Here is an 89015-nt window from a genome sequence, read left to right on the forward strand (position 1 = left end):
AGCAGGGCACCGCCCCACCCCACCGGAACTCACCCCCCATCCCCCTGACCCCGACTGCCCCTCCACCGCTCCCCCTACGGCCTCGACCACCCCTCGACGGCGCCGCCACCCGCCTCGTACGCCCTTACCTCGTGCCGCTTCGGGAAGAGGTGGCCGTCTGATGGAGCAGCCGCCCCGCGTCCTCCCGGAGTCGGACGTCCGCCTGTTGCCGTGGACCTCCCCGGAGGGCAAACCCTCCTATCTCCTCCCCGGCACCGGAGACGGGTACCTCTCCCGGCTGGCCGACTCCGCCGAAGCGCGGCAGCTCGCCGTCGGCGCCGACGTGCTCGCCGTCACCCGGCAGGTCCTCGACGACCCCCTGTCCCCGCACGCCGAGTTGCGACACGCCGGGCTTCGGCTCGCCGAGTGTCTGGGTGCCGCGCTGCGGGTCGCCGAGTCGCGCGGGCTGCGGCTCGCGGGGGAGGAGTCACGCCGCGGCGGCGCCCAGACATGCGAACGGGGCCGAGACCCACCTGCGGGTCCCGGCCCCGTGGTCGTCCTACTCGGCCCGCTTCTCCTCCTCCGGGATCACATCCGGCGGCGGCGGAGCCGTGGGCCGCAGCTTCAGCCAGATGAGGAAGAACAGGCCCAGGGCCAGCATGCCCAGGCCGGTCCAGAGGTTGATGTTGACGCCCTGGGCCTTGTCGATCGCGGCGGCGTCGTCGGTGAGGCCGGCGATGGTGACGATGACGCCGTAGATCACGAAGAGGCCGCCGATGATGCGGCGGATGTCGAAGAGGCGGGCCGCGGTCGCGGACTTGCCCTCCAGTTCCGTGACCTCGCGCAGGACGTCCTGCTCGCTGTACCCGTGCTCGGGGTGTTCGGACATGATGTGTCGGGCCTCCGGTCAGAACGAGAACGGGATGTAGCAGGCGGCGGCCAGGATGACCGCGCCCCAGCCCAGGAGGGCCGGCTTGCGGTACCAGGCCTCGTCGCCGGGGGCGGGCGGCTCGGACATGCCGGGGGAGACGGTGCCGTAGACCAGGCCCTGCAGTTCCGCGGCCGGCTTGGGCTTGGTGAACAGGGAGACCGCCACCATGACGACCGCGCCGGCCACGAAGCCGGCGATCGCGGAGACGAAGTTGGCGCCCTGGTCGGAGGGGATGTCGACGATGCCCTGCTTGTAGATCCAGAAGTAGTTCACCATCGCCGCGGTGGTGCCCGCGATCAGGCCCCAGAAGCCGGACTTCATCGACGCCCGCTTCCAGAACATGCCGATGATGAAGACGACGAACATCGGCACGTTGAAGAAGGAGAACAGCGTCTGGAGGTAGCTCATGATGTTGGAGAAGGACGAGGCCAGGAACGCCGTGCCGATGGAGGCCAGCACACCGATCGCGGTGATCAGGCGCCCGAACCGCACGTAGTACGCGTCCTCGCGGCCCCGCACCACGTACTTCGCCCAGATGTCCGTGGTGAAGACGGTGTTGAAGGACGACACGTTCGCCGCCATGCCGGCCATGAACGCCGCCAGCAGGCCCGTCACCGCGATGCCGAGCACGCCGTTCGGCAGCAGGGACTCCATCAGGTACGGGATCGCGTCGTTGTACTGGAGGTCGGAGCCGGCCGTGCCGATCCGCGGGACCAGCACCGCCGCGACCAGGCCCGGGATCATCACCAGGAAGACGATGAAGATCTTCGGGAAGGCGGCGATCAGCGGGGTGCGCTGGGCGGCGGAGAGGTTCTTCGCGGACAGGGCGCGCTGCACCTCGGCGAAGTTCGTCGTCCAGTAGCCGAAGGAGAGGACGAAGCCGAGGCCGAGGACGATCGTCAGCCAGTTGGCGCCCAGCGGGTTGGCCTCGCCGATGCCGGTGCCGCCCCAGGAGGTCATGAAGTCGCCGCCGCGCTGGGCCGTCAGCTTGTCGGAGAGCCCGTCCCAGCCGCCGACCGACTTCAGGCCGAGCACCGTGATCGGGATGAGCGCGGCGAGGATCACGAAGAACTGGAGCACCTCGTTGTAGATCGCCGAGGACAGGCCGCCCAGGGTGATGTAGGCGAGGACGAAGAAGCCGGCGACCACGATCGCCACCCACTCCGGCCAGCCCAGCAGCGCCTCGACGACGATGGCGAGGGCGTAGAGGTTGACGCCGGCGATCAGGATGGCGGCGAAGGCGAACAGGATCGAGCTGAGCAGGTGCGCCGCCTTGTCGAAGCGCAGCAGCAGGAACTCGGGGACCGAGCGCACCTTCGAGCCGTAGTAGAAGGGCATCATCACCAGGCCGAGGAAGACCATGGCCGGGATGGCGCCGATCCAGTACCAGTGCGTGGTGTAGACGCCGTACTGCGCGCTGTTGGCCGCCATGCCGAGGATCTCGGTGGCGCCGAGGTTGGCGGCGATGAACGCCAGACCGGTGACCCAGGCGGGCAGGGAGCGGCCGGAGAGGAAGAAGTCGAGGCTGGTCTTCACCGACCGCTTGGCGGCGAAACCGATGCCGAGGACGACGACGAAGTAGATCCCGAGGATCGTGTAGTCGAGCCAGTTCGTGGGGAGTCGTAGCTCGGCCGCCAGCTGTGAGGCGGCGTGTGTGGGGGTTTGCATAAGTACTCGCTTCGTTGCGCGAACTGATCCGTGGCGGAACCTACGCCTCTGCCTTCAGTAATTGAACACTTCTGGTGATGCTCTTTGTTTGATTGTGATGTTGACGGTCGTGGTGAGTTGTGTTTCGATGTGTTTGGTTCTGTTTGATGGGTGGGCTTAGTGATGGGGTGGCCCGAATGAGGAGTCCGCGGTGAAGAAGACCTCGACCCGGCTGGCGGACGGTCGTGAGCTGATCTACTACGACCTGCGCGACGACGCCGTGCGCGAAGCGGTCGACCGCCGTCCGCTGGACCGGACCGTGACGACCTCCGAGATCCGCCACGACGAGCTGCTCGGCGACTCCGTCGCCATCGCCTCGCACCGGCAGGGCCGCACCTACCACCCGCCGGCCGACGAGTGCCCGCTGTGCCCGTCCGAGGGCGACCGGCTGAGCGAGATCCCCGACGCGTCGTACGACGTCGTGGTCTTCGAGAACCGTTTCCCCTCGCTGGCCGGCGACTCCGGCCGCTGCGAGGTCGTCTGCTTCACCTCCGACCACACCTCGTCCTTCGCCGACCTGAGCGAGGAGCAGGCGCGGCTGGTCCTGGACGCCTGGACCGACCGGACGTCGGAGCTCTCCCATCTGCCCTCCGTGGAACAGGTGTTCTGCTTCGAGAACCGGGGTGCCGAGATCGGGGTCACCCTCCAGCACCCGCACGGGCAGATCTACGCCTACCCGTTCACCACCCCGCGCACCGCCCTGATGCTGCGTTCGCTCGCCGCCCACAAGGACGCCACCGGCGGTGAGAACCTGTTCGACGCCGTCCTTCAGCGGGAACTGGCCGGCGAGCGGGTCGTCCTTGAGGGTGAACACTGGGCGGCCTTCGTCCCGTACGCCGCCCACTGGCCGTACGAGGTCCACCTGTACCCCAAGCGCCGCGTGCCCGATCTGCTGGCGCTCGGCGAGGAGGCGCGCTCAGAGTTCCCCCAGGTTTATCTGGAACTCTTGAGGCGCTTCGACCGGATCTTCGGCGAGGGTGAGCCGCCGACGCCGTACATCGCCGCCTGGCACCAGGCGCCGTTCGGCCAACTGGAGGAGTTCGAGGGCGTCACACGCGACGACTTCGCGCTCCACCTGGAGCTTTTCACCATCCGACGGACTTCCGGCAAGCTGAAGTACCTCGCGGGTTCCGAGTCCGGCATGAGCGTGTTCATCAACGACGTGCCGCCGGAGCGCGCGGCCGAGCGACTGCGAGAGGTAGCGAGTTGATGAGCGGTAGGTACCTGGTCACGGGAGGCGCGGGATACGTCGGCAGCGTGGTCGCCCGGCATCTGCTGGAGGCCGGCGCCGAGGTCACCGTCCTGGACAACCTCTCCACCGGCTTCCGCGAGGGCGTCCCCGCCGGGGCCGCCTTCATCGAGGGCGACATCCGCGACGCCGCCAAGTGGCTCGACGCCTCCTACGACGCCGTGCTGCACTTCGCCGCCTTCTCCCAGGTCGGCGAGTCGGTGGTCAAGCCGGAGAAGTACTGGGACAACAACGTCGGCGGCACCATGGCGCTGCTCGCCGCGATGCGCGAGGCCGGCGTGCGCAAGCTCGTCTTCTCCTCCACCGCCGCCACCTACGGCGAGCCCGTCAGCACGCCCATCACCGAGACCGACCCGACCGCCCCCACCTCCCCCTACGGCGCCTCCAAGCTCGCCGTCGACCACATGATCACCGGTGAGGCCAGGGCCCACGGCCTCGGAGCGGTCTCGCTGCGCTACTTCAACGTGGCCGGCGCCTACGGCACCTGCGGCGAGCGCCACGACCCCGAGTCCCACCTCATCCCGCTGGTCCTCCAGGTCGCCCAGGGCCGCCGCGACGCCATCTCCGTCTACGGCGACGACTACCCCACCCCGGACGGCACCTGCATCCGCGACTACATCCACGTCGCGGACCTCGCCGAGGCCCACCTGCTGGCCCTGAAGGCCGCCGCGCCCGGCGAGCACCTGATCTGCAACCTCGGCAACGGCAACGGCTTCTCCGTCCGCGAGGTCATCGAGACCGCCCGCCGGGTCACCGGCCACCCCATCCCCGAGGTGACCGCCCCGCGCCGCGGCGGCGACCCCGCGGTCCTGGTGGCCTCCGCCGCCACCGCCCGCGAGAAGCTGGGCTGGAACCCGACCCGCGCGGACCTCGCGGGCATCGTCGCGGACGCGTGGGAGTTCGCGCAGTACATCGCAAGGGAGCAGTGAGCGTGGGCGCACAGCAGGTGCGGGACGACTTCGTCCGGCTGTACGGGGCCGAACCCGAGGGCGTCTGGGCGGCGCCGGGCCGCGTCAATCTCATCGGTGAGCACACCGACTACAACGACGGCTTCGTGATGCCCTTCGCGCTGCCCCACACCGCCGTCGCCGCCGTCGCCCGGCGCACCGACGGCCTGCTGCGGCTGCACTCCGCCGACGTCGAGGGCGGCGTCACACAGCTGCGCCTGGACGACCTCGCACCGGAGACGGACAAGGGCTGGACCGCCTACCCCGCGGGCGTCGTCTGGGTGCTGCGCGAGGCCGGGCACCCGGTGACCGGCGCCGACATCCACCTCGCCTCCACCGTCCCCGCGGGCGCCGGCCTGTCCTCGTCGGCCGCCCTGGAGGTCGTCGTCGCCCTCGCCCTGAACGACCTGTACGAGCTGGGCCTGAAGGGCTGGCAGCTGGCCCGCCTGTGCCAGCGCGCCGAGAACGTCTACGTCGGCGCCCCCGTCGGCATCATGGACCAGACCGCCTCCGCCTGCTGCACCGACGGCCACGCCCTCTTCCTCGACACCCGCGACCTGTCGCAGAAGCAGATCCCCTTCGACCTCGCCGCCGAGGGCATGCGCCTGCTGGTGGTCGACACCCGGGTCAAGCACGAGCACTCCACCGGCGAGTACGGCAAGCGCCGCGCCGGCTGCGAGAAGGGCGCCGCGCTGCTCGGCGTGGACGCCCTGCGCGACATCCCGTACGCGGAACTCGACGCGGCGCTGGAACGGCTCGGCGACGACGAGGAGGTGCGCCGCCTGGTCCGGCACGTGGTGACCGAGGACGAGCGGGTCGAGCGGGTCGTCGCCCTGCTGGAGTCCGGCGACACCCGGGCGATCGGCCCGGTCCTCACCGAGGGCCACGCCTCGCTGCGCGACGACTTCCGCATCTCCTGCCCGGAACTGGACCTGGTCGTGGACACCGCGCTCGCGGCGGGCGCGCTGGGCGCCCGGATGACCGGCGGCGGCTTCGGCGGCTCGGCGATCGTCCTCACCGAGGCGGCCGACGTCGACACGGTCACCAAGGCCGTCGAGGAGGCCTTCGCCGCGGCCGGCTTCACCGCGCCGCGGGTCTTCGAGGCGGTGCCGTCAGCAGGGGCGCGGCGGATCGGCTAGCCCGCCCGGAGCGGGTTTCTCTCGAACCGGTTCGTCAAGAACCTCTTCACCAGGGTGTACTCGGTGATCCCCGGCGGATAGTCGGGGATCACGCACACCACCTCGTATCCCCGCTTCTCGTAGAAGCCGGGCGCCTGGAAGTCCCAGGTCTCCAACCGCGCGGCCCCGCAGCCGCGTTCGTCGCGGGCGACGCGCTCCGCCTCGGCCAGCAGCCGGCCGCCCAGACCGGCGCCCCGGTGCGGCGCGTCGACCCACAGGCACGTCACGTGCAGCCAGGTCGCCCAGGTGTGGCCGACCAGCCCGCCGGCCAGTTCCCCCGTCTCGTCCGACGCCCAGACGTGCAACGGCACTTCGCGCGCCCCCCGCGTGCCTCTCAGCGCCGCCAGCACCGGCGAGGCCGCGGTGTTGGTGTCGCGCAGCCGCGAACGGAGAAGATCGCGCCGGGCCTTGTCGACTTCTGTCTCCAGACGAAACATGCGGCTCACCATAAACGCGGCAGACTGCCAGTTCTGCAAATAACCTTCCGCCGCGGCCCCCCGCCCGTACTCTGAGGAACCGGCACCGGTGGGGGCCGGTGCTGTTTCAGGGGGCGAGACAAAGTCGGGTACGGCGCTCGCGGCGGGGGTAGCAGTCTTGGCACGGCGGCGGCCGTGCGGTCGTGGTTGCCACACCGCCCGGGCGCCGTACCCGCGCCGGTTCTTCGTGTTCCGGGCCTGTCCGGACCAGTGGGGGTATCAGTGGTTCGCATCCGAGTCCTGGTCGTCGACGACCACCGCATCTTCGCCGAGTCGCTGGCGGCCGCCCTGGCCGCCGAGCCCGACGTCGACGTGTCCGCGGCGGGCAGCGGCCCGGCCGCGCTGCGCAGCCTGGAACGCGCGGCGGCCGAGGGCCGGCGGTTCGACGTCCTGCTCGTGGACGCCGACCTCGGCGGGGGCCTGGCCGCGCCGCTGCCCCGGCCCGCGGTGGCCGCCGTACCCGCGCCGCGGGAGAGCGGCGAGGACGGCGCCGTCGACGGGATCTCCCTGGTCACCAGCGTGCGCTCGGCACACCCCGGAGTGCGGATCGTGGTCCTCGCGGAGAAGGACGACCCGCGCCGGGCGGCCCTCGCGCTCCAGGCGGGCGCCTCCGGGTGGGTCGCGAAGGACTGCTCCCTGTCCCGGCTGCTCACCGTGATCCGCGGGGTGCTGCGGGACGAGACGCATCTGCCGCCCGCGCTGCTCACCGGCGTGCTGCGCGAGCTGACCGCCGCGCGCCGGCACCGCACCGAGAGCGAGCGGCTGGTGGAGTCGCTGACCCCGCGCGAGCGGGAGGTGCTGCGCTGCATGGTGGCGGGGCTCGGCCGCAAGGCGGTGGCCGAGCGGCTGTTCCTCAGCCCGCACACGGTGCGTACGCACATGCAGAACGTGCTGGGCAAGCTGGGGGTGCACTCCACGCTCGCCGCCGTCGCGCTCGCCCGGCGGGCCGGGGTGGGGCCGGCCGACCTAACCGGGGATGTTGTCGAACGGGGCGGTCAGCTGGCGTAGCAGGGCGGCCAGTTCCCCGCGCTGGGCGCGGGACAGCTCGGCGAGGATGGCGCGCTCCTGGTCCAGCAGCCCGGCCAGCGCCTGGTCGGCGCGGTCGCGGCCCTCGTCGGTGAGGCGGACCAGCACCCCGCGCCGGTCGCTGGGGTCGGGCAGCCGCTCCACCAGGCCCTTCTTGGCGAGCCGGTCGATCCGGTTGGTCATCGTCCCGGACGTCACCAGGGTCTGCGTCAGCAGCTGACCGGGGGAGAGCTGGTAGGGCGTGCCCGCGCGCCGCAGCGCGGTCAGCACGTCGAACTCCCAGGGCTCCAGGCTGTGCTCGGAGAAGGCCAGCCGGCGGGCGCGGTCCAGATGCCGGGCGAGCCTGCTCACCCGGCTGAGCACCTCGAGTGGTTCCACGTCGAGGTCCGGGCGCTCCCGGCGCCACGCCGCGACCAGCCGATCGACCTCGTCCTCCATGGCGATCAGTGTAGTGGTTGTGTCGACGTGAAGTCTCTTGACGTCAAGAGACCTTGCTTGTCACGCTGCCGTCATGGCTGATCCGACCTGGGACCCCGCGCAGTACCTGCGTCACGCCGGCCCCCGTGCCCGCCCCTTCGCCGACCTCCTGGCCCGCGTCCCGGACCTCCCCGCCGGCCCGCCCCGCATCGCCGACCTCGGCTGCGGCCCCGGCACCCTCACGGAGCTCCTCGCACAGCGCTGGCCCACCGCCCGCGTCACGGGCTACGACAACTCGCCCGAGATGCTCGCCCGGGCCTCCGGCGGGCCCACCCCGGGCGGCGGCAGCCTGGAGTTCCGCGCGGCCGACGTCCGCACCTGGACGCCCGCCGAACCGCACCACCTGATCCTCAGCAACGCCACCCTCCAGTGGATCCCCGGTCACGCCGACCGCTTCCCCGACTGGATCGCCGCCCTCACCCCCGGCGGCACCCTCGCCTTCCAGGTCCCCGGCAACTTCGACGCCCTCAGCCACCGACTGCTGCGGGAGCTGGCCCACCGCCACGGCCTCGCCGGGGTCCTACGGCACGAGAACGCCGTCCTCACGCCGGTGGACTACCTGAGCCGCCTGACGGACCTCGGCTGTGAGACCGACGTCTGGGAGACGACGTACGTCCATCTCCTGGAGGGCGAGGACCCGGTCCTGGACTGGGTGAAGGGCACGTCCCTGCGCCCGGTGCTGACGGCCCTCGCCGACGATCCCGAGGCCCGGGAGGATTTCGTACGCGCCTACCGCGACGCCCTGCGCGAGGCGTACCCGCCGACCCGGCACGGGACGCCGTTCCCGTTCCGCCGGGTGTTCGCGGTGGCACGGCGTGGCAGGTGAGCCCTCATCGGAGTCTGCGACCCAGGTGGGTGGCCAGGATGTGGATCGTGCCGTCGTCGATGACGTACAGGACTCGGTAGTCGCCGACACGGAGGCGCCGGATATCGGGGCCGTAGGCGACGGAGGTGGCGGGGCGGGGGTGCTCGGCGAGTCCGTCGACGGCTTCGTAAACGGCGGCGAGCCCTGACGGGTCGTCTTTGAGGAACCGCACGGCCGCGTTCTTGGCCTCCGGCTCCCAGATGATGCGGTAGGTCACGGGCGCAGCCCCAGGATGCGCCCGACTTCCTCGTGCGGGATGCCTTCGCCATCTTGCCCTCGGCCTTGCGTCGCTCATAGTCGGCGACCGCCAGGGCGTCCTCAAGATCCTCTATCACCTGAGGAGACACAAGCAGTGCGGCCACGTGGCCATGGTCGGTGACGGCGATGGTCTCGCGGCTGTGGGCCGCGCGGCGGACCAGATCGCCGAGCTGGGAACGGGCAGCGCTGATCGGGATCTCAGTCATGCCCAAGGTGCCACAAGTGTCACCTTGTGGTCACTTCGTTCAGCTCTTGCGGTGCCCGATCAACCGCGGCTTCGGCTCCAGGCCGTCCAGGCCGTGCCAGGCGAGGTTCACCAGGTGGGCCGCGACCTCCGCCTTCTTCGGGCGGCGCACCTCCAGCCACCACTGGCCGGTCAGGGCGACCATCCCGACCAGCGCCTGGGCGTACAGCGGCGCCAGCTTCGGATCGAAGCCGCGGCTCTTGAACTCCTTGCCGAGGATGTCCTCCACCTGCGTGGCGATGTCCGAGATCAGCGAGGCGAAGGAGCCCGTCGACTGGGGGATGGGGGAGTCGCGGACGAGGATCCGGAAGCCGTCCGTGTACTCCTCGATGTAGTCCAGCAACGCGAACGCCGCCTGCTCCAGCAGTTCGCGGGGGTGCCCGGCGGTCAGCGAGCCGGTCACCATGTCCAGCAGGCGCCGCATCTCGCGGTCCACGACGACCGCGTACAGCCCCTCCTTGCCGCCGAAGTGCTCGTACACCACCGGCTTCGAGACCCCCGCCTTCGCGGCGATCTCCTCCACCGACGTGCCCTCGAACCCCTTCGCGGCGAAGAGGGTGCGACCGATCTCCAGCAGCTGCTGGCGCCGCTCCGCACCGGTCATTCGGGTACGGCGCACGCGCCGCGGCTTGTCACTGTTCGGGGTACTGCTGGAGTCGGTCGCCACGGCGTCAATCATGCCGCCTTGGCGGCCTCCTTCCGGCGCCGGGAACCGTCTTCCCCGGCGTTGCGGCGGGAATCGATACGCGAGCGTGACGGCCAGCGCACGTCATACGCCCAGCCGAGCTGCTCGAACCAGCGGATCAGCCGGGCCGAGGAGTCCAGCTGGCCGCGCATCACACCGTGGCGCGCCGACGTGGGGTCCGCGTGGTGCAGGTTGTGCCAGGACTCCCCGCACGACAGGATCGCCAGCCACCACACGTTGCCCGAGCGGTCGCGCGACTTGAACGGGCGCTTGCCCACCGCGTGGCAGATCGAGTTGATCGACCACGTCACGTGGTGCAGCAGCGCCACCCGCACGAGCGAGCCCCAGAAGAACGCGGTGAACGCGCCCCACCAGGACATCGTCACCAGGCCGCCGATCAGCGCGGGCAGGCCCAGCGACACGATCGTCCACAGCACGAACTGGCGGGAGATCGCGCGCAACGTCCTGTCCTTGATCAGATCCGGCGCGTACTTGTCCTGCGGCGTCTGCTCTTCGTCGAACATCCATCCGATGTGCGCCCACCACAGGCCCTTGATCAGCGCGGGAACGGTCTCGCCGTACCGCCACGGGGAGTGCGGGTCACCCTCCGCGTCGGAGAACTTGTGGTGCTTGCGGTGGTCGGCGACCCAGCGGACGAGCGGACCCTCCACCGCCATCGAGCCGGCGATGGCCAGCGCGATCTTCAGCGGGCGCTTGGCCTTGAACGAACCGTGGGTGAAGTGGCGGTGGAAGCCGATCGTGATGCCGTGGCAGCCGAGGAAGTAGAAGAAGACCAGCAGACCGAGATCCAGCCAGCTCACGCCCCAGCCCCAGGCCAGCGGCACGGCCGCGACCAGGGCGAGGAACGGGACGATGATGAAGAGCAGCAGCGTGATCTGTTCGACGGACCGCTTCTTCTCACCGCCCAGCGTGGCGGACGGCGCCGCGGCGGCGGCGGAGTCGGCGGTCGACTGCGAGGCGTTGTCGATCACATCGGAGCTTGGGGTCATGGGCGTCCCCTATGGGGTCGAGGGTCAAGAAGGATTCCGCGGCGCGGAACCGGGACAGTTCCCTACGGTTCCGTAACCTACGGTGTCGTAAGTATGGCAGTGGCTCGCCCGGCGGCAAGAGCCCGAAAGCCTGCGCGTCAACGTGGACACCTATCCTTGATGTCGGTCGGACAGCGCGGTCCGCTCTGTTACTTCCCGGATGTCCGGCCCGTATGCGGCAAGCCGCCGTACGAGACGCCGTCCGGGTTCCCCTCCCAGACGAGCTTCAACACTGCAAGGAGCCGCACCTGTGAGCAGTGCCGACGACCAGACCACGACGAACAGCAGCGCGCTGCGCGCCGACATCCGCCGGCTGGGTGATCTCCTCGGTGAGACCCTGGTGCGGCAGGAGGGCCCCGAGCTGCTGGAGCTCGTCGAAAAGGTCCGCCGCCTCACCCGCGAGGACGGCGAGGCCGCCGCCGAGCTGCTGCGAGGCACCGAGCTGGAGACCGCGGCCAAGCTGGTCCGCGCCTTCTCCACCTACTTCCACCTCGCCAACGTCACCGAGCAGGTGCACCGCGGCCGCGAACTGCGCGCCAGGCGCGCCGCCGAGGGCGGCCTGCTGGCCCGCACGGCCGACCGGCTCAAGGACGCCGATCCCGAACACCTGCGCGAGACGGTGCGCAACCTCAACGTCCGCCCCGTCTTCACCGCCCACCCCACCGAGGCCGCGCGCCGCTCGGTGCTCAACAAGCTGCGGCGCATCGCCGCCCTCCTCGACACCCCCGTCCTCGACTCCGACCGGCGCCGCCACGACGTCCGCCTCGCCGAGAACATCGACCTCGTGTGGCAGACCGACGAACTGCGCGTCGTCCGCCCCGAACCGGCCGACGAGGCCCGCAACGCCATCTACTACCTGGACGAACTGCACGCCAACGCCGTCGGCGACGTCCTGGAAGACCTCACCGCCGAACTGGAACGCGTCGGCGTCAAGCTCCCCGACGACACCCGCCCGCTCACCTTCGGCACCTGGATCGGCGGCGACCGCGACGGCAACCCCAACGTCACCCCCCAGGTGACCTGGGACATCCTCATCCTCCAGCACGAGCACGGCATCAACGACGCGCTGGAGACGATCGACGAGCTGCGCGGCTTCCTGTCGAACTCCATCCGCTACAGCGGCGCCACCCCCGAGCTGCTGGCATCCCTGAAGGCCGACCTCGACAACCTGCCCGAGATCAGCCCCCGCTACAAGCGCCTCAACGCCGAGGAGCCCTACCGGCTCAAGGCCACCTGCATCCGGCAGAAGCTGGAGAACACCAAGCTCCGCCTCGCCAAGGGCACCCCGCACGAGCCCGGCCGCGACTACCTCGGCACCTCCGAGCTGCTGGCCGACCTCACCCTCATCCAGACCTCGCTGCGCGAGCACCGCGGCGGCCTGTTCGCCGAGGGCCGGATGAACCGCACCATCCGCACCCTGGCCGCCTTCGGCCTCCAGCTCGCCACCATGGACGTCCGCGAACACGCCGACGCCCACCACCACGCCCTCGGCCAGCTCTTCGACCGGCTCGGCGAGGAGTCCTGGCGGTACGCGGACATGCCCCGCGACTACCGCACCAAGCTGCTCGCCAAGGAACTCCGCTCGCGGCGCCCCCTCGCCCCCAGCCCGGCGCCCGTCGACGAGGCCGGAGCCAAGACCCTCGGCGTCTTCCAGACCGTCAAGCGGGCCCTGGAGGTCTTCGGACCCGAGGTCATCGAGTCGTACATCATCTCCATGTGCCAGGGCGCCGACGACGTGTTCGCCGCCGCCGTCCTCGCCCGCGAGGCCGGCCTCATCGACCTGCACGCCGGCTGGGCCAAGATCGGCATCGTGCCGCTCCTGGAGACCACCGACGAGCTGAAGGCCGCCGACACCATCCTCGAGGACATGCTCTCCGACCCGTCCTACCGGCGCCTCGTCGCGCTCCGGGGCGACGTCCAGGAGGTCATGCTCGGCTACTCCGACTCCTCCAAGTTCGGCGGCATCACCACCAGCCAGTGGGAGATCCACCGCGCCCAGCGCCGGCTGCGCGACGTCGCCCACCGCTACGGCGTGCGCCTGCGCCTCTTCCACGGCCGCGGCGGCACCGTCGGCCGCGGCGGCGGCCCCACCCACGACGCGATCCTCGCCCAGCCCTGGGGCACCCTCGAAGGCGAGATCAAGGTCACCGAGCAGGGCGAGGTCATCTCCGACAAGTACCTCATCCCGTCCCTGGCCCGCGAGAACCTGGAACTGACGGTCGCCGCCACCCTCCAGGCGTCCGCCCTGCACACCGCGCCCCGCCAGTCCACCGAGGCCCTCGCCCGCTGGGACGCCGCCATGGACGTCGTCTCCGACGCCGCCCACTCCGCCTACCGGCGCCTGGTCGAGGACCCCGACCTGCCGGCCTACTTCCTCGCCTCGACGCCGGTGGACCAGCTCGCCGACCTGCACCTGGGCTCCCGGCCCTCCCGCCGCCCCGGCTCCGGCGTCTCGCTCGACGGCCTGCGCGCCATCCCCTGGGTGTTCGGCTGGACCCAGTCCCGGCAGATCGTCCCCGGCTGGTTCGGCGTCGGCTCCGGCCTGAAGGCGCTGCGCGAGGCCGGTCTCGACACCGTGCTCGACGAGATGTACGGCCAGTGGCACTTCTTCCGGAACTTCATCTCCAACGTCGAGATGACCCTCGCGAAGACCGACCTGCGCATCGCCCGCCACTACGTCGACACCCTCGTCCCCGACGAGCTCAAGCACGTCTTCGACACCATCGAGGCCGAACACGAGCTGACCGTCCGCGAGGTCCTGCGCGTCACCGGCGAACAGGAACTCCTCGACGCCCAGCCGGTGCTCAAGCAGACCTTCGCCATCCGCGACGCCTACCTGGACCCGATCTCCTACCTCCAGGTCGCCCTGCTCAAGCGGCAGCGCGACGCGGCCGCCGCCGGCGAGGAAGTCGACCCGCTGCTGTCGCGGGCGCTGCTGCTCACCGTCAACGGTGTCGCGGCGGGCCTGCGCAACACCGGCTGACCCCGCCCCGCGCACACGACGGCGCCCCCACGCTCACCGAGCGTGGGGGCGCCGCTTTCGTGCCGTACCGGGTCAGCCCTGCTGGGCCTTGCGGCGGCGGACCACCAGGAAGCCGCCCGCGGCCACCAGCGCCGCGGCCACGCCCGCCAGCAGGCCCACGGGGGCGCTGCTGCCGGTCTCGGCCAGGTCACCCTCGGTGCCGCCCTGCGGGGACGAGGACGCGGCCGGGGTGGCCGCACCGCTCTCCGAGGCGCCCGGGGTCGCGCCCTCGGACGGGCTGCCCGACGGGGCGTCCGACGGCGAGCCCGACGGCGAGCCCGACGGGCCCTCGGAGGCGCCCTCGGACACGCTCGGGGACGCGCCCGGCGTCTCGGACGCACCGGTCGACTCCGACGGCGAGGCGGACGGCGTCGTACCCGGCTGGCCGCCCTCGTCCTCCTCGCAGTCCGTCCAGAACACCTTGTGCTTCGGGGCGCCGTGCTTGCCCTCGAAGGTCCAGAACAGCTTGTAGTGGCCGTCGGGGAGGGTCATGTCCGCCGTGCGCTCGTGGCCGTCGGCGTCCAGGGTCAGCGAGCCGGACTTCACCGTCTCGCCCTTGACGTCGGCGGTCGGCGCCCAGGCCTCGATGTGCCAGTCGACCTTCTGGCCCGCGTCGAAACCGAACGCGTCCAGGTAGAAGGTGCAGACGTGCGGCTCGTTCTTGCGCAGCTCCTCGCCGGTGGCCGCGTCATGGATCTTGACGGTGCCGTTGTCTCCCGGAGGGGTGGCGTGGGCGGCGGGGGACAGGAGCAGCGTGGCCGCGGCGACGGCGCACACGGCGCCGGCGCGAGAGAGGGTTCGCATGAAGCAGTAGTCCATCTTCGTGTGACGAACGGGGAAGATGTGGAGGGGGCGGCTCAGCTTGCATCCCACCCCGGTGACGGATCAAGCACGAACAGGCAACGATCCAACTCTCCACGGGCAGGACAACGGTGAAACCCGGTCAGACGTATCGGCCCATCCCCAAAACCGACCGTCACACCACCACGGGAACGCCCGTCACACCACCCGCGCAAACCGCCCGTCACACCACCACGACCACCACCGGCGGTCACACCACCACGAACGCCGCCGTGATCAGCGCGAACCCCGCCCCCGCCAGCACCCACGCCGCCCGCACCCGCCGCAGACCCCCCGCGACCACCACCGACGCGAGCAGCAGCGCGCCCCCCATCGGCACCCAGGCGTACAGAATCCCCGCCGGACCCGAGCGCACCGCCTCACCGCCGTCCGGCTTCAGCACCACCGCGTACGTCCGCCCCTCGCGCACCGCGGCCGAACGCTCCAGCACCACCCGCTCGCGAGGCTGCGAGCCCGGCGACAACGGCCGGTACGGACCGGCGCAGACGTCCTCGCCGCACCGCCCGACCTCGACGGTGCCGCTCTCCCGCCCCTTGGTGAGCATGACGTACTGCGCGGACCCCCACGAGGCCCACACACCGGCGACGAGGATCAGCGCCGTCACCGCGCCCATCGCCGCGAACCGGCCGAAGCGCAGCACGGCGTCCGCACCCTGACGGGAGACGACCGCAGAAGGCATGGCCGCGATCCTTGGCCATGCCCGCACGGCCAGTCAACTCACGTAAGGGACAAGTCGGGAGTTGTCCCAGGTCAGGAGTTGTACGCGCTCTGCGCCCGCTCCAGACCCTCGGTCACCAGACACTCCACCGCGTCCGCCGCCCGGTCCACGAACCAGTCCAGCTCCTTGCGCTCCGCCGACGAGAAGTCCCGCAGCACGAAGTCCGCCACCTGCATCCGCCCCGGCGGACGCCCGATCCCGCACCGCACCCGGTGATAGTCCGGACCCATCGCCTTCGTCATCGACTTCAGCCCGTTGTGCCCGTTGTCACCGCCGCCCAGCTTCAGCCGCAGCGTCCCGTAGTCGATGTCCAGCTCGTCGTGCACCGCCACGATGTGGCCCACGGGCACCTTGTAGAAGTCCCGCAGCGCGTTCACCGGACCACCCGACAGGTTCATGAACGACATCGGCTTCGCCAGGACCACCCGCCGGCTCGCCGGCCCCGGCGGACCGATCCGGCCCTCCACGACCTGCGCCTGCGCCTTGCCCGCCCGCTTGAACCTGCCACCGATCCGCTCCGCCAGCAGATCCGCCACCATGAAACCGACGTTGTGCCGGTTCATCGCGTACTCCGGCCCCGGATTCCCCAGCCCCACGATCAGCCAGGGCGCACCCGCGTCGGTCGTCACGTCCATGTCTCCTTGGATACGCGCCAGCCGCCGTCCCCCACGGAGAACCCCCCGGGGAGACAGCGGCTGACGAAACGACGAAGCTGAGGATCAGGCCTCGGCGGACTCTTCGCCGCCCTCGGCACCCTCGCCCTCGGCGGCCTCCTCGGCCTGCGCGGCCAGGACCTGCAGCACCACGGCGTCCTCCTCGACGGCCAGCGTGGTGCCCTTCGGCAGCTCGATGTCCTTGGCGAGGACGGAGGCACCGGCCGCCAGACCCTCCACGGACACCGTGACGGCCTCCGGGATGTGCGTGGCCTCGGTCTCCACCGGCAGCGCGTTCAGCACGTGCTCCAGCAGGTTGCCACCCGGAGCCAGCTCGCCCTCGGTGTGGACCGGGATCTCCACCGTGACCTTCTCGCCACGCTGGACCAGCTGCAGGTCGACGTGCTCCAGGAAGCCCTTCAGCGGGTCACGCTGCACGGCCTTCGGAATCGCCAGCTCCTGGGACTTGCCGTCGATGTCCAGCGAGATCAGGACGTTCGGCGTACGCAGCGCCAGCAGCAGGTCGTGACCCGGGAAGGTCAGGTGCAGCGGGTCGGAGCCGTGGCCGTACAGCACACCCGGAACCTTGTTGTCACGGCGGATGCGACGGGCGGCACCCTTACCGAACTCGGTACGGGTCTCGGCGGTGAGCTTCACCTCGGACATGATGATCACTCCTCGTAGGAAGCGGAACGGACGGGTCACCCGGCCACGAACGGCCTGCTACGAAGAGCGCGTCGATAACGGACCGCCGTACCGCACGGGTACGGCCTCCCTCGCCGAGCAACCCGAGAAGTCTACTCGGCGGGGAGGCCGCCGGAAAAATCGATCAGGCAGAAGCCCCGCCAGGCCTACTGCTCGTCGAACAGGCTCGTCACCGAACCGTCCTCGAACACCTCACGCACCGCCCGCGCGATCGTCGGCGCGATCGACAGCACCGTCAGCTTGTCCAGATCCCGCGCCAGCTCACCCGGCGTCGGCAGCGTGTTCGTGAACACGAACTCGCTCACCCGCGAGTTCTTCAGCCGGTCCGCCGCCGGACCCGACAGCACACCGTGCGTCGCCGTCACGATCACGTCCTCCGCACCGTGCGCGAACAGCGCGTCCGCCGCGGCACAGATCGTCCCACCCGTGTCGATCATGTCGTCGACCAGGACACACACCCGGCCCTTGACCTCACCCACGACCTCGTGGACCGTCACCTGGTTCGCCACGTCCTTGTCACGCCGCTTGTGCACGATCGCCAGCGGCGCACCCAGCCGGTCGCACCAGCGGTCCGCGACCCGCACCCGGCCCGCGTCCGGCGACACGACCGTCAGCTTCTCCCGGTCCACCCGCTTGCCCACGTAGTCCGCCAGCAGCGGCAGCGCGAACAGGTGGTCCACCGGACCGTCGAAGAAGCCCTGGATCTGGTCCGTGTGCAGATCCACGGTCAGGATGCGGTCCGCACCCGCCGTCTTCATCAGATCCGCGATCAGCCGCGCCGAGATCGGTTCCCGGCCGCGGTGCTTCTTGTCCTGCCGCGCGTAACCGTAGAACGGCACGATGACCGTGATGGAACGGGCCGACGCACGCTTCAGCGCGTCGATCATGATCAGCTGCTCCATGATCCACTTGTTGATCGGAGCCGTGTGGCTCTGGATCAGGAAGCAGTCCGCGCCACGCGCCGACTCCTGATAGCGGACATAGATCTCGCCATTGGCGAAGTCGAAGGCCTTCGTCGGGACGACCCCGACACCCAGCTGGTGGGCGACCTCCTCGGCAAGCTCGGGGTGGGCGCGGCCGGAGAAGAACATCATCTTCTTCTCGCCGGTCGTCTTGATCCCGGTCACAGCACTTTCTCCTCAGAGGTGTCTCAGCTGGGGTGTTGACACGACGTCTCGCAGCTGGGGCGCGAGATCCGTCGTCTCAGCTGGTGGGGTGCGGGTGTGCACTTATCACGGTACGCCGTCCCAGACGCACCTGTTTCCGGTCAGCCTTCGCCTTCCGGATCCCGGGACGCCGCCTCGGCCGCCTTCGCCGCCGCGCTCCCAGGACGCTTACGAGCCACCCAACCCTCGATATTCCGCTGCTGACCACGGGCCACGGCCAGCGAGCCGGGCGGCACATCCTTGGTGATCACGGAGCCGGCAGCCGTATAGGCACCGTCCCCGATCGTGACAGGAGCCACAAACATGTTGTCCGAACCGGTACGGCAGTGCGACCCGACCGTCGTGTGATGCTTCTCCTGACCGTCGTAATTCACGAACACACTCGCCGCACCGATGTTGGTGTGGTCACCGATCGTCGCGTCACCGACATACGACAGATGCGGAACCTTCGTCCCCTCGCCGATCGACGCGTTCTTCGTCTCGACGTACGTCCCGATCTTGCCCTTGCGCCCCAGACGCGTCCCCGGCCGCAGATACGCGAACGGCCCCACAGTCGCCTCCGGACCCACCTCGGCCCCGTCGGAGACCGTGTTGTCCACCCGCGCCCCGGCACCCACACGCGTGTCCCTCAACCGGCTGTTCGGACCCACCTCACACCCCTCGGCGAGATGCGTCGAACCCTGCAACTGCGTGCCCGGATGCACCACCACGTCCCGCTCGAACGTCACCGACACATCCACCCACGTCGTGGCCGGATCGACGACCGTCACCCCCGCCAGCATCGCCCGCTCCAGCAGCCGGTCGTTGAGAATCCGCCGCGCCTCGGCCAGCTGCACCCGGTTGTTGATCCCCGCGATCTCCCGGTGATCCCCGGCCACACACGCACCCACCCGGTGCCCCGCCTCCCGCAGGATCCCGAGCACATCCGTCAGGTACTCCTCACCCTGACTGTTGTCCGTACGCACCTTGCCCAGCGCGTCCGCCAGCAGCCGGCCGTCGAACGCGAACACACCGGAATTGATCTCCCGGACCAGCCGCTGCGCCTCCGACGCGTCCTTGTGCTCCACGATCGCGGTGACGGCGCCCGTCGCCTCGTCCCGGATGATCCGGCCGTAACCGGTCGCGTCCGGGACCTCGGCCGTGAGCACCGTGACGGCGTTGCCGTCGGCGGAGTGCGTCTGCGCGAGCCGCCGGAGGGTGCCGGCCGTGAGCAGCGGGGTGTCGCCGCAGACCACGACCACGGTCCCGTCGACGCCGCCGCCCAGCTCCTCCAGGCCCATCCGCACCGCGTGCCCGGTGCCGTTCTGCTCCGCCTGCACCGCGGTGCGCACGCCGGGCGCGACGGCGGCCAGGTGCTCGGTCACCTGCTCCCGCGCGTGCCCGACCACCACCACCAGGTGCTCCGGCTCCAGCTCGCCGGCGGCGGCCAGCACATGCCCCACGAGGCTGCGGCCGCAGAGCTCGTGCAGGACCTTCGGTGTGGCCGACTTCATACGGGTGCCCTCACCCGCTGCGAGAACGACGACGGCTGCCGGGCGAATGGCGCTCACGGGATGCCCTTCGGCTGTGGAGGGGGTGTGGACAACCGCAGGATACCGGGGGTGTTCTGGGGGGACATGAGAGCGGGCCCTGACTTCGCTGTTGAGCAGTCAGGACCCGAACCGAGCATGGGCTCCCGGGGGAGGACTCGAACCCCCATGATCAGAACCAAAATCTGACGTCTTGCCCTTAGACGACCCGGGATTACCGCTATGTCCGATTTCGCAGATCGGGTGCGGTGGCAGCCCCTACTATGCCGTACCACCAGCCTTCGACGCGACGGTACAGCTCCGCGCTCTGGCGCACGGTGACGACGAGGCAGCCGTGATAGCCGTCGCCGGTGTTCTTGCGCACCGTCTTGGGGTTGTGCCGTTTCAGGGTCGTCCTGCCGAAGGTGCCGTGCTCGACCCGGACGACGTCCGCCCAGTAGCGCTCGGCGGCCTCGACGTCGGCCGACTCGTGGATCATCAGGCGGTACGCGATGCGTTCCCGGTCGACCCCGAGCAGGTCCAGCCAGGCCATGAAGAGGCGGATCATGTTCGGGTCGCTGTTGACGAACACGATGCGTTCGCGCCGGGCGTGAGGTTTGTCCTTGGAGCCCTCCGACCAGTAGAGGGCGACCCCCGCGATGAACAGGTCGCGGTCCGAGAGGTCACCGATCTCCGCTGCCGCGCTCTCCTTGGTCCGCCGGCGCCGCTCGTCCCGCACCGCCAGCTCGTGCTCCCAGCGCTTGCGGGCCGCCAGCTTCGCCTGTTCCGTGGGGTCGCGCCGCTCCGGTCTCGGCAGATCCCGCACCCACAGTGAGATCGAACTCTTGGAACACCCCAGCTCCATCTGGATCCGGTCGTACGTCCAGCCTCGCAGCCGCAGCTCCCTGGCCTTCTCGCGCAGGTCGTCCTTGGCTCGCGGTCGTTTGGTCCACTCCGGTGGCGGCTCGCCCTCCAGGAGGCGGTTGAGGAGGTCGTTGTTGTCGACGTGCAGCCGATCCCGGATCTGGCGCCGGCTGAGCCCCGCGCGCCGCAGGGCGACCGCCTGCTCGCGCAGGGCTTCGTAGTCGGCGTATTTGCTGTTGGTATGTGCCATGGGCATACCGTCCGAGGGGAACGGCGGGTTCCGGGTTCGAACGGGTGTGGTTCGTCAGTTCGAGGGATTTCGGGTGGTTTCGCTGTTATTCGATTGCGGAGTGTGGTGGAGGCCGGTCGCCGAAACTCGCCGGAAAAGCGCGGGGGGCCGCCCGTAGGCTGGAGGCATGACCACGACGGGGGATGACCACACGGAGGCCCGTCCGGGGCCGTGGTGGTGGGAGAGACGGCGCGGGGCGGTGCTCGACTGGAGCCTCGCGCTGGTGTCGGCGCTGGAGTGCGGGGCGGAGGGGTATCCCTTCGCGCAGGACGCGGGGATCCCGGAGACGGCGGGGGTCGTCTTCGGGGTCGTGGCGGGGTCGACGCTGCTGGTGCGGCGGAGGTGGCCGATCGCCGTCGTCCTGGTGTCGATCGCGATCGCGCCGGCGCAGATGGGCCTGCTGCTGACGGTGGTGGGTCTCTACACGCTCGCCGCCTCGGAGCTGCCGCGCCGGATCATCGCGGCGCTGGCGGGGATGTCGCTGGTGGGGACGCTGGTGGTGACGTTCGTGCGGGCGCGGCAGGACATGGCGCACGGCGATGTCGAGCTGAGTGTGGGGGACTGGTTCGTTCCGTTCATCTCGATCACCGCCTCGCTGGGGGTGACGGCTCCGCCGTTGCTGCTGGGGCTGTACGTGGGGGCGCGGCGGCGGCTGATGGAGAGTCTGCGGGAGCGGGCGGACTCGCTGGAACGGGAGCTTCAGCTGCTCGCGGAGCGGGCGGAGGAGCGAGCCGAGTGGGCGCGTAACGAGGAGCGGACGCGGATCGCGCGGGAGATGCACGACGTGGTCGCGCACCGGGTGAGTCTGATGGTGGTGCACGCGGCGGCATTGCAGGCGGTGGCGCGCAAGGATCCCGAGAAGGCGGTGAAGAACGCCGCGCTGGTGGGGGACATGGGGCGGCAGGCGCTGACCGAGTTGCGGGAGATGCTGGGGGTGCTGCGTACGGCGGGGGACGGTGTGCGGCGGCGTGAGGGTCCGGCGGTGGCGCTGGCGGCGGTGGGTGCGGCGGCGGCCGCGGCGGCGTCGCGGGCCGCCGACGACACGGGGGAGGGGCCGTGTCTGGCGGAGTTGGACGAGTTGATCGGGCAGTCGGCGGCGGCGGGGATGGTCGTGGATCTGTCGGTGGAGGGGGAGGCGCGGGCGTATGCGCCGGAGGTCGAGCAGACCGCGTACCGGGTGGTGCAGGAGGCGTTGACCAACGTGCACAAGCACGCGGCGGGGGCGAAGACGTATGTGCGGCTGGCGCACCGGGTGTCGGAGATCGCGATGCAGGTGGAGAACGAGCCGCCGCCGGAGGCGGGGGCGGCGTCGTCGGCCCGGTTGCCGTCGGGTGGCAATGGGCTGGTGGGGATGAAGGAGCGGGTCGTGGGGCTCGGCGGGGTGTTCGTGTCGGGGCCGACGGAGTCGGGGGGTTTCCGGGTGTCGGCGGTGATCCCGGCGTCGTAGCGCCGGCTTCGGCTCGTGGTTCGCGTCGCTGGGCGGGCCGGGTCGGGCCGGTGGGGTGGGTCGGTGGTGTCGGCGGTCGGTGGTGTCAGTCGGTGGGGGCGACGGTGAGGCGTACGGGTTCCAGGCCGGCCACGAGGGTGGTGAGGGCGTGGTCGATGTCGGGGCCGAGGTACCAGTCGCCGGTGTGGTCGAGGGCGTAGACGCGGCCTTCGGCGTCGATGGCGAGGAGGGCCTGGGTGTCGGTCTCGGCGCCGAGCGGGCTGACCTCGGTGCCGAGGGCGCGGCCGAGGTCGCCGAGGGTGCGGGCCAGGTGGAGGCCGTGCAGGGGGTCGAGGTGCAGGGCGGCGGGCGCGAGTTGGCGGCCGGGGCCGGTGGGGTTGAGGTGGAGGCCGCCGAACTCGGCCCAGGCTTCGACGGCGGCGGGGAAGACGGCGTGGCGGTGGCCGCCGGGTGAGAGGTGTTCGCGCAGGGTGTCGGCCCAGATCTCGGCCTGTTTGATGTCCCAGCGTCCGGGCTGCCAGCCGGCGGCGCGCAGGGTGGCGTCGACGGGGACGGAGAAGCGGGTGGTCGAGGCGCGGTCGGTGTGCATCTGCCCTTGTTCGTGGTGGGGTGGTGGGGCGGTGGCGCGGGTCAGTCGCCGGTCGCGGTGGGGTCGACGACGCGGACGCCGAAGTGGGCGCTGAGGGCGGCGCAGGCGCGGCAGGGGGCGGCGAAGCTGCCGTGGAGGGGGTCGCCGGCCTCGCGGATGCGGCGGGCGGTGAGTTTGGCGTGCTTGAGGGCTTTGCGGGCCTCGCCGTTGGTCATGGGTCTGCGGGCGGCGCGTTTGCTGCGGGCGGCGTCGGCGGCGGTGAGGTGGCGGGAGATGAGGATGGTCTCGGCGCAGCGGCCGGTGAAGCGGTCGCGCTGGGCGCTGGTGAGGGTGTCGAGGAAGTCCTGGACGAGCGGGTGCAGGGTGGGGGGCTGGTCGCCGCGGGCGGCGGTGCCGGTGAGGGTGGTGCCGCGGACGGAGAGGGCGGCGGCGATGGTGGGGAGTATGCCGTCGCGGCGGTGGCGCAGGGTGGGGGCGGGTCGTTCGTCGGTGGTGCTCCAGCCGACGCGGGGGTCGCCGGAGGCGTTGGTGTGCGGTCCTGTTTGTGTCGCGTTCATGCTCGTGTTTCCCCTCCCGTGCATCCCCCCGGCGGACACAGAGTGCCAAATGGGTTGGGCGCTGTGGAAGCGGGGGCGGTGCGACACGCACGGTCGGGGGCGGGTCGTCACGTGATGGTGACGCGTTGGTGACGGTGTGTCAGGGCGATGGGGTGGGTTCGGGGCGGCGGTTGCGGGGCGGTTGTGGGGCGGAGGGGTGGCGGGGGTGATGCGGAAGGGGTGCGTCCGGTGCTGTGGGGTGGGCGTGACCGGCGCCGGTGACCGGTTTCCCGGTACGGCATAGGCTGTCGGGACCGCGTCGCGCGCGGTGGGCGTGCCCGGGACAGGGGTGCGTCGGAGCTAAGAAGTCGATACGGGGCGTAGCGGCCGGAGTCGGTCGTTGCGGGTCGTACAGAGTGCCGCAGGGGGCAACCGCCATGACGACAGGTCGGCTCGGGCTGGGGGCACCTCCCGGCCGCCAGGCCGGGGGACAAGCCGCGCCGCCGAACGCGGCCTACGCCGGGCAGGTCGTGCACTTCCCGGATCCGGTCCGGGCGGCCCGTCACCCGAGAGGGGTGCGGGTGGACGAGCGCGGCTACCCCGACTTCTCGCCGTACGCCCGCGCGGCGGCGGAGATCGCGGATCCGCCGGAGGGCTTCGGCGTCGACGAGCTGCGGCTGACGGACTATGTGTCGGCGAACGCGGCGCTGGCGGCGACGGGGCACGAGCTGTGGGACACGATTCCGGCGGTGGCGACGCCGCACGGCTGGACGTGGCATCACGTGGCGGGGACGCGGCGGCTGGAGCTGGTGCCGGTCGAGGTGAAGGCGTTGCTGCGGCATCACGGCGGGATCGCGACGGCCGCGGTGGACCACGGCAAGCGGGGCACGCGGCCGTTGCAGGAGACGCGGCCGGCGCACTTCGGGCTGCCGAAGTCGGGTGTGGCGGTGACCGAGGCGCAGGTGCAGGGCGTCGAGGAGGACCTGGGTTACCGGCTGCCGGGCGCGTACCGGTCGTTCCTGAAGGCGGCGGGTGGTTGCGCGCCGGTCGGGACGGCGCTGGACGCGGAGCTGGGGCTGCTGGTGGACCAGCCGTTCTTCACGGTGCGGGACGAGGCGGCGGTCAACGACCTGGTGTACGTCAACAAGTGCCTGCGGGACCATCTGACCAAGGACTACCTGGGGGTCGGGTTCGTGCAGGGCGGTCTGCTCGCCGTGAAGGTGAAGGGCGAGCGGGTCGGTTCGGTGTGGTTCTGCGCGTACGACGACGCGCGTGACGTGGATCCGTCGTGGTCGCCCGCGGAGCGGGTGGAGCGGCTGCTGCTGCCGTGCGGTGAGGACTTCGACGCGTTCCTGTCGCGGCTCGCGGGGTCGCCGCCGGAGCTGGAGACCGTGGCGAATCTGATGGTGGACGGCGGTTTCGCGCGGTCCGTTCCGGTGTCCGGGGAGTGAGCTGGCCGATGGTGACGTTCGCGCAGGCGCAGGAGCGCGCCGAGGAGTGGATCAACGGGGACGTGCCGGCGTACCAGCACCGTGAGGTGCGGGTGCGGGAGTTCGACCTCGGTTTCGTGGTGTGGGCGGAGGACCGTCCCGACGGGCCGCGTTCGGACGGCGGCGGGCAGCGGCTGGTGATCGCCCGGGACAGTGGTGAGGCGACGCTGTGGCCGTCGCTGCCGGTGGGTGAGGTGATCCGCCGTTACGAGGAGGAGTACGGCCGTGAGGAGTCGGCGGGCGAGGCCGCGCCGGCGCCCGCGGCGCGGGTGGATCTGAACCAGACGTCGTTCCTGCTGAGTCCGCCGGAGTGGTTGCAGGAGGCGGCGGACAAGCTGGGCATCCCGGATCAGCGGGGTGCGCGGGGCGGTACGGCGGAGGAGAGCGGCGGGGCCGAGGACGCGGGGTCCGCGGGCTCTGCGGGTGCCGGGGCGCACGCGGGTGCTGACTCTGCGGGCTCTGCGGGTGCCGGGGTCGCGGGCGCGGGCTCTTCGGGTTCTGCGGGCTCTGCGGGAGCCGTGCCGCGGGACTCGGTGCCCGCGGGTGCGGGGGCTCAGGGGACCGGGCCGGTGGACGCGGAGCCGCGGGATGCGGAGCCGCGGGACGTGGTGCCCGGGTTCGCGGCGCCGGCCGCGGGTTCGGCGTTGCCGCGGACGCAGGCCGGGATTCCGGCCGGTGCGGCGGCGCAGGGTGCCTCGGGGGCGCCGGGTGTCGTGCCCGGTGCGCCGGCGGGGGCGACGCCGTGGGCCGGGACAGACACCAACGCGGATGCCGGCGAGGACCGTTCGGTGCCGCTGCCGGAGACCGTGTTCGCGCCGCCGTTGAGCGGCGCCGACGACGAGCCGTCGCCGGCCGCGCCGTCGGTGGTGCCGGACGCGAAGACGGCGCTGATGTCGGGCGGCAGCCGGCTGCCGTCGACGGCGATCGCGCCGGCGATCGAGGACCCGCAGGGGCAGGGCGCTCAGGCGGGGCAGGCAGCGCAGGGCGGGCCGGGCGGGCCGGGCGGACCGGGTGCTCAGGCGGGACCGGGCGGGTCCGGGGCGCCGAGCGCTCCCGGAGTGCCGCCCGCGCCGGGGGCGCACCACACGCCGCCGCCCGCGCCGTCCGTGCCTCCCGCCCCACCTGTGCCGGGGGCGCCGCCCGTGCCGGGGGCGCCGGTTCCGGGTGCGCCGCAGGGGAGTACGCCTCCTCCGGCCGCGCCGCCCGTACCGCCCGCGCCGCAGGGCAGCACGCCGCCCCCGCCGTCCTACGGCTACCCGCCGCAGGCCGGGGACATCGCCGACGCCGCGACCAGCAAGGCGGCTCCGCCGCCACGGCGCGGCCGGGGCGCGACGCCGCCGCCTCCGCCGGGTGCGCCGGGCACTCCGGGCGTCCGGCCGGGTGCCACGCCCCCGCCGCCGGGCGGTGATCCGGCGGGCGGCGCGTACGCGCCCACGCAGCTCGTGTCCGCCCTCGGCCCCGACGGTCCCGCAGGGCCGGGTGCTCCGGGCGCTCCCACCCCGCCGGGCCCGCCGGGTGCGCCGAACACGCCCGGCGGTACGCCTCCGGGCGGCGTCCATCACGCCGCCACGATGCTGGCCGACCCCTCCCGGATGGGGCCGGGCGCGCCCCAGCCGCCGGGCGCTCCGGGTGCTCCGGGTGCTCCGGGAGCCCCGCGCACACCCGGTGCCCCAGGCGCCCCTGGTGCGCCCGGCGGGCAGGGCGGCGTGCACCACGCGGAGACCATGCTGGCCGCCCCGCCGGTCGTCGGTCCCGGCGTGCCCCCGCCGCCGCAGGCGCCCGGCGTGCCCGGTATGCCTGCGGGCGCACCGGGTGTTCCGGGGGTTCCGGGATTCCCGGGCGCCCCGCAGCCGATGCCGCCCGCACCGGGCGGGCCCCTGCCCGGTCAGCCGGTGCCGGGTCAGCCGATGCCGGGTCAGGTGCCGGGTGCGCAGCCCCCCGCGTACGGCTATCCGCAGCAGCAGGGCCTGCCGACGGTCGGCCCCGGCTACCAGGCCGTGCTGCGCTACCGCGCGCAGGACGGCTCGGAGCAGCAGCTGATCCGGCGTTCCGCGCCGGGCACGCCGCACCCGGAGTGGCAGATCTTCCACGAGCTGCGGGCGATGAACGTGCCGCCGGACCAGGTGCTGGAGCTGCACACCGAGCTGGAGTCGTGCGAGCTGCCGGGGGCGTACTGCGCGCGGATGATCCGTGAGCAGTGGCCGCAGGCGCGGATCACGTCCATCGCGCCGTACGGCACGGACCACGCGAGCCGGCAGCAGGGGATGCGGCAGCTGCTGGCGCACCAGGGTGAGCTGCACCAGGTCGCGGACGGGCCCGCGCGTCCGGCGCCGGTGCGGGTGCCGGTGCCGCCGGTGCAGCCGGCGCCGCCGATCCCGCCGGAGGGCGTGGCGCAGGAGGTGGCGGCGGCGTTCGGGCCGGGTGTCTTCCGGTTCGAGCACGCCGCGGTGTCCCGGCAGGGCGTGCCGCCGATCGTCGCGCACACCCTGGTGGTGGCCGGTCTGCCGGTGGACATGGGACCTTTCTTCTGGGCGCAGGCCCAGCCCGGGCGGCCCGTTCCGACGCTGGCGGAGCTGGCGCAGGAGCGCGGCGTGCAGCCGGCCGCGGACGCGGGGTCGTACCTCGTCATGGGCACGGACTTCGGCAAGGCGATCTGTGTGCAGTACGGGACGGCGAACATCGTCGCCGTGCCGGTGGAGGCGGGGCCGGGCGGTGCGCCGGAGCCGCCGCAGTTCGTGAACACCGGCCTGCCGGAGTTCGCCCGCTGCCTGGCGCTGCTGGGCCGGATGTGGCGGCTGCGGTTCGGGCTGAACCAGGAGCAGGCGGGCCGCTGGACCGTCGACTTCCAGGCTCAGCTGGCCGCGCTGGACCCGGCGGCGCTCGGTTCGCCGGAGAGCTGGTGGTCGGTGCTGCTGGAGCAGATGTGGGACGGGCTGCTGTGACGTCCGTGCGACGTGACCTCGGGCTGCTGTGACGTCCGTTCGACGTGACTTCGGTCCGACGTCGTGTGAGAAAGGGCCCGGCCCGGTCGTATCCGACCGGGCCGGGCCCTTTTGTGGGCACCTTCGGCGCGCGGTATCGCGGGACGGGCCCTTCCTGCCGATCCATCGGGGTGTGCGCGCCGGTCGCGCGTGGTCGGCGGGAAGGGGTCCGGAGGATGAGCAGCGCGTCGGTGTCACCACATGGCTTCGTGACCGTCCGGGGGCGCGGGTACCACCCGGCGCAGGTCGACGCGTTCACCGCGGCGCTGTGCCGGGACCGTGACGCCGGCTGGGAGCGGGCCGCCCGGCTCACCGTGCTGGCCAGGCAGATGGAGGCGGAGGCGGGGTGCCTGCGCGAGGCGGTCGCGCGGCTCGCGCCGCAGACGTACGAGGTACTGGGGGAGCGCGCCCGGCGGCTGTTCCGGCTGGGGCAGGAGGAGGCGGCCGGGGTGCGCGAGCGGGCACGGCGCGAGGCGGACGAGCGGGTCGCGCGGGCGCGGGCGTACGCCGACGGGGTGCGCCGGGCGGCGCGGGAGTACGCCGAGACGCTCCGCGCGGAGGCCGGGGACCGGGCCGGTCACCGGCTGCTCGCGGCGCGCGCCGAGGCCGACGAGGTCCGGGTCGCCGCCCGGCGGGAGGTGGAGGAGTGCCGTGCGGAGGCGGTCGCCGCGCTGCGGGAGGTGCGGCAGCGCACCCTCGCGGTCCTCGCCGGCCGGCACGAGGACCACGTCGGGCGGTGGGCCGCCGCCGAGCGCGCGGCCGCGGAGCGCGCCGCCGCGCTGGACGCCCGCCACGCGGCCCGGATCGCCCGCGCCGAGGCCGCGCTCCGGGAGGCCGAGCGGGCCTTGGCCGACGCCGGGGAGGCGGCCCGGCTGCGGCAGGAGGAGGCGCGGGCGCGGGCCGCCGGGATCGTCGCCGAGGCCCGGCTGTGCGAGGAGCGGGTCGCGCGGGAGACCGAGCGGGTGCTGCGCGAGCACGGGAGGCGCCGGGACGGCGTACAGGCGCACATGGAGCACGTACGGGCGTGCCTGGCGGCGCTCACGGGTGAGTGCACGCCCGTGAAGTGACCCGCCGTCAGCTCACCCCGAACTGAGCGGTCGGGCGCCGGAAGGCCACTCCGGGACGGCCGTCCACGCGTACCGGCCCCGTCTCGGCGAAGCCGGTCCGCCGGAGTACGGCCCGGGAGGCGGCGTTGTCCAGGGTGGTGACCGCGGTGAGCGCGCGCAGCCCGTACGCCGTGGCCGCCGTACGGCACACCAGGCGCACCGCCTCCGTGGCGACGCCCCGGCCCGCGTACCGGGCGCCCACGCGGTAGCCGAGTTCCGCCTCGCCGTCCTCGACGTCGACCAGGTTGACGCGGCCGACGAGGTGTCCGGCCTCGTCGCGCACGACGTGGAAGTGGCAGATCCCCGCGTCCTGTTCGGCGAGCAGCGCGCGAAGGCGGTCGGCGAAGTCGGTGAAGTACGCGTCCCCGCGGTCGGGCACCGTGCGGGCGAAGTACTCCCGGTTCTCCCGCTCGAACGCCAGCAACGCCTCCGCGTGGTCGGCCCGCAGCCGCTCCAAGGTCACCATCGGCACAGACTAGTCCCGGGCCTCACCCCAGGGGCAGGCCTCAGTTGTCCGTGAGGACCGGGAAGCGGCGGGGCGCCAGCACCAGCAGCACCAGGAAAGCCAGCGCCGCCGCCCCCGCCGCGCCCAGGTACACCGCGTGGACCGCGTCCGCGATGGCCCGCCGGGCCGTCTCGGTGGCGGCGCCGGTGTCCAGGCCGTGGGCGATGGCGTCGAGGTCGCCGGTGCCGCCGAGGCGGGTGGCCAGCACCCCGTTGGCGACCGCGCCGAAGGCGGCGGCCCCGACGGTCTGACCGGTCTGCCGGCAGAACAGCACCGACGCGGTGGTCGTGCCGCGCTCCGCCCAGCCGACCGTCGACTGCACGCCGACGATCAGCGGCAGCTGGAACAGGCCGAGCGCGGCGCCGAGCACCAGCATCAGCAGCGTCGGCTGCCAGGCCTCGCCCGGATACGGCAGGAGCGGGAACGCGGCGAGGACGAGGGTGGCCGTGCCGATGCCCAGCACGGCCGTGTCGCGGAAGCCGATCCTGCGGTAGACGTGCTGGCTGAACGCCGCCGACACCGGCCAGCTGAGCGTCCACACCGAGAGCACGAACCCGGCGGCGACGGGGCCGAGTCCGAGCACCGCCTGCGCGTACGTCGGCAGGAACACCGTGGGCGCCACCATGAGCAGGCCGAGCGCCCCCAGCGCCAGGTTCACGGCCGCGATCGTGCGGCGCCGCCAGACCCAGCCCGGCATGATCGGCTCGGCCGCCCGGCGCTCCACGAGCACCACGACCACGAGCAGCACGAGCCCGGCCCCGAACAGCGCCAGCGACGGCGCCGACAGCCACGGCCAGGCCACCCCGCCCTGCACCAGCGCGGTCAGCAGCAGCCCGCCGCAGGCGAACACGGCCAGCGCGCCCGCCCAGTCGACGCGCGCGCGGGTGACCGTCTTCTCCCGCTGCGGCTCGTGCAGGTGACGCACGATCAGCCACAGGGCCACCGCGCCGACGGGCAGGTTGACGAGGAAGATCCACCGCCAGTCGGCGTACGCGGCGAGCAGGCCGCCCACGCCGGGCCCCGCGACCGCCGAGACGGCCCACACGGTGGACAGCTTCGACTGGATCCTCGGGCGTTCCTTCAGCGGGTAGAGGTCGGCGGCCAGGGTCTGCACGGTGCCCTGGAGGGCGCCGCCGCCCAGTCCCTGGACGACGCGGAAGGCGATGAGCGCGGCCATGTTCCAGGCCAGCGCGCACAGCAGCGAGCCGAGCAGGAAGACGGCCGCGCCGACGACGAGCACCGGTTTGCGGCCGAAGGTGTCGGACAGCTTGCCGTAGACCGGGAGGCTGACGGTGACGGCGAGCAGATAGCCGGAGAACAGCCAGGAGAAGACGGAGAAGCCGCCGAGGTCGCCGACGATCTGCGGGACGGCGGTGGCGACAATGGTGGAGTCCAGCGCGGCGAGCGCCATGGACAGCATCAGCGCGGCGACGACGGGGCCGCGGCCCCGGGCGTCCGGCGTGCGGCCGGCCGGGTCCGCGGCGCGTGTGCCGGTGCCGTGCCGGCGCACCGGCCCGGTGTCCCCTTGGCTCACGGGTTTCCTTCCCCTCGCACCTGTCTGCCCACCTGTCTGCCGCACGACAGCTTCGCACTTGACCCTCACGCGGCGGGAGGGGGCAGGGTGGGTGGTCCGAAGGGCGGACAGCGCCCCCGAGAGGGATTCGGCCTGCCGGTGGAGACCCCTAGGGGTTCCTCCGTACAACGGCTGGGGGAGAGGTCGTCCCGGCGGAGGACGAGACGGGGCGCGGGCGTCCTTAACCTGGCTTTACGCCGCTGAGGGCGCCGGCGGCACCGGCGGACCGCAGCGTGGGGGGTGGGGTTTTCCCCCGCACAGGAGGGGGCTGAGCACCATCGAACCGCACCCCCTCCGCCCGCGAGACTCCTTCTCGTAACCACTGCGTGCGGGTCCTGCGGACCAAGGGACCGGCACGGACCATCTGTTGACCGACATAGGAGACATACCGTGACTTCGGCTGTAACCATTCCCAGGCACGGGGGCACTGGAGGGCGTACGGCCGTCGCCGCGCGGGCGCGGCAGGTCGTCAAGGCCTACGGGGCCGGGGAGACCCGCGTCGTCGCCCTCGACCATGTCGACGTGGACATCGCCCGCGGCCAGTTCACCGCGATCATGGGCCCCTCGGGGTCCGGCAAGTCCACCCTGATGCACTGCCTGGCCGGTCTCGACACCGTGACGAGCGGTGAGATCTACCTGGACGAGACCGAGATCACCGGGCTGAAGGACAAGAAGCTCACCCGGCTGCGGCGCGACCGCATCGGGTTCATCTTCCAGGCCTTCAACCTGCTGCCGACGCTGAACGCGATCGAGAACATCACGCTCCCCATGGACATCGCCGGCCGCAAGCCGGACAAGGAGTGGCTGGCGCGCGTGGTGGACACCGTCGGGCTCGCCGGGCGGCTCAAGCACCGCCCCACCCAGCTCTCCGGCGGCCAGCAGCAGCGGGTCGCCGTGGCCCGCGCCCTGGCCGCGCGGCCCGAGATCATCTTCGGTGACGAGCCGACCGGAAACCTCGACTCCCGCGCGGGCGCCGAGGTCCTCGGCTTCCTGCGCCGCTCGGTGGACGAGCTGGGCCAGACCATCGTGATGGTCACCCACGACCCGGTCGCCGCCTCGTACGCGGACCGCGTGCTGTACCTCGCCGACGGCCGGATCGTCGACGAGATGTACCAGCCGACCGCCGAGCAGGTCCTGGACCGGATGAAGGACTTCGACGCCCGGGGGCGCACGTCATGACCGTGCTGAAGACCTCCCTGCGCAACTTCGTCGCGCACAAGGGGCGGATGGCCCTGTCGGCCGTGGCGGTGCTGCTGTCGGTGGCGTTCGTGTGCGGCACGCTGGTGTTCACCGAGACCATGAACACGACGTTCGACAAGCTGTTCGCCGCGACGTCCGCCGATGTCACGGTCAGTGCGAAGGACTCCTCGGACACCGGCGAGACCGTCTCCAACACCGGCAAGCCGCCCGTGATGCCCGCCGCCGTCCTCGACGAGGTACGCGGCGTACAGGGCGTGAAGTCGGCGGAGGGCACCGTCTTCTCCACCTCGGTGACCGTCGTCGACGCCGACCAGGACAGCCTCTCGCCGTCCTCCGGTGCGCCGACCATCGTCGGCAACTGGAACGGCAACGACGCCCGCACCATGGAGATCACCTCCGGCGCGGCCCCCAAGAGCGCCGGCCAGGTCATGGTCGACGCGGACACCGCCGACAAACACGGCCTGGAACTCGGCGACGAGATCGGCGTCATCACGGCCGTCGGCACCCACCGGGCGAAGATCTCCGGCATCGCCGACTTCACCGTCACCAACCCCGGCGCCGCGATGTTCTACCTGGACCTCCCGACCGCCCAGAAGATCCTGGTCGGCGATACCGGCGTCTACACCAACGTCAACGTCACCGCCGCGAACGGCGTGACCGACGAGCGGCTGAAGAGGGACGTCTCCGCCGCGCTCGACGGCGGCTACAAGGTGCAGACCGCCGAGGAGGTCGCCGACGCCAACCGCGAAGAGGTCGGCGACTTCATGAACGTCATGAAGTACGCCATGCTCGGCTTCGCCGGGATCGCCTTCCTCGTCGGCATCTTCCTGATCATCAACACCTTCTCGATGCTGGTCGCCCAGCGCACCCGCGAAATCGGCCTGATGCGCGCCATCGGCGCCGACCGCCGGCAGGTCAACCGGTCCGTTCTGGTGGAGGCGCTGCTGCTCGGCGTCGTCGGCTCGGTGCTCGGGGTGGGCGCCGGGGTGGGCCTCGCGATCGGGCTCATGGAACTCATGGGCACGATGGGCATGCAGCTGTCCACCGACGACCTGACGATCGCCTGGACGACGCCCGTCCTCGGCCTGGTCCTCGGCGTCGTCGTCACCGTCCTCGCCGCCTACCTGCCGGCCCGCCGCGCGGGCAAGGTGTCGCCGATGGCCGCGCTGCGCGACATCGGCACCCCCGCCGACGTCAAGGCCGGTGCCGTACGGGCCGTGATCGGTCTGCTGCTGACCGGCGCGGGCGGCGCCGCCCTCTACCTGGCCGGTTCCGCCGACAAGGCGAGCGACGGCTCGCTGTGGCTGGGCGTGGGCGTGGTGGCCACGCTGATCGGGTTCGTGGTCGTCGGACCGCTGCTCGCCGGCGGTGTGGTGCGGGTGCTGAGCGCCGTCCTGCTGCGGGCCTTCGGGCCGGTCGGACGGATGGCCGAACGCAACGCGCTGCGCAACCCGCGCCGCACCGGCGCCACGGGCGCCGCGCTGATGATCGGGCTCGCGCTGGTGGCGTGCCTGTCGGTGGTGGGCTCCTCGATGGTCGCCTCGGCCACGGACCAGCTCGACAAGACCGTCGGCACCGACTTCATCGTGCAGAACGACCAGGGCGACCCGATCATCCCGCAGGCCGTGCGGGCCGTGAAGTCGGTGGACGGGCTGGAGCGGGTCACCGAGTACAAGGTCCTCGACGCCGACCTGATCACCCCTGACGGCAAGCGGTCGAAGAACGAGACGATCAACGCCGCCGACCCGTCGTACGCCGAGGACGTGCGGACCAAGACGGTGGCCGGCGACCTCGCCGACGCCTACCGGCCCGACTCGATGTCCGTCTTCCAGGGCTTCGCCGAGAAGCACGGCATCAAGGTCGGCTCCACGGTGAAGGTCGACTTCCGGGACGGCACGACGGCCTCGCTCACCGTCCGCGCCATCACCAGCGACGAGGTCGTCATCGACAAGGGCGCGATGTACGCCTCGATCAGCACGGTCGCGAAGTACGTCCCGGCCGACCGGATGCCGCTCGACCTGCTCGTCTTCGCCACCGCCAAGGAGGGCCAGGAGGCGGCCGCCTACCAGGCGCTCAAGGACGCGCTGCACGACTACCCGCAGTTCCAGGTCCGCGACCAGACCGACTACAAGGAGGCCCTGAAGGACCAGATCGGGCAGCTCCTGAACATGATCTACGGCCTGCTGGCCCTGGCGATCATCGTGGCGATCCTGGGGGTGGTGAACACCCTGGCGCTGTCGGTGGTGGAGCGCACCCGCGAGATCGGCCTGATGCGGGCGATCGGCCTCTCGCGCCGCCAGCTGCGCCGCATGATCCGCCTGGAGTCGGTCGTGATCGCCCTGTTCGGCGCGCTGCTCGGCCTCGGGCTGGGCATCGGCTGGGGCGCCACCGCGCAGCAGCTGCTCGCCCTGGAGGGCCTGAAGGTCCTCGACATCCCGTGGCCGACGATCGGCGGAGTGTTCCTCGGCTCGGCCCTGGTGGGCCTGTTCGCGGCGCTGGTCCCGGCGTTCCGCGCGGGCCGGATGAACGTCCTGAACGCGATCGCGACCGAGTAGCCACCGCACACGGGGGTTGCAGCCACCGCACACGGGGGTTGCGGAGGAGCCCGGCGCCGGGAGTCCAGGGGGACTCGCGGCGCCGGGCGCTTTGTCCGGTCCGGGGCGCGCCTGCCGGCCCGGCCCGCCTCCCGGCCGGCCGGGCCGGGCGGTGGGGGTGAGCCCCGCCGGGCGGCGGGTGCACGCAGCCGGGCGCCTCCGTTCTGCGCGCCCCCGGTGGATGGGCGGAGGCTCGCCGGGCGGTGCGTGAGCGGGGACCGCCGGGCGGTGCGTGAGCGGGGACCGCCGGGCGCTGGGTGGGCGGAGGCCCGGTGAGCGGGGTGCGAGCCCGCCCGGACGCGCCCGCCGGTCCGCGTCGTCAACAACGGCCGCGGCATCCCGGTGGGCATCGTCCCGTCGGAGGGCAAGCCGGCCGTCGAGGTCGTGCTGACCGTGCTCCACGGGGGCGGCAACAGGGGACAGCGGCGTGTCGCGGCCAGCCGGGGCCTGCGGAAGCGGCGGTTGTCCACAGGCCCGGCGGCTGTCGGCGCACCGTCGTAGGCTGGAGACCCCCCGGCCGTATCACGCGTCGGGCGATTCGCGTTGCCCATCACCGGAACGGATAGCCCCTCCATGAGCCTGCACGGTCTGCTCGACGCCGTCGTCAAGGACGCCGCCCTCGCGGAAGCGATCAAGGCGGCCGCTGACGGCAACCGGACGCACGTCGACCTCGTCGGCCCCCCGGCGGCCCGCCCCTTCGCCATCGCCGCGCTGGCCCGCGAGGCCGGCCGCCCGGTGCTCGCCGTCACCGCGACCGGCCGGGAGGCGGAGGACCTGGCGGCGGCCCTGCGCTCGCTGCTGCCCCCGGACGGCGTGGTGGAGTACCCCTCCTGGGAGACCCTGCCGCACGAGCGGCTCTCCCCGCGCAGCGACACCGTCGGCCGCCGCCTCGCGGTGCTGCGCCGCCTGGCCCACCCCAGCCCCGACGACCCCGAGACCGGCCCGGTCTCCGTCGTCGTCGCCCCCGTGCGCTCCGTGCTCCAGCCGCAGGTCAAAGGCCTCGGCGACCTGGAGCCGGTGGCCCTGAAGTCGGGGCAGACGGCGGATCTGAACGAGGTCGTGGAAGCCCTCGCCGCCGCCGCGTACGCGCGCGTGGAGCTGGTCGAGAAGCGCGGCGAGTTCGCCGTGCGCGGCGGCATCCTCGACGTCTTCCCGCCCACCGAGGAACACCCCCTGCGCGTCGAGTTCTGGGGCGACGACGTCGAGGAGATCCGCTACTTCAAGGTCGCCGACCAGCGCTCCCTGGAGGTCGCCGAGCACGGCCTGTGGGCGCCGCCCTGCCGTGAGCTGCTGCTCACGGACGAGGTCCGCGAGCGGGCCGCCGCCCTCGCCGAGCAACACCCCGAGCTGGGCGAGCTCCTCGGCAAGATCGCCGAGGGGATCGCCGTGGAGGGCATGGAGTCGCTGGCCCCGGTCCTCGTGGACGACATGGAGCTGCTGCTCGACGTGCTGCCCAAGGGCTCCATGGCCGTCGTCTGCGACCCGGAGCGGGTGCGCACGCGCGCCTCCGACCTGGTTGCGACCTCCCAGGAGTTCCTGCAGGCGTCCTGGGCGGCCACCGCGGGCGGCGGCGAGGCGCCCATCGACGTCGGCGCGGCCTCCCTGTGGTCCATCGCCGACGTCCGCGACCGGGCCCGCGAGCTGGACATGATGTGGTGGTCGGTGTCGCCGTTCGCCGCCGACGAGGAGCTGGACGCCGACACCCTCAAGCTCGGCATGCACGCTCCGGAGACCTACCGCGGGGACACCGCCAAGGCGCTCGCCGACACCAAGGGCTGGCTGGCCGACGGCTGGCGCACGGTCTACGTCACCGAGGGCCACGGCCCGGCCGCCCGGACGGCCGAGGTGCTGGGCGGCGAGGGCATCGCGGCCCGTCTGGAGGCCGACCTCGCCGAGATCTCCCCGTCGGTCGTGCACGTGGCGTGCGGCTCCATCGAGCACGGCTTCGTCGACCCGCACCTGAAGCTGGCGGTGCTCACCGAGACCGACCTGTCCGGGCAGCGGGCGGCCGGCCGGGACGGCACCCGGATGCCCGCGCGGCGCCGCAAGACCATCGACCCGCTCACCCTGGAGCCGGGCGACTACATCGTCCACGAGCAGCACGGCGTCGGCCGGTACATCGAGATGGTGCAGCGCACCGTCCAGGGCGCCACCCGCGAGTACCTGGTGGTGGAGTACGCCCCCGCCAAGCGCGGCCAGCCCGGCGACCGGCTGTACATCCCGACCGACCAGCTGGAGCAGATCACCAAGTACGTCGGCGGCGAGGCGCCCACCCTGCACCGCCTGGGCGGCGCGGACTGGACGAAGACCAAGGCGCGGGCGAAGAAGGCGGTCAAGGAGATCGCCGCCGACCTGATCAAGCTGTACAGCGCGCGGATGGCGGCCCCCGGGCACGCCTTCGGGCCGGACACGCCCTGGCAGCGCGAGCTGGAGGACGCCTTCCCCTACGCGGAGACCCCCGACCAGCTCACCACCATCGCCGAGGTCAAGGAGGACATGGAGAAGTCGGTCCCCATGGACCGTCTGATCTGCGGCGACGTCGGCTACGGCAAGACGGAGATCGCGGTGCGCGCCGCCTTCAAGGCCGTCCAGGACGGCAAGCAGGTCGCGGTGCTCGTCCCCACGACCCTGCTGGTGCAGCAGCACTACGGCACCTTCAGCGAGCGGTACGCGCAGTTCCCGGTGGTCGTGAAGGCCCTGTCCCGCTTCCAGACGGACGCCGAGGCCAAGGCGGTCCTGGAGGGCCTGCGCGAGGGCTCGGTCGACGTGGTCATCGGCACCCACCGCCTGTTCTCGTCGGAGACCAAGTTCAAGGACCTGGGCCTGGTCATCGTGGACGAGGAGCAGCGCTTCGGCGTCGAGCACAAGGAGCAGCTGAAGAAGCTGCGGGCCAACGTGGACGTGCTGACGATGTCGGCGACGCCGATCCCGCGCACCCTGGAGATGGCCGTGACCGGCATCCGCGAGATGTCCACGATCACCACCCCGCCGGAGGAGCGGCACCCGGTGCTCACCTTCGTCGGGCCGTACGAGGAGAAGCAGATCGGCGCGGCCATCCGCCGTGAGCTGCTGCGCGAGGGCCAGGTCTTCTACATCCACAACCGGGTCGAGTCGATCGACCGCGCGGCGGCCCGGCTGCGCGAGATCGTGCCCGAGGCGCGGATCGCGACCGCCCACGGCCAGATGTCGGAGACGGCGCTGGAGCAGGTCGTAGTGGACTTCTGGGAGAAGAAGTTCGACGTGCTGGTGTCGACGACGATCGTCGAGTCCGGCATCGACATCTCCAACGCGAACACGCTGATCGTGGAGCGCGGCGACACCTTCGGCCTGTCCCAGCTGCACCAGCTGCGCGGCCGCGTCGGCCGGGGCCGCGAGCGCGGTTACGCGTACTTCCTGTACCCGCCGGAGAAGCCGCTGACGGAGACCGCGCACGAGCGGCTGGCGACGATCGCCCAGCACACCGAGATGGGCGCGGGCATGTACGTCGCGATGAAGGACCTGGAGATCCGGGGCGCCGGAAACCTGCTCGGCGGCGAGCAGTCCGGCCACATCGCGGGCGTCGGCTTCGACCTGTACGTGCGGATGGTCGGCGAGGCGGTCGCGGACTACCGCAGGCAGCTGGAGACCGGGGAGATCGAGGAGGAGCCGCCGCTCGAGGTCAAGATCGAGCTGCCGGTCGACGCGCACGTCCCGCACGACTACGCGCCGGGCGAGCGGCTGCGCCTGCAGGCCTACCGCGCCATCGCCTCCGCCAACTCGGAGGAGGACATCAAGGCGGTCCGCGAGGAACTGGTCGACCGCTACGGCAAGTTGCCGGAGCCGGTGGAGAACCTGCTGCTGGTGGCGGGGCTGCGGATGCTCGCGCGGGCGTGCGGCGTCGGCGAGATCGTCCTGCAGGGCACCAACATCCGCTTCGCGCCGGTGGAGTTGCGCGAGTCGCAGGAGCTGCGGCTGAAGCGGCTGTATCCGGGCACGGTCATCAAGCCGTCCGCCCGCCAGGTGCTGGTGCCCCGGCCGAAGACCGCGAAGATCGGCGGGAAGCCGCTGGTCGGGCGGGAACTGCTGGCGTGGGTCGGGGAGTTCCTGACGTCGGTGCTGGGGTCGTAGGGAGAGGGCCGCGCGAGGACGGGGAGCGTCACGGCACGAGACGGCGCAAGCCGCCCGGGAGGTCTCCGGGCGGCTTGCGATGCCATGGGGCGCCGCGGCCCTACTGCTGCTGGTCGGGCCGGTCGCCGCGGTCCACGCCGAACTGGCCTTCGATCCTCTGCTGGCCCTGGTCGACCTGGTCCTCGTACTTCTTGCCCGTCCTCTCGTTGATCTTCTGTTCCATCGCGTCGGAGGCCTTCTTGGCCTTGTCCTGCGACCCGTGGCTCTTGAACCTGTCGAAGATGCCCATCCAGAGCTCCTTCCGAGGATGACTCAAAACCGACGATACGCCCGAGATGTTCGGGATGCCGAGTTGTGTAAGGGGAGGAAGGCGATATGAGGCCTGACAGGGGCGGGGCGGCGGCCCTCGCCGCGGGAGTGCTGCTGAGCGTCGTGACCGGCTGCACCGGGCCGTCGACGGGAGCGGGCGGACCGCAGGAGACGGCCGGCGGGGGAGCGGCCCTGGCGGCCGTGGAGTCGCTGCCCGTCAAGGGCCGGGCGCCGAGGACCGGCTACGACCGGGACCGCTTCGGCAGCCCCTGGGCCGACACCGACTCCAACCGCTGCGACACCCGCGACGACATCCTGCGCCGCGACCTGACCGGCGTCCGGCTCGGCGCGGACCGCTGCGAGGTCGCCTCCGGCACCCTCGACCCCGACCCCTACACCGGCCGGGAGGTCACCTACGTGCGCGGCCGCAGCCGGGTCGACATCGACCATGTCGTGGCCCTCTCCGACGCCTGGCAGAAGGGCGCCGGCCAGTGGGACCCGAGCAAGCGCGTCGCCTTCGCCAACGACCCGCTCAACCTCCTCGCCGTCGACGCCGGCACCAACCGCGCCAAGGGTGACGGCGACACCGCGACCTGGCTGCCGCCGAACAAGGCGTACCGGTGCCCGTACGTCGCCGCGCAGGTCGCGGTGAAGAAGAAGTACGGGCTGTGGGTGACCGCCGCCGAGAAGGCCGCGATGCGGCGGGTGCTCTCCCGCTGCCCGGAGCAGCGGCTGCCCTCGGGCGGCACCCCCACGAGGGCGCCCGAGCGGTTCCACGCCGACTGACCTGCGCACCGCCGGTCCGGCCACGACCGGGAAGACCGTTTCGCCGGGGTGCTGCGCCCGCCTTACGGTGACCGCCATGACGTGGAAGGTGTCGACCCTCGCCGAGCGTCCCGGCACGGTGGAGCGGGTCGTCGGGATGGCGGACAGCCGGCCGGAGTTCGTGACGCGGGACCCGGTGGGCTGGGCCCACTTCCCGCGCATCGCCACCGAACTGCCGCAGTACGTGCTGTTCGCCGAGGACGAGCGCGGCGAGGTCGTCGCGAACGCCTGCAGCGTGCCGTTCGCCCTCGCCGCCGAGGGCCGCGGCGAACTGCCCGATCGCGGCTGGGACGAGGTCCTGCTGTGGGCCTTCACGGACCTGCGCCGCGGCGTGCGGCCGGACACGGTGAGCGCGATCTCCGTCTCGGTCGCCCCGCACGCCCAGGGCCTCGGCCTGTCCGCGGTGATGCTCGCGGCGATGCGCGACAACGCCCGCGCCCTCGGCTTCCGCGAGGTCGTCGCCCCGGTCCGCCCGAGCGCCAAGCACCTGGAACCGCGCACCCCGATGGCGGAGTACGCCCGCCGGGTGCGCCCCGACGGGCTTCCGCACGACCCCTGGCTGCGCGTGCACGTGCGGGCCGGTGCCACCGTCCACGCGGTGGCACCGGCCTCGATGACCGTCTCCGGCTCGCTGGAGCAGTGGCGCGGCTGGACCGGCCTGCCCTTCGACACCGCGGGCGACATCGAGGTGCCCGGCGCGCTGGTTCCGGTGCGGTGCGAGCCGGAGCGCGGGTACGCGGTGTACGTCGAGCCCAACGTGTGGATGCGGCACGCGCTCTGACGCGAGCGGGAGCGGTCGGCAGGCGACGCGCCGGGCCGGGGGGCGGTCAGCCGGCGAGCTCGTCCAGGTCGAGGATCTCGCCGCCCGGCTTCTTCGCCGGGACCGGCTTGCCGTAGTCGCTGAAGACCAGCGAGTCCCCCGCACCGGCGCTCTTGGTGTCCAGGCGCAGCAGATACGGCTCGCCCTCGGTGGCGACGTACAGCGTGTACCGCTCCTTGCCGTCCTTCTCGTGCAGGACGATCGCCGGGGTGCCGTCGACGGTCGTGGTCCTGCCGCGCGTCGCGTCCGACTTCACGTCGTCGGCGTCGCCGAGCAGCCGGTCCAGGTCGCAGAACTCCGCCATGGCCTCGGCGTCGGAGCCCGTCGCGGCCATCTTGGTCCACTTGCCGGCCATCATGTCCACGACCGCGTCGGTCTCCGCCTCGGGCTCGCCCTCGGCCTGGGCGCGCAGGAACGCCTCGTCGTAGCGCATGTAGAGGGTGCCGCCGGTCCGGATGAGGTCGGCCTTGCCCTCGCCGGTGCCGAAGGTCCCGGCGCACTCGCCCTCGGTGTTGACGGCCACGTCGAAGCGGATCGTGCCGCCGCTCTCCTCGTCGGGCACCTCGCCCGCCATCCGCAGCGACGAGGCGCCGGTCGTGGCCTTGACGGCCCGGTCCGCGATCTCGCCGCCGGTCAGCCCGGCGAACGGTCCCTTCGGCTTGTCGTCCGCCGTGTCCTGGCCCGGCAGGCAGCCGGTGAGGCCGACCGTGGTGGCGGCGGCGAGGCAGAGGGCGGCAAGTGTCGTACGACGCATGGCAGGTCCTTGGTGATGAGGTGTGGGCGGGCTGGGCGGCCGGCGGGGGAGGCCGGCCGCCCGGTGAGCCGCCGGGTCAGGAGGTCTTCTTCCAGTCCTGGCAGCCGGAGGTCTTGAAGTAGGCGTCCGAGGCGCTGATGGTGACGACGGCCGTGCCGGACACGTTGTTGTTCGCGATGATCGAGTCGAGGGAGTGCTCGGCGTCCTTCGCGCGCTCCCAGTAGCACAGGTCGTCCGTGTTGCCGGTGGACTTGTAGGTGCCCGGGGCGATGTCGGCGCCGACCTTGAACATGCCGCCGTTGCCGGCCATCTCGGTGGCGGGGGAGCCGCCCTCGGCGTCGGGGCCGACGGCCTCCCAGTCGTTGCAGTCGCTGGTTCTGAAGATCTTGTCGCCGGCCGGGATGGTGACGTAGCTCGTGCCGCTGACGTTGTCGTTGGCCAGCAGGGAGTCCATCTCGCCCGAGGCGTCCTTGGCGCGCTCCCAGTAGCACATCTCGTCGGTGTTGCCGGTGGTGCGGTACGTGCCGGGCTTGATGTCCGGGCCGACCTGGAAGTCGCCGTCCCCCTCGAAGGCGGCCTTCTTCCCGGCGGCCGTCTCGGAACCGGAGTCCTTGTCGGCACCGCCGCCACCGCCACCGCCGGCGCCGCCGGCGCCGGTGCCGGAGTCGCGGTTCGCGGAGGCCGAAGAGCCCTTGTCGCCGCCGGACGCCTTGCCGTCGCCGCCGCCGGTCGCCGACACGGCGCCGATGACCACGAATCCCACGACGGCGCCCAGTGCGACCTTGGCCTTCATGCCCATGACAGTCCCCTCCCCCAACGGGTCGGCCGCCTCCGTCCGGCGGCCGTTCGTTCGACGGGTCAATAAGAGCATGTGCTGTGAACCGAGTCAACACGGTTCACAGGGTGGAGTGTGTACACGAGCGTGAACCCAGGGATCTTGCACACGTCGGTATGCTCGATGCACACGAGGAACAGGCGAGGGGAGCGGGCGCGGTGCAGGACAACGCGACAGAGGTGACCGCCGCCGGGATCGCCCGGCTCGCCGGCGTCGGCCGGGCCGCCGTCAGCAACTGGCGCCGCCGCCACGCCGACTTCCCGAAGCCGGTCGGCGGCACCGAGACCAGCCCCTCCTTCGCCCTCGCCGAGGTCGAGGCGTGGCTGCGCCGCCAGGGCAAACTCGCCGAGGTCCCGCTGCGCGAACGGGTCTGGCAGCAGCTCGCCGGACACCCCGAGGGGCCGGTCACCGCCCTCACCCACACGGGCTGCGCCCTGCTGCTCATCCACGACCGGCCGACCGTCTGGCTGGAGCTGAGCGCCGGCTCCGACGAACGGCTCGCGGAGCTGCTGCCCGCGGCGCTGGAACAGGTGATGGCCCCCCGCTTCGGCACCACCGCACCTCACGCGGCGCGGCCCGGCCGCGACGGCGAGGCGGCCCCCCTCCCGCCCTCCGGGCCCCTTCCGCCTTCGGTGTCCTTCCTTCCCTCCGTGCCCCTCCTGCGCGGCGCCGCCGAGCTGGCCGCCGAGCTGGGCGCCCGGCAGGCCTTCGAGTTCCTGCTCGGCCGGCACCTCGACGCCAACCCGCGCCAGTACACGCTCACCCCCGCCGAACTGGCCCGCCTCATGGCCGACCTCGCCGGTCCCGCCCGCACCGTCCTCGACCCCGCCTGCGGCACCGGCGCCCTGCTGCGCGCCGCCGCCGACCGGCCCGACCGGGAGCTGTACGCGCAGGACAGCGCCGCCGAACTCGCCGCGCTCACCGCGTTCCGGCTCGCCCTGCACACCTCGTCCACCGTCCGCGCGGCCGGCGGCGACACCCTGCGCGCCGACGCCTACCCGGAGCTGCTCGCCGACGTCGTCCTGTGCCATCCGCCGTTCAACGAGCGCAACTGGGGCCACGACGAGCTGGCGTACGACCCGCGCTGGGAGTACGGCTTCCCGGCCCGCACCGAGTCCGAGCTGGCCTGGGTGCAGCACGCGCTGGCCCGGCTGCGCGACGGCGGCACGGCCGTGCTGCTCATGCCGCCCGCCGCCGCCTCCCGCCGCTCCGGCCGCCGCATCCGCGCGGACCTGCTGCGCCGGGGCGCGCTGCGCGCCGTCGTCGCGCTGCCGGTCGGTGCCGCACCGCCGTACAACATCCCCCTGCACCTGTGGGTGCTGCGCCGGCCCGCCACGACGCCCGCGCAGCCCGAGGTGCTGCTCGCGGACGCCGGGCAGTTCGCCACCGAGGGGCGCGGCGGGCCCGACTGGCACGCCGTGCGGGACGCCGTCCTCGGCGCCTGGCGGTCCTTCGACCGCGCGGGCACCCTCCAGGAGCGGCCGGGCCTCGCCCGGTCCGTGCCGGTCATCGAACTCCTCGACGACGACGTGGACTTCTCCCCGGCCCGCCACCTCCCGCCGCCCACGGCGGCCGACGGCGCCGAACAGCTCACGGAGGTGCGCACCCGCCTCGGCGAGACCCTGCGGCTGACCACCGACCTCACCCCGCCCCCGGTCCGGCCGGCGCAGCCCGCGCGGTGGCCGCTCACCACGGTCGGCGAACTCGCCCGCGGGGGCGCCCTGGTGCTGCGTACCGGCGGACACGGCGGCCACGCGCGCGTGCCCGTCCTCACCGACCACGACGTCCTCGCCGGCACGGCACCCTCCGGGAGCCTGCCCGAGAGCGAGGAGGAGGCGGTGCTGACCCGGCCCGGCGACGTCGTCGTGCCGGTGCTCGGCGGCGGCGCGGTGGCGCGCGTGATCGACGACGCGACCGCCGGCGCCGCCCTGGGGCGCAACCTCGTGCTGCTGCGCCCCGATCCGGCCGCCCTCGACCCCTGGTTCCTCGCCGGCTTCCTGCGCGGCACCGCCAACAACCGCCAGGCCAGCAGCTACGCCTCCACCGCCACCCGGCTCGACGTGCGCCGCCTGCACCTGCCCCGGCTCCCGCTGGAGGACCAACGGCGCTACGGCGCGCGCTTCCGCGCCCTCGACGAGTTCGAGCGGATGCTGCGCCACGCGAGCCGGCTCGGGGAACAGCTCGTGCGCGGCATGTACGACGGTCTGACGGACGGCACGGTCACCCCGGACTGACGGGGCGTACGACCCGCGCGGCCCGCGCGGTCGTGTCAGCGGTGGGTGCGTGGTCGCGCGCGTGGTCGTGAGAAGTGATCAGCATGACAACGGTTCGGTACAACCCGGGACCGGTTGTCGGAGTCGGCCTATACGCTCGACGAGACAATCGCGCGACTTCAGGAGCAGTCATGCATGGCCACGGCTACGTGCAGCCGGTGAAACAGCCGCCACCGACGGCGTGGCTGGTCGTTCTGCGTGTGCTCTTCGTGGCGATCTCCATCCTCAGTCTCGGCTTCCTGACCTGGTCGATGCTGCTGCGCCTGGCGATCGTCACGCGGAAGTCGCTGGACTGGGGGCTGTTCGTGGCCGTGCTGGCCGTGGACGTCCTCGCCGTGGTGCTGCTGGGCACCGAACCCGGCGAGGAGATCCACACCGCGGGCGGCTGGACCGGCCTCGCGCTGCTGCTGGGCACGCTGGTGATCGTCATCGCGTACTACCTGGCCGCGGACATCCGCCACTTCCACCAGCTCCGCTACGGCCCGTACGCCCCGCGCCCGGCGCAGGCGTACGGCTATCCGCGCCCCGCCGCCCCGTACACCGCCGCCCCCGGCACCGCCACCACCGGCACCACCGTCCCGCAGACGCCGCCGGTGTCCCCGCTGCCCCAGCCCCAGCTCCATCCGCAGACCCCGTCCTCGCTCCCGCACACCCCGCCGCCGTCCCCGGCCCCCGTCTCCGGCGTCCCGGTGCCCCCGGCGCACACCCCGCCGCCGCAGCGCCCCGCGCCCGCCCGGATCGACCAGGTGCGCGCCGAACTCGACGAGCTGAGTGAGCTGCTGCGCCGGCAGGACGGCGAGCACGAGGGCGGACGGTGACCGTGACGGCAGGACGCGTCGTCGCCGGCCGGTACGAACTGGCCACGCTCCTCGGGCAGGGCGGCATGGGCCAGGTCTGGACGGCCTACGACCGGCGGCTGGACCGGCGCGTGGCGGTGAAGCTGCTGCGCCCGGACAAGGTGGCCGGGCAGGAGGCCGACGAGCTGCGCCGCCGCTTCGTGCGCGAGTGCCGGGTGACCGCGCAGGTCGACCACCCCGGCCTGGTGACCGTGCACGACGCGGGCAGCGAGGGCGAGGAGCTGTTCCTCGTCATGCAGTACGTCGACGGCGCCGACCTCTCCGACCACCTCGCCGAGCACGACCCGTACCCGTGGCAGTGGGCGGTGGCGGTCGCCGCGCAGCTGTGCGCCGTACTGAGCGCCGTGCACGCCGTGCCGATCGTGCACCGCGACCTCAAGCCGCGCAACGTGATGGTCAAGCAGGACGGCATGGTCACCGTCCTCGACCTCGGCGTCGCCTCCGTCATGGACAGCGACACCACCCGCCTGACGCACACCGGCTCCCCGATCGGCTCGCCCGCCTACATGGCGCCGGAGCAGGCGATGGGCGGCGCGGTCGGCCCGTACACCGACCTGTACGCGCTCGGCGTCCTGCTGCACGAACTGCTCAGCGGAGAGGTGCCGTTCGCGGGCTCGACGGCGCTCGGCGTGCTGCACCGCCACCTCTACGAGCCGCCGCTGCCCGTGCGCCGGATCCGCCCGGAGGTGCCCGAGGCCCTGGAGTCCCTGGTCCTGCGGCTGCTCGCCAAGGACCCGCAGCACCGGCCCGCGTCCGCGCAGGAGGTGTACGAGGAGCTGGCGCTGCTGCTGCCCGCGCGCGGGATGCCCACCGGTGCCCCCCTCGACCCCACGCGCCCGTTCGTGCGCCCGCACGCCCCCTGGCCGGACCGCCCGCGGACGCCCGCGCCCCAGCCCGCCCCCGTCACCCCGGCCGTCGAGAAGGCCGGGAAGCCGGACGTGGCCCGCGCGGTGGACGAGGTCAAGCGGCTGCTCGGCGAGGGCCGCATCACCCAGGCCGTCGACATCCTCGGTGCGATCCTGCCCGCCGCCGCCGAACAGCACGGCGAGCACTCCCCGGTCGTGCGCACCCTGCGCAAGCAGTACGCGGCGACCCTCATGGACGACGGGCAGTACCGGCGCGCGCTGCCCGAACTGCGCCGCCTCGCCGACGAACGCGCCGCCGAGGCCGGCCACGCCGACCCCCAGTCGCTGCGCTTCCGCCACGACGCCGCGCAGTGCCTGGAGCAGCTCGGCGAACCGGCCGCGGCGCTCGCCGAGTACCGGGCGCTGCTGCCGTACTACGAGAACCAGTACGTCTCCGGCGACCCGGAGCAGGCCCACGACGTGCGCCGCCGCATCGGCCACCTCCTGCTCGCCCTCGGCGACCGGGCCGCCGCCCACGACACCCTGGTCCGCCTGCTGCACGACGTGGAACGCCTCGGCGGGCCCGGCCACCCGCTCGCGGCGGAGGTGCGCCGCACCCTCCAGTGGCTGGGGCAGGTGCGCTAGCCGGCGAGACATCCCCCAGGGGCCGTCGGCGGCGCGGCGCGGCGGTGCCGGAAGTGGCGGTGAATCGTTGGTCGAATGGGTTGGCCAGAGCCCGTCCCCTGCCTACCATCGATCATCGCAAGACTTTGTGCACCGACGCACAATCTCCTCGGGAGGTCTCCTTGCACCGCCGCCGTCGCACCGCGCTCCTGCTGTCCGCCGCGATCGCCGCGGCACCCCTGCTCACCGCCTGCGGAAACGATGCGCGTCCGGGCGCGGCGGCCGTCGTCGGGGACCAGCGGATCACCGTCGCACAGCTGGAGAACCGGGTCGACGAGGTCCGCGCGGCCCAGCGCTCCGCGGTGGCCGACGAGGCGCAGTACGCGCAGGCCATCGCCAAGACCGGCCGCCTCACCCGCGACACCCTGCACGGCATGGTCCTGGACAAGGTGCTGCACCAGGCCGCGCGGGACGCGGGCGTCACCGTGTCCCGCAAGGAGGTCCAGGAGATGCGGTCCGGCCTGGAACAGCAGGTCGGCGGGGCGAAGGCGCTGGAGACGGCCTGGCTGCAGCAGTACAGCGTGGCGCCGGAGCGCCTGGACGAGAACCTGCGCCTCCAGCTGGAGGCCCAGAAGCTCGCCGCGAAGCTGGGCACCGACACCAGCCGGCCCGCCTTCTGGAAGGCCCTGTCCGAGACGTCGCAGAAGCTCGGCGTCGACCTCAACCCGCGGTACGGCAGCTGGGACGTGGAGAAGAGCGGCCGCGTCGACGCGAAGACGCCGTGGGTGCGGGACCTCACGGCGGCGGGGCAGCAGCAGCCGGCCTGACCGGGCGGCGGGAAGGCGCTCCGGGGCGGCGGGAGCGGTACGACCGGTCGCCGGTGTGATGATCGCACCGGGGCTGTGGACAGCCTCTGAAGTCCGTCGGCGGTGTGGGTTACGTTCGGATCGTGAACGCAACCAGCCTCGAAGGCGCCCCGGACCCCACCGCCCCCGGCCGCGTCGTCCTGCTCACCACCAGCCACCGCGTCGCCCCCGGCCTGCTCTCCTGGCCCGCGTGGCAGGCGCTGCGCGCCGCCGACCGCGTGCTGTGCGCGGACGGGGCACACCCGCAGCTGCCCTATCTCCGCGAGGCCGGCATAGCGGTCGACGAGGCCGCGCCGACGGCCGAGGAACTGGTCGACGCCTGCACCGGGGGCCGCACGGTGGTCGTCGTCGCCACCGGCGAGGGCGAGCCCGCCCTGACCGACGGCCTGGCCCGGCTCGCCGGATCCGGCAGGGTCCGCATGCCCGAGCTGGAGCTGCTGCCCGCCTCCTACGACCTGCCCGGCGCCCGCCTCCTCGACCTCGTGCAGGTCATGGACCGCCTCCGCGCGGAGTGCCCCTGGACCTCCCAGAAGACCCACAAGGGCCTGGCCAAGTACGCCATCGAGGAGGCGTACGAGCTGGTCGAGGCGATCGAGGACGGCGACCGCGACGAGCTGCGCGAGGAGCTGGGCGACGTCCTGCTCCAGGTCGTCTTCCACTCCCGGATCGCCGAGGAGGACCCGGACGCGCCGTTCTCCATCGACGACGTCGCCGGCGGCATCGTCGCCAAGCTGATCCACCGCCACCCGCACGTGTTCGGCGACGAGACCGCCACCACCCCGGAGGAGGTCAAGGAACACTGGCTGCGCACCAAGGCCGAGGAGAAGCGGCGCACGTCGGTGACCGAGGGCGTCCCCCTGCACCAGCCGGGCCTCGCCCTGGCCGCGAAGCTGGCCGGCCGGGTGCGCACGGCGGGCCTGGAGGTCCCCCTCCCGCCGGCCGAGGGCATCGGCTACGAACTCCTCGCCCTCGCGGCCCGCGCCGAATCCGAGGGCACCGACCCGGAGGCGGCCCTGCGGGCGGCTGCGCGGGCGTACCGGGACGCGATCGTCGCCTATGAGAGGGCAGCGAAGAAGGAGGGGTAGGTACCGGGGAAAGGCGTACCGAGAACGGAGCACGGCATGCCCCACTCCGCCGACAAGAGGCCCACACACCCGGGTGACCGGCTCAAGGAACTCCGCCTCACCAGGGGCCTCACCCAAGAAGGCCTCGCGGAACGCGCCCAGCTGAGCCCGGGAGTCGTGAAGAAGCTCGAACGGGGCGGCACCGCCCGCCTGGAGACGTACCACGCCCTGGCCCGCACCCTCGGTGTCCGCACCTCCGCGCTGTTCGAACCGGGCGGTCCGCACGCCACCACGCGCGGCGACGACGACAACATCGACCTGATGCCGCTCCGCCAGGCGCTCGCGCCGCCGGTCACGCTGGGCGGGCGCCTGACCGACGCGATCGCCGAGCCCGACCTCGGCCGGCTCCGGTCCACCGCCGCCGAGGTCGGCACGGCCTACCACCGCGACGACTACGGCTACGTCGCCGGCTTCCTGCCCTCCCTCGTCCACGCCGCCCACTCCGCGGCCGACCACTTCGACCACGGCCCCGAACACACCGAGGCACTGCGGATCCGCTCCGACGTGCTCCAGATGGCCGGCCGCTATCTCACCCAGGTCCGTGCGTACGACCTCGCCCACATCGCGCTGCGCGACGCCATCGAGGACGCCGCACGGATCAAGGACATGGGGGGCGTCGCCGCGGCCGTGTACCAGCAGGGCTGGCTGCTGATGCGGCAGGGCCGCCTGGACGAGGCCGAGCAGGTCAGCATCGCCACGGCGGACGCCGTCGAGCCCCGGATCTCACGGGCCACCCGTCAGGCGCTCGGCGCCTGGGGAAAGCTGCTGGTGCACGGCAGCGCGGCCGCCGCCCGCAACAACCGGCCCCGGGAAGCCCGCGACATCCTCCGGCTGGGCCGTACGGCGGGGGCCGCGCTCGGCGGCGCGCAGGCCGTCGCGGTGTCCTCGTGGGGGCGGTTCGACTGGCGGACGGTCGCGTTCCAGGGCATCGAGAACCAGCTGGTGGCGGAGAAACCCGACCGGGTGCTGCGCCTGTCGGAGCGGATGCCCCGGCCGGCCGACGCGAAGGGACGGCTGTTCATGCGCCGTCATCTGCTGGACGTGGCGCAGGCCCACGTGATGCTGCGGCAGACGGACGCGGCGACGGACATCCTGGGCTCGCTGATGGACGAGACACCGCAGTGGCTGCGGCACCAGCGGATGGCCGCGGACACGTTCCACGAAGTGCTGCGCGGGAACAAGCGGCGCAGTCCGACCTCGAAGCAGCGGGAACTCGCGGCGTTCTTCGGCACCCAGTAGCAGGGGCACGTTCCGTGTCCGTCCCCGGCGAGCCGTCGCCGTAACGGACACGCGGCGTGCCTGTCCGCTCACCACCCCTCGCCTTACCTTCGGTGACGCAACGATCACCGAGACGCGGAGGTGAGAGGCGTGCCACCCAGCGACACGACCGCCCCCTTGGACATCCCCGCCATGCGCGCCGCCGCGCGGGCCCTGCTCGCGGACGACGCCCGACTCCCCTTAGAAGAGGACGAGTTGGAGACGCTGACGCTTCAGCTGCGGGGGCACCTCATGCCGGCCCTGCCCGTGGTGGAGGCGCTGGCCGACGAGCTGCCGGAGGACGACCCGCCGCGCGCCTGCGCGAACGTCGCCGTCATGCGGGCCCGTACGCGCATGAGTCTCGCGCCGGGCCGTACGCTGCCCGCGCGGGTCGCGTACGCCCAGCGGCTGGCCCGGTCCGTCAGCGCGCTGTGCGACCACTACGAGAACCTCAGCGGCGGGCACCCGGTCGTGCTCGACCCGCAGCTGGTCTCGCTGCTGGGGCTGTGGAACCACTGTCTCGGCTGTGAGACCTGCATGGCGACGGACGAGCACGGTGTGAACGCCAACCTGTGCTGCCCGGCCGCCGACGCGCTCTACGAGGACTACCGGCGAGCGCCACGGCACGTGGACCTCACGGCCGTGGGCGGGGGCGGGCGGCCGTGACGGCACAGGAGCGGCCGATCGACCTCGGCCCGCCCCTCGGCCCGCCGGCCGCGCGGCCGGACTGCGCGGTGTGCCAGGCGCTCGCCCGGCAGCGCGCGGAGGCGGCGGCGCGGGGTGACCACTCGCGGGTCACCGACTGCAACGTGGAGATCCGCAACCACCACGCCCCGGGACGCCGCCCGGCCTCGGGATGAGGACGGCGGCCGCCTGCGGATACCGTCGACGACGTGACCGACCAGCCCCACCCCCCGCAGTCCCGCCCCCGGCAGCCCCAGTCCGCCGCCCCGGCCCTGTTCACCTGGGAGTTCGCCACCGACCCGTACCCCGCCTACGCCTGGCTGCGCGAGCACGCCCCGGTGCACCGGACGCGGCTGCCCAGCGGGGTGGAGGCCTGGCTGGTCACCCGGTACGCCGACGCCAGGCAGGCGCTGGCCGACCAGCGGCTGTCGAAGAACCCGGAGCACCACGCCGAACCGGCGCACGCCAAGGGCAAGACGGGCATTCCGGGTGAGCGCAAGGCGGAGCTGATGACGCATCTGCTCAACATCGACCCGCCGGACCACACCCGGCTGCGCCGCCTGGTGTCGAAGGCGTTCACGCCCCGGCGCGTCGCGGAGTTCGCGCCGCGCGTGCAGGAGCTGACCGACCGCCTCATCGACGGGTTCGCCCGCACCGGGTCCGCCGACCTCATCCACGAGTTCGCCTTCCCGCTGCCCATCTACGCCATCTGCGACATGCTGGGCGTACCGCGCGAGGACCAGGACGACTTCCGGGACTGGGCGGGCATGATGATCCGGCACGGCGGGGGACCGCGCGGCGGGGTGGCGCGCTCGGTGAAGAAGATGCGCGGCTATCTCGCCGACCTCATCCACCGCAAGCGCGAGGCCCTGCCCGCCGAGCCCGCGCCCGGCGAGGACCTGATCTCGGGTCTCATCCGCGCCTCCGACCACGGCGAGCACCTCACCGAGAACGAGGCGGCGGCGATGGCGTTCATCCTGCTGTTCGCCGGTTTCGAGACCACGGTCAACCTCATCGGCAACGGCACGTACGCCCTGCTGACCCACCCGGAACAGCGTGAGCGCCTCCAGCGCTCCCTGGCGGCCGGGGAGCGCGCTCTGCTGGAGACCGGAGTGGAGGAACTCCTGCGCTACGACGGTCCGGTGGAGCTGGCCACCTGGCGCTTCGCCACCCGGCCGCTCACCATCGGCGGTCAGGACATCGCCCCCGGCGACCCGGTCCTCGTCGTGCTCGCCGCCGCCGACCGCGACCCCGCCCGGTTCGCCGACCCCGACACCCTGGACCTCGCCCGCCGCGACAACCAGCACCTCGGATACGGGCACGGCATCCACTACTGCCTGGGCGCCCCGCTCGCCCGCCTGGAGGGCCAGACCGCGCTCGCCACCCTCCTCACGCGCCTGCCGGACCTGCGGCTGGCCGCGGACCCCGCGGACCTGCGCTGGCGCGGCGGACTCATCATGCGCGGACTGCGCACGCTGCCCGTGGAGTTCACACCGGAGCGGTGAGGTGCACCGGGCTCCTGCGCGCGCAGCGGCCCTGTGCCGCCGCGAAGGTGACACGCACTCACCTCTGTGATCTTCACGTGATCTGCGCGGCATGAACTTGTGACAAGTGATCGTCTGCCGATACGTTCACCCATCAGTGTGACGGCGGTGATCACAGCATCTCCGCCGCGCCGTCACCGTTGTCTCGCGAAAGGTCTCCGCATGCTCTCCGGGAACGGTCGTCACCGTCGCCCCCGCCAGGCTCCGGCCCTCATCGTCGCGGCCGGAGTGACCGGTTCCGCCATCGCCATCCCGCTCCTCGGCGCGAGCGGCGCGAGCGCCGCCAGCGGGGTCACGTGGGACAGGGTCGCGGAGTGCGAGAGCGGTGGCTCCTGGAGCGCGGACAACGGCAACGGCTACTACGGCGGCCTCCAGATCTCCCAGGAGAACTGGGTGAAGTACGGCGGCCTGGACTACGCCGAGAGCCCCGACGTGGCCAGCCGTTCGCAGCAGATCGCCGTGGCCGAGAGAATCCTGGCCGCCGAGGGTGTGGCGGCCTGGCCCACCTGCGGTGTGCTCGCCGGCCTCGACGGCGACTCCGCGTCTCCGGGGGTCGACACCGGTCTGGCGGCTGACGCCGCGTCGGGTGCGTCGGCCACGCCGGACGCGGGCTCCTCGGCGAGCCCCGAGTCCGGCTTGTCCGACTCGTCGCGATCCTCGGAAACCTCCGGTTCCTCCGGTTCCGCCGAATCGGCCGGATCCTCCGCGCGTTCCGGAATCTCCGGCGGCACCGGTTCCTCCGGAACTCCGGAAGGTGCCGAATCGTCCGGTTCTGCCACGTCTTCGCCGTCTTCGAGCGCCTCCGACCCCGCGTCCTCGGGAGGTGGCGACTCCTCCACGGCCACCACGAAGCGGGACTACTCGGACAACTCCGGCCGGAACGACCCGTCTTCGGGCACCGCCGACACCGGCTCCACCGGTACCGGGCGCCACCGCGGCGACAGCGCCGAGGAGGAGGCCGCCGACAGCCGTACGACCGAGCCCTCCGGCCGGCACGCCTCGCGCGACTCCGCCGCCGCCCGCGACGCGGCCGACGGCACCTACACGGTCCGCGCCGGCGACAGCCTGTGGGGCATCGCGGACTCCCTTGAGCTGGACGGCGGATGGTCCGCGCTGTACGCCGAGAACAAGGCGACCGTGGGCACCGACCCCGACCTCATCCTCCCCGGTCAGACGCTGGAGGTAGGGGTTGAACCGGGAGAAAAGTAGCGGGACTTCAGCACACGGTTCGCGGTGAATGTCCGTTATAAACACGGTGAGAGATAGGTCTCAGAAGCCCTGATCGTCTTTGAAAATCCGCCGATCGCCTGGCTACGGTCGAAGCCGCTCGTCACCGCGAGCCCCGGCTGCCGCAACGCCGAATCCTGCCAGCGGCCGCCCGGGAACAGTCGTCGCTTCAAGCGCCGTAGGCAGGAGCGGGGGACCCAAGGTAAGTGCCGGTCCCGGCCGTTGAGGAGACTCGACACCGGAACCGGCTCGGGGTGAAGCCGCGGCTCGCAAGAGCCGCGGCCGGGCAACTCAACCGGCCCGAACCCGACAGCTCACCTCGCAGGCGTCGGTGAGGGGATCGATCCATGCTGTTTTCCGGCAAGGGCAAGCACCGTCGTCCGTTCAAGGCCACCCGCGCCATCGCGCTCGCCGGTGTCACCGGCGCCGCCGTCGCCGCTCCGCTGATGGCGGCCGGCAACGCCTCCGCCGCCACCGCCGCCGAGTGGGACGCCGTCGCCCAGTGCGAGTCCGGTGGCAACTGGTCCATCAACACCGGCAACGGCTACTACGGCGGTCTGCAGTTCTCCGCCTCCACCTGGGCCGCGTACGGTGGCACGCAGTACGCCGCCACCGCCGACCAGGCCACCAAGGAGCAGCAGATCGCCATCGCCGAGAAGGTCCTCGCGGGCCAGGGCAAGGGCGCGTGGCCGCACTGCGGTGTCAACCTCTCCAGCGCTCCGTACAACGGCGGCTCCGCCGAGAGCACCGGCTCCGCCCCCGCCCGTGAGACCGAGGAGCAGCCGGCCTCCCGCTCCGCCGAGCGCCCGGCCGCCGAGCCGGCCCCGAAGGCCGAGAAGACCGTCACCACCCCGACCGGCAAGAAGGTCGAGAAGGGTGACGGCGAGTACAAGGTGGTCAAGGGCGACACCCTCAGCACCATCGCCGCGGAGCACGACGTCAAGGGCGGCTGGCAGAAGCTGTTCGAGCTGAACAAGGACATCGTCGACGACGCCGACTTCATCTACCCGGGCCAGCAGCTGCACCTCAAGTAAGAAGACAAGAGGCAAGCGGCAGCCCCGCAGTCTCCCCGCCCCGGTGCGTCTCCCCCGTACGCACCGGGGCGGGGGCATGTCCGGGCACGGACCCACCCGGCCGCGTGCCGCGACCGTGGCCGCGTGCCGACACCGCATGCCGCGACCGTGACCGAGGCCGTGGCCGCGAATTTTCCGGAACGGGCTTTGTTCCGTTCGGAAACAATTTACTCTCGGTTCCGTCCACGGGGTGGGCGGTCGGCTGGCCGATCCCCCGGAGCCGGTTAGGCTCGTCTCGCAGAGCCACACCCGCGGTTCTGCCCACCGCGTCACATCCACGAAGGAGATGCTCGTGCCGTCCATCGACGTCGTCGTAGCCCGGGAAATCCTGGACTCCCGAGGCAACCCCACGGTCGAGGTCGAGGTCGGCCTCGACGACGGCAGCACCGGTCGTGCCGCCGTCCCGTCCGGCGCCTCCACGGGCGCCTTCGAGGCCATCGAGCTGCGCGACGGCGACTCGAACCGCTACCTCGGCAAGGGTGTCGAGAAGGCCGTTCTCGCCGTGATCGAGCAGATCGGCCCGGAGCTGGTCGGTTACGACGCCACCGAGCAGCGCCTGATCGACCAGGCCATGTTCGACCTGGACGCCACCGACAACAAGGGCTCGCTCGGCGCCAACGCCATCCTCGGCGTCTCGCTCGCCGTCGCGCACGCCGCCTCCGAGGCCAGCGACCTGCCGCTCTTCCGCTACCTGGGCGGCCCCAACGCGCACCTGCTCCCGGTGCCGATGATGAACATCCTGAACGGCGGCTCGCACGCCGACTCCAACGTGGACATCCAGGAGTTCATGATCGCCCCCATCGGCGCGGAGTCCTTCTCCGAGGCCCTGCGCTGGGGCGCCGAGGTCTACCACACCCTCAAGAAGGTGCTGAAGAACCGCGGCCTGTCCACCGGCCTCGGCGACGAGGGCGGCTTCGCCCCGAACCTCGGCTCCAACCGCGAGGCCCTCGACCTCATCCTCGAGGCGATCAAGGAGGCCGGCTACACCCCCGGCGAGCAGATCGCCCTCGCCCTCGACGTGGCCGCGTCCGAGTTCTACAAGGACGGCGTGTACGTCTTCGAGGGCAAGAACCGCTCCGCCGCCGAGATGACCGAGTACTACGCCGAACTGGTCGAGGCGTACCCGCTGGTCTCCATCGAGGACCCGCTGTTCGAGGACGACTGGGAGGGCTGGAAGACCATCACCGCCCAGCTCGGTGACAAGGTCCAGCTCGTCGGCGACGACCTGTTCGTCACCAACCCCGAGCGCCTGGCCAAGGGCATCGAGGAGGGCGCCGCGAACGCCCTGCTGGTGAAGGTGAACCAGATCGGCTCGCTCACCGAGACCCTGGACGCCGTCGAGCTGGCCCAGCGCAACGGCTACAAGTGCATGATGTCCCACCGCTCCGGCGAGACCGAGGACGTCACCATCGCCGACCTCGCCGTCGCCACCAACTGCGGCCAGATCAAGACCGGCGCCCCGGCCCGCTCCGAGCGCGTCGCCAAGTACAACCAGCTGCTGCGCATCGAGGAGATCCTCGACGACGCCGCGGTGTACGCCGGCCGCAGCGCGTTCCCGCGCTTCAAGGGCTGAGCACCGCGGCCGTGCAGGGCTGACGCCCGCGTAGGAAGCGTCGTACGTACGTCCCCGTACTCGGTCCCGTACCGTGTGCGGGGACGTACGCGCGTGAACGGGAGGCGGGACGATGGCCGTGAGGGACCGGGACCGGTTCTCCACCGCGACCAGGATCAGACTGCTCGGCGAGCAGACCGCCGCCCGTGTCTACCGCTCGCAGACCAAGCGGCAGGCCCGCCGCTCCCGGCTGACCGGCCGGGCCGCGCTGCTGGCGCTGGTGGTCTGCTCGCTGGTCGTGGCGCTCGCCTACCCGATAAGGCAGTACGTCGCCCAGCGCGCCGAGATCGCCGATCTGGAGCGGGAGCAGCGGCAGGCGCGCGAGCGCGTCGAACGGCTGCGCGACCAGAAGGCGCGGTGGCAGGACGACGCGTACGCCGAGCAGCAGATCCGCAAGCGGCTGCACTATGTGATGCCCGGCGAGACCGGGTACGTGGTGATCGACCCGGACGCGGCCGAGCAGTCCCGCACCGACACGGGCGGGGCCGACCGCCCCTGGTACTCGAACGTCTGGGACGGCGTCGACCAGGCCGACGCCGCCGATGTCCCGGACCGTTGAACGGACACAGAAAGACAGGCATGGACACGCCCCCGCCGCCCACCCCGCGCACCGAGCCCACCGACGCGGACGTCGAGGCCTTCCAGCAGCAGCTCGGCCGACCGCCGCGCGGGCTGCGCGCGATCGCCCACCGCTGCCCGTGCGGGCAGCCGGACGTCGTGGAGACGGCCCCGCGGCTGCCCGACGGCACGCCCTTCCCGACGCTGTACTACCTGACGTGCCCGAAGGCCAACTCGGCCATCGGCACGCTGGAGGCGAACGGCGTGATGAAGGAGATGACGGCCCGGCTGGAGAGCGACCCGGAGCTGGCCGCCGCGTACCGCGCCGCGCACGAGGACTACATCCGGCGCCGCGACGAGATCGAGGAGCTGAAGGGCTTCCCGAGCGCCGGCGGCATGCCGGACCGGGTCAAGTGCCTGCACGTGCTGGTCGCCCACTCGCTGGCCGCCGGCCCCGGCGTGAACCCGCTGGGCGACGAGGCCCTGGCCATGCTGCCGGAGTGGTGGCGCAAGGGCTCCTGCGTGACCCTCGCCGGTGAGGAGGGCGGACAGTGACCCGGGTCGCCGCCGTCGACTGCGGTACGAACTCCATCCGCCTCCTGGTCGCCGACTGCGACCCGGCCACGGGTGAACTGGCGGAACTGGACCGCCGGATGACGATCGTGCGGCTCGGCCAGGGCGTCGACCGCACCGGGCGGCTGGCCCCCGAGGCGCTGGAGCGCACCTTCGCGGCCTGCCGCGAGTACGCCGCCGTCATCGAGGAGTACGGCGCCGAGCGGCTGCGCTTCGTGGCCACCTCCGCCTCGCGGGACGCCGAGAACCGCGACGAGTTCGTGCGCGGCGTCGTGGACATCCTCGGCGTCGAGCCCGAGGTCATCAGCGGCGACCAGGAGGCCGAGTTCTCCTTCACCGGCGCCACCAAGGAGCTGGCCGGCCACGACCACCTGGAGCGGCCCTTCCTGGTGGTGGACATCGGCGGCGGCTCCACGGAGTTCGTCGTCGGCGAGGAGCACGTGCGCGCCGCCCGCTCGGTGGACGTCGGCTGTGTCCGGATGACCGAGCGGCACCTGGTGGTGGACGGCGCGGTCACCGACCCGCCCACCGAGGAGCAGATCGCGGCCATGCGCGCCGACATCGAGGCCGCGCTCGACCTGGCCGAGCGGAGCGTGCCGCTGCGCGAGGCGCGCACGCTGGTGGGCCTGGCCGGCTCGGTGACGACGGTCTCCGCCATCGCCCAGGAGCTGCCGGAGTACGACTCGGCCGCCATCCACCACTCCCGGATCTCCCGTGACCGGGTCCGCGAGATCACCGATTGGCTGCTGCGCTCCACCCACGCCGAGCGCGCCGCCGTGCCGTCCATGCACCCCGGCCGGGTCGACGTCATCGCCGCGGGCGCCCTCGTCCTGCTGGCGATCATGGAGCGCATCGGCGCGGAGGAGGTCGTGGTGAGCGAGCACGACATCCTGGACGGCATCGCGTGGTCGGTGGCGTAGCTCTCTTTTGTTACCCGCCGGTAGTCAGCGGTTGAGCAGCCTGGATACCGTATGAGCGACACGCGGGGGGCCCTTCCGGGGCCCCTCGTTGACATGCCGTCGGGAAAGTTCGTGAAGTTCTTCACAAGGAAATCGGCCCTACCGGGGCACGGATAGGGGCCGGTTGGCCCTTCCGGGGGTTACCGGGGTCGTTGAACATGTTCAGAAGAGGACTCCGCCGACCCTGCGGATCTCGCGTCGAAGAACGTGTTCCGACGGCCTCACGCACCCGTCCGTAGCCCAGAGAGGCAGCTCACGCGGCATTGACAACGGAGTTGGGGCGCTCACGGTTCCCGCACTTAGACATGATCTAAGTCACGCGAGCCGGGGAGTGTAGCACAGGCCCTGTGAAAGCTTGTGAAGGGGCGCACGAACCACCCCCTCCAACCGGGTGGATACTCGATGGCATGAGCACCACGGAGCGTCCCAGGATCCTCGTAGTAGGCGGTGGGTACGTAGGCCTGTACGCAGCTCGGCGCATCCTCAAGAAGATGCGCTACGGCGAGGCGACCGTCACGGTCGTCGACCCCCGGTCGTACATGACCTACCAGCCCTTCCTCCCCGAAACCGCCGCCGGCAGCATCTCCCCGCGGCACGTCGTCGTCCCGCTGCGACGCGTGCTGCCCAAGGCGGAGGTCCTCACCGGCCGGGTCACCACCATCGACCAGGACCGCAAGGTCGCCACGATCGCCCCGCTGACCGGCGAGGCGTACGAGCTGCCCTTCGACTACCTGGTGATCGCGCTCGGCGCCGTCTCCCGCACCTTCCCGATCCCCGGCCTCGCCGAGCAGGGCATCGGCATGAAGGGCATCGAGGAGGCCATCGGCCTGCGCAACCACGTGCTGGAGCAGCTGGACAAGGCCGACTCCACCACCGACGAGGAGATCCGCCGCAAGGCACTCACCTTCGTCTTCATCGGCGGTGGCTTCGCCGGCGCCGAGACCATCGGCGAGGTCGAGGACATGGCCCGCGACGCGGCCAAGTACTACAAGAACGTGTCCCGCGAGGACATGCGCTTCATCCTCGTCGACGCCGCCGACAAGATCCTCCCCGAGGTCGGCCCCAAGCTCGGCCAGTACGGCAAGGAGCACCTGGAGAGCCGCGGCGTCGAGGTCTACCTCTCCACGTCGATGGACTCCTGCGTCGACGGCCACGTGGTGCTGAAGAACGGCCTGGAGGTCGACGCCAACACCATCGTGTGGACCGCCGGCGTCAAGCCGAACCCGGCGCTGGCCCGCTTCGGCCTGCCGCTCGGCCCCCGCGGCCACGTCGACTGCGAGCCCACCCTCCAGGTCAAGGGCACCGACTACATCTGGGCCGCGGGCGACAACGCCCAGGTCCCGGACCTCGTCGGCCGCAAGGCGGGCAACGAGAACGCCTGGTGCCCGCCGAACGCCCAGCACGCGCTGCGCCAGGCCAAGGTCCTCGGCGACAACGTGGTCTCCGGTATGCGGGGCTTCCCGCAGAAGGAGTACAGCCACGCCAACAAGGGCGCGGTCGCGGGCCTCGGCCTGCACAAGGGCGTCGCGATGATCGTCATGGGCAAGATGAAGATCAAGCTCAAGGGACGTCTCGCCTGGTACATGCACCGCGGCTACCACGGTCTGGCCATGCCGACCTGGAACCGCAAGATCCGCGTCTTCGCGGACTGGACCCTCGGCATGTTCCTCAAGCGCGAGGTCGTCTCCCTCGGCGCCCTGGAGTCCCCGCGCGAGGAGTTCTACGAGGCCGCCAAGCCGGCCCCGGCTCCCGCCGCCACCGCCGCGCCGAAGACCGAGGAGCGGGCCAAGGCCTCCTGACCCCCGGTCACCTCAGCGACACCCCGAAGGGGCCGCCTGCCATCCGTGGTGCGGGCGGCCCCTTCGGCGTTCCCCGGCCACCCGACCCGCCACCCGACCCGCCCCGCAGGGGTTTTGCCCAGCCGTAACGCGCGTGGGGGACTGCGCTGCGCGGCCGCAGGTGTTTACGTGGTGTCGGACTTTCCGGGATCGCTGTCACGGAGGTGTGCACCATGGCGGACGCCGCGCCGCGGCTGAGGGAGCTGTTCGAGCAGGTGCTGGGAGTGCCGCTCCCGGTCGGGATCCGGGCCTGGGACGGCTCGCAGGCCGGGCCACCGGGCGCTCCGGTGCTGGTCGTGCGCCACCGGCGGGCGCTGCGCAGGCTGCTGTGGAAGCCGGGCGAGCTGGGGCTGGCGCGGGCCTGGGTCGCGGGCGATCTCGACGTCGAGGGCGATCTGTACGCGGCGCTCGACCTGATGGCCGGGCTCCTCTGGGAGCGGGACGAGGACGCCCGCACCCTCGCGGAGGCGTTGCGGGATCCCGGGGTCCGGGCCGCCGTACGGGGCCTGGTGCGGATGGCGGGGCCCGCGCTGCCGCCCGCCCCGCCGAAGGAGGAGGTCCGCCGGCGGCGCCATCTGCACACCCGGCGCACCGACAGACGGGCCATCAGCCACCACTACGACGTGGGCAACGACTTCTACGAGCTGGTGCTCGGCCCGTCCATGGTCTACTCGTGCGCCTACTGGGAGGCCCCCGAGGACCAGGGCGGCACCCTGGAGGACGCCCAGCGCGACAAGCTCGAACTCGTCTGCCGCAAGCTCGCCCTGCGCCCCGGCCGGCGACTGCTCGACGTGGGCTGCGGCTGGGGCTCGATGGCCATCCACGCCGCCCGCGAGCACGGCGTGAGCGTCGTCGGCATCACGCTCTCGCAGGAGCAGGCGGCCTACGCCCGCAAGCGGGTCGCCGACGAGGGACTGACCGACCGGGTCGAGATCCGCGTCCAGGACTACCGCGACGTCACCGACGGCCCGTACGACGCCATCTCCTCCATCGGCATGGCCGAACACGTCGGGTCCGAGAGGTACCTGGAGTACGCCCGGACTCTGCACCGCCTGCTGACGCCGGGCGGACGGCTGCTCAACCACCAGATCGCGCGCCGCCCGCAGCGCGACGAATCCGCGTACGACGTCGACGCGTTCATCGACGCCTACGTCTTCCCCGACGGCGAGCTGGCCCCCATCGGCACCACCGTCTCCCAGCTGGAGCGCGCCGGGTTCGAGGTGCGCGACGTGGAGTCGATCCGCGAGCACTACGCGCTCACCCTGCGCCGCTGGGTCGCCAACCTGGAGGCCGGCTGGGAGCGGGCCGTGGGGCTGGCCGGCTTCGGCCGGGCCCGGGTCTGGCGGCTGTACATGGCCGCCTCCGCGCTGTCCTTCGAGCACAACCGCATCGGGGTCAACCAGGTCCTCGCCGTGCGCACGCCCGAGTCGGGGCGGTCCGGGATGCCGCTGCGGTCCCGCACCTGGAACGTCTGAGAACGTCTGAGAACGTCTGAGAACGTCTCAGAACGTCTGAGCACCCGAGGGCCCCGCTCCCGATCGCGGGAGCGGGGCCCTCGTGGCTCGTGCGGTATCGCCGCCGCTACTCCGACTTGATCGCCGTCAGCATGTTCAGCCGGGCCGCGCGGCGCGCCGGCCACAGCGCCGCCAGGACGCCGACCGTGGCCGCCAGCAGCAGGAACACGCCCATCCGGGCCCACGGCAGGACCAGTTCGTACGTCGCCAGGCTGTCCGCCATCAGCTCCCCGGCCGCCCAGCCGAAGAACACGCCGAGGCCGATGCCGAGGACACCGCCGAACAGCGAGATGACGAGGGACTCCAGACGGACCATCCGCTTGATGCCGGTGCGGTCCAGGCCGATCGCGCGGAGCATGCCGATCTCCTGGGAGCGCTCGAAGACCGACATCGCCAGCGTGTTGATGACACCGAGGACGGCCACGATCACCGCCATGGCCAGCAGGCCGTAGAGCATGTTCAGCATCATCGTGAACATCTGCGCGATCTCGTCGGAGATGTCCTGCTTGTCCTGGACCCTGATGGCCGGGTTGGAGCCGAGCGTCTTCTCCAGCCGGTCCTTGGTCGCGGCCGAGGCGCCGTCGGCGGTCCTCACCATGACCTGCATGTCCGCCGGGTCGCTCTGGTGCGGGGCGAGAACGGGCAGGTCGAGCATGATGCCGCGCATCATCTCGTTCGGCTGGTAGACGCCCGCGACGGTCAGCCGCTCCTTCGCGCCGTCCTCGAAGGACGCGGTGAACACCGACCCGGCCTTCCACCCGTGCGACTTCGCGGTGTCCTCGTCCACGACCACCCGGTCGCCGCCGACCTCGAACCTGCCGTCCTCGACCGGCAGCGCGGTCAGCTCGCCGATCGTGTCACCGGTGACACCGGTCAGGAACTCGGTGTCCCCGTCGACGCGCGCCGGCGCGTTGCGCATCGGGCTGGTCGCGGTGACGCCCTCGGTCCCGCGCAGCTTCTCCTCGACGTCCGGGGAGAGCGGGGTGCCGTTCGCCATGGAGACGACGTAGTCCGCGCGGATCGAGTCCGAGGCCATCTTGTCGATCGCGTTCTGCAGGCTGCCCGCCATCACCGTCATCCCGGTGATCAGGGTCAGGCCGATCATCAGCGCGGAGGCGGTGGCGGCCGTACGGCGCGGGTTGCGCACCGAGTTCTGCCGGGCCAGCTTGCCCGCCACCCCGAAGATCCGCAGCACCGGCGACGCGGCCGCGATCAGCGGCCGGGACAGCAGCGGCGTCAGCACGAACACCCCGATGATCAGCAGGCAGGCGCCCAGGCCCATCGGCGCCTGGCCGTCCGAGCCGCCCATGGAGGTCGCCGCGACGACGACCGCGACACCGGCCCCGGCGAACAGCGCGCCGATCGTGTTCCGCAGCACCAGCGACTTCACCGTCGCCTGGGCGTGCACACTGCTCATCGCGGCCACCGGCGGGATCTTCGCCGCGCGGCGCCCCGGCAGCCAGGCGGCCAGCATGGTGACGAGGACACCGACCGCGAGCGCGGCGGCGACCGTGCCGGGCGTGACCACCAGCGGGCCGTCCGGCACCGTCTCGCCGAGCGAGCCCAGCAGCGAGCGCAGGCCCGCGCCGACCCCGATGCCCGCGGCAAGTCCGGTCACCGCGGCGACCACGCCCACCACGAACGCCTCGATCAGCACCGAGCGGGTGACCTGGCGGCGGGAGGCGCCGACCGCGCGCAGCAGCGCCAGCTCCTTGGTGCGCTGGGCGACCAGCATGGTGAAGGTGTTGGCGATGATGAAGGTGCCGACGAACAGCGCGATCCCGGCGAACACCAGCAGGCCCTGCTTCAGGCCGCTCATCGATGAGGCGATCGCCTCCGCCTGTTCGTCGGCGAGCCGCTGCCCCGTGGTGGTCTCCACGAGACCCGCGGGCAGCGCCTTGTCCAGCTGGGCCTTCAGCGCGTCCTGGCTGACGCCCGGCTTGGCCTTGACGGCGATCTGGTCGTACGTGCCCGTCTTGCCGAACAGCCGCTGCGCGGTCGCCGTGTCGAACAGGGCGAGGCTGCCGCCGGCGGCGACGTTGCCGTCGTCGGTGGTGAAGACGCCGGCGATCCTCGGCGTCAGGACCGGGCCGTCCACCGACAGGCGCAGGGTGTCGCCGACCCGGTAGCCGGTGCGCTCGGCGGTCTTCGCGTCGATGACGACCTCGCCGCGGCCCTTGGGGGCGTGGCCCTCGACGAGCGGGTAGCGCGGGTCGTCGGCGCCCCAGTAGTTGCCGCCCTGAGACTGGAAGCCGGTGCCGACCAGCTTGCCGTCCTTGTCGGCGAGGGCGGTGAAGCCGGTGACGACGCCGATGGCCGACTCGGCGCCCGGCACCCGCGCGCTCTTGTCGAGCATGGCCCCGGTCAGCTCGGGGGTCTTGCCGAGGGTGTCGCCGCGGTCCTCCTGGTATTCGGGGTCCACGGCCACGTCGACCTGGTCGAACCCCTTGGCGGAGCTCTTCTGGTAGGCGTCGGAGATGGTGTTGGTGAAGACCAGGGTCCCCGACACGAAGGCCACGCCGAGCATCACGGCGAGCACGGTCATCAGGAGCCGGGCCTTGTGCGCGAGCACATTGCGCAAGGCGGTTCGGAACATCGCTTCTTCTCAGTCCAGGGGTGGGGGGCGGGAACGGCGTCGGTACGTCAGCTGGTGCGGCCCTTGCCGTCGAACCGCTTCATGCGGTCCAGCACCGACTCCGCCGTCGGCCCGTGCACCTCGTCCACGATCCGGCCGTCCGCGAGGAACACCACGCGGTCCGCGTACGCCGCCGCTACCGGGTCGTGGGTCACCATCACCACGGTCTGCCCCAGCTCGCGCACCGAGTTGCGCAGGAAGCCCAGCACCTCGGCGCCGGAGCGCGAGTCGAGGTTTCCGGTCGGCTCGTCACCGAAGATGATGTCCGGCTTGGAGGCGAGGGCGCGGGCGACCGCGACGCGCTGCTGCTGGCCGCCGGAGAGCTGGGAGGGGCGGTGCCCGAGCCGGTCGGACAGGCCGACCATCCGGATCACCGTGTCCAGCCACTCCTTGTCCGGCTTGCGGCCCGCGATGTCCATCGGGAGGGTGATGTTCTCCAGCGCGGTCAGCGTGGGCAGCAGGTTGAACGCCTGGAAGATGAAGCCGATCTTGTCCCGGCGGAGCCTGGTGAGCTGCTTGTCCTTCAGCGAGCCCAGCTCGGTGTCGCCGATGCGCACCGAACCGGAGGAGAAGGTGTCGAGACCGGCCACGCAGTGCATCAGCGTGGACTTGCCGGACCCGGACGGACCCATGATCGCGGTGAACTCGGCCTGCCGGAACTCGACGGAGACCCGGTCCAGGGCGACCACCTGGGTCTCGCCCTGCCCGTAGATCTTCGACAGCTCCGTGGCGCGGGCGGCCACCGCGGTGGTCCGGTCGGCGAGGGGAGTCGTGGTCACGGCAAGGGGCTCCTGTCAGGACGGGGATCGGGGGACTCGTCCATCGTCGCGGCCGTACGACGCCGTGTAGTCAGCCGCTGTTCCGGTTCCGGGGGGCGACTCCGGTCGGACCGGGCGGCGCCCGAGTCATACCTGGGGATGACGGGCGACCCTGAGAGGGGGCCGGCGCGGGAGGGGCGCGGAGGGGGCCCGGACGGGTGATCGTGTCGAGAACAGGTGGAGTGCCCTCGTTCGGGAGGTGAAATTCCGTCATTCCGCATGCGCGGGCGGGCGCCGCACGCAAGGCTGTTGGCAAGTGCGGATGGCGCGTTCCGAGGGCTGATGCACCCTCAGACGTCAATAAAATAAGACAACATCGGGTCGCCGTTCCGCTGTTCGGGGGACGCGTCCCGATAGGCTCGGAACCTCGATGCGGAGCCCATGGCCTGCCCGGATGGTGGAATGCAGACACGGCGAGCTTAAACCTCGCTGCCCCTCGCGGGCGTACCGGTTCGAGTCCGGTTCCGGGCACCTCCGACGCCCTCGGATCGTGTGCATCATGCACCGAAATCTGGCGCCGAGCCGTCACCCCGCCGCCCCCTCCGGACGGCGCTCACCGCCTCCTCCGGACGGCGCTCACCGCCTCCCGGGTGACGAGATCGTCACCGCGGGGCCACGGTTCGGTCCCTCACGTGCCGGGAATCACCCGGCCGCGTAGCGTGTTGCGCAGCACGTGGGGGGAAAGATCCTCCCCAAGCACTAGGGTCATTCCTTTGCCTGTCTATTACTCTTGAGCCAAGGCTACGCAGGGTGGCCATGGAGGAGTGAAATGAGGAGCAGCAACCCGGTCTTCTCGCGACGGGGGTTCAGCCGCGACAACGGCTACGCGGGCTTCAACACCGCGCCGCAGGCCGGGGGCGCAGCTGTGGGCACGCAGGGCAACCCGTACGCCACGGGCAACCCCTACGCGCAGCCCGGCGCCGGCGGCAACCCGTACGCGCAGAACCCTTACGCCCAGAACCCGTACGCCCAGGACCTGCAGCACGGCGCCCCGCCGCAGGCCCCGGTCGCCACCGGCAACCGGATGACGATGGACGACGTCGTCATGCGCTCGGCCATGACGCTCGGCACCGTCGTCGTCGGTGCCGTCCTGGCCTGGGCCCTCCTGCCGGTCTCGTCGAGCAGCTACGGGCTCGCCATCGGCGCCGCGCTGATCGCCTTCGTCCTGGCGATGGTGCAGTCCTTCAAGCGCAAGGCGTCCCCCGCGCTGATCCTGTCGTACGCCGCCTTCGAGGGCGTCTTCCTCGGCGTGATCAGCGAGATGTTCAACACCCAGTGGTCCGGCGCGCCCTTCCAGGCGGTCCTCGGCACCATGGCCGTCTCCGGCGCCACGCTGCTGATCTACAAGGCCGGCTGGATCCGCGTGACCGCGCGCTACGCCCGGATCGGCCTGGCGATCGCCATGGCGTTCATCCTGGTCATGGCGGTCAACCTGCTGCTGGTCGTCTTCGGTGTCGCCGAGGACGGCGGCCTGCGCAGCATGGGCCCGCTCGGTGCGATCGTCGGCATCATCGCGATCGTGCTCGGCGCGTTCTTCCTGACCCTCGACTTCAAGCAGATCGAGGACGGCATCGCCTACGGCGCGCCGCGCGAGGAGTCCTGGCTGGCCGCGTTCGGTCTGACCATGACCCTGGTCTGGATCTACATCGAGATGCTGCGGCTGGTCGCCATCTTCTCGGGTGACGACTGATCCGCCCCGGCCGCCGGGCGGTGATGACATGACGAAGGGCCCCGGGGACGTCCCCGGGGCCCTTCGCCGTGCGCGGGGTCAGAACCGGCGCGCGGCCCTCCTCAGGTCGTACTCGTGGATGATCGCCTTGGCGTGGCCGTACGCGAGGTCGTACTCGTGGCGCAGCCAGCTGACCTTCTCCTCGAAGCGGAGCGCCGGGCCTTCTTCGACGGTGCGCAGCCAGTCGGACACCTCACGACCGGTGCAATGGGGGATGCGGGCGAGCAGATTGCGGTGGGTCTCCTCGGAGAAGACTTGGGACATCGGCGCCTCCATACGCAACGGGATGTAAGCCGGTCCTTCAGGTCACCGTGCCTGAGCGTTCGCCCGTTGGCAACAGTGCCGGTGTCCGTTGGAATCGGCCCCCGCGCGGGGCGTAGGGTCGCGGCGTGGTTGATACGACGCCTTTGAGCCGTGCCGTGGATCACTTCGCCGACCGGCTGCGCGCCGCGCCGCAGAGCCGGCTGCAGCGCAGCGCCGCCGGGGCGGCGCTGGAGCTGGCCAGGGAGCTGGCCCGGTGGGCGCAGGAGCTGGAGACTCCCGGGGTGGAGCCGCGGGTCATGCCGGACGCGGGGATGTTCGCGGCGGCGGATCAGGTGAGTGTGGCCGCGCATGATCTCGCGGTCGTTCTGCGCAGTGACGCCGAGGTGGCGGAGGCGGTGCGGCTGGTGGAGGAGGCGCAGAAGAAGGCGGGGGTCTGAAGGCTGATCGGCGGGTGCGGGTGAGTGGGGGCTGGTCGCGCCGTTCCCCGCGCCCCTTCAGCGAGTCACCCGCGCCCTCAGAGGCTCGCGATGACCCGGTCCGCCAGGATGTAGACGTTCTCGTCGCCGCACTCGAAGGTCAGGGTGTACGCGCCGGAGATGCCGGAGCCGCCGAGCAGGACCGGGCTCTGGCCGGCCTGGAGGGCGGCGGCGAGGCGTTCGGCGGTCTCGCGGTGGCCCGGGGTCATGCACAGGGTGGTGCCGTCGGCGAAGACGTAGACGTCGAGGGTGCCGAGCGGGCCCGGGCGGACGTCGGTGAGCGCGGTGCGGGCGGCGGCCAGCTCCTCCAGGATCGCGACGGTGCGTTCGTGGTCGTTCACGACCGGTGACGCGACCGGGACGAAGTCCGGGTGGGAGGGGTGGCGGCGGCGGGCGGCGGCCAGTTCGGGCGAGTCGCCGGGGAACTCCTCGGGCTCGGCGACCGGCTCCAATCCCATGAAGTCGGCCTGGCGCGGCAGGAAGAAGTCGCTGTCGGCGAGGGAGAGCAACGACGGGGCGTCGGAGATGTCACGGGCCTCCTGGGCCGCCCAGAACGCGCGGGCCTCGGCCAGCTCGCGTTCACGCTCCTCGGCGAGCGCCTCGGCCACGGCCGCGCGTATCTCGTCCGTGTCCGCGGTGGTGCGCGCGGCGGGCACGTGGACGGTGGCCCCGCGGGTCCCGCGGGCCTCGGCGAGCTCGGCGTGCAGGGCCGCGACCTGGCGGCGCAGCTGCAAGAGGGTGCGCAGGACGGCGACGCCCACGGCGCCGGTGGCGGCCGTGGTGACCAGCAGGGCGATCGGCAAGGCGCTCACTGACGTACTCCCGGTTCAAGGTCGACCCCCGACTTCCTACATCAGCTTGAGGGGTGAACTAACCAGCTGTCAGTGCGTAACGTCACGAAACGGACAGGTCCTTGGGGTGGGGGTGTCCGGTGTTACCGCCCTGACCTGCGGAGTTCTCTGTGCCGAGGGATAAAGGTCACATCCTGAGGGAGATTGGATCACGAAACGGCCCAGAACCCTGGTGGTTTCCGGGTTCCGGGCCGTCAGGTGACGGTGGGTGGTATGGCGGTCACCCAGGGGCGCGGTTCAGCTCAGGCGCTCGATGACCATCGCCATGCCCTGGCCGCCGCCGACGCACATCGTCTCCAGGCCGAACTGCTTGTCGTGCCACTGGAGGGAGTTGATGAGCGTGCCGGTGATGCGGGCGCCGGTCATGCCGAAGGGGTGGCCGACGGCGATGGCGCCGCCGTTGACGTTCAGCTTCTCCAGCGGGATGTTCAGGTCCCGGTAGGAGGGGATCACCTGGGCGGCGAACGCCTCGTTGATCTCGACCAGGTCGATGTCGTCGATGGTGAGTCCGGCGCGGGCCAGCGCCTGCCTGGACGCCTCGACCGGGCCGTAGCCCATGATCTCGGGGGAGAGGCCGGAGACGCCGGTGGAGACGATCCGGGCCAGCGGGGTCAGGCCCAGCTCGCGGGCCTTGGTGTCGGACATGATGACCAGGGCCGCGGCGCCGTCGTTGAGCGGGCAGCAGTTGCCGGCGGTGACCAGGCCGTCGGGGCGGAAGACCGGCTTGAGGCCGGAGACGGCCTCCATGGTGACGCCGGCGCGCGGGCCGTCGTCCTTCGAGACGACGGTGCCGTCGGGCAGCGTGACCGGGGTGATCTCGCGCTCCCAGAAGCCGGCCTTGATGGCCTCCTCGGCGAGGTTCTGCGAGCGCACGCCGAACTCGTCCATCTCCTGGCGGCTGACGCCCCAGAAGCGGGCCAGGTTCTCGGCGGTCTGGCCCATGGCGATGTAGGGGTCGGGCAGCAGGCCGTCCTCGCGCGGGTCGTGCCAGGAGGCGCCCTCGGACTCGGCGACGGCGGCGGTGCGGGCCACGGCGTCGGCGAAGAGCGGGTTCTGGGTGTCGGGCATGCCGTCGGAGGTGCCCTTGACGCTGCGGCTGACCATCTCGACGCCCGCGGAGATGAAGACGTCGCCCTCGCCGGCCTTGATGGCGTGCAGGGCCATCCGGGAGGTCTGGAGCGAGGAGGAGCAGTAGCGGGTGACGGTACAGCCCGGCAGGTGGTCCATGCCCATCTGCACGGCGACGATCCGGCCCAGGTTGTGGCCCTGCTCGCCGCCGGGCAGGCCGCAGCCGAGCATCAGGTCGTCGATGTCCTTCGGGTCCAGCTCGGGGACCTTGGCGAGCGCGGCCTGGATGATCGTGGAGGTGAGGTCGTCGGGGCGCAGGTCCTTGAGGGAGCCCTTGAAGGCGCGGCCGATGGGGGAGCGGGCGGCTGAGACGATCACGGCTTCGGGCATCACGGCTCCATGGCGGTACGGGTGGACGGGCAGGGCTGGTTGGGAAGTTACCCGTACGTATGCGCGCGGTCACGACGTACGCGGTGTGACATGGACCGCAACTTTCTAAGCGCTTGCTTGCCTTGCGGGATCGGGGCGGTCGCACCGCCGGGACGGCCGCGCGCTGACTGCCGGGTACCCACGTGGCGGCCCGCCTTCCGGCTGGCGGGCCCCCGCCGTCCGGCTGGCGAGGGCCGGCCCCGTCAGGCGCCCGCCGTCCGGCTGCCGGGCGCCCGTCGTCCGGGTGTCAGGCGCCCGCCGTCCGGCCGGTTGTCAGGCGCCCACCGCTGTCAGGCGCCCGCCTGGCTGCCCGTGTCCGCGTGTTCGTCCAGGTGCTCCGCCGCCACCTGCCGCCGGCGCCGGCGCTTCAGCAGCGCCCAGGGGCCGCGCGGACCCGTGGGCATGGCCGCGGTGACCTCCGTACCGGCCTCCGACGCGGCCTCGGCGGCGGCGCGGGCGACCGGCAGGAAGCCCTCGCGGCGGGAGAGGTCCGGGCGGTCCTCCTCGGCCGGCCACAGGCCCAGGGCGGCGCACACGGTGGGCAGGACGGCCATCGCGGCGGTGGCGTACCCCTCGGCCGAGGGGTGGTAGCTGTCGGGACCGAACAGCTCACGCGGGTGCTCGGCGAACTCCGGGCCCAGCAGATCGCCCAGCGACACCGTACGGCCCCCCTGCTCCACCACGCCGATGGTCTGCGCGGCGGCCAGCTGGCGCGAGGCCCGGCGGGCCAGCCAGCGCAGCGGCTGCTGCACCGGCTCGATGGTGCCGAGGTCGGGGCAGGTCCCCACGACCACCTCCGCACCGGCCGTCCGCAGCCGCCGGACCGCCCCCGCCAGATGGCGGACCGAGCGGGTGGGCGGCATCCGGTTGGTGACGTCGTTCGCCCCGACCATGATCACGCACACGTCGGGCACCGGCCGCGGACCGGCGAGGACCAGCGCCACCTGCCGGTCGAGGTCGTCCGACATCGCACCCGGCACCGCCACGTTGCGCAGCTCCACCGGCCGCTCCGCGACCGCCGCGAGCCCGGAGGCCAGCAGCGCGCCCGGCGTCTGCCCGGCCCGGTGCACGCCCTGCCCGGCCGCGGTGGAGTCGCCCAGCAGGGTGAGCCGCAGCGGCTCCTCGCCCGGAGTCGCGTAGCCGCCGCCGTACAGGCCGTCCGCCTTCGGCACGTACGGCGAGGAGCCGTTCGCCTGCACCTGGCGTCTGGCCAGCTGCGCCTCGGCCAGCAGCAGGCCGACGAGCGCCGCGCCGACCAGACCGATGCCACCGCCGCCGTACGCGGCGCCGGCCGCGATCCGCCGCGCCACCCTCGCCCTCGACATGCTGGTCATGCGTCGCCGCCACCTCCCTCATTGCCGTACAACCACTCCTTGCCCCGTACCGGGCGTCCGCCAATCGCGACCGTCAGTGAACGACCACCGCGAGGTGCGGCCCCGCCGCCGCGTTGCCGCCCGCCGGGCGCCCCGCGGGCGACGACGGGAATGGGGCGAAAGGGCCTAGGCTGGCGGCACCACGACCACTTCTTTTGCAGCAACCGGAGACAACGGTGCAGTTCCACGACTCGATGATCAGCCTCGTCGGCAACACCCCGCTGGTGCGGCTCAACAGCGTGACCAAGGGCATCAGGGCGACCGTCCTGGCCAAGGTGGAGTACTTCAATCCGGGCGGCTCCGTGAAGGACCGCATCGCCCTGCGGATGATCGAGGCGGCCGAGCGGAGCGGGGAGCTGAAGCCGGGCGGCACGATCGTGGAGCCGACCAGCGGCAACACGGGCGTCGGCCTGGCGATCGTGGCCCAGCAGAAGGGCTACAAGTGCATCTTCGTCTGCCCGGACAAGGTCTCCACGGACAAGATCAACGTGCTGCGCGCCTACGGCGCCGAGGTGGTCGTGTGCCCGACCGCGGTCGCCCCCGAGCACCCGGACTCGTACTACAACGTCTCCGACCGCCTGGTCCGCGAGACGCCGGGCGCCTGGAAGCCGGACCAGTACTCCAACCCGAACAACCCGCTCTCGCACTACCACTCGACCGGCCCCGAGCTGTGGGAGCAGACGGAGGGCCGGATCACCCACTTCGTCGCGGGCGTCGGCACCGGCGGCACCATTTCCGGCACCGGCCGCTACCTGAAGGAGGCCAGCGACGGCCGGGTGAAGGTCATCGGCGCCGACCCCGAGGGCTCCGTCTACTCCGGCGGCTCCGGCCGGCCGTACCTCGTCGAGGGCGTCGGTGAGGACTTCTGGCCGACCGCCTACGACCGGACCGTCGCCGACGAGATCGTCGCCGTCTCCGACAAGGACTCCTTCCAGATGACCCGCCGCCTCGCCAAGGAGGAGGGCCTGCTGGTCGGCGGCTCCTGCGGCATGGCGGTCGTCGCCGCGCTGCGCGTCGCCGAGCGGCTGACCGAGGACGACGTGGTCGTCGTGCTCCTCCCGGACAGCGGCCGCGGCTACCTCAGCAAGATCTTCAACGACGAGTGGATGGCCGACTACGGCTTCCTGGAGGACGCCGGCCCCAGCGCCCGCGTCGCCGACGTGCTGGAGCACAAGGAGCACGGCGCCATGCCGTCGCTGGTCCACATGCACCCGGACGAGACGGTCGGCCAGGCCATCGAGGTGCTGCGCGAGTACGGCGTCTCCCAGATGCCGGTCGTGAAGCCGGGCGCCGGTCACCCCGACGTCATGGCCGCCGAGGTCGTCGGCTCGATCGTCGAACGCGAGCTGCTCGACGCGCTGTTCGCCCAGCGCGCCTCCCTGGACGACCCGCTGGAGAAGCACATGTCCGCGCCGCTGCCGCAGGTCGGCTCCGGCGAGCCGGTCGGCGACCTGATGAACGTGCTCGGCCAGGCCGACGCCGCGATCGTCCTCGTCGAGGGCAAGCCGACCGGTGTGGTCAGCCGGCAGGACCTGCTCGCGTTCCTCGCCAAGAACGCCAAGTAGGCCGGGGCGCCGGTCGGCGGGGGGCGCCGGTCGGCCGGAGCCGCCGGTCGGCCGGGTGCCTTCGCGGCCTCCCGGGGCGGCGGACGACGTGGGGCTGCCGGGGGCTGCCGGGGCGCCTTCGCGGCCTTCCCGGCAGTCGACGAGCGGGGCGGCCGGGGGCGCCTTCGCGGCCTGCCGGGCAGTCGACGACGCGGGGCGGCCGGGGGCGCCTTCGCGGCCTGCCGGGCAGTCGACGACGCGGGGCGGCCGACGATGCCGGGCAGTCGGGGAGACGGCACGGTGAAGCCGTGGTGAACCGCCGGTGTCGGTGGCGAACTCGCGGTGACTTGTGGGGGTTTGGGTCGCGCGGAAGCGGTACGAGGGTGTCACGTCCGCGCAGCACCCGCTTAACACGGGACCGGCAGAGTAGGGGTGTCGGCAGGGGCGGGAGCGGCTCCCCGCTCCGACCGGCGACCAGCGGCGCCAAGGACCTCCGGAGCGGCTCCCGGACCTCCATGGACGCCACGGACGCGCCAGCCCGGCCCTGACCCGGCCCGCGTCCCTCGCGGGGACCGCCGTCGTCCCGCCCCCCGGAAACGGGGGTGCGGCGGTCCCCGCGCAAGTCGTCTCCCCGCGTGGCGCCCCGGCCGGGGCTCAGTCCTCCCGGCCGGAGCCGTCGCCGCGTCGCCCCCGCCCGCCGAACAGGCCGGGGTGCAGACGGGCCGCCTGGACCGCGTTCACGCCGACGATCCCCAGCCACGCGGTGACCAGGCCGGGCAGTCCCCCGATCCCCCCGCCGATCGCGGACAGCGGCACGGCCAGGACCAGCGAGACGATCCCGAAGCCGAACCGCTCGCCCCAGGAGTCCGAGCCGTCCGGCGACCGGGTCTCCCGCGCCGCCGCCAGCTGCTGCTCGGCCAGCTGCCGCCGCACCCGGCGCTCGACCGCGTCGTCGATGCGCCGGTCGACCTTCTCCAGGAAGGAGTCCACCAGCGCCGGCTCGTACTCCTCGCCCAGGTCCTGCCGCGCGCGCAGCGTGGCGTCGAGTTCCTTCTTCAGGTCGGTGTCCCGCCCGTCCATTCCGGTCATGACCCCCACGGTAGGAAGCGAGGGCCGCGGCGGCACTGGGGACAACCCCCCTGTTGCCCGGCCGCGTAGGAGAATCTGTTGCCCGGCTGCATAGGAGAATGCAGAGTTTCCGTTACCTGAATAGACGACCTGGTGACGCCAGGCCTGGTGACGACGGGCCTGGTGACGCCAGACCTGGTGACGACAGGCCCGGCGAGGACGGACCCGGTGACGACGGACCGGACCCGGTGACAAGGGGGAGCACGGCATGAGCCCGACCGACAGCCCTGCCGCACGACTGCAGGCGCTCTTCGAGGGGCACCGGCTCACGCCGACCCAGCGCCGCATCGCGCACAGCATGGTGCGCCGCGCCGCCGACGTGCCGTTCCTGTCCAGTGTGGAACTCGCCGAGCTGGCCGGGGTCAGCCAGCCGTCCGTGACCCGCTTCGCCGTCGCCCTCGGCTTCGACGGCTACCCGGCGCTGCGCCGCCACCTGCGCGAGGTCGCCCCCGCCGAGCAGCCCGCCGCGGACGCCGGGGCGTTCAACGAGTACCAGCAGGCCGTCGAGGCCGAGATCGAGAACCTCCGGCACCTCGCCGAGGCGCTGGCCGACCCGCGCCCGGTGCAGCGCGCGGGCCGCGTCCTCGCCGCGAGCCGGCCCCTGCCCGTCCTCGGTCTGCGCGCCGCCGCCGCCCAGGCGCACGGCTTCGCCTACTTCGCGGCCAAGGTCCACCCGGACGTACGGCTGCTCAACGAGGGCGGCACGATGCTCCAGGACCGCATCGACGGCGCCGTCCGCGCGGGCGCCACCGCCCTGCTCTGCTTCGCGCTGCCCCGCCACCCCCGCGAGGTCGTGGACACCCTCGGCCACGCCAGGGAGGCCGGCCTGACCGTCGTGACCGTCGCCGACTCCGCCTTCGCCCCGGTCGCCAAGGTCTCCGACCTGCTGCTGCCCGCCGCCGTCGGCACCGGCCTCGCCTTCGACACCGCCTGCGCGCCGATGCTGCTCGGGCGGGTGCTGCTGGAGGCGATGTGCGACGACCTGCCGGACGCCCAGGCGCGGCTGGAGGAGTTCGACGCGCGGGCGGCGGCCCGCGGGCTGTTCGTGGAGTGACCGCCCTCGCGCCCGCCCTCGCCCTCGCGCCCGCCCTCGCCCTCGCGCCCGCCCTCGCCCTCGCGCCCGCCCTCGCCTGCGCGCCCGCCTTACCCGCGCGTCCCCCCTTGCCCGCGTGCGCGCGCGTTCTCAGACTCGTCTCAGGTTCCGGCGCTAACCTGCCGGGCCGTCAGTGTCGTGCCGGACGACGAGGAGGCGGAACGTGGCACGCGGAGGTCAGGGACTGGCTCGGGTGGCAGTCGTCGTACGGGCGGGCGCCGCGCCGTTGTGGTGGCTGGGCGTCTGCGCGGCCGGGATCGGCCTGGCGATCCCGGGACTGACGGGCCGGCGGATCGGGGTGTACGCGGGTGCCGCGCTGTTCATCGGGGCCGCCGCGGTGGTGGCCGGCGCCCGCCGCCGGCGCTACGCCGGGCTGACCCGCGCGACGGCCCGCGCCGGGAAGTACGACGTCCTGCAGGACCGCGCCGTGACGACCCGGACCTGGCGGCGCGGGCACCGCTGGTGGCTGCTGCTCGGGTTCCTGGCCGCGCTGGGCGCCAACGCCGCGGTGCCGGTGGCCGGCGGGCTGCTGCTCGCCGGGTGCGGGGTGGGTCTGTGGCTGAAGGCGGCGTGGCTGGGCCGCCGGGAGCGGGCGCAGGAGGAGCTGCTGTGGGTGCGGGTGGACTGGCTCACCGCGCGCGGCGGCCGCCCGGCCGGCAAGGCGGTCAGGGCGTACCGCAGCACGGGTGTCGCGGCGGGCGACGCCGCCCCGGGCGGGGCGCGCCGCCGCACCACGGTGCAGAGCGGGGCGCGGCGCCGCACCGCGGCGCTGGTCTGACCCGCCCGGCGGAGGAGGAGCGGGTCGGACCTCCGGCTCAGACCTCCAGCTCCTCCTCGATCCTCTTCAGCTGGTGGCGGGCCATCGCCAGGTTGGCCCGCTTGGCGTCGAGGGCGAGGTAGAGGAAGAGCCCATTGCCGCCGCGGCTCTTGAGCAGCCGGATCAGGTGGTACTGGTCGGACAGGGTGATCAGGATGTCCTCGATCTCGCTCTTGAGGCCGAGGTGCTCCATGGTGCGCATCTTGGCGCGCACCACGTCCGTGTTGCCCGCGGCGGCGATGTTCAGGTCGAAGCTCTTGCTGCCGCCCAGCGTGCCGAGCGCCATGCCGCTGGTGTAGTCGACGAGCGCGACACCGGTGGCGCCCTCGATGGAGGAGAGCGCTTCCTTGAGGGCGGTCTCGGTGTTGGCCATGGTGGTGGGTCCTCTCAACTCTCGGTGACGGTGTGGGTGGTGCGGTGCGCCGTCTCGACCAGCTCCCCGATGCGGGCGCCGGCCCGGCGGCCCTCCAGGTGGAGCCGGCCGACGTTGACGCGGTCCTGCGCGAGCAGCGTGAGCACGGCGGTGCGGCCCGCCGCGTACGTCGCCACATAGCCCCGCTCGCCGCGCACGAGCAGCTCGCGCAGCCCGCCGCGGCCGGTGGCGTCGGTCAGCCGCACCGCGACGCCGAGTGCGGCGGCGGTCAGCGCGGCCAGGCCCTCCGGCTCGACGCCGGGGGTGTCGTGGGCGAGGACGAGGCCGTCCACGCTGGCGGCGAGGGCGCCGGTCAGCTGGGGCATGCGGGCCCTCAGCAGGTGCAGTTCATGGAGGATGTCGGGCTCGGCCGCCATCGGTTCTCTCCTCTCGGCGCGCACGGCGGTCTCGGCGGTCTCGGCGATCCCGGCCGCCCCCGGCGTCCCCGCCGTCCCAGTGATTCCGGCGGTTCCGGCGGTTCCGGCTGTCCCGGTGGTCTCGGCGATCGCGGTGGGCGGTCGGTGCCGTTCAAAGGGCCTCCAGCGCATCCCTGAGCCTCTTCAGCAGGGCGATGTCGGGGTCGGTGACCTCGGGCGGCGGGAACGGTGACGGGGACTGCCCCGGCCCCATCCCGGACCCCGGCCCCGCCCCGGAACGCGGCCGTGCTCCGTGCCGCGGCCGGGACCCGCGCGGGGAGTGCGCCGGGTGCGGTGGGGTGGGTGGGGTGGGTAGGGCCGGCGGGGTCGGTGAGGGCTGCGGGCGCGGTGCCAGCAGTCCGGCCGCGGCCAGGTGCCGTACGTCCACCAGGGTGTGGAAGCCCGGCCGGCCCAGCTCCCGGGCGATGTCCGCCGCCGTGCGGACGCCGTCCACCAGGTCCAGCACCGCCTGCCGGCGGGGCGGCAGGGGCGGCACCGGATCGGTGCCGGGCCGCAGCAGCGGGGCGCTGTCGGTGGCCGGGTCGGGCCAGACGCGCCGCAGCAGCTCCCGCCGGCGCACGGTCTCGCGTTCGACGTCGGCGACCGGCACCGGGCGGAACAGGGCGGGCGGGCGCGGCTCGCCGTAGCGGAACCGTCCGGGGGTGCTGCTCGGCTCGAGCGCGAAGTACGCCGCGTCGAACAGGGCCCCGAGGTGGCACAGTTCCAGCGCGCCCGCCGGGAGGCGGCCGCCGTCCACCAGCAGCCGCCCGGCGTCCTGCCCGGCCCCCGCGCGGTCCACCGCGTCCCGCCAGGCGGCGGCGTCCAGCGTGCCGTGCGCCGTCAGCAGGACGTCGAGACCGGGCGCGGCCGGGCTCTCGGCGTGCACCACGCGGCCCTCGGCCAGGTGGAGCGTGCCGCGCTCGCGGACCAGGACGCCGGTGGCCCGCTCGGCGGCGAGCCGGGACAGCATCGGCGACAGTCCGGCCGCCACCCGGGCGGCGGCACCCGCGCGGTCGCGCAGCGGTAACGGGGGAGTGGTGCCGACGGCTCTCATGCCAGGACCAGCCGTCCGGCCAGCTCGCCCAGCCGGATGCGGGCGAGGGCCAGATTGCCGTCCGCGCGGCCGAGCCACACGTGCAGGAACACCGTGCTGTCGAACGACGTCGGCACGAACCGCAGCACGTGGTACGAGTCCCGGTTGCTGATCAGCAGGTCCTCGACCGGCGGATCCGCCTCGCCGGGGCCGCCGTCCGGGGCGAACGTCTTGTGCTCGGCGGCGAGCCGGGCGAGTTCCGCCGACTCGGCGCAGGCCGCCTCCGCGTCACCGCCGGGGAACTCCCCGACGACACCGAGCGCCAGCCCGCTCGTCCAGTCCACCAGCGCGGCACCCCGGGCACCGGGCAATCGCATGGCGTCCAGCAGGCACTCGTCGATTCCGGGCACCGTGGCTCCCCTCCCCGCCTGGCGTTCCGTCGAGTGACACCGACGCTACGCACCGTGCGGACGAGGGGTGAGGGTTCTGGCATTTTCCACGGGAACATGCGTCCGGCGTACTAGTGTGGGTCGGCTGACCACGTGTCCCCGCCGGAGCAACGAGGGTTCAGCTTACGGCTGTTGGAGCCCGGTCAGCGCGTCGGCGCGGGTCCCGCCGGACTCGGCCACGATCTCCTGGAGCGTCTGCGGCTCCCGGACGGTCGCGAAGGCCACCCCTCCGGCGCCGTCGGGCACGAAGCCGTGGATGCCGGGGCGGGCCAGCGAGTTGTACGCGTAGTGGTGGGCGAAGTAGTACGCGCCGGTGTCCAGCGCGGCCGCGTAGTCCCCGGGTTCGAGCAGCGGCAGGGCGCGGGCCTCGGCGAGCAGGTCGCCGGCGAAGCAGGCGGGGCCCGCGATGTCCTGGACGGTCTCCGGGCCCTCCTTGGGGCGGCCCTTCGCGTCGTAGGCCGCTATGCGCAGCGGCCACGCGGAGGGCGCGTAGACCGTGCGGGTGGCCACCTGGACGCCCGCGTGCGTCACCGCCACCGGGCGCCCGCCCGCCGTCTTGGTGTACTCCACCCGCGCCACCACCGTGCCGTGCTTGGCCAGCAGGGAGCGGCCGAACTCGGTGACCAGGCCGTAGCGGCCGTCGAAGAGCGCCGGGACGGCCTCCCGCATCAGGCGGGCGTACTGCGCGTACGTCGGGCTCGTCTCGTCGGAGGCGAAGTTCACCGGCAGGCCGCCGCCGATGTCGATCGTGTCGATCTGCGGGCGGCCGACCCGCCGGTTGATCTCCTCGGCGAGCGCGTGGACCTCGGCGATCCCCCGGGCCATCAGCGACAGGGGGATGCCCTGCGAGCCGGTGTGCGCGTGCAGCCGGGTGAGCCAGGGCCGGTCGGCGTACGCCCGGATCACCCAGTCCCGCGCGCCCTCGTCGCGCAGCGCCACGCCGAACTTCGAGGTGGCCGTCGCGGTGGACAGCGCCTCGATGGAACCGCCGCCGACCTGCGGGTTCACCCGCAGTCCCAGCGGTGAGCGGCTGGGCGCGGACGCCATCAGCGCGTCGAGGCGGGCCAGCTCCTGCGGGTTGTCCGCGTTGACGGCGATGCCCAGCGCCAGCGCCTCGCGCAGCTCGGCCGGGGTCTTCGCGGGGGAGTCGAGCACGGTCCGCTCCGGCGGCATGCCCGCCGCGCGGGCCAGGGCCAGCTCGCCGGGGCTCGCCACCTCCGCGCCGATCCCCTCCTCGCGCAGCAGCCGCAGCACGGGCACCAGCGGGGTCGCCTTCACCGCGAAGGCGTGCAGCACCGGGGTGCCCGGCGCCACCACCGCGTCGAACGCGGCCCGCAGCTCGGCGGCCGACTCACGGATCCCGGTGACGTCGAGCAGCCCGACCAGCGGCGTGGCGGGGCCCAGCAGGCCCTGCTCCACCGCCGCGCGGACCGCGTCGTCCCGGCGGGCCGCCCGCGCGGTACCACCCGGCTCGTCGTGCGTGGCCCGCTCGCCCGGCTCGCCCCGCTCGCCCGGCTCGCCCCGCTCGCCCGGCTCGCGCCGCGAGCCCCGCTCGTCCGGCGCGGCCCTGCCGTCGCCTCGCTCGCCGCGCTCGTCCCGCGCGGCCCTTCCGTCACTCACGTCGACCACAGCATCCCCCGTCGTCTCGTCGCCCGGTCCAGGTCTCCGGGTCCCCCTCCAGCGAAACATCCGCGGCGCGCCCGTGCCGGGACACCGATGTATTGACTAGGTCTATTCAGAGCGTCAGGATGTGAATAGCCGTAGAAACAAAGATCGTCGTCCGCCAGGAGGCATGCCATGTCAGGACCCCGCCCCGTCCGAGCACCGCGCGGCACGGAACTGAGCGCCCTGGGATGGCAGCAGGAGGCCGCCCTGCGGATGCTGCAGAACAACCTGGACCCCGAGGTCGCCGAGCACCCCGACAAGCTCGTCGTCTACGGCGGCACCGGCAAGGCCGCGCGCGACTGGCGCTCCTTCGACGCCATGGTGCGGACCCTGAAGGGGCTCAAGCAGGACGAGACGATGCTCGTGCAGTCCGGCCGCCCGGTCGGCGTCATGCAGACCCACGAGTGGGCGCCGCGCGTCCTCATCGCCAACTCCAACCTCGTCGGCGACTGGGCCAACTGGGAGGAGTTCCGCCGCCTGGAGCAGCTGGGCCTGACCATGTACGGCCAGATGACCGCCGGCTCCTGGATCTACATCGGCACCCAGGGCATCCTCCAGGGCACCTACGAGACCTTCGCCGCCGTCGCCGCCAAGAAGTTCGGCGGCACCCTCGCCGGCACGATCACCCTCACCGCCGGCCTCGGCGGCATGGGCGGCGCCCAGCCGCTCGCCGTGACGATGAACGACGGCGTGGCGATCTGCATCGACTGCGACCCGCGCGCCATCGACCGCCGCATCGAGCACCGCTACCTCGACGTGCGGGCCGACAGCCTCGACCACGCCCTCCAACTCGCCACCGAGGCCCGCGACGCGCGCCGCCCGCTGTCCATCGGCGTCCTCGGCAACGCCGCCGAGCTGGTGCCGCAGCTGCTCGCCATGGGCGCGCCGATCGACATCGTCACCGACCAGACCTCCGCCCACGACCCGCTGTCCTACCTCCCGGCCGGCGTCGCCTTCGACGAGATGGCCGCCTACGCCGCGAAGGACCCCGCCGGGTTCACCACCCGCGCCCGCGAGTCCATGGCCCGGCACGTCGAGGCCATGGTCGGCTTCCAGGACGCCGGCGCCGAGGTGTTCGACTACGGCAACTCCATCCGCGGCGAGGCGCAACTCGCCGGGTACGATCGCGCGTTCGCTTTCCCCGGCTTCGTCCCCGCCTACATCCGGCCCCTGTTCTGCGAGGGCAAGGGCCCGTTCCGCTGGGCGGCGCTCTCCGGCGACCCGGCCGACATCGCCCGCACCGACAAGGCGATCCTGGAACTCTTCCCCGAGAACGAGTCCCTGGCCCGCTGGATCAAGATGGCCGGCGAGCGAGTGCACTTCCAGGGCCTGCCCGCGCGCATCTGCTGGCTCGGCTACGGCGAGCGGGACAAGGCCGGCGAGCGGTTCAACGACATGGTGGCGAGCGGGGAGCTGTCCGCACCGGTCGTCATCGGCCGCGACCACCTCGACTGCGGCTCCGTCGCCTCGCCGTATCGCGAGACCGAGGCGATGCTGGACGGCTCCGACGCGATCGCCGACTGGCCGCTGCTGAACGCCATGGTCAACGTGGCCTCCGGCGCGTCCTGGGTCTCCCTCCACCACGGCGGCGGCGTCGGCATGGGCCGCTCCCTCCACGCGGGCCAGGTCACCGTCGCCGACGGCACCCCGCTCGCCGGCGAGAAGATCCGCCGCGTGCTGACCAACGACCCCGGCATGGGCGTCATCCGGCACGTCGACGCCGGCTACGACATCGCGGAGTCGGTGGCCGAGCGGCGGGGTGTGCGGGTGCCGATGCGTGAGGGTGACGACACGTGAGCGAGCCCTCCTTCCAGGAGATGTGGCGGGAGTTGCTGCCCATCGGGCGGCACCCCGGCTCCGGCGGCTACCGGCGGTTCGCGTGGACCGGGGCCGACCGGGAGTGCCGGGCCTGGTTCGAGGAGCAGGCCCGGAGCAGGGGGCTGGCGTACGAGGTGGACCGCAACGGCAACCAGTGGGCCTGGCTCGGGGACCCCGCCGCCGGGGACGCCGTCGTCACCGGGTCGCACCTGGACTCCGTGCCCGACGGAGGGGCCTTCGACGGGCCGCTCGGAGTGGTGTCCTCCTTCGCCGCGCTGGACGAGCTGCGCCGCAGGAACGCACGGCTCACCAAGCCGCTCGCCATCGTCAACTTCGGCGACGAGGAGGGCGCCCGCTTCGGGCTGGCCTGTGTGGGCTCCCGGCTCACCGCGGGCCGGCTCGGCCGCGAGCAGGCCCACCGCCTCACCGACGGCGACGGCGTCACCCTGGCCCAGGCCATGGAGGCCGCCGGACACGACCCCGACGCCATCGGCCCGGACCCCGAACGCCTCGCCCGCATCGGCGCGTTCGTCGAACTCCACGTCGAGCAGGGCCGGGCACTGGACCTGACCGGTGACGCCGTCGGCGTCGCCAGTGCCATCTGGCCGCACGGGCGCTGGCGGTTCGACTTCCGCGGCGAGGCCAACCACGCGGGCACCACCCGCCTCGCCGACCGGCGCGACCCCATGCTGCCGTACGCCGAGACCGTGCTCGCCGCTCGCCGCGAGGCCCGGCTCGCCGGGGCCGTCGCCACCTTCGGGAAGATCGCCGTGGAGCCCAACGGCGTCAACGCGATCCCCTCCCTGGTGCGCGGCTGGCTCGATTCCCGCGCCGCCGACCAGGACACCCTCGACACGGTGGTGGACGGCGTGGAGCGGGCCGCCCGCGAGTACGCCGCCGCGCACGGCGTCGACCTCGACGTGGTCCGCGAGTCGTTCACCCCCGTCGTCGAGTTCGATCACGCCCTGCGCGACGAACTCGCCCGCATCCTCGGCACGGACACCGACCTCAAGGTCCCCGTCCTCGGCACGGGTGCCGGACACGACGCCGGGATCCTCGCCGGGACCGTGCCGACCGCCATGCTGTTCGTGCGCAACCCCACCGGTGTCTCGCACTCCCCGGCCGAGTCCGCGACTGAGGACGACTGCGTGGCCGGGGTGCTCGCCCTCGCCGACGTACTGGAAGGACTGGCCCGCACGTGACCAAGGCGACCTACTGGCTGGAGCACGCCTGGCTCGGCGACCGCGTCGAGTCCGGCGTGGCCCTGGAGACCGACGACGGGCGCATCACCGCCGTCCGGACCGGCACCGGCACTCCGCCGCCCGGCGCCGAGGTGCTGCGCGGCCTGACCCTGCCCGGCCTCGCCAACGCGCACAGCCACGCCTTCCACCGCGCCCTGCGCGGCTCCGCCCAGGTCGGCAGCGGCACCTTCTGGACCTGGCGCGAGGTCATGTACGCCGTCGCCGACCGGCTCACCCCGGACACCTACCACGCCCTGGCCCGCGCGGTGTACGCCGAGATGGCCCTCGCCGGCATCACGGCCGTCGGCGAGTTCCACTACGTGCACCACGCCCCCGGCGGCACCCCGTACGCCGACCCCAACGCGATGGGCGAGGCCCTGATCGCGGCCGCCGCCGAAGCCGGCATCCGCATCACCCTCCTCGACACCGCCTACCTCTCCGCCGGCTTCGGCCAGCCGCCCGACCGCCATCAGCTCCGCTTCTCCGACGGGGACACCGAGGCCTGGGCCGAACGCTGTTCAGGTCTCAAGGAACGCGATCACGCGCGGATCGGGGCGGCCGTCCACTCCGTACGGGCCGTGCCCGCCGACCAGTTGGCGACCGTGGCCCGCTGGGCCGACGAGCGGCGGGCCCCGCTGCATGTGCACCTGTCCGAGCAGACCGCCGAGAACGACGCCTGCCGGGAAGTCCACGGGTGCACCCCGGCGCAGCTCCTCGCCCAGCACGGCGTGCTGGGCCCGCGCACCACCGGCGTGCACAACACCCACCTCACCGCCGAGGACATCTCCCTCATCGGCTCCACCGGCACCGGCACCTGCATGTGCCCGACCACCGAGCGGGACCTCGCCGACGGCATCGGACCGGCCGTCGCCCTGCAGAACGAGGGCTCCCCGCTCTCCCTCGGCTCCGACAGCCACGCCGTGATCGACCTGCTGGAGGAGGCGCGGGCGATGGAGCTGAACGAGCGGCTGCGCAGCCGCACCCGCGGCCACTGGACGGCCGCCGCCCTGCTGCGGGCGGCCACCGCCGACGGCCACGCCGCCCTCGGCTGGACCGACGCCGGCACCCTGGAGCCCGGCGCGCTCGCCGACTTCACGACGATCGCGCTCGACACGGTCAGGACGGCAGGGCCGCCTGTGCGGCTCGGGGCCGAGACGGCCGTATTCGCCGCGTCGGCAGCGGACGTGTCGCACACGGTCGTGGCAGGCCGGCACGTCGTGCGGGACGGGGCGCACTCCCTCGTACCGGATGTGCCGGGAGCCCTCGCGGACGCCGTCGCAGCCCTGCGCGGATGAACCGGGGCAGCGCACCCGTCCCGTCCCCCGCCCCCGATCCCACCGCCGACCAGGCCACCAAGGACGCCATGAGCAACGCGACGACCGTCAGCCCCGCCCACTCCGCGAGCACCGCGAGCACGCTCATCACCAACATCGCCGCTCTGGTCACCAACGACCCCTCCCTCGGTGACAATTCCCCCATCGGACTGGTCCGGGACGCGGCCGTCGTCATCGACGGCGACCGCGTCGCGTGGACCGGTGAAGCAAGCAAAGCACCCGCCACTGACAATCGGGTCGACGCGGGCGGCCGGGCGGTCCTCCCCGGCTTCGTCGACTCCCACTCCCACCTGGTCTTCGCCGGCGACCGCACCGAGGAGTTCAACGCCCGCATGTCCGGGCGGCCGTACAGCGCGGGCGGCATCCGCACCACCGTCGCCGCCACCCGCGCCGCCGGCGACGCGGAACTGGAGGCGAACCTCACCCGTTACCTCACCGAGGCGCTGCGCCAGGGCACGACCACCTTCGAGACCAAGTCGGGCTACGGCCTGACCGTCGCCGACGAGGCCCGCGCCCTGCGGATCGCCGCCGCCCACACCGACGAGGTCACCTACCTCGGCGCCCACATCGTCCCCCCGGACCACGCCGACGACCCGGCCGCCTATGTCGCCCTGGTCACCGGCGAGATGCTGGACGCCTGCGCGCCGTACGCCCGCTGGATCGACGTCTTCTGCGAGCAGGGCGCTTTCGACGGCGACCAGGCCCGCGCGATCCTCACCGCGGGCAAGGCGAAGGGCCTGCACCCGCGCATCCACGCCAACCAGCTGTCGTACGGCCCCGGCGTCCAGCTCGCCGTCGAGCTGGACGCGGCCAGCGCCGACCACTGCACCCACCTGACGGACGCCGACGTCGACGCGCTCGCGAGCGGCCGTACCGTCGCCACCCTCCTGCCCGGCGCCGAGTTCTCCACCCGCGCCCAGTGGCCGGACGCCCGCCGGCTGCTCGACGCGGGGGTGACGGTCGCCCTGTCCACCGACTGCAACCCGGGCTCGTCGTTCACCTCGTCCGTCCCGTTCTGCATCGCCCTCGCCGTGCGGGACATGGGCATGACCCCCGACGAGGCGGTCTGGTCGGCCACGGCGGGCGGCGCGGCGGCCCTGCGCCGCACCGACATCGGCCGCATCACCCCGGGCGCCCGTGCCGACCTGATCCTGCTCGACGCCCCGAGCCACGTGCACCTGGCCTACCGGCCGGGCGTCCCCCTGGTCGCCGGCGTGTGGCGCCGCGGCACCCGCGTGGTCTGACGCCGGTTCGGGACGGGAACCGGCGCGACCCCACCGGGCGGCGCCCGTTCACGCGCTCACGCGCCGGCGCGACCCCCACCGGTCCGTGCGCCCTCACGCGTCACGAGCCGGCGCGCAGCAGCCGGACGGGGTGCGTGTCCGGGGCTCCCGCGTGGGCCTCGGGGCCGTGGGCCGCCCGGCGCCGGGGACCGTGACCGTCGTCCTGGCCGACCCGTCCCGTCCCCGCCTCCTCGCAGCCGTCGACCCGCCGGTGGTGTGACCTACCGGCGGGTCGACGGCTCATAGGGGAGGAAGGGGACCCGCGGGGAAGGGGTTTCCGCGGGTGACGGGACAGCGCGGAGCAGGAGTCCGGTCCCGCCGCGCGCGGGAGGTCACTCCTCGACCGTCAGCCCCTTGCGCAACCGCCCCAGCGTGCGTGCCAGCAGCCGGGACACGTGCATCTGGGAGATGCCCAGCTCCTCGCCGATCTCCGACTGGGTCAGGCCGGCGACGAACCGCAGGGACAGGATCTTGCGGTCCCGCGGCGCGAGCTCGGCGATCAGCGGCTTGAGCGACTCGATGTACTCGATGCCCTCGAGCCCGTGGTCCTCGTAGCCGATACGGTCCGCCAGCGCGCCCTCGCCGTCGTCCTCCTCGGGCTGGGCGTCCAGCGACGAGGCGGTGTACGCGTTGGACGCGGCCATGCCCTCGACGACCTCGTCGGCCGAGATGCCGAGCCGCTCGGCCAGTTCGGCGACGGTCGGCGCGCGGTCCAGCCGCTGCGCCAGCTCGTCACCGGCCTTGGCCAGGTCGAGCCGGAGTTCCTGGAGCCTGCGCGGGACGCGCACGGACCAGGAGGTGTCGCGGAAGAACCGCTTGATCTCGCCGATGATGGTTGGCATCGCGAACGTCGGGAACTCGACGCCGCGGCTGAGCTCGAAGCGGTCGATCGCCTTGATCAGGCCGATCGTGCCGACCTGGATGATGTCCTCCATGGGCTCGCTGCGGGAGCGGAACCGGGAGGCGGCGAACTTGACCAGGGCGAGATTGAGTTCGACGAGCGTGTTGCGGACGTAGGCGTGTTCGTGTGTGCCTTCCTCCAGCGACTCCAGCCGCTCGAAGAGGGTCTTGGACAGGGCCCGGGCGTCCTCCGGGGCCACTTGGTCGTACGGGGGGATCTCCGGGAGTCCGGTGAGGGCGTCTGCGGTGACGCCGTCGGGGGCGATGGGATCCAGATGTTCCGGAGGTGGTGTCGACGTCGCCTGATGGGTATGCGATTCGTCGAGCCGGGGTGACATGATGTCCTCCATCGTTCTCGGCATATGGCTGCCGAAGCCAGTACGTGCACTGCGGTGTGCGGCGCCTCCAAAGCCGGCCGTGTCGGGTACGCGTTCCTACTAGCCCTACCGGTTCTCCCGAAGAGACCGCAAGTGCGTTCTGTGGTAGTATGTCCGTTTTTGTATGAATGGTCGGCTGTCGAAGAGCGCCAGGAAGGCGTAGTGTTCGAGGGCGAACAGTCAGCAGCCACGACCTCGGGAGAGAGACGGCATGGACCACGGGACGGTCGGCAGCGCACAGTCGGGCCGACTTCTGGTGGAGGTGCGGGAAGCGGGCTCCAGTGCCGTTGTGACTCCGGCGGGTGAGCTCGATCACCACACCGCCGATCTGTTGCGCGAGCCACTCGAGGAATGCCTCGCCAAGGGCTTCAACCGGTTGGTCGTGGATTGCTCACGGCTGGAGTTCTGTGACTCCACCGGGCTGAACGTCCTGCTGGGTGCCCGCCTCAAGGCGGAGGCCGCGGGCGGCGGGGTGCACCTCGCCGCGATGCAGCCGGTGGTGGCGCGCGTGTTCGAGATCACCGGAGCGGAGGCGGTCTTCACCGTCCACGACACCCTCGAGGCCGCCCTCCCGGAGGGCGACGTCGGCTGAGCGCGCGCTGTCGGGTCCCGCTGTGACCGGGGGGTGCCGAAAGGGTGCGTGTGCCGAAAAAGGGGGTGTCCCTCCGGCCCGCTCGGGCAGGAGACACTCTGGTTCGGCACCCGTAAGGAACTCTTGAATCGTGAACTGGTGAATCGGTGAGGTGAAGCGCTGATGAGCACCACCCGGCCCTACCCGCCGGGCGAACGCGGCCCGGAGCCCAGCGGCGCTTCCGGGGTGCCGGAGGGAGGCGTGCCCGCCTCCTCGCAGGGACGGCAGGTCCGCAGGCTGAGCTTGGCCGGTGCGGCCGGGGTCGTGCCGATGGCCCGCGATTTCGCCCGCCAGGCGCTGTACGCGTGGGGCTGGCTGCCGGCGTCCAGCGCGGACCAGCGGGCCGCGGCGGAGGACGTGCTGCTCGTCGTCTCCGAGCTGGTCACCAACGCCTGCCTGCACGCCGAGGGCCCGGACGAGATGGCGATCTCCTGCGACAACAAGGTGATCCGCATCGAGGTCTCCGACCGCGGCACCGGCCAGCCCGCCCCCCGCACCCCCCACCGCGCGGGCCGCCCCGGCGGCCACGGCATGTTCATCGTCCAGCGCCTCTGCCTCGACTGGGGCGTCGTCCGCGCGCCCGGCGTCGCCGGCAAGACGGTCTGGGCCGAGCTGGGCGCCCCGGCGTAACCCACGGCCTGCCGAGGCCCGCGCGGCCCCGGTCCGCCCCGCCCGCCCGCCGGCGGCTCGCCCTGCCCGGCCGCACGCGACCGGCCGGCCCGCCAGGGCCGCACTCCTCGGCCTTTCGCGGCCCGGTCCGCCGCCGACGCCACCCCTGCATCGCCGACGATCACCAGTCGTTTTCGGCCAAATACTCGCGAACCCTGTCCCCCGCGGCCGACCGCCCCCACGCCCTGCCCAGCCGTACGTCACAGCCGTACGACGTCATCGGCACGCGCGCCTGCCGGGCCGTACGTCACCGGCATCCCAGCGCCCTGCCCACCCGCACGCCACCGGCACGCGCGGGCCCTGCCCAGCCGTACGCCGCCGGCACGCGTGCGCCTTGCCGGGCCGTACGTCACCGGCACGCGCGCCCTGCCGCCCAGCCGTAGGTCACAGCCGTACGACGTCACCGGCACCCCGCCCCCTCCCGGCCCGGCGTCCCCGCCGGACGCCGCCCGTTCGCCGGGCCGGTGTCCACCCGGACCCGGCGCAAGCCGGAGAACGGCGGAGGGGCGGCCGCCGCCACAGAGGGGGGGCCCCCGCCCGGGGGGGGGGGGGGCGGGGCGGGGGGGTGCGCCAAAGCGAGGAGGGCCACCGGGGGGAAAACAACAC

At 72.6% G+C, this 89015-nt stretch carries 77 protein-coding genes, 2 tRNA genes, 1 pseudogene and 1 riboswitch; of the genes and pseudogenes, 44 read left to right on the plus strand and 36 right to left on the minus strand.

Going from position 1 to position 89015, the window contains the following annotated elements; translation table 11 throughout:
- Positions 1-538: 538 nt before the first annotated feature.
- Together AB0K92_RS05820 and AB0K92_RS05825 are read right to left on the minus strand one after the other, a co-directional pair.
- Positions 539-868: a hypothetical protein gene (locus AB0K92_RS05820; RefSeq protein WP_365919757.1), complete on the minus strand. Its 330-nt coding sequence runs from the start codon at positions 866-868 to the stop codon at positions 539-541.
- An 18-nt stretch (positions 869-886) separates the two neighbouring features.
- On the minus strand, positions 887-2578 hold the full coding sequence (locus AB0K92_RS05825) for a sodium:solute symporter family protein (protein WP_365919759.1): 1692 nt from the start codon (positions 2576-2578) through the stop codon (positions 887-889).
- 190 nt (positions 2579-2768) lie between these two features.
- Here AB0K92_RS05825 and galT point away from each other — a divergent pair, with 190 nt between their 5' ends.
- From galT to galK, 3 genes are read left to right on the plus strand one after another with little or no spacing between them, the layout of a single operon-like run.
- Positions 2769-3827, plus strand: coding sequence for a galactose-1-phosphate uridylyltransferase (galT, locus tag AB0K92_RS05830; RefSeq protein ID WP_365919761.1), 1059 nt, complete (start codon positions 2769-2771; stop codon positions 3825-3827).
- A complete protein-coding gene (galE, locus tag AB0K92_RS05835) occupies positions 3827-4795 on the plus strand; it encodes a UDP-glucose 4-epimerase GalE (protein ID WP_365919763.1) in 969 nt (322 codons plus the stop codon). The genes galT and galE overlap by 1 nt, the downstream gene beginning before the upstream one ends.
- A 2-nt stretch (positions 4796-4797) precedes the next feature.
- Positions 4798-5952, plus strand: coding sequence for a galactokinase (gene galK, locus AB0K92_RS05840; protein ID WP_365919765.1), 1155 nt, complete (start codon positions 4798-4800; stop codon positions 5950-5952).
- On the opposite strand, the gene AB0K92_RS05845 is transcribed toward galK, so the two are convergent.
- Positions 5949-6440, minus strand: coding sequence for an N-acetyltransferase (locus AB0K92_RS05845; RefSeq protein WP_365919767.1), 492 nt, complete (start codon positions 6438-6440; stop codon positions 5949-5951). The two genes, galK and AB0K92_RS05845, sit on opposite strands and share 4 nt — an antisense overlap.
- A gap of 249 nt (positions 6441-6689) precedes the next feature.
- On the opposite strand from AB0K92_RS05845, the gene AB0K92_RS05850 reads away from it, so the two are divergent.
- Complete coding sequence (locus tag AB0K92_RS05850; RefSeq protein WP_165999574.1) at positions 6690-7475, plus strand: response regulator transcription factor; 786 nt, start codon at positions 6690-6692, stop codon at positions 7473-7475.
- Here the strand turns inward: AB0K92_RS05850 and tamR are convergent.
- A complete protein-coding gene (gene tamR, locus AB0K92_RS05855; RefSeq protein WP_019753616.1) occupies positions 7434-7931 on the minus strand; it encodes a MarR family transcriptional regulator TamR in 498 nt (165 codons plus the stop codon). The genes AB0K92_RS05850 and tamR overlap by 42 nt on opposite strands.
- A 73-nt stretch (positions 7932-8004) precedes the next feature.
- On the opposite strand from tamR, the gene AB0K92_RS05860 reads away from it, so the two are divergent.
- Positions 8005-8796 (plus strand): trans-aconitate 2-methyltransferase, encoded by a 792-nt coding sequence (locus AB0K92_RS05860; RefSeq protein ID WP_365919770.1) that lies wholly within the window; start codon positions 8005-8007, stop codon positions 8794-8796.
- A 4-nt stretch (positions 8797-8800) separates the two neighbouring features.
- Here AB0K92_RS05860 and AB0K92_RS05865 read toward each other — a convergent pair whose 3' ends face one another.
- The 4 genes and pseudogenes from AB0K92_RS05865 to AB0K92_RS05880 all read right to left on the minus strand — a co-directional run bounded on the left by AB0K92_RS05865 (position 8801) and on the right by AB0K92_RS05880 (position 11032).
- Positions 8801-9052, minus strand: coding sequence for a type II toxin-antitoxin system RelE/ParE family toxin (locus AB0K92_RS05865; RefSeq protein ID WP_365919772.1), 252 nt, complete (start codon positions 9050-9052; stop codon positions 8801-8803).
- Positions 9049-9299: pseudogene (locus tag AB0K92_RS05870) on the minus strand (type II toxin-antitoxin system Phd/YefM family antitoxin). The gene AB0K92_RS05865 and the pseudogene AB0K92_RS05870 overlap by 4 nt, the downstream one beginning before the upstream one ends.
- A 39-nt stretch (positions 9300-9338) precedes the next feature.
- Positions 9339-10016, minus strand: a complete 678-nt coding sequence (locus AB0K92_RS05875) for a TetR/AcrR family transcriptional regulator (protein WP_365919774.1) — start codon at positions 10014-10016, stop codon at positions 9339-9341.
- Positions 10013-11032: a fatty acid desaturase gene (locus tag AB0K92_RS05880; RefSeq protein ID WP_365919776.1), complete on the minus strand. Its 1020-nt coding sequence runs from the start codon at positions 11030-11032 to the stop codon at positions 10013-10015. Before AB0K92_RS05880 ends, AB0K92_RS05875 begins: the two co-directional genes overlap by 4 nt.
- Positions 11033-11321: 289 nt before the next feature.
- Between AB0K92_RS05880 and ppc the strand changes: the two genes are divergently transcribed.
- Positions 11322-14054 (plus strand): phosphoenolpyruvate carboxylase, encoded by a 2733-nt coding sequence (ppc, locus tag AB0K92_RS05885; RefSeq protein ID WP_365919778.1) that lies wholly within the window; start codon positions 11322-11324, stop codon positions 14052-14054.
- A 72-nt stretch (positions 14055-14126) separates the two neighbouring features.
- Here the strand turns inward: ppc and AB0K92_RS05890 are convergent, their stop codons facing one another.
- The 8 genes from AB0K92_RS05890 to AB0K92_RS05925 form a co-directional block, all read right to left on the minus strand.
- Positions 14127-14897, minus strand: a complete 771-nt coding sequence (locus AB0K92_RS05890; protein ID WP_365919780.1) for an LPXTG cell wall anchor domain-containing protein — start codon at positions 14895-14897, stop codon at positions 14127-14129.
- A gap of 247 nt (positions 14898-15144) precedes the next feature.
- Complete coding sequence (locus AB0K92_RS05895) at positions 15145-15633, minus strand: hypothetical protein (protein WP_365919782.1); 489 nt, start codon at positions 15631-15633, stop codon at positions 15145-15147.
- 71 nt (positions 15634-15704) lie between these two features.
- Positions 15705-16307 carry an aminoacyl-tRNA hydrolase gene (gene pth, locus AB0K92_RS05900; protein ID WP_365919784.1) on the minus strand — a complete coding sequence of 201 codons (603 nt, stop codon included), beginning with the start codon at positions 16305-16307 and terminating at the stop codon, positions 15705-15707.
- Between the two features lie 84 nt (positions 16308-16391).
- Complete coding sequence (locus AB0K92_RS05905) at positions 16392-16991, minus strand: 50S ribosomal protein L25/general stress protein Ctc (protein ID WP_365919787.1); 600 nt, start codon at positions 16989-16991, stop codon at positions 16392-16394.
- 185 nt (positions 16992-17176) lie between these two features.
- Positions 17177-18157 carry a ribose-phosphate diphosphokinase gene (locus AB0K92_RS05910; protein WP_165999553.1) on the minus strand — a complete coding sequence of 327 codons (981 nt, stop codon included), beginning with the start codon at positions 18155-18157 and terminating at the stop codon, positions 17177-17179.
- A 140-nt stretch (positions 18158-18297) separates the two neighbouring features.
- Positions 18298-19746 carry a bifunctional UDP-N-acetylglucosamine diphosphorylase/glucosamine-1-phosphate N-acetyltransferase GlmU gene (gene glmU / locus AB0K92_RS05915; protein ID WP_365919789.1) on the minus strand — a complete coding sequence of 483 codons (1449 nt, stop codon included), beginning with the start codon at positions 19744-19746 and terminating at the stop codon, positions 18298-18300.
- Between the two features lie 122 nt (positions 19747-19868).
- Positions 19869-19939, minus strand: a tRNA-Gln gene (locus AB0K92_RS05920).
- A 6-nt stretch (positions 19940-19945) separates the two neighbouring features.
- Entirely contained in the window at positions 19946-20818 is an 873-nt protein-coding gene (locus tag AB0K92_RS05925; RefSeq protein WP_365919791.1) for a hypothetical protein, read from the minus strand.
- 166 nt (positions 20819-20984) lie between these two features.
- On the opposite strand from AB0K92_RS05925, the gene AB0K92_RS05930 reads away from it, so the two are divergent.
- Positions 20985-22304, plus strand: coding sequence for a histidine kinase (locus tag AB0K92_RS05930; RefSeq protein WP_365919793.1), 1320 nt, complete (start codon positions 20985-20987; stop codon positions 22302-22304).
- Between the two features lie 85 nt (positions 22305-22389).
- On the opposite strand, the gene AB0K92_RS05935 is transcribed toward AB0K92_RS05930, so the two are convergent.
- Together AB0K92_RS05935 and AB0K92_RS05940 are read right to left on the minus strand one after the other, a co-directional pair.
- Positions 22390-22893, minus strand: coding sequence for an SUKH-3 domain-containing protein (locus AB0K92_RS05935; protein WP_165999546.1), 504 nt, complete (start codon positions 22891-22893; stop codon positions 22390-22392).
- Positions 22894-22934: 41 nt separating this feature from the next.
- Positions 22935-23450, minus strand: coding sequence for a YwqJ-related putative deaminase (locus AB0K92_RS05940; RefSeq protein ID WP_365919795.1), 516 nt, complete (start codon positions 23448-23450; stop codon positions 22935-22937).
- Positions 23451-23866: 416 nt separating this feature from the next.
- Between AB0K92_RS05940 and AB0K92_RS05945 the strand changes: the two genes are divergently transcribed.
- The 3 genes from AB0K92_RS05945 to AB0K92_RS05955 all read left to right on the plus strand — a co-directional run bounded on the left by AB0K92_RS05945 (position 23867) and on the right by AB0K92_RS05955 (position 28967).
- The gene (locus AB0K92_RS05945) at positions 23867-24880 is read left to right on the plus strand and encodes an HNH endonuclease (RefSeq protein WP_165999542.1); all 1014 of its coding nucleotides are present in this window, start codon (positions 23867-23869) and stop codon (positions 24878-24880) included.
- 8 nt (positions 24881-24888) lie between these two features.
- Complete coding sequence (locus tag AB0K92_RS05950) at positions 24889-27861, plus strand: SUKH-4 family immunity protein (RefSeq protein WP_365919798.1); 2973 nt, start codon at positions 24889-24891, stop codon at positions 27859-27861.
- Between the two features lie 215 nt (positions 27862-28076).
- Positions 28077-28967, plus strand: coding sequence for a cellulose-binding protein (locus AB0K92_RS05955; protein ID WP_365919800.1), 891 nt, complete (start codon positions 28077-28079; stop codon positions 28965-28967).
- A gap of 7 nt (positions 28968-28974) precedes the next feature.
- Here AB0K92_RS05955 and AB0K92_RS05960 read toward each other — a convergent pair whose 3' ends face one another.
- Both AB0K92_RS05960 and AB0K92_RS05965 read right to left on the minus strand, forming a co-directional pair.
- On the minus strand, positions 28975-29472 hold the full coding sequence (locus AB0K92_RS05960) for a GNAT family N-acetyltransferase (RefSeq protein ID WP_365919802.1): 498 nt from the start codon (positions 29470-29472) through the stop codon (positions 28975-28977).
- 40 nt (positions 29473-29512) lie between these two features.
- Complete coding sequence (locus AB0K92_RS05965; protein ID WP_365919912.1) at positions 29513-31021, minus strand: MFS transporter; 1509 nt, start codon at positions 31019-31021, stop codon at positions 29513-29515.
- A 453-nt stretch (positions 31022-31474) separates the two neighbouring features.
- Here AB0K92_RS05965 and AB0K92_RS05970 point away from each other — a divergent pair, with 453 nt between their 5' ends.
- The 3 genes from AB0K92_RS05970 (at position 31475) to mfd (ending at position 38985) form a co-directional block, all read left to right on the plus strand.
- Entirely contained in the window at positions 31475-32263 is a 789-nt protein-coding gene (locus AB0K92_RS05970; protein ID WP_365919804.1) for an ABC transporter ATP-binding protein, read from the plus strand.
- Positions 32260-34839: an FtsX-like permease family protein gene (locus tag AB0K92_RS05975; protein WP_365919806.1), complete on the plus strand. Its 2580-nt coding sequence runs from the start codon at positions 32260-32262 to the stop codon at positions 34837-34839. The genes AB0K92_RS05970 and AB0K92_RS05975 overlap by 4 nt, the downstream gene beginning before the upstream one ends.
- 612 nt (positions 34840-35451) lie before the next feature.
- The gene (gene mfd, locus AB0K92_RS05980; protein WP_365919808.1) at positions 35452-38985 is read left to right on the plus strand and encodes a transcription-repair coupling factor; all 3534 of its coding nucleotides are present in this window, start codon (positions 35452-35454) and stop codon (positions 38983-38985) included.
- Positions 38986-39085: 100 nt separating this feature from the next.
- On the opposite strand, the gene AB0K92_RS05985 is transcribed toward mfd, so the two are convergent.
- Positions 39086-39274, minus strand: coding sequence for an Rv0909 family putative TA system antitoxin (locus AB0K92_RS05985; RefSeq protein ID WP_365919810.1), 189 nt, complete (start codon positions 39272-39274; stop codon positions 39086-39088).
- Positions 39275-39360: 86 nt separating this feature from the next.
- Between AB0K92_RS05985 and AB0K92_RS05990 the strand changes: the two genes are divergently transcribed.
- Both AB0K92_RS05990 and AB0K92_RS05995 read left to right on the plus strand, forming a co-directional pair.
- Positions 39361-40080 carry an HNH endonuclease family protein gene (locus AB0K92_RS05990; protein WP_365919812.1) on the plus strand — a complete coding sequence of 240 codons (720 nt, stop codon included), beginning with the start codon at positions 39361-39363 and terminating at the stop codon, positions 40078-40080.
- 76 nt (positions 40081-40156) lie between these two features.
- Positions 40157-40900, plus strand: coding sequence for an N-acetyltransferase (locus AB0K92_RS05995; protein ID WP_365919814.1), 744 nt, complete (start codon positions 40157-40159; stop codon positions 40898-40900).
- Positions 40901-40946: 46 nt separating this feature from the next.
- Here AB0K92_RS05995 and AB0K92_RS06000 read toward each other — a convergent pair whose 3' ends face one another.
- Together AB0K92_RS06000 and AB0K92_RS06005 are read right to left on the minus strand one after the other, a co-directional pair.
- Positions 40947-41693 (minus strand): hypothetical protein, encoded by a 747-nt coding sequence (locus AB0K92_RS06000; RefSeq protein WP_365919816.1) that lies wholly within the window; start codon positions 41691-41693, stop codon positions 40947-40949.
- A 76-nt stretch (positions 41694-41769) separates the two neighbouring features.
- Entirely contained in the window at positions 41770-42492 is a 723-nt protein-coding gene (locus AB0K92_RS06005; protein WP_365919818.1) for a hypothetical protein, read from the minus strand.
- 152 nt (positions 42493-42644) lie between these two features.
- Between AB0K92_RS06005 and AB0K92_RS06010 the strand changes: the two genes are divergently transcribed.
- The 17 genes from AB0K92_RS06010 (at position 42645) to AB0K92_RS06090 (ending at position 61917) form a co-directional block, all read left to right on the plus strand.
- Positions 42645-44762 carry an N-6 DNA methylase gene (locus AB0K92_RS06010; RefSeq protein ID WP_365919820.1) on the plus strand — a complete coding sequence of 706 codons (2118 nt, stop codon included), beginning with the start codon at positions 42645-42647 and terminating at the stop codon, positions 44760-44762.
- Positions 44763-44932: 170 nt separating this feature from the next.
- Positions 44933-45619 carry a hypothetical protein gene (locus AB0K92_RS06015; protein ID WP_365919822.1) on the plus strand — a complete coding sequence of 229 codons (687 nt, stop codon included), beginning with the start codon at positions 44933-44935 and terminating at the stop codon, positions 45617-45619.
- Between the two features lie 38 nt (positions 45620-45657).
- The gene (locus AB0K92_RS06020) at positions 45658-47148 is read left to right on the plus strand and encodes a serine/threonine-protein kinase (protein ID WP_365919914.1); all 1491 of its coding nucleotides are present in this window, start codon (positions 45658-45660) and stop codon (positions 47146-47148) included.
- A 161-nt stretch (positions 47149-47309) separates the two neighbouring features.
- Positions 47310-47954: a SurA N-terminal domain-containing protein gene (locus AB0K92_RS06025; protein WP_365919824.1), complete on the plus strand. Its 645-nt coding sequence runs from the start codon at positions 47310-47312 to the stop codon at positions 47952-47954.
- 122 nt (positions 47955-48076) lie between these two features.
- Positions 48077-49078, plus strand: coding sequence for a nucleoside triphosphate pyrophosphohydrolase (locus AB0K92_RS06030; RefSeq protein ID WP_365919826.1), 1002 nt, complete (start codon positions 48077-48079; stop codon positions 49076-49078).
- 36 nt (positions 49079-49114) lie between these two features.
- Complete coding sequence (locus tag AB0K92_RS06035; protein WP_365919828.1) at positions 49115-50356, plus strand: helix-turn-helix transcriptional regulator; 1242 nt, start codon at positions 49115-49117, stop codon at positions 50354-50356.
- 129 nt (positions 50357-50485) lie between these two features.
- Positions 50486-51040: a DUF6415 family natural product biosynthesis protein gene (locus AB0K92_RS06040; RefSeq protein WP_365919830.1), complete on the plus strand. Its 555-nt coding sequence runs from the start codon at positions 50486-50488 to the stop codon at positions 51038-51040.
- Positions 51037-51234, plus strand: a complete 198-nt coding sequence (locus tag AB0K92_RS06045) for a hypothetical protein (protein ID WP_365919919.1) — start codon at positions 51037-51039, stop codon at positions 51232-51234. The genes AB0K92_RS06040 and AB0K92_RS06045 overlap by 4 nt, the downstream gene beginning before the upstream one ends.
- A 33-nt stretch (positions 51235-51267) precedes the next feature.
- Positions 51268-52563 (plus strand): cytochrome P450, encoded by a 1296-nt coding sequence (locus AB0K92_RS06050; RefSeq protein WP_365919831.1) that lies wholly within the window; start codon positions 51268-51270, stop codon positions 52561-52563.
- A 201-nt stretch (positions 52564-52764) separates the two neighbouring features.
- Positions 52765-53811, plus strand: a complete 1047-nt coding sequence (locus AB0K92_RS06055; RefSeq protein WP_365919833.1) for a transglycosylase family protein — start codon at positions 52765-52767, stop codon at positions 53809-53811.
- A gap of 182 nt (positions 53812-53993) precedes the next feature.
- Positions 53994-54172: riboswitch (cyclic di-AMP (ydaO/yuaA leader) on the plus strand.
- Between the two features lie 4 nt (positions 54173-54176).
- Positions 54177-54863, plus strand: coding sequence for a transglycosylase family protein (locus AB0K92_RS06060; protein WP_365919835.1), 687 nt, complete (start codon positions 54177-54179; stop codon positions 54861-54863).
- Between the two features lie 331 nt (positions 54864-55194).
- Positions 55195-56475 (plus strand): phosphopyruvate hydratase, encoded by a 1281-nt coding sequence (eno, locus tag AB0K92_RS06065; protein ID WP_165999498.1) that lies wholly within the window; start codon positions 55195-55197, stop codon positions 56473-56475.
- Positions 56476-56587: 112 nt separating this feature from the next.
- Positions 56588-57073, plus strand: coding sequence for a septum formation initiator family protein (locus tag AB0K92_RS06070; RefSeq protein WP_365919838.1), 486 nt, complete (start codon positions 56588-56590; stop codon positions 57071-57073).
- 20 nt (positions 57074-57093) lie between these two features.
- On the plus strand, positions 57094-57627 hold the full coding sequence (locus AB0K92_RS06075; protein ID WP_165999494.1) for a DUF501 domain-containing protein: 534 nt from the start codon (positions 57094-57096) through the stop codon (positions 57625-57627).
- Entirely contained in the window at positions 57624-58565 is a 942-nt protein-coding gene (locus AB0K92_RS06080; RefSeq protein WP_365919840.1) for a Ppx/GppA phosphatase family protein, read from the plus strand. Before AB0K92_RS06075 ends, AB0K92_RS06080 begins: the two co-directional genes overlap by 4 nt.
- 446 nt (positions 58566-59011) lie before the next feature.
- The gene (locus tag AB0K92_RS06085) at positions 59012-60403 is read left to right on the plus strand and encodes an NAD(P)/FAD-dependent oxidoreductase (protein ID WP_165999490.1); all 1392 of its coding nucleotides are present in this window, start codon (positions 59012-59014) and stop codon (positions 60401-60403) included.
- 212 nt (positions 60404-60615) lie between these two features.
- Positions 60616-61917, plus strand: a complete 1302-nt coding sequence (locus AB0K92_RS06090) for a cyclopropane-fatty-acyl-phospholipid synthase family protein (RefSeq protein ID WP_365919843.1) — start codon at positions 60616-60618, stop codon at positions 61915-61917.
- A gap of 106 nt (positions 61918-62023) precedes the next feature.
- On the opposite strand, the gene AB0K92_RS06095 is transcribed toward AB0K92_RS06090, so the two are convergent.
- Entirely contained in the window at positions 62024-64552 is a 2529-nt protein-coding gene (locus AB0K92_RS06095; protein ID WP_365919845.1) for an ABC transporter permease, read from the minus strand.
- A gap of 47 nt (positions 64553-64599) precedes the next feature.
- Positions 64600-65370, minus strand: coding sequence for an ABC transporter ATP-binding protein (locus tag AB0K92_RS06100; RefSeq protein WP_365919847.1), 771 nt, complete (start codon positions 65368-65370; stop codon positions 64600-64602).
- A 427-nt stretch (positions 65371-65797) separates the two neighbouring features.
- Between AB0K92_RS06100 and AB0K92_RS06105 the strand changes: the two genes are divergently transcribed.
- Positions 65798-65880, plus strand: a tRNA-Leu gene (locus tag AB0K92_RS06105).
- 298 nt (positions 65881-66178) lie between these two features.
- On the plus strand, positions 66179-67099 hold the full coding sequence (locus tag AB0K92_RS06110) for a Bax inhibitor-1/YccA family protein (protein ID WP_365919849.1): 921 nt from the start codon (positions 66179-66181) through the stop codon (positions 67097-67099).
- A gap of 78 nt (positions 67100-67177) precedes the next feature.
- Here AB0K92_RS06110 and AB0K92_RS06115 read toward each other — a convergent pair whose 3' ends face one another.
- Positions 67178-67402: a DUF4287 domain-containing protein gene (locus AB0K92_RS06115; RefSeq protein ID WP_165999479.1), complete on the minus strand. Its 225-nt coding sequence runs from the start codon at positions 67400-67402 to the stop codon at positions 67178-67180.
- A gap of 125 nt (positions 67403-67527) precedes the next feature.
- Between AB0K92_RS06115 and AB0K92_RS06120 the strand changes: the two genes are divergently transcribed.
- Positions 67528-67839: a hypothetical protein gene (locus tag AB0K92_RS06120; RefSeq protein WP_365919852.1), complete on the plus strand. Its 312-nt coding sequence runs from the start codon at positions 67528-67530 to the stop codon at positions 67837-67839.
- Positions 67840-67916: 77 nt separating this feature from the next.
- Here the strand turns inward: AB0K92_RS06120 and AB0K92_RS06125 are convergent, their stop codons facing one another.
- The 3 genes from AB0K92_RS06125 to AB0K92_RS06135 form a co-directional block, all read right to left on the minus strand.
- Entirely contained in the window at positions 67917-68690 is a 774-nt protein-coding gene (locus AB0K92_RS06125; protein WP_365919854.1) for a hypothetical protein, read from the minus strand.
- 276 nt (positions 68691-68966) lie between these two features.
- Complete coding sequence (locus AB0K92_RS06130) at positions 68967-70187, minus strand: acetyl-CoA C-acetyltransferase (protein ID WP_365919856.1); 1221 nt, start codon at positions 70185-70187, stop codon at positions 68967-68969.
- A 329-nt stretch (positions 70188-70516) separates the two neighbouring features.
- Complete coding sequence (locus AB0K92_RS06135; RefSeq protein WP_365919858.1) at positions 70517-71560, minus strand: SGNH/GDSL hydrolase family protein; 1044 nt, start codon at positions 71558-71560, stop codon at positions 70517-70519.
- Between the two features lie 215 nt (positions 71561-71775).
- Here AB0K92_RS06135 and AB0K92_RS06140 point away from each other — a divergent pair, with 215 nt between their 5' ends.
- Positions 71776-73164: a cystathionine beta-synthase gene (locus tag AB0K92_RS06140; protein WP_365919860.1), complete on the plus strand. Its 1389-nt coding sequence runs from the start codon at positions 71776-71778 to the stop codon at positions 73162-73164.
- A gap of 633 nt (positions 73165-73797) precedes the next feature.
- On the opposite strand, the gene AB0K92_RS06145 is transcribed toward AB0K92_RS06140, so the two are convergent.
- Positions 73798-74223, minus strand: a complete 426-nt coding sequence (locus AB0K92_RS06145) for a hypothetical protein (RefSeq protein ID WP_365919915.1) — start codon at positions 74221-74223, stop codon at positions 73798-73800.
- A 256-nt stretch (positions 74224-74479) separates the two neighbouring features.
- Here AB0K92_RS06145 and AB0K92_RS06150 point away from each other — a divergent pair, with 256 nt between their 5' ends.
- The gene (locus tag AB0K92_RS06150) at positions 74480-75325 is read left to right on the plus strand and encodes a MurR/RpiR family transcriptional regulator (protein WP_165999466.1); all 846 of its coding nucleotides are present in this window, start codon (positions 74480-74482) and stop codon (positions 75323-75325) included.
- Positions 75326-75527: 202 nt separating this feature from the next.
- Positions 75528-76142 (plus strand): hypothetical protein, encoded by a 615-nt coding sequence (locus tag AB0K92_RS06155; RefSeq protein ID WP_365919863.1) that lies wholly within the window; start codon positions 75528-75530, stop codon positions 76140-76142.
- A 37-nt stretch (positions 76143-76179) separates the two neighbouring features.
- Here the strand turns inward: AB0K92_RS06155 and AB0K92_RS06160 are convergent, their stop codons facing one another.
- The 5 genes from AB0K92_RS06160 to AB0K92_RS06180 form a co-directional block, all read right to left on the minus strand.
- Positions 76180-76554 carry a hypothetical protein gene (locus tag AB0K92_RS06160; RefSeq protein WP_365919865.1) on the minus strand — a complete coding sequence of 125 codons (375 nt, stop codon included), beginning with the start codon at positions 76552-76554 and terminating at the stop codon, positions 76180-76182.
- Positions 76555-76568: 14 nt separating this feature from the next.
- Complete coding sequence (locus tag AB0K92_RS06165) at positions 76569-76970, minus strand: roadblock/LC7 domain-containing protein (protein ID WP_166004952.1); 402 nt, start codon at positions 76968-76970, stop codon at positions 76569-76571.
- Between the two features lie 151 nt (positions 76971-77121).
- The gene (locus AB0K92_RS06170) at positions 77122-78063 is read right to left on the minus strand and encodes a transcriptional regulator (RefSeq protein WP_365919867.1); all 942 of its coding nucleotides are present in this window, start codon (positions 78061-78063) and stop codon (positions 77122-77124) included.
- Positions 78060-78452 (minus strand): hypothetical protein, encoded by a 393-nt coding sequence (locus tag AB0K92_RS06175; RefSeq protein WP_165999460.1) that lies wholly within the window; start codon positions 78450-78452, stop codon positions 78060-78062. Before AB0K92_RS06175 ends, AB0K92_RS06170 begins: the two co-directional genes overlap by 4 nt.
- A gap of 162 nt (positions 78453-78614) precedes the next feature.
- Positions 78615-80180 carry a diaminopimelate decarboxylase gene (locus tag AB0K92_RS06180; protein ID WP_365919869.1) on the minus strand — a complete coding sequence of 522 codons (1566 nt, stop codon included), beginning with the start codon at positions 80178-80180 and terminating at the stop codon, positions 78615-78617.
- A 108-nt stretch (positions 80181-80288) separates the two neighbouring features.
- Here AB0K92_RS06180 and hutU point away from each other — a divergent pair, with 108 nt between their 5' ends.
- Genes hutU through hutI form a run of 4 tightly spaced genes read left to right on the plus strand, consistent with a single transcriptional unit; the run spans position 80289 to position 85793 of the window.
- Positions 80289-81953 carry a urocanate hydratase gene (gene hutU / locus AB0K92_RS06185; RefSeq protein ID WP_365919871.1) on the plus strand — a complete coding sequence of 555 codons (1665 nt, stop codon included), beginning with the start codon at positions 80289-80291 and terminating at the stop codon, positions 81951-81953.
- 20 nt (positions 81954-81973) lie between these two features.
- Complete coding sequence (locus AB0K92_RS06190; protein ID WP_365919916.1) at positions 81974-83176, plus strand: allantoate amidohydrolase; 1203 nt, start codon at positions 81974-81976, stop codon at positions 83174-83176.
- The gene (locus tag AB0K92_RS06195; RefSeq protein ID WP_365919873.1) at positions 83173-84510 is read left to right on the plus strand and encodes a formimidoylglutamate deiminase; all 1338 of its coding nucleotides are present in this window, start codon (positions 83173-83175) and stop codon (positions 84508-84510) included. The genes AB0K92_RS06190 and AB0K92_RS06195 overlap by 4 nt, the downstream gene beginning before the upstream one ends.
- Positions 84507-85793: an imidazolonepropionase gene (gene hutI / locus AB0K92_RS06200; RefSeq protein ID WP_365919875.1), complete on the plus strand. Its 1287-nt coding sequence runs from the start codon at positions 84507-84509 to the stop codon at positions 85791-85793. Before AB0K92_RS06195 ends, hutI begins: the two co-directional genes overlap by 4 nt.
- A gap of 371 nt (positions 85794-86164) precedes the next feature.
- Here the strand turns inward: hutI and AB0K92_RS06205 are convergent, their stop codons facing one another.
- Complete coding sequence (locus AB0K92_RS06205) at positions 86165-87082, minus strand: RNA polymerase sigma factor SigF (protein WP_365919877.1); 918 nt, start codon at positions 87080-87082, stop codon at positions 86165-86167.
- Positions 87083-87320: 238 nt separating this feature from the next.
- Here AB0K92_RS06205 and AB0K92_RS06210 point away from each other — a divergent pair, with 238 nt between their 5' ends.
- Both AB0K92_RS06210 and AB0K92_RS06215 read left to right on the plus strand, forming a co-directional pair.
- Positions 87321-87701 carry an STAS domain-containing protein gene (locus AB0K92_RS06210; protein WP_165999450.1) on the plus strand — a complete coding sequence of 127 codons (381 nt, stop codon included), beginning with the start codon at positions 87321-87323 and terminating at the stop codon, positions 87699-87701.
- Positions 87702-87863: 162 nt separating this feature from the next.
- A complete protein-coding gene (locus AB0K92_RS06215) occupies positions 87864-88370 on the plus strand; it encodes an ATP-binding protein (RefSeq protein WP_365919879.1) in 507 nt (168 codons plus the stop codon).
- The last annotated feature ends 645 nt before the right edge of the window (positions 88371-89015 follow it).

This window comes from Streptomyces sp. NPDC052687 (genome assembly GCF_040678395.1).
Lineage (GTDB): Bacteria > Actinomycetota > Actinomycetes > Streptomycetales > Streptomycetaceae > Streptomyces.

Excerpts from the sequence above, each read along its gene's own strand:
- AB0K92_RS05820 (WP_365919757.1), bottom strand. The coding sequence starts at position 868 with ATGTCCGAACACCCCGAGCACGGGTACAGCGAGCAGGACGTCCTGCGC.
- AB0K92_RS05825 (WP_365919759.1), bottom strand. The coding sequence starts at position 2,578 with ATGCAAACCCCCACACACGCCGCCTCACAGCTGGCGGCCGAGCTACGA.
- galE (WP_365919763.1), top strand. The coding sequence starts at position 3,827 with ATGAGCGGTAGGTACCTGGTCACGGGAGGCGCGGGATACGTCGGCAGC.
- AB0K92_RS05845 (WP_365919767.1), bottom strand. The coding sequence starts at position 6,440 with ATGGTGAGCCGCATGTTTCGTCTGGAGACAGAAGTCGACAAGGCCCGG.
- tamR (WP_019753616.1), bottom strand. The coding sequence starts at position 7,931 with ATGGAGGACGAGGTCGATCGGCTGGTCGCGGCGTGGCGCCGGGAGCGC.
- AB0K92_RS05860 (WP_365919770.1), top strand. The coding sequence starts at position 8,005 with ATGGCTGATCCGACCTGGGACCCCGCGCAGTACCTGCGTCACGCCGGC.
- AB0K92_RS05875 (WP_365919774.1), bottom strand. The coding sequence starts at position 10,016 with ATGATTGACGCCGTGGCGACCGACTCCAGCAGTACCCCGAACAGTGAC.
- AB0K92_RS05880 (WP_365919776.1), bottom strand. The coding sequence starts at position 11,032 with ATGACCCCAAGCTCCGATGTGATCGACAACGCCTCGCAGTCGACCGCC.
- AB0K92_RS05890 (WP_365919780.1), bottom strand. The coding sequence starts at position 14,897 with ATGCGAACCCTCTCTCGCGCCGGCGCCGTGTGCGCCGTCGCCGCGGCC.
- AB0K92_RS05895 (WP_365919782.1), bottom strand. The coding sequence starts at position 15,633 with ATGCCTTCTGCGGTCGTCTCCCGTCAGGGTGCGGACGCCGTGCTGCGC.
- pth (WP_365919784.1), bottom strand. The coding sequence starts at position 16,307 with ATGGACGTGACGACCGACGCGGGTGCGCCCTGGCTGATCGTGGGGCTG.
- AB0K92_RS05905 (WP_365919787.1), bottom strand. The coding sequence starts at position 16,991 with ATGTCCGAGGTGAAGCTCACCGCCGAGACCCGTACCGAGTTCGGTAAG.
- AB0K92_RS05925 (WP_365919791.1), bottom strand. The coding sequence starts at position 20,818 with ATGGCACATACCAACAGCAAATACGCCGACTACGAAGCCCTGCGCGAG.
- AB0K92_RS05930 (WP_365919793.1), top strand. The coding sequence starts at position 20,985 with ATGACCACGACGGGGGATGACCACACGGAGGCCCGTCCGGGGCCGTGG.
- AB0K92_RS05935 (WP_165999546.1), bottom strand. The coding sequence starts at position 22,893 with ATGCACACCGACCGCGCCTCGACCACCCGCTTCTCCGTCCCCGTCGAC.
- AB0K92_RS05940 (WP_365919795.1), bottom strand. The coding sequence starts at position 23,450 with ATGAACGCGACACAAACAGGACCGCACACCAACGCCTCCGGCGACCCC.
- AB0K92_RS05945 (WP_165999542.1), top strand. The coding sequence starts at position 23,867 with ATGACGACAGGTCGGCTCGGGCTGGGGGCACCTCCCGGCCGCCAGGCC.
- AB0K92_RS05950 (WP_365919798.1), top strand. The coding sequence starts at position 24,889 with ATGGTGACGTTCGCGCAGGCGCAGGAGCGCGCCGAGGAGTGGATCAAC.
- AB0K92_RS05955 (WP_365919800.1), top strand. The coding sequence starts at position 28,077 with ATGAGCAGCGCGTCGGTGTCACCACATGGCTTCGTGACCGTCCGGGGG.
- AB0K92_RS05960 (WP_365919802.1), bottom strand. The coding sequence starts at position 29,472 with ATGGTGACCTTGGAGCGGCTGCGGGCCGACCACGCGGAGGCGTTGCTG.
- AB0K92_RS05975 (WP_365919806.1), top strand. The coding sequence starts at position 32,260 with ATGACCGTGCTGAAGACCTCCCTGCGCAACTTCGTCGCGCACAAGGGG.
- mfd (WP_365919808.1), top strand. The coding sequence starts at position 35,452 with ATGAGCCTGCACGGTCTGCTCGACGCCGTCGTCAAGGACGCCGCCCTC.
- AB0K92_RS05985 (WP_365919810.1), bottom strand. The coding sequence starts at position 39,274 with ATGGGCATCTTCGACAGGTTCAAGAGCCACGGGTCGCAGGACAAGGCC.
- AB0K92_RS05990 (WP_365919812.1), top strand. The coding sequence starts at position 39,361 with ATGAGGCCTGACAGGGGCGGGGCGGCGGCCCTCGCCGCGGGAGTGCTG.
- AB0K92_RS05995 (WP_365919814.1), top strand. The coding sequence starts at position 40,157 with ATGACGTGGAAGGTGTCGACCCTCGCCGAGCGTCCCGGCACGGTGGAG.
- AB0K92_RS06000 (WP_365919816.1), bottom strand. The coding sequence starts at position 41,693 with ATGCGTCGTACGACACTTGCCGCCCTCTGCCTCGCCGCCGCCACCACG.
- AB0K92_RS06005 (WP_365919818.1), bottom strand. The coding sequence starts at position 42,492 with ATGGGCATGAAGGCCAAGGTCGCACTGGGCGCCGTCGTGGGATTCGTG.
- AB0K92_RS06010 (WP_365919820.1), top strand. The coding sequence starts at position 42,645 with ATGCTCGATGCACACGAGGAACAGGCGAGGGGAGCGGGCGCGGTGCAG.
- AB0K92_RS06015 (WP_365919822.1), top strand. The coding sequence starts at position 44,933 with ATGCATGGCCACGGCTACGTGCAGCCGGTGAAACAGCCGCCACCGACG.
- AB0K92_RS06035 (WP_365919828.1), top strand. The coding sequence starts at position 49,115 with ATGCCCCACTCCGCCGACAAGAGGCCCACACACCCGGGTGACCGGCTC.
- AB0K92_RS06055 (WP_365919833.1), top strand. The coding sequence starts at position 52,765 with ATGCTCTCCGGGAACGGTCGTCACCGTCGCCCCCGCCAGGCTCCGGCC.
- AB0K92_RS06060 (WP_365919835.1), top strand. The coding sequence starts at position 54,177 with ATGCTGTTTTCCGGCAAGGGCAAGCACCGTCGTCCGTTCAAGGCCACC.
- AB0K92_RS06070 (WP_365919838.1), top strand. The coding sequence starts at position 56,588 with ATGGCCGTGAGGGACCGGGACCGGTTCTCCACCGCGACCAGGATCAGA.
- AB0K92_RS06075 (WP_165999494.1), top strand. The coding sequence starts at position 57,094 with ATGGACACGCCCCCGCCGCCCACCCCGCGCACCGAGCCCACCGACGCG.
- AB0K92_RS06085 (WP_165999490.1), top strand. The coding sequence starts at position 59,012 with ATGAGCACCACGGAGCGTCCCAGGATCCTCGTAGTAGGCGGTGGGTAC.
- AB0K92_RS06090 (WP_365919843.1), top strand. The coding sequence starts at position 60,616 with ATGGCGGACGCCGCGCCGCGGCTGAGGGAGCTGTTCGAGCAGGTGCTG.
- AB0K92_RS06095 (WP_365919845.1), bottom strand. The coding sequence starts at position 64,552 with ATGTTCCGAACCGCCTTGCGCAATGTGCTCGCGCACAAGGCCCGGCTC.
- AB0K92_RS06110 (WP_365919849.1), top strand. The coding sequence starts at position 66,179 with ATGAGGAGCAGCAACCCGGTCTTCTCGCGACGGGGGTTCAGCCGCGAC.
- AB0K92_RS06115 (WP_165999479.1), bottom strand. The coding sequence starts at position 67,402 with ATGTCCCAAGTCTTCTCCGAGGAGACCCACCGCAATCTGCTCGCCCGC.
- AB0K92_RS06130 (WP_365919856.1), bottom strand. The coding sequence starts at position 70,187 with ATGCCCGAAGCCGTGATCGTCTCAGCCGCCCGCTCCCCCATCGGCCGC.
- AB0K92_RS06135 (WP_365919858.1), bottom strand. The coding sequence starts at position 71,560 with ATGACCAGCATGTCGAGGGCGAGGGTGGCGCGGCGGATCGCGGCCGGC.
- AB0K92_RS06145 (WP_365919915.1), bottom strand. The coding sequence starts at position 74,223 with ATGGACGGGCGGGACACCGACCTGAAGAAGGAACTCGACGCCACGCTG.
- AB0K92_RS06150 (WP_165999466.1), top strand. The coding sequence starts at position 74,480 with ATGAGCCCGACCGACAGCCCTGCCGCACGACTGCAGGCGCTCTTCGAG.
- AB0K92_RS06160 (WP_365919865.1), bottom strand. The coding sequence starts at position 76,554 with ATGGCCAACACCGAGACCGCCCTCAAGGAAGCGCTCTCCTCCATCGAG.
- AB0K92_RS06165 (WP_166004952.1), bottom strand. The coding sequence starts at position 76,970 with ATGGCGGCCGAGCCCGACATCCTCCATGAACTGCACCTGCTGAGGGCC.
- AB0K92_RS06170 (WP_365919867.1), bottom strand. The coding sequence starts at position 78,063 with ATGAGAGCCGTCGGCACCACTCCCCCGTTACCGCTGCGCGACCGCGCG.
- AB0K92_RS06180 (WP_365919869.1), bottom strand. The coding sequence starts at position 80,180 with ATGTTTCGCTGGAGGGGGACCCGGAGACCTGGACCGGGCGACGAGACG.
- hutU (WP_365919871.1), top strand. The coding sequence starts at position 80,289 with ATGTCAGGACCCCGCCCCGTCCGAGCACCGCGCGGCACGGAACTGAGC.
- AB0K92_RS06190 (WP_365919916.1), top strand. The coding sequence starts at position 81,974 with ATGTGGCGGGAGTTGCTGCCCATCGGGCGGCACCCCGGCTCCGGCGGC.
- hutI (WP_365919875.1), top strand. The coding sequence starts at position 84,507 with ATGAACCGGGGCAGCGCACCCGTCCCGTCCCCCGCCCCCGATCCCACC.
- AB0K92_RS06205 (WP_365919877.1), bottom strand. The coding sequence starts at position 87,082 with ATGGAGGACATCATGTCACCCCGGCTCGACGAATCGCATACCCATCAG.
- AB0K92_RS06210 (WP_165999450.1), top strand. The coding sequence starts at position 87,321 with ATGGACCACGGGACGGTCGGCAGCGCACAGTCGGGCCGACTTCTGGTG.
- AB0K92_RS06215 (WP_365919879.1), top strand. The coding sequence starts at position 87,864 with ATGAGCACCACCCGGCCCTACCCGCCGGGCGAACGCGGCCCGGAGCCC.